The following is a 112,585-nucleotide window of genomic DNA, read 5'->3' on the forward strand; positions in this document are numbered from 1 at the left end:
GAGTTTGTTACGGAGAGCCTCATTCTAGCCCGTAGCTCCCGTCCTTGTCTTTAAGATTCAGGAGAGTGCATGGAGTTCAGTGTAAAAAGCGGTAGCCCGGAAAAGCAGCGCAGTGCCTGTATTGTAGTCGGGGTTTTTGAACCTCGCCGCCTGTCGCCCATCGCCGAGCAACTCGACAAAATCAGCGATGGCTACATCAGTGCCCTGCTGCGCCGCGGCGAGCTGGAGGGCAAGGTGGGCCAGACGTTATTGCTCCACCATGTGCCCAATATTCTCTCCGAGCGCATCCTGCTGATTGGGTGCGGCAAAGAGCGCGAGCTGGATGAGCGCCAATACAAACAGGTGATCCAGAAGACCATTAACACCCTCAACGACACCGGGTCGATGGAGGCGGTCTGCTTCCTGACCGAGCTGCACGTCAAGGGCCGCAACACCTACTGGAAAGTGCGTCAGGCGGTAGAAACGGCGAAAGAGTCGCTCTATACCTTCGACCAGCTCAAAAGCAACAAAGTTGAGCCGCGCCGCCCGCTGCGCAAAATGGTGTTCAACGTGCCGACCCGCCGTGAGCTGACCAGCGGCGAGCGCGCCATCCAGCACGGGCTGGCCGTGGCCGCTGGCGTGAAGGCCGCCAAAGATCTCGGCAACATGCCGCCGAACATCTGCAACGCCGCCTACCTCGCCTCGCAGGCGCGCCAGCTGGCGGATGCCTTCAGCACCAACATCACCACCCGCGTCATCGGCGAGCAGCAGATGAAAGAGCTGGGGATGAACGCCTATCTGGCGGTGGGCCAAGGCTCGCAGAACGAGTCGCTGATGTCCGTCATGGAATATAAGGGCAACCCGAACCCGGATGCTAAGCCCATCGTGCTGGTTGGCAAGGGCCTGACCTTCGACTCCGGCGGCATCTCCATCAAACCAGCCGACAGCATGGACGAGATGAAGTACGACATGTGCGGCGCGGCGGCGGTCTACGGCGTGATGCGCGTAGTGGCCGAGCTGAACCTGCCGCTGAACGTGGTGGGCGTGCTGGCGGGCTGTGAGAACATGCCGGGCGGGCGCGCCTTCCGCCCCGGTGACATCCTCACCACCATGTCCGGCCAGACGGTGGAGGTGCTCAACACCGACGCCGAGGGCCGTCTGGTGCTGTGTGACGCCCTGACCTACGTCGAGCGCTTCGACCCGGAGCTGGTGATTGACGTGGCAACCCTGACCGGGGCCTGCGTGGTGGCGCTGGGCCACCAGATCACCGGGCTGATGTCCAACCACAACCCGCTGGCGCACGAGCTGATCAGCGCCGCCGATCTGGCGGGCGACCGCGCCTGGCGCCTGCCGCTGCATGAGGAGTACCAGGAGCTGCTGGACTCCAACTTCGCGGACATGGCGAACATCGGCGGCCGCGCCGGTGGCGCCATCACCGCGGGCTGCTTCCTGTCGCGCTTCACCCGCAAATATTCGTGGGCGCACCTGGACATCGCTGGCACCGGCTGGCGTTCCGGCAAGGCCAAGGGCGCCACCGGCCGCCCGGTGGCGCTGCTGACCCAGTTCCTGCTTAACCGCGCTGGCATGAACGGCGACGAGTAACCGCCCTGCCGCCGGGCCTCGCCCGGCGGCATCGCCCCACCCGCCGCCCGCCCCACCCGACCAATGGCAACGCAATGAAAAACGCAACCTTCTATCTTTTGGAGAGTGAGACCGCCGAGGATGGCATGACGGCCCATGAGGCGCTGGCCTGCGATCTGGCCGCCGAGCGCTGGCGCGCCGGTAAACGGGTGCTGATCGCCTGTGAAGACCAGCAACAGGCGCAGCGGCTGGACGATGCCCTGTGGCAGCGCCAGCCGGAGGCTTTTGTGCCGCACAATCTGGCGGGCGAAGGGCCGCGCTACGGCGCGCCGGTGGAGATCTGCTGGCCGGGCAAACGCGGCAATGCGCCGCGCGATCTGCTGATCAGCCTGCTGCCGCAGTTCGCAGATTTTGCCACCGCTTTCCATGAAGTGATAGACTTCGTTCCTTATCCCGAATCCCTGAAACAGTTGGCGCGCGACCGCTATAAAGCCTATCGCAGCGTCGGCTTCCATTTGACCACGGCCCAGCCGCCAACTCACTGACATACAAGCGAAATGGAAAAGACATATAACCCGCAAGACATCGAGCAACCGCTCTACGAGCATTGGGAGCAGCAGGGCTACTTCAAGCCGAACGGCGACAGCAGCCAGGAGAGCTACTGCATCATGATCCCGCCGCCGAACGTCACCGGCAGCTTGCACATGGGTCACGCCTTCCAGCAAACCATCATGGACACCATGATCCGCTACCAGCGTATGCAGGGGAAAAACACCCTGTGGCAGGCAGGCACCGACCATGCCGGTATCGCCACGCAGATGGTGGTTGAGCGCAAGATCGCTGCGGAAGAGGGTAAAACCCGCCATGACTATGGCCGTGACGCCTTCATTGACAAGATCTGGCAGTGGAAAGGCGAGTCCGGCGGCACCATCACCCGCCAGATGCGCCGTCTGGGCGACTCCGTGGATTGGGAGCGCGAGCGCTTCACCATGGATGAGAGCCTCTCCGAGGCAGTGAAAGAGGTGTTCGTGCGCCTCTATCAGGAAGACCTGATTTACCGTGGCAAGCGTCTGGTGAACTGGGATCCGAAACTGCGCACTGCCATCTCTGATCTGGAAGTGGAGAACCGCGAGTCGAAAGGCTCCATGTGGCATATCCGCTACCCGCTGGCCGACGGCGTGAAGACCGCCGAGGGCCTCGACTATCTGGTAGTCGCCACCACCCGCCCGGAGACCCTGCTGGGTGACACCGGCGTGGCGGTCAACCCGGAAGATCCGCGCTACAAGGATTTGATCGGCAAAGAGATCATCCTGCCGCTGGTCGGCCGCCGCATCCCGATCGTGGGTGACGAGCACGCCGACATGGAGAAAGGCACCGGCTGCGTGAAGATCACCCCGGCGCACGACTTCAACGACTATGAAGTGGGCAAGCGCCACGGCCTGCCGATGATCAACATCCTGACCTTCGATGGCGACATCCGCCAGGTGGCCGAGGTGTTTGACACCAATGGCCGCGAGAGCACCGCCTGCGACAACGCCATCCCGGCGGCGTTCCAGAACCTCGAGCGCTTCGCTGCCCGCAAGGCAGTGGTCGCGGCCATCGAGGAGCTGGGCCTGCTGGAGGAGATCAAGCCGCACGACCTGACGGTGCCTTACGGCGACCGCGGCGGCGTGGTGATCGAGCCGATGCTGACCGACCAGTGGTACGTGCGTGCAGACATACTGGCGAAACCGGCAGTTGAAGCGGTTGAGAACGGCGACATCCAGTTCGTGCCGAAACAGTACGAGAACATGTACTTCAGCTGGATGCGTGACATTCAGGACTGGTGCATCTCCCGTCAGCTGTGGTGGGGCCACCGCATCCCGGCGTGGTATGACGAGGCGGGCAACGTCTACGTCGGCCGCACCGAAGAGGAAGTGCGCCGCGAAAACAGCCTGGATGCCGCCGTCGCGCTGCGTCAGGATGAAGACGTGCTGGACACCTGGTTCTCCTCCGCGCTGTGGACGTTCTCCACCCTCGGCTGGCCGAACCAGACCCCAGACCTGAAAGCCTTCCACCCCACCAGCGTGGTGGTGAGTGGCTTCGACATCATCTTCTTCTGGATCGCGCGCATGATCATGATGACCATGCACTTCGTGAAGGATGAGGATGGCAAGCCGCAGGTGCCGTTCCACACCGTCTACATGACCGGCCTGATCCGCGATGAAGAGGGCCAGAAGATGTCCAAGTCCAAGGGCAACGTGATTGACCCGCTGGACATGATCGACGGCATCTCGCTGGAAGACCTGCTGGAGAAGCGCACCGGCAACATGATGCAGCCGCAGCTGGCGGAGAAGATCCGCAAGCGCACCGAGAAGCAGTTCCCGAACGGCATTGAGCCGCACGGCACCGACGCCCTGCGCTTCACGCTGGCGGCACTGGCTTCCACCGGCCGCGACATCAACTGGGACATGAAGCGCCTTGAGGGTTACCGCAACTTCTGTAACAAGCTGTGGAACGCCAGCCGCTTCGTGCTGATGAACACCGAGGATCAGGATTGTGGCCTGAACGGCGGCGAGCTGCGCCTGTCGCTGGCGGATCGCTGGATCCTGGCGGAGTTCAACCAGACGGTGAAAGCCTACCGCGAGGCGCTGGACAGCTACCGCTTCGATCTGGCCGCTGGCGTGCTGTATGAGTTCACCTGGAACCAGTTCTGTGACTGGTATCTGGAGCTGACCAAGCCAGTGATGAACGGCGGCAGCGAAGCCGAGCTGCGTGGCACCCGCCACACGCTGGTCACCGTGCTGGAGTCGCTGCTGCGTCTGGCACACCCGATCATTCCATTCATCACCGAGACCATCTGGCAGCGTGTGAAGGGGCTGAAGGGCATCACTGCTGACACCATCATGCTGCAACCCTTCCCGGCGTATGACGCCGAGCAGGTGGATGCGCAGGCGCTGGCCGATCTGGAGTGGATCAAGCAGGCGATCATCGCCGTGCGTAACATCCGCGCCGAGATGAACATCGCGCCGAGCAAGCCGCTGGACGTGCTGCTGCGTGGGGCGGATGCCGCTACCCAGCGCCGGGTGAATGAGAACCTGAGCTTCATCAAGTCGCTGGCCCGTCTGGAGAGCATCACCCTGCTGGCCGATGGCGAGAAAGGCCCGGTCTCCGTCACCAAACTGGTCGAAGGCGCGGAGCTGCTGATCCCGATGGCCGGTCTGGTGGACAAAGCCGCCGAGCTGGATCGTCTGGCGAAGGAAGTGGCGAAGCTGGATGCGGAAGTGAGCCGCATTGAGGCCAAGCTCTCCAACGAAGGCTTTGTGGCGCGCGCGCCGGAAGCCGTGGTCGCCAAGGAGCGCGAGCGCCTTGACGCCTGCGCACAGGCGAAAACCAAGCTGCTGGAGCAGCAGGTGACCATCGCCGCGCTCTAAGCCTGACCGCCGTCAGTGAAAAGCCAGCCTTCGGGCTGGCTTTTTTATTTTGCATTTCCGATGGTTTGCGTAATAGTAACCGGATCCACCGGCAGCCCCGCCGGCCCCTTTTTTTCCTTTTCGAGTAGAGTGCCATGACCATTGCAACGCCTTCCCGTGTCGTCGTCCGCCCGCTGACAGAACAGGACAACGCCGCCATCGCCCGCGTCATCCGCACGGTCTCCACGGAGTTTGGCCTCACCGCCGACAAGGGCTACGCCGTGGCTGACCCGACGCTGGATGACCTCCATGCCGTCTACCGCCAGCCGCGCAGCGTCTACTGGGTGGTGGAGGCGGATGGCGAGATCGCCGGCGGCGGCGGGCTGGCCCCGCTGGCAGGCGCGGAGCCGGGGCTGTGCGAGTTGCAGAAGATGTACTTTATGCCGGTGCTGCGCGGCCAGGGGCTGGCGAAACGGCTGGTGCTGGATGCGCTGGCGTTCGCCCGCACCCAGGGTTTCACCCACTGCTATCTGGAAACCACCGCCTGCCTCAATCAGGCCATCGCGCTCTATGAACGCCTCGGCTTTGAGCACATCGATGGCCCGCTCGGGCCACCGGCCACGGCGACTGTGAAGTCACCATGCTGAAAGCGCTGTAGGGCCGCCGGATGTTCAGCTACCAGGAAGTGTCCCGCCTGAATGAGCTGGAGCTGTTGGTCTACCACTATGTGCTCAAGCACCGCCAGCAGGTGATCTACATGACCATCCGCGAGCTGGCGGAGGAGGTGGGCGTCTCAACCACCACCATCCTGCGCTTCTGCAAAAAGATGGGCTACGCCGGTTATTCGGAGTTCCGCGTGCGTTACAAGCTGTTCCTGCAACAGGAGCAGGCGGCGGTACCGGCCTTTGGCATCAGCGAGCTGATTCACTATTTCCGCAGCATCGATAATGTGGAATTTGACCAGCAACTGAATGCCGCCGCCGCCATGATTGCCGAGAATGAGCGTATTATTTTTGTCGGTGCTGGCACCTCTGGCACCCTCGGGAAATATGGCGCGCGCTTCTTTTCCAACCTCGGGAAATTCAGCACCCACATCGACGATCCCTATTATCCGGTCAACAGCGACATGTACCGCAAGGCGGTGGCGATTATTCTCTCCGTCTCGGGCGAAACCCACGAAATGCTGCGCATTGCCAGCCAGTTCCGCCTGCACCAGTGCCGGATCATCAGCATTACCAATGGCGATAGCTCCTCGCTGGCACAATTGGCCGACATGAATATTGCCTACCATATGCCCTCGGTGCTGTTGCCGGGCCACCACAATATTACCACCCAGATCCCGGTGATCTATATTCTGGAAACCCTCGGCAAAAAAGTCGCGCAGGTGGCACCGCTGCCTTAAAAAACAACCTGTTATCGGGGCGTGACATATTACCCGGCGCGTGCCTTGTTATATCGTGACTTTATTTTTTGTTTTTGCCAGACTCGGATTTATTTCCAGATGGAGCGGTTCACAATGGCAAAGCAGGGTTTACCAGATGATTTCCTGTGGGGCGGCGCAGTGGCGGCGCACCAGGTTGAGGGTGGCTGGGATCAGGGCGGCAAGGGCATCAGCATTGCCGACGTGCTCTCCGGCGGCGCGCATGGCGTGGACCGGGTGATCACCGACGGCATCCAGGAGGGATACCGCTACCCGAACCATGAGGCGGTCGATTTCTACCACCGCTACAAAGAGGACGTGGCGCTGTTTGCCGAGATGGGCTTCAAGTGCTTCCGTACCTCCATCGCCTGGACGCGCATCTTCCCGCGCGGCGACGAGCTGGAACCCAACGAGGCGGGCTTGCAGTTCTACGATGACCTGTTCGACGAGCTGCTGAAATATGGCATCGAGCCGGTGATCACCCTCTCCCACTTTGAGATGCCGTGGCATCTGGTGAAGGAGTATGGCGGCTGGAAAAACCGCAAGCTGGTGGAGTTCTTTGTGCGTTTCAGCGAAGTGGTGATGACCCGCTACCAGCACAAAGTGAAGTACTGGATGACCTTCAACGAGATCAACAACCAGCGTGACTGGCGCTACCCGCTGTTCGGTTACTGCTGCTCCGGCGTGGTCTTCACCGAGGAGCCAAACCCGGAAGAGACGATGTATCAGGTGCTGCACCACCAGTTCGTCGCCAGCGCCAAAGTCGTCAAACTCGGCCACCAGATCAACCCGGCCTTCAGCATCGGCTGTATGCTGGCCTGCGTGCCGATCTACCCCTACTCCTGCCACCCGGATGACATGATCTACTCGGTGGAGGCGATGCGCTCACGTTTCCTGTTCACTGACGTGCAGGTGCGCGGCTACTACCCGGCCTACATCCTGAAGGAGTGGGCGCGCCGTGGCTTCACCATCCAGATGGAAGAGGGCGACGCGCAGATCCTGCGCGAGGGCTGCACCGACTACATCGGCCTGAGCTACTACATGAGCAACGCCGTATCGGCCCACACCCTCGGCGACACCGATGACATCGTCAGCTTCCCCGGCAGCCTGCCGAACCCGCACGTCAAGGCCTCCGACTGGGGCTGGCAGATTGATCCGGTGGGCCTGCGCTATTCGCTGAACGTGCTCTATGAGCGCTACCAGAAGCCGCTGTTTATCGTTGAGAACGGCTTTGGTGCCATCGACAAACCGGGCGACGACGGCCAGATTCAGGATGACTACCGCATCGCCTATCTGAAGTCGCACATCGAGCAGATGAAAAAAGCGGTGATTGAGGATGGCGTGGAGCTGATGGGCTACACCCCGTGGGGCTGCATCGACTGCGTCTCCTTCACCACCGGCCAGTACAGCAAGCGCTACGGCTTTATCCACGTCGACAAATATGATGACGGCAGCGGCACCCTGGCGCGCTCGCGCAAGGCCAGCTTCGGCTGGTATCAGCAGGTGATCGCCAGCAACGGCGAGACGCTGTAAATCGCAGGCAAGAAAAAAGGCGCCACCGGGGCGCCTTTTTTTATCGCGGGGAATCAGTGGCGTTTGCCGTCATCTTCCTCGTCGATGAAGTCCTCATCGTCATCATACTCGTCGCCTTCGCCGTCCGGGTCTTCAAAGTAGGTGCCCCAGCCGTCGTAGTTGACGTTGCAACGCTCTGCCAGCGCCACCAGCTGCTCGACCTGTGCGTCGATGATCTCGGCGTTCAGCGCCACTTCGCTGATCACGTCGCAGCACATCAGGCGGGTGCCATCCTCAACTTCCAGCTCCTCGGCGTCGGTCACTTCATAACCCAGCTTGAAGGCTTCAACGGCGGCCTGCTCCAGCACCTCGAACTTCTCCGCAGAGAGGTGGTGCTCAATGGTGTAGAGCGCATCGGGATCGCTGCCATCATCCAGCAGTTCTTCGATGATCAGACGGGTTTCTTCACGCTGTTCGTCCAGCAATTCGCGGTTTGCCATGCCTAAGTCCTCAGTCAGTGGGCGTGTCTGCTCGCATTCTCCCACAGCGCCGCCCCCGCCTCCACCACAAACGTGAAAGATTTGTTTGCCGGGGTTGTAATTGCATATTCATACATATAGAGTGAATTTTAATTCATATTAATCTGATGATCAGCATGGAGATCCACGCGATGAGTTCACTCTATAAACGTCACTTCCTCCGGTTACTTGATTTCACCCCGGCCGAGCTGGAGAGCCTGCTGGCGCTGGCGGCACGGCTGAAAGCCGAGAAAAAACAGGGCACCGAAACGCCCCACCTGCGTGGCAAGAACATTGCGCTCATCTTCGAAAAAGACTCGACCCGTACCCGATGCTCTTTCGAAGTTGCCGCATTTGACCAGGGCGCGCGCGTCACCTATCTCGGCCCCAGCGGCAGCCAGATTGGCCACAAGGAGTCGATCAAGGACACCGCGCGCGTGCTGGGGCGGATGTATGACGGCATCCAGTACCGCGGCCACGGGCAGGCGATTGTCGATACGCTGGCGCAGTATGCTGGCGTGCCGGTCTGGAATGGCCTGACCGATGAGTTCCACCCGACGCAACTGCTGGCCGACCTGCTGACCATCCGCGAGCACCTGCCGGGCCGCCCGTTGCAGGGGGTGAAGCTGGCCTATCTGGGCGACGCGCGCAACAACATGGGCAACTCGCTGCTGGAGGCGGCGGCGCTGGCTGGGCTGGATCTGCGGCTGGTGGCCCCAAGCGCCTGCTGGCCGGAGGCGGCGCTGGTGGCCGAGTGCAAGGCGCTAGCGCAGGCGCGCGGCGGTGACATCACCCTGACCGAGGATCGCGCCGCGGGCGTCGCGCAGGCCGATTTCCTCTACACCGATGTCTGGGTGTCGATGGGCGAGCCGAAAGAGGTGTGGCAGGAGCGCATCGCGCTGCTGCGTGACTATCAGGTCAACAGCGCGCTGGTGCAGGCCACCGGTAACCCGCAGGTGAAGTTCCTGCACTGCCTGCCCGCGTTCCATGATGACCAGACCACCCTCGGCAAGCAGATGGCCGAACAGTATGGCCTGCATGGCGGCATGGAAGTGACGGATGAGGTATTTGAGTCGCCGCACAGCGTAGTGTTCGATCAGGCCGAGAACCGCCTGCACACCATCAAGGCGGTGATGGTCGCCACCCTCAGTGCCGAGGCGTAATTTCCCCTTAGGCGGCGTGGGGTTAGCCCCCATGCCGCCTGCCGCGCAGTCACATTGGCTTGCACTTTTCCGCTGCTTTTTCCGCCGTTCCGCTTAATTCTCGACTACCCTTTTCCAGACAGCAGCCGAAGAGGGAGAGGTCATGAGCGCCAACAAACTGGAATTTGCGCAACGGTTAGAAAAACTGCTCGGCAACATCTATCCGCGTGAACACATTGCGCACCTGTTGAGGCAGATCTTCCGGCTGGTTGCCAAGTGGCAGTATGGCAAGCACGCCAATCCGCACTGGGTGGATGGCAACAGCATCTACCTGATCACCTACGGGGACAGCATCCACCACGGCGACGAGAAGCCGCTGGCGACGCTCAACCAGTTTGCCCGCAAATATTTCGACGGGCTGGTGACGGACATCCATATCCTGCCGATGTACCCCTACAGCTCGGACGACGGTTTCAGCGTGATTGACTACCGCCGCATCGACGAGCGGCTGGGCGGCTGGGGCGACCTGAAGGCGCTGTCGCAGAACTTCAACCTGATGTTTGACTGCGTGATCAACCACGTCTCACGCTCCAGCGAGTGGGTGCACGGCTACATGCATGGCGACCCGCACTTCGACAACTACCTGATCGCCGCCAACCCGGCGCTCGACTACAGCCGGGTGGTACGCCCGCGCTCCTCGCGCCTGCTGACACCGATGACCAAGGCCAATGGCGAGCTGGTCTACCTCTGGACTACCTTCAGCGACGACCAGATCGATATCAACTTCCACAACCCCCAGGTGTTGCTGGAGAGCATCGATATCCTGCTGCAATACGCCGCCAGCGGCGGGCAGTCGATCCGTCTGGACGCCATCGGCTACATCTGGAAGGAGCCGGGCACCCGCTGCATCCACCTGCCGCAGGCGCACAACATCATCAAGGTGTGGCGCACGGTGCTCGACTACGTGATCCCCGGCACCCGGCTGATCACCGAAACCAACGTGCCGCACCATGAGAACATCAGCTACTTCGGCCACGGCGACGAGGCCCACATGGTCTACCAGTTCCCGCTGCCGCCGCTGACGCTGCACGCCTTCATGCGTCAGGACACCACGGTGCTGACCAAGTGGGCACACGGCCTGAGCGCCGAGGCGCGCTACCCGGAGACCACCTACTTCAACTTCCTCGCCAGCCATGACGGCATTGGCCTGCGCCCGACCGAGACCTTCCTCGACGATAGCGAGCGGCAATTTATGGCGGCGGAAGTGATTCGCAAGGAGGGGCGTGTTTCGCACAAGGACAACGGCGACGGCACCTTCTCCCCCTATGAGCTGAACATCAACTACCTCAGCGCCCTGACCGAGAAGCAGGACAACAACGCGCTGAAGGCGAAAAAATTCATCGCCGCGCAGTCGCTGCTGCTGTCGTTTGTCGGCGTGCCGGCGCTCTACTACCACAGCCTGCTTGGCAGCGAGAATGACGTCGAGGGGATGCACCAAGCGGGGATCAACCGCCGCATCAACCGGCAGAAGCTGGAGGCGGACAAGGTGGAGCAGGAGCTGGCGAACCCGGAGAGCCTGCGTGCGCTGGTCTACAACGGCCTGCGTAAGCTGATTGAGCTGCGCCGCGCCCACCCGGCCTTCGCCCCGGCTTCTGGCCAGCGGGTGCTGGATCTTGGCACTGCGCTGTTCGGGCTGGAGCGCTACGACCCGAAAAACGAGGATCGCATCAGCTGCGTGATCAACGTGACTGACCACAAGGTGGAGCTGGAACTGGATGAGGTGGGGCAGGAGCTGATCACAGACACGCCGTTCAACGGCAAGATGACGCTGACGCCCTGGCAGGTGGTCTGGATCCGCCACTGATGCGGCGGCGCGCCGCCGCACCTGCCACTAGAGCGCGCTGACGCGCATTTTCACCACCGCCTTGCGCACCGGGGCCGGTTCGCCCACCGCGCAGAGCGGCTTGTGCACCTCGCCGGGGTAGAAGACCACGAAGTCACCGGCCTGTAACACCAGATGCTTCTCCTGCTCGCCGTGAGGCAGGAAAGCGATGTCCTTCTCCGCCAGCCAGTCGGTCTCCGGCTGGCGCGCTGGCAGGGTGCTGAATGCCATCCCCTCCTGCCCGCGCAACACGATCTGGATGTCCAGATACTGGGCGTGGTACTCGGCGCGGCGCGCGTTGGCCGGGGCGGTCATCTCCTCGGAGACCAGCACAAACACATCCTCGCCGCACACCGTGTGCTTGCCGAGCGGGGTCTGCTCCGTGATCTGCTGTTTGACATAATCGATGGCCGCGCAGAGCGGCGCGGGCAAGTAGGGCAGTTGCGCCAACGCATAGATGTTTCCGGTAATCATGGTATCCCCTGGTTAAAATGAAAAGGCGTTTCATTATAACCCAGGGTGCGGCGGGCATTGGGATCGGGCTAACGTTTTCAGCCGATGGCCAGATGGCCGGATGTCGCCGGACAAACGGTTGCGTTGTGGCAAAAGTGAGAACTTTCATCTTGCAGAGTCACACGGCGTGCGTATAATGCGCCCCAATTTGCCGGGAGAGATCATGAGAAACGCCGCGTTTTCTGTTGCCGCACATCGCCAGAATGCCCTGCCCCAACCGGGGCGCGCCGCCGTTTTTCCTCCCGTTGCCCCGATCGTAGAACGCCCCTCATTGAGGGGCTTTTTTTTGCCTGCGATCCGGCGGCAGAACCCCATGCCCCACCAACCGGCATCCCTGCGGGGAGACACAGGAGAGCGACAATGGCCAATCCGCTATACCAAAAACATATCATCTCGATTAACGACCTGAGCCGTGAGGAGCTGGAGCTGGTGCTCGACACCGCCGCCGCGCTGAAAGCCCGCCCGCAGCCGGAGCTGCTGAAGCACCGGGTGATCGCCAGCTGCTTCTTTGAGGCCTCTACCCGCACCCGCCTGTCGTTTGAAACCTCGATGCACCGGCTGGGTGCGTCGGTGGTGGGGTTCGCCGATGGCAGCAACACCTCGCTGGGCAAGAAGGGCGAGACGCTGGCGGACACCATCTCGGTGATTGGCACCTACGTTGACGCAATTGTGATGCGCCACCCGCAGGAGGGCGCGGCGCGCCTCGCCACCGAGTTCTCCGGCGGCGTGCCGGTGCTCAACGCCGGTGACGGCGCGAACCAGCACCCTACCCAGACGCTGCTCGACCTCTTCACGATCCGCGAGACGCAGGGGCGGCTGGAGAACATCAGCATCGCGATGGTCGGCGACCTGAAGTATGGCCGCACCGTGCACTCCCTGACGCAGGCGCTGGCGAAGTTCAGCGGCAACCGCTTCTACTTCATCGCGCCGGACGCACTGGCGATGCCGGAGTACATCCTCACCATGCTGGAGGAGCGCGGCATCACCTACAGCCTGCACACCAGCATTGACGAGGTGGTGCCGGAGCTGGACATCCTCTACATGACCCGCGTGCAGAAGGAGCGCCTCGACCCCTCCGAGTACGCCAACGTCAAGGCGCAGTTCGTGCTGCGCGCCGCTGATTTGGCCGCCGCGCGCGATAACCTGAAGGTGCTGCACCCGCTGCCGCGCATCGACGAGATCACCACTGACGTTGATAAGACCCCCTACGCCTGGTACTTCCAGCAGGCTGGCAACGGCATCTTCGCCCGCCAGGCGCTGCTGGCGCTGGTACTGACCCCTGAACTTCCCGCTGACCTGACCGCCTGAAGGAGCCGACCCCATGACCCACGACACTAAACTCCAGGTTGAAGCCATCAAGTGTGGCACGGTGATTGACCACATCCCGGCGCAGGTTGGTTTCAAGCTGCTGTCGCTGTTCAAGCTGACCGAGACCGAGCAGCGCATCACCATCGGCCTCAACCTGCCCTCCAACGCGCTGGGGCGCAAGGATATCATCAAGATTGAGAACACCTTCCTGACCGAGCAGCAGGTGAACCAGCTGGCGGTCTACGCGCCGAATGCCACCGTCAACCGCATCGACGACTACGAGGTGGTGGGCAAGATCATGCCGAGCCTGCCGGAGCAGATCCACGGCGTGCTGCGCTGCCCGAACGGCAACTGCATCAGCCGACGCGAGCCGGTGGCCTCCAGCTTCGCGGTACGCGCGCGCGGCGCGGAAGTGTTGTTGAAGTGCAAGTATTGCGAGAAGGAGTTTGGCCGCCAGGTGGTGCTGAACAACGACTGAGGCGGGCGCCGGTTGTGCAGTGCGCCACCGGCTCCCTATAATGCCCTGAACCTTCCCTTACCCAATAGGAGATATCATGTCCCGTACCATCAGCACTGAGCTTGCCCCCGCCGCCATCGGCCCCTATGTCCAGGGCGTGGATCTCGGCAGTATGATCATCACCTCCGGCCAGATCCCGGTCTGCCCGAAAACCGGCGCCGTCGCCGATGACGTGGCCGCGCAGGCGCGCCAGTCGCTGGAGAATGTCAAGGCGATCGTGGAACAGGCTGGCCTGAAGGTGGCAGACATCGTCAAGACCACGGTGTTCGTGAAAGACCTGAATGACTTTGCCACCGTCAACGCCGCCTATGAGGCGTTCTTCAATGAGCATGACGCCCCGTTCCCGGCGCGCTCCTGCGTGGAAGTGGCCCGCCTGCCGAAAGACGTGAAAATCGAGATTGAGGCGATCGCGGTTCGCCGCTGATGCCTGCGCGTGCCGCGCCCGCGGCACGCTTCCCCTCCCCCGCGCGTTTTTCCCGCCCCCGTCCATACTTACCCCGTTGCCCCGGCGCAACGCATACCCCGCCCCTGACGCACTGAAACGGTGCCCACGACGGGTCACGGCCGCGCATTTTCCTGCTTTCCGCCCCTTGGCACGCTTTATGCGTGGGATAACGTATCCCTATGGCCTGTGTTGTCAGTGAGGTGAGAATGATAACGATCGACCTGTCCGCTTCACCGTTTTTTGATGAGATGCTGCTGGCGGAAGGCCGCCACCGCAGCCATTACGACGCCTACTGGCAGTGGCTACAGCGGGCTGACCAACAGGCGGTGCAGCGCAAGCGGGAGGAGGCGGCGCTGCTGTTCCACCGGGTGGGCATCACCTTCAACGTCTACGGCGAGGATGATGGCGCGGAGCGCCTGATCCCGTTCGACAGCGTGCCGCGCATCATCCCGGCAGCGGAGTGGCAGAAGCTGGATCGCGGCATCCGCCAGCGGGTGCAGGCGCTCAACGCCTTCCTGCATGACATCTACCACGACCAGAAGATCCTCAAGGCAGGCATCGTGCCCGCCGAGCACATCCTCGCCAATGACCAGTACCAGCCCTGTATGCAGGGGGTGAAGCTGCACCGCGACATCTACGCCCACATTGCGGGCATCGACATGGTGCGCAACGGCGACGGCGAGTACTACGTGCTGGAGGACAACCTGCGCACCCCCTCCGGCGTCTCCTACATGATGGAGAACCGCAAGATGATGATGCGCCTCTACCCGGAGCTGTTCGCCGAGCAGCGCATCGCGCCGGTGGAGCGCTACCCCTCGCACCTGCTGCAAACCCTGCGCGAGAGCTCGCCGGTCAATGACCCGACGGTGGTGGTGCTGACGCCCGGCCGCTTCAACAGCGCCTACTTTGAGCACAGCTTTTTGGCGCAGCAGATGGGCGTGGAGCTGGTGGAGAGCATCGACCTGTTCGTCAAGGATGGCGCGGTGTTTATGCGCACCACTGCTGGCCCCTGCAAGGTGGATGTGATCTATCGCCGCATTGATGACGCCTTCCTCGACCCGCTGGCGTTCCGCGCCGACTCGATGCTCGGCGTGCCGGGGCTGCTGTCGGTCTACCGCGCGGGCGGCGTGGTGCTGGCGAATGCCATCGGCACCGGCGTGGCCGATGACAAATCGGTCTACCCCTTCGTGCCGGAGATGATCCGCTACTACCTGGCGGAGGAGCCGATCCTCAACAACGTGCCGACCTGGCAGTGCCGCCAGCCAGCGGATCTCGCCTATGTGCTCGACCGGCTCGACCAGATGGTGGTGAAGGAGGTGCACGGGGCAGGCGGCTACGGCATGTTGATTGGCCCGGCCGCCAGCAAGCAGGAGATCGCCAACTTCCGCGACCGGCTGCTGGCGCGGCCAGAGAACTACATCGCGCAGGAGACGCTGGCGCTCTCCACCTGCCCGACCTTCGTTGAACAGGGGCTGGCCCCGCGCCACATCGACCTGCGCCCCTTCGCCCTGACCGGCGCGGAGATCCGGCTGGTGCCGGGCGGCCTGACGCGGGTGGCGCTGGCCGCTGGCTCGCTGGTGGTGAACTCGTCACAGGGTGGCGGCACCAAGGACACCTGGGTACTGGAGGATGACGCATGTTAAGCCGTACAGCCAGTGAACTCTATTGGATGGCGCGCTATCTGGAGCGCGCGGAGAACACCGCGCGCATCCTCGACGTCACCAACAAACTCTCCCTGATGCCGCTGCGCGCCGACCACCGCACCGACCTCCAGGTGCCGCTCAACATCAGCGGCACGCAGGCGCTGTTTGACGCCAACTACCCGCAGCTCAGCATGGCGAACCTGCTCGACTTCTTCGCCCTCAGCAACCTCAACCACAGCAGCATCTTTAGCTGTATGCAGATGGCGTGGAACAACGCCCACGCAGTGCGCGGCAGCCTCTCCTCTGAGGTGTGGGAGGCGATCAACGCCTCCTGGATTGAGATGAAGCTGATCCGCCGCAAGGGGGTGGCCGCCGTCGGCGCGGACGCCTTTTTCGACTGGGTGAAGGAGCGCTCGCACCTGTTCCGTGGCGCGACCTTCGGCACCCTGCTGCGCAATGACGCGCTGCACTTCATCCGCCTTGGCACGCTGCTGGAGCGCGCCGACAGCACCGCGCGGCTGCTCAGCGCCAAAGAGCGGCTGCTGCATGACAATGACCCGGTGCGCGAGTACTACCGCATGGAGACCCTGCTGCGCGCGGTCAGCGCCCGCGAGGCCTACCACAGCCTCTACAAGCAGCAGTACACCCGCGAGGCGATCGCCGAACTGCTGATCCTGCGCGATGAGTTGCCGCGCTCGCTGCTGGCCTGCGTCAGCGACATGATGGCGCAACTGGCGCAGATTGATGGCCCACAGGGCAACCCGGCGCGGCGGCAGATCCATGCGCTGCACGCCGAACTGCAATTCAGCACGCTGGAGGATGTGCTGGCACCGGGGCTGGATGGCTGGCTGACGCAGTTCCTCTCCCAGCTCAGCGGCATCGCCGACAGCATCCACCTCACCTACCTGGAGGCACAATGAGACTGAACGTCAACCACCAGACCCACTACACCTACGCCCAGCAGGTGCGGCGCAGCACCCAGTACCTGCGGCTGACGCCGCGCGACTCCAGCCACCAGCACATCCTCGCCTGGCAGCTCAACCTGCCAGCGGAGGCGGTGGAGACCACTGACGCCTACGGCAACGTGCTGCACGTGCTGACGCTCGACCACCCGCATCAGGCGATCACCATTCAGGCGCAGGGCATCGTGGAGATTGAAGACAACGTGGAGGATGACGATCAGGGGCCGCTGTCGCCGCTGGTGTTCCTGCGCCACAGCCCGCTGACCCAGCCGGACACCGCGATCCGGGCATTCGCCAGCCGTTTCCACGCCGCCCACGGCAGCCACGGCGCGCTGTGCGACATGATGGGCGAGCTGCTGGAGCGGATGCCCTACACCCCCGGCGCCACCAGCGTCAGTGACAGCGCCAGTCAGGCGTTTCAGGGCGGGCACGGCGTCTGCCAAGACCATACCCACGTCTTTCTGGCCTGCTGCCGCAGCCTGAACATTCCGGCGCGTTACGTCAGCGGCTATCTATACTCACAGGACACCGCGCACGTGGCGACCCACGCCTGGGCCGAGGCGTGGCTGGAGGGCCACTGGCAAAGCTTTGACGTGACCAACAACACCTGCCGGCCCAACCAGCACCTGAAACTGGCGATTGGCGTCGACTATCTGGACGCCTGCCCGGTGCGCGGCATCCGCCTCGGCGGCGGCTCGGAGGAGATGCACGCCGTGGCGGCCGTCCAGTCGCTGGATGGCGGGCAGTCCCAATCCCAATCCTGAAAGGGCATGATATGACCTATTGCGTGGCCATGCGGCTGGCGGCCGGACTGGCGTTTGTCTCCGATTCGCGCACCAACGCGGGGTGGATCACATCTCCACCTTCCGCAAACTGCACGTATTCCACCAGCCCGGCGAGCGCCTGCTGGTGCTCCAGAGCGCTGGCAATCTGGCGACCACCCAGAGCATCATCAGCCTGTTGCAGCGGCGCTGCCTCGACCCGGAGCAGCGCAACATGATGAACGTCCATTCGCTGTATGACGCCGCCACCATGCTGGGCGAGACGGTGCGGGAGGTGATCGCGCGTGACAGCGCCAGCCAGCAGGATGGCACCACCGACTTCACCTGCAACCTGCTGCTCGGCGGCCAGATCCACGGCGAGGAGCCGCGGCTGTTCCACATCTATCCGCAGGGCAACTTCATTGAGGCGACGCATGACACCCCCTACTTCCAGGTGGGCGAGAGCAAATATGGCAAACCGATCATTGACCGGGTGCTGACCTACGACACCCCGCTGGAGCAGGCAATGCAGTGCGCGCTGATCTCGATGGACTCCACGCTGCGCAGCAACCTCTCGGTAGGGTTGCCGCTCGACGCGTTGCTCTACCCGAATGACAGCTTCAGCCTGTCGCAGCAGTACCGCATCACCGAGCAGCACCCCTACTTCGAGGCGATCCGCAAGGGGTGGAGCGAGGGGCTGATGAACACCTTCACCCAACTGCCGCCACTGGCGCTCGAGCCGGGGGTGGGCGCTAGCCGTCACGACTTCTGCAACGCCTTCTCGGTTTCAAAGGGATCGATGCCGCGCTGTTGCAGGCGGTAGAAGCGGAGGATGGTGTAGCCGTTGACCAGCAGGAAGCTGCCCTCAATCAGCGAACCGCCGATGGAGCCGAGCCAGATGTTGTGCGCCACCCAGCAGCAGGTGGAGCACCACATTACGCAGCGTGTGGTCAGGCCCGAGGTGCGGAACAGTGCCCAGGTACTGATGGTGGTGCCGCAGATCGGCAACAGCTCCATCAGGTGATGGGCGTTGGTCAGGCCGAGCACCAGCGTGATAAGGATAAAGAGCCACATCACCCCGAGGTGGCGGGTGCGCAGCGCCACCAAGGTGCGGGTAGCGCTCAGCCAGGCGCTGAAGGCGGCGGAGTGGCCGCCCATCAGGAACAGGTGCGCGCCAATCATGGCGCTGTAAATGGCCAGCTGCTGCTTGAAGCGGCGATCGTTGCGGTTAAAGAACATGGTGATGCCCACCAGAAAGGCCACCACCCCCACACCCTGCGCGAACCAGTAAAACGTCATACACCCTGCCTTGCCACTACGACCAAAAGAAAACGGCGCCCCGCAAGGGAGCGCCGGTTTTGAAACGCTGTTCTTATTTTAAACAGCCCTGCCCGGTGTGACAAACCGATCGCGCCGCTGGCAGGGGCAGATCGTGCGATCTAGAGCGTGACGCCGCTTTTGAAGATCGCCAGCTCGCGGAAGTCGTTCTTCTCGTTGCAGGTCTGCCGGCCCTCGGCGATCGCCACGATCAGATCGATGAAATCCTCCAGCAAACGATCCATCGGCATACCGTGGATCAGCCGCCCGGCGTCGAAGTCGATCCAGTGCGGCTTCTTCGCTGCCAGCTCGCTGTTGGTCGCCAGCTTCACCGTCGGCACAAAGCCGCCGTAGGGGGTGCCGCGGCCAGTGCTGAACAACACCATGTGGCAGCCCGCGCCAGCCAGCGCGCTGGTGGCAACCGCGTCGTTGCCCGGCGCGCTCAGCAGGTTCAGCCCCGGCGTTTTCAGTCGTTCGCCATACTTCAGCACGTCCGCCACCTGGCTCTGCCCGGCCTTCTGGGTACAGCCCAGCGACTTCTCCTCCAGCGTGGTGATGCCGCCCGCCTTGTTGCCCGGCGAGGGGTTCTCGTAGATCGGCTGGTTGTGGGCGATGAAGTAGCGCTTGAAGTCGTTGACCATGCTGACGGTCTTGCTGAAGGTCTCCTCGTCGCGGCAGCGGCTCATCAGGATGCGCTCCGCGCCGAACATCTCCGGCACTTCGGTCAGCACCGAGGTGCCGCCGTTGGCGATCACGTAGTCCGAGAAGCGCCCCAGCAGCGGGTTGGCGGTGATGCCGGAGAGGCCATCCGAGCCGCCGCACTCCAGCCCAAACTTCAGCTCGCTCAGCCGCCCCTCGACGCGCGTGTCGTCGCGCATCACCTGGTACAGGTCGCGCAACTGCTCCAGCCCGGCCTCCACCTCATCATCCTGCTGCTGACAGACCATAAAGCGCACGCGTGACGCGTCGATCTCGCCCAGCGTGCTGCGGAACACATCGACCTGATTGTTCTCACAGCCCAGCCCAATCACCAGCACCGCGCCAGCGTTGGGATGGCGCACCATGTTTTGCAGCATGGTGCGGGTGTTCTCATGATCCTGCCCGAGCTGCGAGCAGCCGAGGGTGTGGCCGAACAGGTGCACGCCGTCGATCCCCTCCGCGTCGTGCGTCTCTTTCAGGAAGCGGGTCTGGATCTGGCGGGCGATGCCGTTGACGCAGCCCACGGTCGGGATGATCCACAGCTCGTTGCGGATCCCTACCGCGCCATTGGCGCGACGGTAGAGCTTCACCGGCCGATCCGCTGGCTGCGGCGGCAGCGCGGCAAACTCCGGCTGGTACTGGTACTCATCCAGATCGCTGAGGTTGGTTTTGGCATTCTGCGAGTGAATATGCTCACCGGCGGCGATCGCCACCAGCGCATGGCCAATCGGCAGGCCGTACTTGATGATGTGCTCGCCAGCGTCAATCGGGCGCAGGGCGAACTTATGCCCACGCGCCACCGGCTGCGGCAGGGCCAGCGGCTGGTCATCCAGCGACACCTGCTCACCGGCCTCCAGATCGCGCAGGGCGACGGCGACATTGTCTAGGGCGTGTATTTTTATTGTGCTTTGCATAGTGGTCATTTCCCGGCCGACGCCAGACAGAGAGAGGGGCGGAGCGATCCGCCCACAGGATCAGTTCAGTTCAATGGCAAAGTAGCGCTTCGCGTTATCGAAGCAGATCTCCTGCACCATGTTGCCCAGCAGTTGGATATCAGCCGGTGCCTCGCCATCCGCCACCCAGCGCCCCATCATCTGGCAGAGCACGCGGCGGAAGTACTCATGGCGCGTGTAGGAGAGGAAGCTGCGGCTGTCGGTCAGCATCCCGACAAAGCGGCTGAGCAGGCCGAGGTTGGCAAGCTGCGTCATTTGGCGCTGCATCCCATCCTTCTGGTCGTTGAACCACCAGCCGGAGCCAAACTGCATCCGGCCCGGCTCGCCCTCGCCCTGGAAGTTGCCGACCATGGTGCCAATCACCTCGTTGTCACGCGGGTTGAGGCAGTAGAGGATGGTCTTCGGCAGGTTGCCCGCCTCGGCCTGCGCGTCCAGCAGCCGGGAGAGCGGCTCCGCCAGCGGCTGGTCGTTGATGGAGTCAAAGCCAGTGTCCGGCCCCAGCGTGCGCAGCATCCGGGTGTTGTTGTTGCGCAGCGCGCCGATGTGGTACTGCTGCACCCAGCCGCGGCGCTGGTACTCGCCCGCAAGGAACAGCAGCACGGCGGTCTTGAACTGCGCCAGCTCCTGCGGGTTGGGCAGTGTGCCATCCAGACGGCGCGCCAGAATGCCATCCAGCGTCGCCTCGTCGGCGCGGGCGAACAGCACCACGTCCAGCGCGTGGTCTGACACCTTGCAGCCGTGGGCGGCGAAGTGCTCCAGCCGCACTTTCAGGGCATCACAGAGCTGGCTAAAGCGTGAGATGTCCGTGTCCGCCGCCGCGCCAAGGCGCGTCAGGTAGTCGGTGAAGCCGGGCGCGTCGATGTTGAACGCCTTGTCTGGCCGCCAGCTCGGCAACACCTTGATGTCAAAGCTGCCGTCGTCGGCAATCGCCTTGTGGTGCTCCAGCGTGTCGATCGGGTCATCGGTGGTGCCGACCATCTTGACCTTCATCTGCTGCATGATGCCGCGCGCGCTGAATTCCGGTTGCGCCAGCAGCGCGTTGCCCTGCTGCCAGATCCCCTCCGCCGTCTCCCCGTTCAACAGGGTGCCGGTGATGCCGAACGGGCGGCGCAGCTCCAGGTGCGTCCAGTGGTAGAGCGGGTTGCCGATGGTGTGCGGCACGGTCTGTGCCCACGCGAGGAACTTCTCCCAGTCGGAGGCGTCGCCGGTACAGAAGCGCTCGGCCACGCCGTTGGTGCGCATCGCCCGCCACTTGTAGTGGTCGCCCTTCAGCCAGATGTCGTACAGGTTCTTGAACTGATAGTCCTGAGCGATCTGTTCCGGCGGCAAGTGGCAGTGGTAGTCAAAGATCGGCTGGTCCTTGGCATAGTCGTGGTAGAGCCGACGGGCAAATTCAGTATCGAGCAGAAAATCTTCAGTCAAAAATGACGACATAATCAGTTCCTCACCTTACGTTCCACACGGGATCCGTCTCACGGACAAAGTTATCACACCAATTTCAGAGGGCGTCCAGCGCTTTTTTAGCTTATGCCTCTGCCATGCCGCCCAGTGTAAAAGGCATAACCGCTGTAAAATCAGAGGCCGATCACAAAAAACCACACCGAAAGCGTTTCTTTCGTGAGTCTGCTAATGCTTAGCCGGCGTAAAAATGCGAATTGTGATGTCACTCAACTTTTAAATCTGTATGACAAGTTAAGGTGCTTGCGTTTTAGGCAACGACCCGCGCCGCTTACCTGCCACGGTGGCACGGGTCGTTCTCCTTTCCGGTGCGATGCAGGCGGTACGTACCGGCCGGGGGCCACTGGCCCTCTCAACACAATAATACGAAGCGCCAGCGGCCACGGTCGCTGTGTCCGGGGCCGCGGTCGCGGCACCCATCGCCTAACAGAGACTGGGAGTGTGTTATATGCGTAAGATCAAAGGGCTGCGCTGGTACATGATCGCACTGGTGACCATCGGCACCGTGCTCGGTTACCTGACGCGCAATGCCATCGCCGTTGCCGCACCAACCCTGGAGGACACGCTGCACATCACCACGCAGCAGTACTCCTACATCGTGGCGGCCTACTCCGCCTGCTATACCGTCATGCAGCCGGTGGCCGGCTATATTCTGGATATCCTCGGCACCAAGGTCGGCTACGCCATGTTCGCTGTGCTGTGGGCGGTGTTCTGCATGTGCACCGCGCTGGCGAATAGCTGGGGCGGACTGGCGCTGGCGCGCGGCGCGGTCGGCATGGCTGAGGCGGCAATGATCCCGGCCGGCCTAAAGGCCAGCAGCGAGTGGTTCCCGGCCAAGGAGCGCTCGATTGCCGTCGGCTACTTCAACGTCGGCTCCTCCATCGGCGCGATGATCGCCCCGCCGCTGGTGGTGTGGGCGATTGTCGCCCACAGCTGGGAGATGGCATTTATCATCACCGGCGTGCTGAGCCTGATCTGGGCAATCTGCTGGCTCATCTTCTATAAGCATCCGAAAGACCAGAAAAAGCTGAGCGCGGAGGAGCGTACCTACATCCTCGATGGGCAGGAGGCGCACCACCAGACCACCAACGGCAAGAAGATGAGCGCCTGGCAAATCGTGCAAAACCGCCAGTTCTGGGCATCGCGCTGCCGCGCTTTTTGGCCGAACCGGCATGGGGCACCTTCAACGCCTGGATCCCGCTGTTTATGTTCAAGGCCTACGGCTTCAACCTGAAAGAGATCGCCATGTTCGCCTGGCTGCCGATGCTGTTCGCCGATCTCGGCTGCATCGTTGGCGGCTACCTGCCGCCGCTGTTCCAGCGGGTGTTTGGCGTTAACCTGATCGTCTCGCGCAAAATGGTGGTGACGATGGGCGCGGTGCTGATGATTGGCCCCGGCACCATTGGCCTGTTCACCAGCCCCTACGCGGCGATCGCGCTGCTGTGCGTCGGCGGCTTCGCCCATCAGGCGCTCTCCGGCTCGCTGATCACCCTCTCCTCGGATGTGTTTGGCCGCAACGAGGTGGCGACGGCCAACGGCCTGACTGGCATGGCAGCATGGACAGCCAGTACCCTGTTTGCGCTGGTGGTGGGCGCGCTGGCCGACACCCTCGGCTTCAGCCCGCTGTTCGCCGCGCTGGCGGTGTTTGACCTGCTGGGCGCGGTGCTGATCTGGACAGTGCTGCAAAACCGCCCGGCCCAGCCGCCCGCGCCGGTCAGCGAGCTGCCGGTCACTGCCAAGGCGTGATGATGCTTCCCTACCCGGCCAAGGCCGGGTTTTTTGCACTTTTATGACCGCAGGTCATAGGCTGGGCCAAGCCGCTGGGCTATAGTAAAGTGGTATAACAAGTTACCGCGCCGGAACGCCTGATAACCTGTGGTACTATCACGCACCGAAACCTACTCCACTCCTGACCCAAGAGCACTGCCATGGAAATCACCGAATCGCGTCGGCTTTATCAACAACTGGCCGCAGAGTTTAAACAGCGCATCGAGTCCGGCCTCTACCCGGTGGGCGATAAGCTGCCGGCGGAGCGCTATATCGCCGAGGAGATGAATGTCAGCCGCACCGTGGTGCGCGAGGCGATCATCATGCTGGAGGTGGAGGGGTATGTGGAGGTGCGCAAAGGCTCCGGCATCCATGTGGTCTCCAACCAGCAGCGCCATCTGGTGACGCCAAGCAGCGACCTGGAGTTCGCCAGCGTCGGCCCGTTTGAGCTGTTGCAGGCGCGCCAATTGATTGAGAGCAACATCGCCGAGTTCGCCGCCACCCAGGTGACCAAGCAGGACATCGTACGGCTGATGGAGATTCAGGAGCACGCCCGCCAGGAGGATCGTTTCCGCGATTCGCAGTGGGATTTGAAATTCCATGTGCAGGTGGCGCTCGCCACCCAGAATGGCGCGATGGCGACCATCGTCGAGAAGATGTGGAGCCAGCGCGTGCAGAACCCCTACTGGCTGAAGCTGCATGAGCACATCGATGACAAGTCGATCGAGAGCTGGTGCGAGGATCATGACCAGATCCTGAAGGCACTGGTGCGCAAAGATCCGCACGGGGCCAAGCTGGCGATGTGGCAGCACCTGGAGAACACCAAGCAGATGCTGTTCCACGCCACCACCGATGACTTTGAGTTCAACGTTGACCGCTACCTGTTTACCGAAAATCCGGTGGTGCACCTTGAGAGCCACCTCGGCCTGCCGAAATAACCTCCCCTGAAAACCGGCCACTGGCCGGTTTTTTTGCCAGTTATGTCAAGATGTGTAAATCCGCCCCGCCTTTTCGATCGGTTAATACAATGGAATGTAAACCTGTCCGATCAATCCTCATTACCGCTGTCTCGCTCTGACGGTTTTTGTTACAGTTAGACCACTTTTTTTACCCGATTTTGCTGTTGATGAGGCCGATAACGGTAAGTTGCAGAATAATCTCGGGAAACATCGCCCTGTGGCTGGCTCCCCGCTTCCCCCATATTGAGCTGGCCATCAATGCAGGACAGGATGTGCTGCGCCTCCCGGGCTGACAGTAATAAATAGAGTTTCCGGAACCAACGCATGGATATCATCAAAGAGCTGCTGCATGCCCTCTGGCACCAAAATTTTGAGTTACTTGCCGATCCGACCCTGGTATGGGCAATCTACATTTTGCTGTTTTTGATCCTTTTTCTGGAGAATGGCCTGTTGCCCGCGGCTTTCCTGCCGGGCGACAGCCTGCTGATTCTGGTGGGGGTGCTGATCGCCAAAGGCACCATGGACTTCCCGCTGACGCTACTGGTGCTCACCTCCGCCGCCAGTCTGGGCTGCTGGCTGAGCTACATCCAGGGGCGCTGGCTTGGCAACACCCGGCTGGTGCAGAGCTGGCTGGCGCACCTGCCCGCCCACTACCACCAGCGGGCGCACAACCTGTTCCACCGCCACGGCCTCTCCGCACTGCTGGTGGGCCGCTTTTTGGCCTTTGTCCGCACCCTGTTGCCGACCATCGCCGGCCTCTCTGGCCTCAGCAACAGCCGTTTCCAGTTCTTCAACTGGGTGAGCGGCTTCCTGTGGGTGGTGATCCTCACCACGCTCGGCTTTATCCTTGGCCGGACGCCGCTGTTTTTACAATATGAAGATCAATTGATGTTCTGCCTGATGATGCTGCCGCTAGTGCTGCTGGTGCTGGGCCTGATTGGCTCGCTGGTGGTGCTGTGGCGCAAAAAGCAGGGCAGTGCGGATAAAGGAAATCCCCTATGAAACGCTTTCTCCCCTCTTCCGCCCTGCGCTGGCGGTGGCTGGCTGGCCTGATGCTGGCCTTTGCCGTGCTGGGGCTGCTGGCGCTGCCGCGCGGTGCCAGCCAGGAGAGCGCCCTGACCATTCGCCCCGAGCGGCGCGGCCAGACGCTGCCGGACGGCTTCTTCGTCTACCAGACCCTTGACCAGCGCGGCATTCGCATCAAGAGCATCACGCCGGAGAATGACACGCTGATCATCCGCCTCGCCTCGCCGCAACAGCAGCAGCAGGCGCGTGAGGCGCTGTCGTTGATTTTGCCGCAGGGCTACACGGTCGGGCTGCGCGCCGTGGCCGCCGAGCAGGCCTGGGTCAAAAAGCTGGCCCTCGATCACTTGCGGATCGGCTAGCTTCCCCCCTCCCATTACGCGCCGCCCGGCGCGTTTTTTTTGCCCGCCTGCACAAAACTTTTCCGAAAAAGCCTGTTTTTTTGGGGGGATGCGAATTTCAGGTCTATGCTTACCAGTGTGGCGGTAAACCCTGTATCCGCCCCCGGCGGCAACGTGCCGCTACCCTGAGAAGGAAACCGGATCATGACGTTTCGCACTTCACTGGCTCTGCTCCTTACCCTGCCGCTGCTGGCGGGCAGTTGCGCCGCGGCGATCAACGAGACCTGCGACAGCAAGGCACAGGCGATCGAGCAGCAGCTGGCGCAGGCGCGCCAGCAGGGGCAAACCGAGCGCGTCTCCGGCCTGATGAAGGCGCTGACGCAGGTGAAAGCCAACTGCACCGCCCAGACGCTGGAGGCGGACAAACAGCGCAAGGTGCGTGAGTACGAGCAGGAAGTGGCGGAACGGCAACAAGATTTAAGGGAAGCACAGGCCAGCGGCGATAAGGACAAGATCGCCGTGCGCCAGAAAAAACTGGAAGAGGCGATCGCTGAGCTGCGCGCCGCCGGGGAGTAGCCGGAGGGACCTGAGCCCCCTTTCGTCCCCTCTTCAACGCCGCGGCGGCCTGTCTGTCAGGCCCTGTGGATTGGCGCGCCCACGGCCATCTCTATGTTCATACCGTCCTGTAAACGAAGGAGTTACCGATGGCAAAAGATTACACCACGGAAAATTTACGTGCCGAACTCAAGTCGCTGGCAGACACCCTGGAAGATGTGCTGCGCTCCTCCTCCGAGAAGCCACTGGCGGAGTGGGATCGTCTACGCAGCAAGGCGGAAGGTGCGCTGAAGGATACCCGCGTGCGCCTGAGCGACACCGGTGACCGTCTGGCCCACCAGACCAAAGAGATTGCCAGCCAGGCTGATACCTACGTCCACAAGAACCCGTGGAAAGGCATTGGCATCGGCGCCGCCGTCGGCGTGATTGTCGGCGTCCTGATTTCGCGTCGATAACTATGGCGGATTATCAGAAACCTGAATCCCAGGGCCCCGCGAAAGGGGTCCTGGATGTTGCGCACCGTGTCACCACCACCCTGGTCGGCCTGATCGAAACCCGGGTGAAGCTGGCGGTGGTAGAGCTGGAGGAGGAGAAATCCAATCTGGTTCAACTGCTGCTGATGACCGGTATCTCCCTGATCCTACTGGTCTTCGGGCTGGTGAGCCTGCTGGTGCTGATCTTCTGGGCGATTGACCCGGACTATCGCCAGACCGCGCTCTGGATCGCCACGGCGGCACTGCTGGTACTGGGCGGTGGTTTGGCCATCTGGACGCTGGTAAAAGCCAAGCGCTCCACCCTGCTGGGGGCCACCCGGCGGCAGTTGCAGATTGACCGCGCCATGCTGGAGAAGAAGATCCCATGAGCCGTCCCCAACTGGAACGCGAACGTGAGAAGCAGCGCCTGCTGGCGCTGATCCAGCAGCAGCGCATGGATCTCACCGTCGGCTGCGAACAGTGGCTGGAGGTGACCGCGCCCTATGACCGCGGCTGGATCAAGCTGATGGGCATGAAGAAGTACCTCGCCATTGGTTCGAGCCTGATGGCGGTCTACACGGTACGCCACCCCAACAAAGTGGTGCGGCTGGTGCGCCGTGGCCTTGGCATCTGGGGCACCGTCAAGCTGGTTCGCAATACCCTCTCCCCACGGTAGCCCGGCGCTACCGTTTTTTTCCCTGCCAACACTTGTTCAATTTTTTTGAGTTTTTACGGCAATTTTATCAGCTTACTTCTTTTTCCTGACTCCCCTACACTCCTCTCCATCGACCACACACACCGCCACACAGCGCGCCATTCGCGGGCTGGGGCAAAAAAAATCGGCTGGCCGCCAGGGCGAACCAGCAAAATGACTGAGGATAAGATGATGAAGAAATTAGAAGATACTGGCCTGCTGGTTGCACGCATCCTGATGCCGATCCTGTTCATTACCGCTGGCTACGGCAAAATCGGTGCCTACGGCGCGACCCAGCAATATATGGAGAGCATGGGCGTGCCCGGTTTCATGCTGCCGCTTACCATCCTGCTGGAGTTCGGCGGCGGCCTGGCCATCCTGTTTGGCTTCCTGACCCGTACCACGGCCTTCATCACCGCCATCTTTACCGTGCTGACGGCGCTGCTGTTCCACAGCAACTTCGCCGATGAGATGAACCAGATGATGTTCATGAAGAACCTCTCCATCGCCGGCGGTTTCCTGGTGCTGAGCGTGGTCGGTGCCGGTGGCTTCAGTCTGGATGCGCTGCTGAAAAAACGCGGCCTGTTTTCCGGCTCGGTAAGCCGCGCGTAATTCACTACACTTACCCTATCAGGGGGCGGGCGCAGTCAGCACCCGCCCCTCTTTTTTTAGCCACGTAAGGAGATACCCATGGGACAGCTCGTTGACGGCGTCTGGCAGGACACCTGGTATGACACCAAATCGACCGGCGGCCACTTCAAGCGCTCCGCCTCGCAATTCCGCAACTGGGTGACGCCGGATGGCGAGCCGGGTGAGCATGGCCGCGGCGGCTTCCGCGCCGAGCCGGATCGCTACCACCTCTACGTCTCGCTGGCCTGCCCGTGGGCGCACCGCACCCTGCTGATGCGCAAGCTGAAGGGGCTGGAGACGCTGATCCCAGTTTCCGTGGTGCACCCGCTGATGCTGGAGAATGGCTGGACTTTCGGCGATGACTTCCCCGCCGCCACCGGTGACGATCTCTACCAGTTCAACTACCTCTACGAGCTATACCTGAAGGCGCAGCCTGACTACACCGGCCGCGTGACGGTGCCGGTTTTGTGGGACAAGCAGCAGCAGACCATCGTCAGCAATGAGTCCGCCGACATCATCCGCATGTTCAACAGCGCCTTTGACGCGGTGGGCGCGCGCGCCGGTGACTACTACCCAGTGGCGCTGCGCAATGAGATCGACGATCTCAACGCCTGGATCTATGACAAGGTGAACAATGGCGTCTACAAGTCCGGCTTTGCCACCAGCCAGGAGGCCTATGACACCGAGGTCGCGGGCGTGTTTGAGGCGCTGGAGCGGCTGGAGCAGATCCTCAGCTTCAAGCGCTACCTGACCGGCAACCAGTTGACCGAGGCCGATCTGCGCCTGTGGACGACGCTGGTGCGCTTCGACCCGGTCTACGTCACCCACTTCAAGTGTGACCGCCACCGCCTGAGCGACTTCCCGAACCTGCATGGTTTCCTGCGTGATATCTACCAGCTGCCGGGCATTGAGGAGACGGTCAACCTCGACCACATCCGCCACCACTACTACCGCAGCCACAAGACCATCAACCCGAGCGGCATCATCTCCATCGGGCCGCAGGGCGATCTACTGGCCGAGCACGGGCGCGACCAGCGCTTCGGCAGCGAGGAGCATGAAGAGGAAGAGAACCTGTAGCCAGCCGGGGCGGCTGGCCAGCGGGGATTATTGCAGGTGGCTGAACAGCTTGGGGATTTCGCGCAGCATCCAGGCTTTCGCCTCACCCATGCTGTCACGCCGCCAGGCCATGATGATGTCGGTCTCGCGGTTGTACTCGGCGCTCACCACCCGCAGCCGGCCGGCAGCGATATCCTGCTCAACCATCGGGTAGGGCATGGTGGCGACGCCAAGGCCATCAATCAGTGCCTGACGCTTTTCGCCAATGGTGGAGACCGTCAGGCGCTGCTGTTTGTCCAGCAGCTGCACCGTCAGCACCGGCCGCTCGCGGGCGGTGTCCGCCACCGCAATGCCGCGGTACTTGACGCGGGTGATCTCTGACAGCGGCTCCGGCTCCTGATGGATCGGGTGGTCGGGCGCCGCGACGTAGACGCTCATCAGCGTATAGAGCTTGCGGCTGTTGATCTCGGATGAGGAGCGGAAGTGCATGTCCGGCGCGATAACGATGTCGGCGCGCCCCTGCTCCAGCCGCTCCCACGCCCCGGCCAGCACTTCGGTCAGCAGCGACACCTGGGTATTGGCCTTCTGCGCCAGCCGCTCCACCAGCGGGAAGAGTTGGGTAGCGGGCGAGAGCGCCTCGCACACCACCGTCAGGTGCGTCTCCCAGCCGCGCGCCAGCGCCTCGGCATCGGTGGTCAGTTTGTCCGCCGCCTCCAGCAGCACCCGGCCGCGCTCCAGCAGCATCCGCCCGACATTGGTGAATTTGGTGCGGTGGCCTGAGCGGTCAAACAGCACCACGTCCAGCTCCTCCTCCAACTTCTGCATGGTATAGCTCAACGCCGACGGCACGCGCCCCAGCTCATCAGCGGCGGCGGCGAAACTGCCGCGGCGGTCTATTGCATCCATTACTCTCAACGCTTCTAGCGTCAACGCCCGGTCTTTGGCCATGGTGGTTCTCTGTCAGGATTTTTGAATATACCCACCAGATTAACTGGCTAACAATCCGCCGTCCAGACGCTTACCATTTAGCTATCGAATAACGCGAGCCAAACGTCATGATTACTTGCAGAACAGCCAAACAGTGCGGGAAAGCGGACTTTGGCTGGCTCAAAGCCCGCTACACCTTCTCTTTCGGCCACTATTTTGATCCCTCGCTGATGGGCTATGCCTCGCTGCGCGTCCTGAATCAGGAGGTGCTGGCACCCGGCGCGGGCCTGCAACCACGCGGCTACCCACGGGTGGATGTGCTGAATGTTATCTTGCAGGGCGAGGCGGAGTACCGCGACAGCCTCGGCAACTGTCTGCGCGCCAAGGCTGGCGAGGTGCTGCTGCTGTCGGCCCAGCCGGGCATCACCTACAGCGAGCAGAATCCCGGTACCCGGCCGCTGACGCGGATGCAGCTCTGGCTGGACGCTTGCCCGGCGCGCGTCAATGACGCGGCGCAACAGCTGACGCTGCGTCATCGCCCCTGCCAGTTGTTGGCGTCGCCGGATGGCGCGCAGGGCAGCCTGCAACTGCGCCAGCAGGCGTGGGTGCACCACATTGACCTGGCGGCCGGTGAGCGCCACACCCTGCGCCTGCATGGCCCACGCGCCTACTTGCAGTCGATCCACGGCGAGGTGCAGGCCATTGGCCATGATGGGCAGGCGCGACAGCGGCTGGCCTGCGGCGACGGGGCCTTTATCTGTGAGGAGCCAGAGCTGACGATTGTGGCAGACAGTCCGCTGCGCGCGCTGCTGATTGATCTGGCGGAATAACCGGTTTTGCCGGCTGCGACCACGGCAGCGGGCGATTGCACGACCCTACACACAGCAACACCAAAAAAGGGCGCCTGAGCCGTGCCTGATAAGCAAAAAGCCCGGATCAGTTTCCTGATCCGGGCTTTTCTATATGGAGTGGAGTTGACCGGTAAGCCGGGTTCTGTCGTGGACAGTCATTCGTCTAGGCCAGCAATCGCTCACTGGCTCAAGCAGCCTACCCGGGTTCAGTACGGGCCGTACCATGCGAACCCCTATTTGGCCTTGCTCCGGGTGGAGTTTACCGTGCCACGGTCTGTTGCCAGCCGCGCGGTGCGCTCTTACCGCACCCTTTCACCCTTACCTGATCCCGCTTGCGCAGGCCATCGGCGGTTTGCTCTCTGTTGCACTTGTCGTAGGCTTACGCCTCCCAGGCGTTACCTGGCACCCTGCCCTATGGAGCCCGGACTTTCCTCCCCTCCACCTGTCTCCTCCGAAAAGGACGGCAGTGAAGCGGCGACTGTCTGGTCAACTCCGGCGCGCATATTAGGCGGTTTCGTCCTGAATGTCACCCTCTTGTTGCGCCAACGCATGGCGATAGAGGGAATTTTTCTTCACGCCGTGGATCTCGGCCGCCAGCGCCGCGGCTTTTTTCAGCGGCAGCTCCTTCTGCAACAGCGCCAGCGTGCGCAGTGCCTCGGCTGGCAGCGCCTCCTCATCGGCCTTGTGGCCCTCGACGATCAGCACCATCTCGCCCTTGCGGCGGTTCTCATCCGCCTGCACCCACGCCAGCAGCTCCGCCACCGGCGCGCCGTGGATCGACTCCCAGGTCTTGGTGATCTCACGCGCCAGCACCACATAGCGATCCGCGCCCAGCACCGTGACCATGTCGGTCAGGCTGTCAATCAGGCGGTGGGTGGACTCATAGAAGATCAGCGTGCGTGGCTCCTCCACCAGCGCCTGAAGCGCGTCTTTGCGCCCCTTGGTCTTGGCGGGCAGGAAGCCCTCGTAGCAGAAGCGGTCAGAGGGCAGGCCAGCGGCGGAGAGCGCGGCAATCGCCGCACAGGCACCCGGCAGCGGCACCACGCGGATGCCAGCCTCGCGGCAGCGGCGCACCAGATGGTAGCCGGGGTCGTTGATCAGCGGCGTGCCAGCGTCGGAGACCAGCGCAATGCTCTGGCCCTCCTGCAATTTCGCCAGCAACAATTCAGCCTTCTGCTGCTCATTGTGGTCATGAAGTGCGAAGAGCCGCGCATTTATTGCAAAATGTTGTAACAGCAGGCCCGTATGGCGCGTATCCTCGGCAGCCACCAGATCCACCCCCTGAAGCACGGCCAGGGCGCGCTGGGTAATGTCACCCAGATTGCCGATCGGGGTGGGCACCACATAAAGCGTTGAGGCAGAAATCACTGCCTGATCGTGTTGATTCATTGTTTAGTCCGGAATGCCGATTTAATATTGAGCATCTTGAAAAAACATCACTGGATACAGCATGCTTTTCTCTCATGTCGTTCGTCCCCGCAAAGGGCGCTTTGTGCCTGTTCTGTTGGCAGCCCTGATCGCGGCGGGCTGTCAAATGCAGGCGCCCCAAACCACCCCACCCGTCAATATCCAGGACGCGGCCACCGCCAGTTCTGACTACTACCTGCAACAGATGCAGCAAAGCAGCGATGATAACAAGGCTGACTGGCAATTACTTGCCATTCGTGCCCTGCTGAATGAGAAGAAGCTCCCGCAGGCGGCGGCCCAGCTCGGCAGCCTGCCCGCCTCCCTCAGTGATGTGCAACGTCAGGAGCAGCAACTGCTGACCGGCGAACTGCAACTGGCGCAGGGCGATGCGGCCACCGCGGCCACCACGCTCGGTACCCTCAATCCCAAGGGCCTGTCGGCCAACCAGCAGGCGCGCTACTATCAGGCGCTGATTGGCGCCAACCGCAACCAGCCGGGCCTGCCGCTGATCCGCGCCTATATCGCGCAGGAGCCGCTGCTGACCGGTCAGGCGCATCAGGACAACATCGACCAGACCTGGATGGCGCTGGTGCAACTGCCGCCGCAGGCGTTCAACTCGCTGGTAATCAACGCCGACGAGAACGTGTTGCAGGGCTGGCTGGATCTGTTGCGCCTCTATCAGGACAACAAGCAAGACCCGGATCTGCTGAAGGCCGGTATCCGCGACTGGCAGACCCGCTACCCACAAAACCCGGCGGCCAAGACGTTGCCAACGCTGCTGAATCAGGTATTGAACTTCCAGCAAGCCTCTACCGCACGCATCGCGCTGCTGCTGCCCCTCAGTGGGCAGGCGCAGGTGTTTGGCGATGCCATCCAGCAGGGCTTTATGGCAGCGCAGAATGGCCTACAGGCGACACCGGCCGCCGCACCGGCCCCGGCGGCTACCGAGGCGGCCCCTGCCGCCCCGGCTGACCCAAATGCGGTGGTCAGCCCCTCCGCGCCACCGGCTGAAACCGCCGCGCCAGTAGAAAGCGCACCCGCGCCTGCCCCGGCACCGGTCGCCGCCCCTGCGGCCTCAGTGAAGGTGTATGACACCAACGGCCAGTCGCTGCCAGCCCTGCTGGCACAGGCGCAGCAGGATGGCGCGACGCTGGTGGTCGGCCCGCTGCTCAAGAGCAATGTCGAGCAGCTCGCTACCGCCCAGACCCCGCTGAACATTCTGGCGCTCAACCAGCCGGAGACGGTGACCAACCTGCCCAACCTCTGCTACTTCGCGCTCTCGCCAGAGGATGAGGCACGCGACGCGGCGCGCCATATCTGGTCACAGCACAAACAGATGCCGCTGATTCTGGCACCGCGCGGCACGCTGGGCGATCGCATCGCCAAAGCCTTTGCCGACGAGTGGCAGAAACAGGGCGGCCAGACCGTGCTGCAACAGGGCTTCGGCTCCAGCGCCGAACTGAAACAGGCTATCAATGGCGGCGCGGGCATCCGCCTGACCGGCACCCCGGTAGCCACCGCGCCAGCGCAGCCTGCCCCGAGCGAGCAAGGCGTGACCATCGGCGGCATCACCATCCCGGCCCCGCCGACCGATGCGCAGATCGCTGGCGCGGCCGCGCCGTCCGGCAACGTGGACGCGGTTTACATCATCGCCACGCAGGATGAGATGACGCTGATCAAGCCGATGATTGACATGTCACGCGGCTCACGCAGCGGCGTCGCCCTCTATGCCAGCTCACGCAGCTATCAGGCTGGGGCTGGCCCGGACTACCGTCTGGAGATGGAGGGGCTGGAGTTCAGCGACATCCCGCTGCTGGCGGGCAGCAACCCACAACTGATGCAGCAGGCCAGCGCGCAGTTCAAGAGCGACTACTCGCTGGTGCGCCTCTATGCCATGGGCATGGACGCCTGGTCGCTGGCTAACCACTTCGCTGAGATGCGCGGCATCCCTGGCTTCCAGCTGGCGGGGACGACCGGCGGCCTGAGCGCCAACAGTGACTGCGTCATCCATCGCCAGCTGCCGTGGTTGCAGTACCGCCGCGGCTCGCTGGTGCCGGCGGGCTGACCCCGCCTGCCACGCGATTCACCCATCGCATTGTGACCGGGGCCGCTAACGTGCTATTGATAGCGGCTCCGGCAATTGCCAGGAGGCCCGATGAGTGCCACGGAGAGCCGGAAGACCGGTACCCAGTATGAGCAGCAGGCGCGCCGCCACCTTGAGCGGGCTGGCCTGCGTTTTGAGGCCGCCAACGTCACCGTGCGCGGCGGGGAACTGGATCTCATCATGCGTGACCATGCCACCTGGGTGTTTGTGGAGGTGCGCTACCGGCGCAACGCGGCCTTTGGCGACGCAGCCGACAGCATCACCCGGCAGAAGCGCCAGCGGTTGTTGTATGCTGCCCGCGTCTGGCTGGCGGGGCGGCAGGCCAGTTTCGATACCGCGCCCTGCCGCTTTGACGTCGTGGCCATCACCGGTGAACACCTGGCGTGGCTGCCCAATGCCTTCACGGCGGAATAACACCATAACCGGCGATCCCAGCCGGATACTTACTGATTGGATTAACTGACGTGCTGGAAAGAATCAAAGCCTGCTTTACCGAAAGCATCCAAACCCAGATCGCGGCGGCCGAAGCGCTGCCCGACGCCATCTCCCGCGCCGCCATGACGCTGGTGCAATCGCTGCTGAACGGCAATAAGATCCTCTGCTGCGGCAACGGCACCTCCGCCGCCAATGCCCAGCACTTTGCCGCCAGCCTGATTAACCGGTATGAGACGGAGCGCCCCAGCCTGCCAGCCCTCGCCCTGAGCGCCGACAACATTGTCCTGACCGCCATCACCAATGACCGGCTGCATGATGAGGTCTACGCCAAGCAGGTACGGGCGCTCGGCCAGACCGGCGACGTGCTGCTGGCCATCTCGACCCGTGGCAACAGCCGCGACATCGTTAAGGCGGTGGAGGCGGCAGTGACCCGTGACATGACCATCGTCGCCCTGACCGGCTATGACGGCGGTGAGGTGGCGGGCCTGCTCGGCCAGCAGGATGTGGAGATCCGCATCCCCTCCCACCGCAGCGCACGCATTCAGGAGATGCATATGCTCACCGTGAATTGCCTGTGCGATCTGATAGACAACACCCTGTTTCCCCACCAGGACGATTAAGGAGCATCCATGAAGGTTCGTTTACTGGCAACGCTGTGCGCTGCCCTGCTGCTGCAAGGCTGCGTTGGCGCGGTCGTGGTTGGCAGTGCGGCTGTCGCCACCAAGACCGCCACTGACCCCCGTACCGTGGGTACGCAAGTGGATGACGAGACGCTGGAAGCGCGTGTCGGGAATGCGCTGGCGAAAGACCAGCAACTGAAGAAAGAGGCGCGCATCGTCGCCACGGCATACCAAGGCAAGGTGCTGCTCACCGGCCAGGCCCCGACCACCGATCTGGCGGCGCGCGCCAAGCAGATCACCATGGGCGTGGATGGGGCGCAGGAGGTCTACAACGAGATCCGCCAAGGGACGCCAGTCAGCCTTGGCACCGCCTCTGCCGACACCTGGATCACCACCAAAGTGCGTTCGCAGCTGCTGACCAGCGACTCGGTGAAATCCTCCAACGTCAAGGTGACCACCGAGAACGGCGAGGTGTTCCTGCTGGGTCTGGTCACGTCGCAAGAGGGGCAGTCCGCGGCCCAGATTGCCAGCCAGGTCAGCGGCGTCAAGCACGTCACTACCGCCTTCACCTACGTCAAGTAATCCCCCCGTGGGCGCGCCGCGCCCACGCTTTCCCCGTTACAAATTATGCTGCCGCAGGAAACCTTCACCGCCCATCTGGCGCATCTGGCGTAAAATCCACTGCTGGCGCTGCCGCACATAGGCGGAGGGGGCGCTTACCTTGAACTGGTGCGGGTTGGGCAGTACCGCCGCCAACAACGCCGCCTCGGAGGCCGTCAGTTGGCTCGCCGGTTTGTGGAAGTAGGTGCGGGCGGCCTGCTCAACGCCAAACACGCCATCACCCAGCTCAATGATGTTGAGATAGACCGTCAGGATGCGCCGCTTGGTCCAGATAAGCTCAATGCCGCCCGTCAGGCCCGCCTCCAGCCCTTTGCGCAGCCAACTGCGCCCATCCCACAGCAACAGGTTCTTGGCGGTCTGCTGCGACAGGGTGGACGCGCCGCGCAGACTGCTGCCGCGACGGGCGTTATGGTCAAGCGCCGACTGGATCGCGGCCACGTCAAAGCCCCAGTGCTCCGGGAACTTCTGGTCTTCCGCCGCCATCACTGCCAGCGCCATCATCGGGGCAATCTCTTCCATCGGCACCCAATCTGAGTGGGCGACATAGTCTGTGTTGCCGGAGAACCACGCGCTGAGCTGGCGCTCAACCATTACGGCAGAAAATGGAACCGGTAGAAAAGAAAACACTACAATCAGGCCCAGCCACAGTGCGATCAGGGAAAAAATTGCCCGCCGGACAAGTGCTAACCAGGATAATCTCTGCTTTTTATGGTCTCGCGGCCACATAATCACACACCTAAAATACGTGTTAATAGCTTATGAATTCCATGTGAAACATTTTCAACATCCTGGTCGCCCAGAAAACCGGGCGTGGAAATGACTCCCTGCTCCTCATCCACCACGATGTCATCTGCCGGACATATCACTGCTTCTCCACCCAATTCATCAATCAGTTCGGCGTGGTCGGGATCGTTCCCCAAGGTAATGCGTACTGGCGATCCGATCAGTAGGGGTGCCCATAAGGCGCTTTTCCCTATAAAGGCAATTGTTTTATGTTGCTTATGTATTTTTTGCAACTGGTCAGCAACACTATCAATTTCTTGGGTAGAATTTGCGCTATTTAATCGCCCATTCTTGTAAACCGGTACACTGTTAGCTGACAAAATAATAATCCCATCCAGCTCAAATTGATCAAATTTAGCCGGGTCATTTAGGGGGTCGGAGGTCAGTCCAGTTACGGTTTTTCCCACGGAAAGCGCACTATTTTCTTCAACCAAAAAATCCCCTTTATTAACAATGGCTTCATTTAAAATAAACAAGAGGAAATCGGCTTTCTCCGGCGCTATTTTCAGGGCATTCAGGGTAATTATTGCTTCAGACTTTTCATTTTCATCGAGAAAATGCGTTCCACAGAACAGCACGCCAATCCTTTTCATCTCGCGCCTCCGAAATTTCTTAAAACAACTGCTTGAAGTTTTGTATGAATAAAGACTAATCTACATCACAGATTTTAATGATTCCTTTAACAACTGCTCAGCCTTTTGCTATTGTTAGGAAGCAGTAAAAATTTGTTGTGAAAGATTACCAAGACCTGCGATAACGCAACCCCTCTGACAATAATCGCGTGGGTTACCGATTTCCCTGGTGTTGGCGCAGTATTCGCGCACCCCGGCCTAGGCTGGGGTCATTTTTTTTATGACCCCTATCGCCGCCCGTTACTCCTTCTCGGCTTCCGTCACCCAGTCACGCAGCACCTGCACATCGTGCATCCACTCCTGTTTCAGCTCATCGACCCAGTCCTGCACGTTGTCCCACCAGGCAGGCAGCGAAGGCGTCTGGATCTGCTGCGCCAATTGCTGCAAGTGCTTCAGCCCCACGGAGCCAGCCGCACCCTTGATCTTGTGCGCCTCCTCGGCGATCCCCTTCTGGTCGCGGGCGGTCATGTTGGAATCCAGCACCGCCAGATAGCCCGGCATCATCTGTTCGAACATCTCCAGACTCTGGTGAATCAGCTGTGGGCCGACCAGATCCATGTACTGCTCCAGCATCGGTAGGTCGAGCAATGATTCGTTGGTTTGCATACTCTTTGGCTCCATCTTCTTGCCCGCATGACGGGGCGGGTGATCCCAGAATTGTTTGATCATTGCCGTCAACGCTGGCACAGAGAGCGGCTTGCTCAGCACGTCATCCATCCCGGCGTCGAGGTACTCCCTTTTGTCCTTGAGCACGTTGGCGGTCAGCGCCACCAGCGGCGGCAGCGCGTGGTCAACGTACTGCTCACGCAGGGTGCGCGCGATGTCCAGCCCGGTCATGTCTGGCAGCTGGATGTCCAGTAGCACCAGATCGAACTCGTCTGGCCGGAACATCGCCAGCGCATCGTGGCCATTCATCGCCACCTCCACGCTGTTGCCGAGTTTCTCCAGCACCGAGCGCGCCACCACCACGTTTAGCTCAATGTCCTCCACCAGCAGCACATGCAGCGCTGGCAGCGGCAGCTCATCGCGCTCTTTCTGGGCGGCTGGCTCCTCCTCCACCGCCGGCGCGGCGATGGTCAGGCTGAAGCAGGAGCCCTGCCCCGGCTGGCTACGCACGGTGATGTCGCCGCCCATGCTCTGCGCCAGCCGCTTCGAGACTGCCAGCCCAATGCCGGTGCCGGTGGCCGGTTTGCCGCCGTGCTGGTCTTTCACCTGATAGTACATGGCGAAGATCTTGTCCTGCTCATCCTGCGGGATGCCCATGCCGGAGTCCTCCACCTCAAAGCGCAGGCGCGACTGCCCCTCGTGCCAGACCCGCACCACGATCTGCCCCTGCTGGGTGAACTTCACCGCGTTGCCGATCAGGTTCCACAGGATCTGACGCAGGCGCGTGCCGTCGGTGACCACCTTCTGCGGCAGCGGCAGGTGCGGCTCCATGACGAACTTCAGCCCCTTGGGCTGCACCAGCAGGCCGGAGAGGTTCTCCAGATCGGCCAGGAAGCCAGTGAAGTCCACCGGTTGGTTGTCCAACTGCACTTTGCGGCGTTCGATTTTGTCCATCTCGATGATGTCGTTGAAAATGTTGCCGAGGGTGATGGCGCTGACATGAATGGTCTTCAGGTAGTTGCGCTGCTCCTCGTTCATCTCGGTATCCAACAGGATACGGCTGAGGCCGACAATGCCGTTGAGCGGCGTACGCAGCTCATGGCTGATGGTGGAGATAAAGGTGGTCTTCTCGCGGCTGGCGTTCTCCAGCGCGTCCTGATAGCGCTTGCGCTCGGTAATGTCGCGGCCAAAGCCCATCAGGCCGTGGCGCTTGCCGATGCGGTCATAGAACGGCACCTTGCGCAGCTCAAAGCACGCCTTGCGCCCATCCGGGTAGACCAGCCACTGCTCATAGGTGAGCGAGACGTTGTGGCGGAATACCTTCTCGTCAGTCTCCACCACCTTAGCGGCGATGTCCGGCGTATAGACGTCATAGGGCGTCAGGCCAATCAACTGCTTCTCGCTGCGGCCGGTCAACAGCTCCATCGCCCGGTTACAGCCAGAGAACTCTTTATCCTCATTACGGTAGTAGACCAGATCGGGCGAGGCGTCGAGGAAGGAGCGCAATAGCGCCGACTGCTGGCTCAGCTCGATCTGCGCCTGCTCACGGTGCGCCATCTCCAGTTTCAGCTTGTCCACCACCGCCAGACGCGCCTCCTCCGCCTTGATACGGACGGCGATCTCCTGATTAAGCTGGGCGATGTTCTCCTGCAACTGGTTGTTCAGCTCCAGGTCGCGGTGGCGCATCTCCTCCAGCTTGTCCACCAGCCGCGAGAGCCGCTGGCGCGACTCCTCCAGCTGCTCCACCACCACCGAGAGGAAGTAGACCGCCCACGGCGTGATCAGCAGGCCGAAGAAGATGGAGCGCACCACGTCGATGCTCTCCACCTGGCCGCGCAGCAGCATGGTGACGGCCATCTGGACGATCATCGCCAGCACCACCAGCGCGGATGCCAATAGCAGGGAAAAACGGATCAGGCCCAGTTTCACCATCAGATCCACGTAATACTGGGCCAGCGCCCTGATTTGCTTCATAGCCACTCCAGTCAAACAACATGGCGTAAATCATACCGCAAATCAGCGGCGGCAGGGCGGCAGCGACCGCGGGGAATGCTCAGGCTGGGAGGCAGTACGCAGATTCCCTGCCAGCCAGCGCCGAGCCTTGCCCACCCTCGCGGCGCAGGTAGCGATCCAGCTCCACCAGCGCGCTCCAACGGTTTTCGCACCACAGCGGCGCACAGAGCGTCGGGCGGCGCGCGCTGGCCGACAGGCGGTGGAAGATCACCTCTGGCGGCGTGTGGCGCACCATCTCGCCAGCGGTGGTGACATACTCCGCCAGCGTCAGGGGTGGCAGCCGCCCGGCCTGCCACGCGCGCTCCAGCCGGCTGCCGGTGACGATGTGCAACGGATGCAGCTTCAGCCCCTCCACCCCGGCCTCCACCACGCGCAGCAGGCTCTGTTGCGCCATCGCTTCTGTCTCGCCCGGCAGGCCGACAATCAGGTGACAGCAGACCGGGATGCCCCATGCGCGGGCGCGCTGCACCGTTTCGCGGTAGCAGGCGAAGTCATGGCCGCGGTTGATACGCCGCAGCGTGGCGTCATGGGCGCTCTGCAACCCCAGCTCCAGCCACACCTCATAGCCCCGGTCACGGTAGCCAGCCAGCAGGTGCAGCACCGCCTCCGGCACGCAGTCGGGCCGGGTGCCGACGCACAGCCCGACAATGCTGGCCTGTTGCAGCGCCTGCTCATACTGGTCGCGCAGCCGTGCGATCTCGCCGTAGGTGCTGGTGTAGGCCTGAAAATAGGCGAGGTGGAGGCGCGCGCGGTTGACGTTGGCGGCCTGCGTGGCCAGCTGTGCGGCGATGCTCTGGTGGCGGGCGGCCTCATCGGCAAAGGAGGCGACGTTGCAGAAGGTGCAGCCCCCGCGCCCTAATGTGCCGTCGCGGTTTGGGCAGGTGAAGCCGCCGTGCAGCGTGAGTTTATGCACTTTTTCGCCGAAGCGCTGTTGCAAGTGGGGGCCGAACATATTGACTAATTGTGACAGCTGCATGATCGTGTGGTTATCTCAGAAAAAAGCCAATAGCCTAGCGCGCAATGGCTTTTTGCATGATGACCGTGATCAACCCCCGCCCCGCTGCTGTTTCCCCAGAATAAAAATTCAGGATAAATGAGAATTAATTCACCTTTTGGCTGATGAATTATTCTTATCGGCCTGCCCGGATCATGAGGAAAAATGACAGCATAAAAAACAGACACAAACTACATTCAACAGAACTTTAACAGAATATAATCCTGACAATGTGTTGCGCCCTAGCATGGTGCAGAGATTTGTGGCTTGCACTATAGTGAGTCAGCTCACATTCCACCTCCTGTCGCCACTCCTTTCCCACCCATAAAAAATGTCATTTTTTATTTAAAAAACATTAACTTAACCATTAAAAATCACAAAAACGCATATCTTAAAACCATATTTGACCTACCTGTGCTTTCTCGATAAGTTGGAAGTCCGCTGGAAGCATTCTCGACGAGCCAAGACTCGTCATACTTATGCAGTTATTACAGACTCCCTCATTAAACAAGTCATCACCCACTTGTGAGCACCGTCACAAGAGGCCATCGACGGAGGACGTCAGGCCGGGTTCCACCTGCCAAATTATGCAGGCAACCCCCTGACCGCCGGAGAATCGCTTCTTGCCGTAGGGTGGAAGAGTCACGCAGAGCCTGGGGAGGTTGCTGATATGTTGTACGATAAGTCCCTCGAGAGGGATAACTGTGGTTTCGGCCTGATCGCCCACATAGAAGGCGAACCTAGCCACAAGGTGGTGCGTACCGCCATTCACGCACTGGCCCGTATGCAACACCGTGGTGCAATTCTTGCCGACGGCAAAACCGGCGACGGCTGTGGCCTGCTGTTGCAGAAGCCCGACCGCTTCTACCGCATGGTTGCCGAAGAGCGCGGCTGGCGTCTGGCCAAGAACTACGCCGTGGGCATGATGTTCCTCAGCAAAAATGAGGATGACGCCCGCGAGAGCCGCCGCATTGTCGAAGAAGAGTTGCAGAACGAAACGCTGTCGATCGTCGGCTGGCGTGACGTTCCGACCAACCCGGATGTCCTCGGTGAGATCGCCCTCTCCTCCCTGCCGCGCATTGAGCAGATTTTCGTGAACGCCCCGGCTGGCTGGCGTCCGCGTGACATGGAGCGCCGCCTCTATATGGCGCGCCGCCGTATTGAGAAGCGCATCCAGGACAATGAGTTCTACGTCTGTAGCCTGTCGAACCTGGTGACCATCTACAAGGGTCTTTGTATGCCGGCTGACCTGCCGCGCTTCTACCTCGACCTGGCTGACCTGCGTCTGGAATCGGCCATCTGCCTGTTCCACCAGCGCTTCTCCACCAACACCGTGCCGCGCTGGCCGCTGGCACAGCCGTTCCGCTATTTGGCGCACAACGGCGAGATCAACACCATTGCCGGTAACCGCCAGTGGGCGCGCGCCCGTGCCTACAAATTCAAGACCCCGCTGATCCCGGATTTGCAGGATGCCGCGCCGTTCGTCAACGAAACCGGCTCCGACTCCAGCTCCCTCGACAACATGCTCGAGCTGTTTTTGAGCGGCGGGATGGACTTGGTGCGCGCCATGCGCCTGCTGGTGCCGCCAGCCTGGCAGCAGAACCCGGACATGGACAGCGACCTGCGCGCCTTCTTTGACTTCAACTCGATGCACATGGAGCCGTGGGACGGCCCGGCTGGCATCGTGATGTCCGATGGCCGCTACGCCGCCTGTAACCTCGACCGCAACGGCCTGCGCCCGGCGCGTTATGTGATCACCAAAGACAAGCTGATCACCTGCGCCTCTGAAGTGGGCATCTGGGACTACCAGCCGGATGAGGTGGTGGAGAAGGGGCGCGTCGGCCCCGGCGAACTGATGGTGATTGACACCCGCAGCGGCCGCATCCTGCACTCCGCCGAAACTGACAATGACCTGAAGAGCCGCCACCCCTACAAAGAGTGGATGGAGAAGAACGTCCGCCGTCTGGTGCCGTTCGAAGACCTGCCGGAAGATCAGGTGGGCCGCCGTGAGCTGGATGACACCCTGCTGGAGACTTACCAAAAGCAGTTCGGCTACAGCAATGAGGAGCTGGATCAGGTGATCCGCGTGCTGGGCGAGAATGGCCAGGAGGCGGTCGGTTCGATGGGTGATGATACCCCGTTCGCCGTGCTCTCCAGCCGCCCGCGCGTGATCTATGACTACTTCCGCCAGCAGTTCGCGCAGGTGACCAACCCGCCGATCGATCCGCTGCGCGAGGCCCATGTGATGTCGCTGGCGACCAGCATTGGCCGCGAGATGAACGTCTTCTTCGAGGCCGAGGGGCAGTCCCACCGCCTGAGCTTCAAGTCGCCGATTTTGCTCTACTCCGACTTCAAGCAGCTGACGACGCTGGAGGGCGAACACTACCGCGCCGAGACGCTGGATCTGACCTACGATCCGGCCGAGCACTCGCTGGAGGAGATGATCCACCGCCTGTGCGAACAGGCCGAGCACAAGGTGCGTGACGGCGCGGTGCTGCTGGTGCTCTCTGACCGCGCCATCGCCCCGAACCGCCTGCCGGTGCCGGCGCCGATGGCGGTCGGCGCCATCCAGACCCGTCTGGTGGAGAAGAACCTGCGCTGCGACGCCAACCTGATTGTTGAGACCGCCAGCGCGCGTGACCCGCACCACTTTGCGGTGCTGCTGGGCTTCGGCGCAACGGCCATCTACCCCTATCTGGCCTACGAGACGCTGGCGAAGCTGGTGGACTCCCGTGCCATTGACAAGAATTACCGCGAGGTGATGCTCAACTACCGCAACGGCATCAACAAGGGCCTCTACAAGATCATGTCCAAAATGGGCATCTCGACCGTGGCTTCCTACCGTTGCGCCAAGCTGTTTGAGGCCGTTGGCCTGCACCGCGAGCTGAGCAGCCTCTGCTTCCAGGGCGTGGTGAGCCGCATCGGCGGTGCCAACTTCGGCGATTTCGAGCAGGATCTGCAAAACCTCGCCAAGCGCGCATGGCTGAAGCGCAAACCGCTGGATCAGGGCGGCCTGCTGAAATTCGTCTACGGCGGCGAGTACCACATGTACAACCCGGACGTGGTGGCGACGCTGCAAGCCGCGGTGCACAGCGGCGACTATAACGACTACCAGCAGTATGCCAAGCTGGTGAACGAGCGCCCGGTCTCCACGCTGCGCGATCTGCTGAAGATCACGCCGAACGGCCAGCCGATCCCCGTCGATCAGGTGGAGCCAGCGGAGAACCTCTACAAGCGCTTCGATACCGCGGCGATGTCCATCGGCGCGCTCAGCCCGGAGGCGCATGAGTCGCTGGCGGAGGCGATGAACGGCCTCGGCGGCTTCTCCAACTCCGGCGAGGGTGGCGAAGATCCGGCGCGCTACGGCACCAACAAAGTGTCGCGCATCAAGCAGGTGGCCTCTGGCCGCTTCGGCGTGACGCCAGCCTATCTGGTCAACGCCGACGTGATCCAGGTGAAGGTAGCGCAAGGCGCGAAACCGGGTGAAGGCGGCCAGTTGCCGGGCGATAAGGTGACGCCGTACATCGCCAAGCTGCGCTACTCGGTGCCGGGCGTGACGCTGATCTCCCCGCCGCCGCACCATGACATCTACTCGATCGAGGATCTGGCCCAGCTGATCTTCGACCTGAAACAGGTCAACCCGAAGGCGTTGATCTCGGTGAAACTGGTCTCCGAGCCGGGCGTCGGCACCATCGCGGTGGGCGTGGCGAAAGCCTATGCCGACCTGATCACCATCGCTGGCTATGACGGCGGCACCGGTGCCAGCCCGCTCAGTTCGGTGAAGTATGCTGGCTGCCCGTGGGAGCTGGGGCTGGTGGAGACCCAGCAGGCGCTGGTGGCCAACGGCCTGCGCCACAAGATCCGCTTGCAGGTGGATGGTGGCCTGAAGACCGGCGTCGACATCATCAAGGCCGCGATTCTGGGTGCGGAGAGCTTTGGCTTCGGCACCGGCCCGATGGTGGCGCTGGGGTGCAAATACCTGCGTATCTGCCACCTCAACAACTGCGCGACCGGTGTGGCAACGCAGGATGAGAAGCTGCGCCGCGACCACTACCACGGCCTGCCAGAGCGCGTGACCCACTACTTCCGCTTCATCGCGCAGGAGACTCGCCAGATCATGGCGGAGCTGGGCGTCAGCAACCTGGTTGACCTGATTGGCCGTACCGATCTGCTGACCGCGCTGGAGGGCTTCACCGCCAAGCAGAACAAGCTGGATCTCGCCGCGCTGCTGCAAACCGCCCAGCCGCACCCCGGCAAGGCGCGCTACTGCACCGAGGGCAGCAACCCGCCGTTCGACAAGGGCGTGCTGAACAAGGCGCTGCTGGAGCAAGCCGCGCCGCACGTGGAGAAGCGCCAGAGCAAGACGTTCTACTTTGACATCCGTAACACCGACCGATCGGTGGGCGCGCTGCTCTCCGGTGCCATCGCCGAGAAACATGGCGATCAGGGCATGGCCTCCGACCCAATCACCGCGCACTTCTCCGGCACCGCTGGCCAGAGCTTCGGTGTCTGGAACGCCGGTGGCCTGGATCTGATGCTGACTGGCGACGCCAACGACTACGTTGGCAAGGGCATGGCGGGTGGCCGCATCGCGGTACGCCCACCGGTAGGCTCCGCCTTCCGCAGCCATGAGGCCAGCATCATCGGCAACACCTGCCTGTATGGCGCGACCGGCGGCAAGCTGTTCGCCGCAGGCCGGGCGGGCGAGCGTTTCGCAGTGCGTAACTCCGGTGCCATCACCGTGGTGGAAGGCATCGGCGACAACGGCTGTGAGTACATGACCGGCGGCATCGTCTGCGTGCTGGGCAAAACCGGCGTCAACTTTGGCGCGGGCATGACCGGCGGCTTCGCCTACGTGCTGGACGAAGATGGCGAGTTCCGCAAACGCGTCAACCCGGAGCTGGTGGAAGTGCTGGAAGTTGACCAACTGGCGATCCACGAGGAGCACCTGCGCGGCCTGATTACCGAGCACGTGCAGCTGACCGGCTCCAGCCGTGGTGAAGAGATGCTGGCCAACTGGCCGGTGTGGGCCACCAAGTTCGCCCTGGTGAAACCGAAGTCCAGTGATGTCAAAGCATTGTTGGGTCACCGCAGTCGTTCCGCAGCCGAGCTGCGGGTCCAAGCGCAGTAAGAGGTTTTCGATGAGTCAAAACGTTTATCAATTTATCGATTTGCAGCGTGTCGATCCGCCCAAGAAAGCGCTGAAGATCCGGAAAATTGAGTTTGTAGAAATTTATGAGCCGTTCTCCGACAGCCAGGCGCAGGCGCAGGCAGACCGCTGCCTCTCCTGCGGCAACCCCTACTGCGAGTGGAAGTGCCCGGTCCATAACTATATTCCGAACTGGCTGAAGCTGGCGAACGAAGGCCGCATCATGGAGGCGGCCGACCTCGCCCACCAGACTAACAGCCTGCCTGAGGTGTGCGGGCGCGTCTGTCCGCAGGATCGCCTGTGTGAAGGCTTCTGCACCCTGAACGGCGAGTTCGGCGCGGTCACCATCGGCAACATCGAGCGCTATATCAATGATAAGGCGATTGAGATGGGCTGGCGGCCCGATATGTCCCACGTCAAGCCGACCGGCAAGCGTGTGGCGATCATCGGTGCCGGGCCGGCCGGTCTGGCCTGTGCCGACGTGCTGGCGCGCAACGGCGTGAAAGCGGTGGTCTATGACCGTCACCCGGAGATTGGCGGCCTGCTGACCTTCGGCATCCCGGCCTTCAAGCTGGAGAAGTCGGTGATGACCACCCGCCGCGAAATCTTCACCGGCATGGGCATTGAGTTCCAGCTCAATACCGAAGTCGGCAAGGATGTCACGGTTGAGGCGCTGCTGGCAGAGTATGACGCGGTGTTCCTCGCGGTCGGCACCTACCAGTCGATGCGCGGTGGCTTGGAGAATGAGGACGCGGCTGGCGTGTATGACGCCCTGCCGTTCCTGATCGCCAACACCAAGCAGCTGATGGGCTATGAGGCCACCACTGAGGAGCCTTACATCAGCATGGAGGGCAAACGCGTGGTGGTGCTGGGCGGTGGCGATACGGCGATGGACTGCGTACGCACCTCCATCCGTCAGGGCGCGTCCCACGTTACCTGTGCCTACCGCCGTGACGAAGAGAACATGCCAGGCTCCCGCCGCGAGGTGAAAAACGCGCGTGAAGAGGGCGTGGAGTTCAAGTTCAACGTCCAGCCGCTGAGCGTGGTACTGGATGCGCAGGGCCGCGTGAGCGGCGTGAAGATGGTGCGCACCGAACTGGGCGCGCCGGATGCCGCTGGCCGCCGCCGTGCCGAACTGGTGCCCGGCTCCGAGTTCGTGATGAACGCGGACGCGGTGGTGATGGCGTTTGGTTTCCGTCCGCACAAAATGGAGTGGCTGGCCGCCCATGACGTGGAGCTGGACAATCAGGGCCGCATCATCGCGCCGGAAGGGGTGGAGAACGCCTTCCAGACCAGCAACCCGAAAATCTTCGCCGGTGGTGACGCGGTGCGCGGCTCCGACCTGGTGGTGACGGCGATTGCCGAGGGGCGCAAAGCCGCCGACGGCATCATGAACTATCTGGAAGTGTAAAACCGCCTGCGGTCAAACGAGGGGAGCCAGTGGCTCCCCTCTTTTTTTGCGCCCATAAAAAAAGCCCCGCCGGAGCGGGGCTTTCTGTGCGACGCGGTTATTTCACCACGCGCAGGGCCGGGCGGCCACCGCGTGGCGGCTGCGGCGGCTCATCGTCGGAAGGATCGCTCTCATCCGGGCGATCGCCATCGATAACGGACATCGTTGGCTCAGGCGTGGCGCTCTCCTCGGCGGAGGTCTCAAACATCCCCTCCTCATCCTCGTAGGCGGGTTCTGGCTCAAACATGGTGCCAGCGCCATTTTCACGGGCATAGATCGCGAGGACGGCGGCGATAGGCACATTCACCTGACGCGGCACGCCGCCAAAGCGGGCATTGAACCGGACATCGTCCGTGCCCAGCTCCAGATTCCCTACCGCGCGCGGGGCGATGTTCAGCACGATTTGGCCATCGCGGGCGAACTCCATCGGCACCATAACACCTGGGCGCGTGACATCCACCACCAGATGCGGGGTCAGCTGGTTGTCGAGCAACCAGTCATAGAACGCCCGCAGCAGGTAAGGACGACGCGGAGACATGTGCGACATCTCCATCTGAATCAACTCCGGGTATGCAAACGCATTTCGCGTTCAGCTTCGGTGAGTGAAGCCAGGAAGGCATCACGCTCAAAGACGCGGGTCATGTACCCTTTCAGCTCTTTGGAGCCGGCGCCAGTCAGCTCAATGCCCAGTTGCGGCAGACGCCACAGCAGCGGTGCCAGGTAGCAATCCACCAGACTGAACTCCTCGCTCATAAAGAACGGGGTCTGACCAAAGATCGGGGCAATCGCCAGCAGCTCTTCACGCAGCTGTTTACGGGCGGCGTCAGCTTCCTGGCCGCTGCTCTGTTCGATTTTGTCTTTCAGCGAATACCAGTTTTTCTCGATGCGCAGCATCATCAGGCGGCTCTCACCGCGCGCCACCGGGTAGACCGGCATCAATGGCGGATGTGGGAAGCGCTCATCGAGGTACTCCATAATGATTCGGGATTCATACAGCGTCAGCTCACGATCAACCAGCGTCGGGACGGATTGATAAGGATTGAGGTCAATAAGATCCTGCGGCAGATTTCCCATATCCACCTGCTCGATCTCGACACTGACACCCTTTTCCGCCAGTACGATACGTACTTGATGGCTGAAGATGTCGGTCGGGCCAGAGAACAGCGTCATTACCGAACGTTTGTTGGCAGCGACAGCCATGTAAACCTCCAAGTTTATCTAGAAAACAGTGCGAATAGCCAACATCAGGCTGCTATCCTGAATCATGTTATCGCCAGCCAGCAACCTCGCAGAAGCCCGGAGGTCAGGCGATCTCCAGGACGACCGAACCCACCAAACTGCGCGGCGCTCAGGCGCAAAAGTGTTGTTAGTTTACCAGATTTTGCCCCTCTTGTGGCGGCGCAACGGTGAAATCCGCGCGATTTGTCTGTCAGAGGGTGGGATAAGGCGGGAAAGTGTGGATTTCAGGCATAAAAAAACCCGGTGAGACACCGGGTTTTTGACGCTGTTCCTGCTGCAAGTGCAGCCAGAAATTAACGCTTGGAGAACTGCGGACGACGACGTGCTTTACGCAGGCCGACTTTCTTACGTTCAACCTGACGAGCGTCACGGGTAACGAAGCCAGCTTTACGCAGCTCGGAACGCAGAGACTCGTCATACTCCATCAGCGCACGGGTGATACCGTGACGGATGGCACCAGCTTGACCGGAGATACCACCACCTTTAACGGTGATGTACAGGTCCAGTTTCTCAACCATGTCGACCAGTTCCAGCGGCTGACGAACTACCATGCGGGCAGTTTCGCGACCGAAGTACTGTTCCAGGCTACGCTGGTTAATTACGATGTTACCGTTGCCCGGCTTGATGAAGACGCGAGCGGCGGAGCTTTTGCGGCGACCAGTGCCGTAGTATTGATTTTCAGCCATTGCCTATAATCCCGATTAAATGTCAAGAACTTGCGGTTGCTGTGCCGCATGATTGTGCTCGTTACCCGCGTAAACTTTCAGTTTACGGTACATAGCACGACCCAGCGGGCCCTTCGGCAGCATGCCTTTAACCGCGATCTCAATCACACGCTCAGGATGGCGAGTAATCATCTCTTCAAAGGTCGCTTGTTTGATACCACCGATGTGGCCGGTGTGATGGTAATAGATCTTGTCGTTACGCTTGTTACCGGTTACGGCAACTTTCTCAGCGTTCAGAACGATGATGTAATCACCGGTATCAACGTGCGGAGTGTATTCCGCTTTATGCTTGCCACGCAGACGGCGAGCCAGTTCAGTGGCCAGGCGACCCAAGGTCTTGCCGCTTGCATCAACTACGAACCAGTCACGCTGTACTGTTTCCGGTTTAGCTGTAAAAGTTTTCATTAAAAGCTTACCCAATTTAAGTTACACGTTGGCGAACACCCAAACGCTTAATTAACAGTGTTGGAGGTTCACACGGCCATCAAGTCCAGCAAACCTACCCCTTCGAATAGCCTATGCCGGCACTAATAAAGTTTCGGGAAAAAAACTTTGTTGTAACGTGGGGTCGCAAGATTATAGAGAAGTCACCCACAAAGATCGACTGCTTTTTTATCACAAATGCATAATATCTGCCCGCCGCTACGCGGGTTATGGCAGGTGTGGCAAACGCAGGTACTCTTCGCTCTGCATCTCCTGCAAACGCGACAGGCAGCGCTGGTACTCAAACTTCAGGCGCTCCCCCTGGTAGATCTGGTGCATCCCGGTCTCGGCGGAGATCACCAGCTTCACGTGGCGCTCATAAAACTCATCGACCATCGCCAAAAAGCGGCGCGCGGCGCTCTCGTTTTTGCTGTCCATCACCCGCACATTGTGCACCAGCACCGTATGGTAGAGCGTGGAGAGCGCGATGTAGTCAATCTGGCTGCGCGCCTCCTCACACAGGGTGTGGAAGTCAAAGGCCGCCACCCCCTCGGCCACCGCCAGCGCGGGCAGCGGCCGGTGGTTCACCTCCAGCACCGGGTTGCGTTCGCCGGGCTTGCCCGCCAGCCGGGTGAACATCCCCTCCAGCCGGTCAGCGGCGGCGGCGTCCGCCGGCGAGAGCCACAGGTTGGCCTGCGTCAGGGTGCGCAGGCGGTAGTCGATGCCAGCGTCAACGTTGAGCACGTCGCAGTACTCTTTGATCAGATCGATGGCCGGCAGGAAGCGCTGGCGTTGCAGGCCGTTGCGGTAGAGCTGGTCTGGCGGAATGTTGGAGGTGGCGACCAGCGTAATGCCGCGCGCGAACAGCGCCTGAAGCAGCGTCGCCAGCAGCATGGCGTCGGTGATGTCAGAGACGAAAAATTCGTCGAAGCAGAGCACGTCCGCCTCCGCCTTGAAGCGGTCGGCCACCGTCTCCAGCGGGTTCTCCTGCCCCTGCAACTGGGTCAGCTGCTCATGCACCCGCAGCATAAAGCGGTGGAAGTGCAGCCGCATTTTGCGGTCACCCGGCAGGCTGTGGAAGAACATGTCCATCAGCCAGGTTTTGCCGCGCCCCACGCCGCCCCACATATACAGCCCCTGCACCGGGCGCGTCGGCGCCGGCTTTTTGCCCATCAGCCGCGCGAACAGGCCGCCGGAGGCGCGGGCAGGCGCGGGTTTTTGCGCCACCAGCGCATGGTGGATGGCGTCAAGCTGGGTCACGGTCTGGCGCTGGACGTCATCCGGTTGGTAGTCACCGGCGGCCAGCGCCTGCTCATAGCGTGCTAGGGGGGATGTGGGTTGCATGTTTTTCGACGTTCCATGAGAAAAAAATTATCGGGTTTTCGCGACGCATCTGGACGTTTTCGCCCCGAGTTCGCCGCCGTTGCCTGCCGTGCTGGCCGTGAAAAACGCGCTGTTTCCGCGCTTCAGACCCGTCAGGATTCCACTGGGACAAGGTTAACGGTTATAGTGGGTATTATTAAGTGAAAAAGCCCTACTGGACAACGAGAGTAACATAGGAGTCATTATGACCTGGGAGTATGCACTTATTGGTTTGGTCGTCGGCCTGATTATCGGCGCCCTCGCCATGCGTTTTGGCAACCGTAAACTGCGCCAGCAGCAGGTGTTGCAGCACGAGCTGGAGAAGAGCAAGGCAGAGCTGGATGAGTACCGCCAGGAGCTGGTCAGCCACTTCGCCCGCAGTGCCGAACTGCTGGACAACATGGCCACTGACTATCGCCAGCTTTACCAACACATGGCGAAAAGTTCGAACAACCTGCTGCCGGACATGCCGACGCAGGACAACCCGTTCAACTACCGCCTGACCGAGGCGGAAGCCGACAACGATCAGGCGCCGGTCGAGATGCCGCGCGACTACTCCGACAGCGCCTCCGGTCTGCTGCGTGGCGACACTTCCCGCCGCAAATGATGCCTGTCCGCCGGCGGCCCCCTGCCGCCGGCGCTTGCCTTCCCGTCATGGCCACGCCCCGTGCGTCATGGCACATGAAAAAAACGCGTCTCTTACTGTTTATTGATATTTAATGAAATGACACGCGCGTCTGACCGGGTACGCTGCCCTCATTACCTGGAATGACCGGTTACTCATTTTTTGCCGCAGGTTGCGGGAGAGCTGCCAATGAAGATGACTTCACTATCACTGAGTGCGTTAACCCTCTGTCTCGGCCTGGCCCTACAGCCTGCGATGGCCTCCGGCCTGCCAGCGGCGGTGGCGGGCGAGGCGCTGCCCAGCCTGGCACCCATGCTGGAGCGGGTGCTGCCAGCCGTGGTCAGCGTGCATGTCTACGGCACCCAGACCGAGCGCCAGCGCCTGCCGGAAGAGTACAAATACTTCTTCGGGCCGAACGGGCCTGCCGAAGAGGAGAGCGCCACCCCCTTTGAGGGCCTTGGCTCCGGCGTGATTATCGATGCCGACAAGGGCTATGTGCTGACCAACAACCACGTGGTGAGCAATGCCGACAAGATCCAGGTACAGCTCAACGATGGCCGCGAGTATGAGGCCAAGCTGCTGGGCCGGGATGAGCAGAGCGACATCGCGCTGTTGCAGTTGCAGGCGGCCAAGGATCTGACGGCGATCCGCGTGGCTGACTCTGACCAGCTGCGGGTGGGCGACTTCGCCGTGGCGGTTGGCAACCCGTTTGGCCTCGGCCAGACCGCCACCTCCGGCATTATCTCCGCCCTTGGCCGCACCGGCCTGAATCTGGAGGGGCTGGAGAACTTCATCCAGACCGACGCCTCCATCAACCGCGGCAACTCCGGCGGCGCGCTGCTCAACCTCAACGGCGAGCTGATCGGCATCAACACCGCCATTCTGGCACCGGGCGGCGGCAGTATCGGCATCGGCTTCGCCATCCCCAGCAACATGGCGCAGAACCTCAGCAAGCAGCTGATTGAGTTTGGCGAGGTGCGGCGCGGTATGCTCGGCATCAAGGGCAGCGAGATGAACGCCGACATGGCGAAAGCCTTCAAAATGGACACCCAACGCGGCGCGTTCGTCAATGAGGTGCTGGCCGACTCCGCCGCCGCCCGCGCGGGCATCAAGGCCGGTGACGTGCTGGTGTCGCTCAACGGCCGACAGATTGAGAGCTTTGCCGAGCTGCGCGCCAAGGTCGGCACCGCCGGGCCGGGCAAGACGGTGAAGATTGGCCTGCTGCGCGCTGGCAAGCTGATGGAGGTGGACGTCACCCTCCAGACCAGTACCGAGGCCACTGCCGCCCAGACGCTCTCCCCGGCATTGCAGGGGGCGACGATGAGTGATGGCGCCACCGACGCTGGCGAGACGGGCGTGAAGCTGGTGAGCGTGGAACCCGGCTCGCCGGCCGCCGCGCTGGGGCTGCAAAAGGGTGACGTCATTATCGGCGTCAACCGCGAGCGCATCGCCTCACTGGCGGACTTGCGCAAGGTGCTGGCAGGCAAGCCGCAAATCGTGGCACTGCACGTGGTGCGCGGCGATGACAATATCTACTTGTTGTTGCGTTGATTTAACCGAAAAGTGGGCGTGGCACGCTGCCGCGCCCGGCACTTCGTGCTATTCTCCCCCCCATTCCATTTCCAGATATTCTGAGCCTGATGCTTGCTAAGTTATTGCGTTCAATTCTCTTTGGCCTGATTGTCGCTGGCATCCTGCTATTCGCCCTGCCAGCGCTGCGGCTGCCCAGTGCGGATTTCCTGCTGCCGTCGCACTTCAGCGGCGGCGATGAGCAGCCGGTCAGCTATAACCAGGCGGTGCGCCATGCCGCGCCAGCGGTGGTGAACGTCTATAACCGCAGTATGGGGGCCTCCTCGCACAACGAGCTGGAGATCCGTACCCTCGGGTCGGGCGTCATCATGAATGACAAAGGGTACATCCTGACCAACAAGCACGTGATCAACGACGCCGAGCAGATCATCGTGGCATTGCAGGATGGCCGGGTGTTCGAGGCGCTGCTGGTTGGCTCCGACAGCCTGACCGATCTGGCGGTGCTGAAGATTGACGCCACCGCCCTGCCGGTGATTCCGATCAATACCCAGCGCATCCCGCGCGTCGGCGACGTGGTGATGGCGATCGGCAACCCCTACAACCTTGGCCAGACCATCACCCAAGGCATCATCAGCGCCACCGGCCGCATCGGCCTTAGCCCCTCCGGGCGGCAGAACTTCTTGCAGACCGACGCCTCCATCAACCGTGGCAACTCCGGCGGCGCGCTGGTAAACACGCTCGGCGAACTGGTGGGCATCAACACCCTCTCCTTTGACAAGAGCAACGACGGCGAAACGCCGGAGGGCATTGGTTTCGCCATCCCGACCGCGCTGGCGACCAAGGTGATGCAGAAGCTGATCCGCGATGGCCGCGTCATCCGTGGCTTCATCGGCATTGGCGGGCGCGAGATCAGCCCGATGCACACGCCAAACAGCGGCCTCGATCGCATCCAAGGGATTGTGGTCAATGAGGTGACGCCAGATGGCCCGGCGGCGAAGGCAGGGATGCAGGTCAACGACGTGATTGTCAGCGTCAACCACAAGCCAGCCCTCTCGGCGCTGGAGACGATGGATCAGGTGGCGGAGATTCGCCCCGGCTCGGTGATTCCGGTCGAGATCATGCGCAATGGCAACAAGATGACGCTTCAGGTCACGATTCAGGAGTACCCCGCCCACTAAGCGGGGACGAAAAAAAAGCCGGCGCAATGCCGGCTTTTTTTATGGCGCAGGACGGTTATTCGCCGTGGATGCGCTCGATGTTGGCACCCAGCGCGCGCAGTTTGTCTTCGATGCGCTCGTAGCCACGGTCGATGTGGTAGATGCGGTCAACGATGGTGGTGCCTTCGGCGATGCAGCCGGCCAGCACCAGACTGGCGGAGGCGCGCAGATCGGTCGCCATCACCTGCGCCCCGGAGAGTTCCGCCACGCCGTGGCAGATCACGGTGTTGCTCTCAATCTCGGCGTGCGCGCCCATGCGGATCAGCTCCGGCACGTGCATGAAACGGTTTTCGAAGATGGTTTCGGTGATCACGCCCGTGCCCTCCGCCACCAAGTTCAGCAGGCTGAACTGCGCCTGCATGTCAGTCGGGAAACCGGGGTGTGGCGCGGTACGGATGTTGACGCCTTTCGGGCGCTGGCCATGCATGTCCAGACTGATCCAATCCTCGCCCACCTCGATGTCCGCGCCCGCTTCGCGCAGCTTCGCCAGCACCGCGTCCAGGGTGTCCGGACGGGTCGCGCGGCACACCACTTTGCCACCGGAGATCGCTGCCGCCACCAGGAAGGTGCCGGTCTCAATGCGGTCAGGCAGCACGCGGTAGACCCCCCGCCGAGGCGCTCTACGCCCTGGATGGTGATCTTGTCGGTGCCCGCGCCGCTGATTTTCGCGCCCAGGGTATTCAGGAAGTGGGCGGTGTCCACAATCTCCGGCTCGCGCGCGGCGTTCTCGATGATGGTGGTGCCCTCCGCCAGCGTGGCGGCGCTCATGATGGTGACGGTCGCGCCAACGCTGACCTTGTCCATCACGATGTGCGCGCCCTTCAGGCGGCCGTCAACGGAGGCTTTGACGTAGCCCTCTTCCAGTTTGATCTCCGCGCCCAGTTGCTCCAGGCCGGTGATGTGCAGGTCAACCGGACGCGCACCGATGGCGCAGCCGCCCGGCAGCGACACCTGGCCGCGGCCAAAGCGCGCCACCAGCGGGCCGAGCGCCCAGATCGAGGCGCGCATGGTCTTCACCAGATCATAAGGGGCGGTGAATTCGTTGACCGCGCTGGCATCGACAAACACCGAGCCATTGCGCTCAATTTTGGTGCCGAGCTGGCTCAGCAGCTTCAGGGTGGTGTCGATATCTTTCAGGTGGGGAACGTTTTGGATCTCAACCGGCTCTTCCGCCAGCAGGGCGGCGAACAGGATTGGCAAGGCCGCGTTTTTCGCCCCGGAGATGGTCACTTCACCACTCAGGCGGGTACGGCCCTGCACACGAAATTTATCCATTATGACTGCTCTCAATGATTAACTTGATAAGGATGAGCACAGGGCGGCCACGCCGCCCCCGGCATCAAAGGCCGCTTAGCTTGCGGTCGCGCTGCCACTCTTCCGGCGTGAAAGCCTTGATGGAGAGGGCGTGGATGCGGTTGTCCGCGATGTACTCCATCAGCGGCGCATAGACGGTCTGCTGCTTCTTCACGCGGCTCATGCCAGCGAACTGCTCACTCACCGCAATCACCTGGAAGTGGCTACCTTCGCCAGTCACGTGGGCTTCCTGCAAGGCCAGCGCCTGCATCAGAACGTCTTTAATTTCTTGGGTATCCATAGGAGTCTATTCTGTCTAAATGGGGATAATATCAGCCGACTATCTTAGTGTAATCCGGCCGACTCTTAAACAAAGAAAAAGCCCCGAAGAGGCTTTCTTGCGGGGGCTTTGGTCGTCAATTGCGGCAAAAAGCACGCTAACGCGCTGAGGCGGCGGCGCTGACGGGGATGATCTCATCCAGGTTATAGAGCGTAATCAACGTCTCCAGCCGATCGGTCATGCCCTCCAGCGTCAGCGCCGCGCCACGCGCGCGCGCCTCGGCCCGCAGGTGCACCAGCAGCGCCAAACCGGGCGAGTCCACCCGGCCGACCTGCGACAGGTCGAGGGCGGTGTGCTGCGCCAGCAGGCTCTCACGCTGCTGCCAGAGCGGCAGCAGCGTATCGCGGTCAAGATCGCCGGTCAGTACCAGCGTCTGCCCGCGTGAGGCCCAGTTCAGGGTTGAGCCGGCCATTATTGCTGGTCGAGGGTGATGGGCTGGGCCGCCGCGCTCTTCAGGCGGGCGGTCAGGCCGTCGACGCCCTGCTGGCGCAGGATGTCAGCCCACTCATTCTGCTTGGTGGTGATCATGCTGACGCCTTCGGCGATCATGTCATACGCCTGCCAGTTGCCGGTCTTGCTGTTCTTGCGCCACTGGAAGTCCAGACGCACCGGCGGGCGGCCGCCGTTGTCCAGGATGGTGACGCGGATGGCGATGATGTCGGCGTTGCCCAGCGGCTGCTCCGGCGCAATCTGGTAGGTCTGGCCGTGGTAGAGCGCCAGCGCCTGACCGTAAGCCTGCGCCAGATAGTCCTCGAAGGCGGCGAAGTAGGCTTCACGCTGCGCCGGGGTGGCGGATTTGTAGTAGCGGCCCAGCACCAGCGCACCGGCGTACTTCACCTGCACGTAGGGCAGCAGCTCCTGACGCACCACGTCGCGCAGGTAGTTCGGGTTCTGCCTGATTTTCGGCTGTTCATTCTTCAGGCGGGTGAAGGTCTTCTCCGCCGCCTCATCCATGACACGGTAAGGGTTGGTCATATCCACCGCGTTGGCCAGCGGAGCGACCACCAGCAGCGCGACCATCAATAAACGTTTAAACATTCAGGGTTTCCTCTTAATTGCTGGGTGCAGCAGGTGTTGCGGCAGGCGCAGCCTGCGCGCCCGGTTTGGCGGCGTCATCGGAGCCGCCGCTCTTGTACAGGAACTGGCCGATCAAATCCTCCAGTACCATTGCCGATTTGGTGTCCTGGATGGTGCCGCCCTCTTTCAGCATAGCAGTCCCCATCTCCGGGTCTTCAAAGCCGACATTCAGCGCCAGATACTGCTCCCCCAGCAGGCCGGAGGTGCGGATCGCCAGTGAGCTGGTGTCCGGGATCTGGTTGTACTGCTCGTCGATGTCCATTGCCACGCGCGGCGAGTAGTTGTTGTCCAGGGAGATATCCGCCACCCGGCCAATCACCACGCCGCCGATGCGCACCGGCGAGCTGGCTTTCAGGCCGCCGATGTTGTCGAAGGTCGCGTAGATGCGGTAGGTGGGGTGCGGCCGCATTGAGGTGATGTTCGCCACCTTCAGGGCCAGAAACAGGATGGCGCCCAGCGCGATCAGCAGGAACGCCCCAACCCAGATTTCACTCTTTTTCGTTTGCATTATTTAGTTCCCAAACATCAGTGCCGTCAGCACAAAATCCAATCCCAGCACCGCCAATGAGGAGTGCACCACGGTACGGGTCGTCGCCCGGCTAATCCCCTGCGAAGTGGGGACGGCGTCATAGCCATTGAACAGCGCAATCCAGGTCACGGTGACCGCAAAGACCGCGCTCTTCAGCAGGCAGTTGACCAGATCCTGCCGCCAGTCGACGGCATTCTGCATCGCCGACCAGAAGAAGCCGCTGTCGATGCCCTTCCAGTCCACGCCCACCAGCGAGCCGCCCCAGATGCCGACCGCGACGAAGATCGCCGTCAGCAGCGGCATACTGATCATGCCAGCCCAGAAGCGTGGTGCCACCACCCGGCGTAGCGGGTCGATCGCCATCATCTCCATGCTGGAGAGCTGCTCGGTGGCCTTCATCAGGCCAATCTCGGCGGTAAGCGCCGAGCCAGCGCGGCCGGCGAACAGCAGCGCGGTCACCACCGGCCCCAGTTCACGCAGCAGCGAGAGCGCCACCATCATCCCCAGACTGGTTTCGGCGCTGTAGGTGGTGAGGATCAGGTAGCCCTGCAACCCCAGCACCATGCCGATAAACAGCCCGGAGACCACGATAATCAGCAGCGACATCACGCCGACGCTGTAAAGCTGCTTCACCAGCAGTGCCCCATGCTTGCGCGGGTGCGGGCGGCCCATCAGGGCGCCGAACATCATCAGCCCGGCACGGCCAAATGCGCGGCACAGTGAGATCCCACGGCGTCCGAGTGACGCCAGTGCAGTTGTTAACATCAGTCTATTGGCTCCCTTATCCTAGCAGCTCGGTCTGGTAATCACCGGCCGGGAAACGGAATGGCACCGGGCCGTCGGCGATGCCGTCGAGGAACTGGCGCACGCGCGGATCGGCATTGGCCTGCAACGCCGCGGGCGTCCCTTCGGCGATCACATGCTGCTCCGCCACGATATAGGCGTAATCCGCGATGCTCAGCACCTCCGGCACATCGTGGGAGACCACGATGCAGGTCACGCCGAGCGCATGGTTCAGCTCGTCGATCAGTTTCACCAGCACGCCCATGGTGATGGGGTCTTGCCCGACGAACGGCTCATCAAACATGATCAGCGTCGGGTCGAGGGCGATGGCACGCGCCAGCGCCGCACGCCGCGCCATGCCGCCGGATAGCTCCGAGGGCATCAGCTTGGCCGCGCCGCGCAGGCCCACCGCCTCCAGCTTCATCATCACCGTGGTGTGCAGCAGCGGCTCGGGCAGGTGGCTATGCTCCCGCAGCGGGAACGCGACATTCTCATAGACATTCAGATCGGTAAACAGCGCGCCGGACTGGAACAGCATGCTCATCTTTTTGCGCGTGGCGTAGAGCTTGCGGCGCGAGAGGGTGGGAATGTTTTCACCATCAAACCAGATCTCGCCCTCATCGGGGGCGAGCTGCCCGCCGATCAGGCGCAATAGCGTGGTTTTACCGATACCGGAGGGGCCCATGATGGCGGTGACCTTGCCACGCGGCACCGTCATATTGATTTTCTCGAAGATGGGGCGATCGCCGCGCATAAAACTGATGCCTTTGATCTCCACCAGATTCGATGCCTTCTGGTTCATTCTTGCTATCCCTTATAGGGTATTGGGAAAACGATACCCCTGATGTTAAAGCAAAGGCGACCGGACGCCGGTTATTTACAAAACCTTACGGCGCTGGCCGCTAAACTTGCCATACGTTTTACTTTTACGTTCCGCAGGGTCAAAATTAGCGGATAAATCTGGGCGTTAACGCTGGCGCGGGTTCGCCGTCGATTAGAGTCAGTTTATCATTGTTTCAGGTAATCATTTTTGACCTTCTGATTCACCGACGAACAGGGGATTATACCGAATAAAGGACTCCGCATGCTGCTTGCGACCATACTATTGATCGTTGGTTTACTTCTACTTTCTTACGCGGCCGACCGTCTGGTGTATGGCGCGGCGGTGCTCTCCCGCTCGATGGGGGTGCCGCCGCTGGTGACCGGCATGACCATTGTCGGCATCGGCATCTCGCTGCCGGAGCTGGTGGTCTCCACCACTGCCGCGATTGGCGGGCAGCGCGATTTGGCGATAGGCAACGCCATTGGCTCCAACATCATCAACATCCTGCTGATCCTGGGCGGCGCGGCACTGATCCACCCGCTGCGGGTGCAGTCTGACATTGTGCGCCGCGAGCTGCCGCTGCTGTTGCTGATCACCGCGCTGTGCGGCGTGCTGCTCTCAGACCTGCAACTCTCGCGGCTGGACGGGGTGATCCTGCTGTTGAGCGCCGCCCTGTTCTGCCTGCTGATGCTGAAGATCGCCCGGCTGGCGCAGCGCGAGGGCAGTGACCCGCTCACCACCGAGCAGCTGGCGGAGCTGCCGCAGGACAGCAGCAACACCGTGGCGGTGCTCTGGCTGCTGCTGGCGGTGGTGATGATGCCGCTGGCCGCTGGCATGATTGTGGACAACGCGACCGTGATCGCGCGCTATTTTGGTGTCAGCGAGCTGGTGATTGGCCTGACGGTGATTGCCGTCGGCACCAGCCTGCCGGAGCTGGCCACCTTTGTCGCAGGCGCGCTGAAGGGGGAGGATGACATTGCTTTAGGAAATATCATAGGCGCCAACATCTTCAACCTCTGTATAGTGCTCGGCATTCCCGCACTGATCGCCCCCGGCCCCTTCGCGCCGGAGGCGTTCCGCCGCGACTACTGGGTGATGCTGGCGGTCAGCGGCGTGCTGGCCGGCCTCTGCCTGCTGCGTCGGCACCGCATCGGCCGCCGGGCGGGCGCGCTGCTACTGTGCGGCTTTATGGCTTATCTTGCGTGGCTGCTGCTCTTCCCGGCTGGCCCCGCCTTGTAAAACAGTCAGGACACCAACATGGCGAACTTTGAACTCCAGCCCGGCTTCGACTTCCAGCAGGCCGGCAAAACCGTACTGCAGATCGAGCGGGAGGGGCTGGCCCAGCTCGATCAATATATCAATGACGACTTTACCCGCGCCTGTGAACGGATCTTCTCCTGTAGTGGCAAGGTGGTGGTGATGGGGATGGGCAAGTCCGGCCACATTGGCCGCAAGATGGCGGCGACCTTCGCCAGCACCGGCACGCCGGCCTTCTTCGTCCACCCGGCGGAGGCGAGCCACGGCGATCTGGGCATGGTCAGCCGGCATGACGTGGTGATCGCCCTCTCCAACTCCGGCGAGTCCAGCGAGATTCTGGCGCTGGTGCCGGTGCTCAAGCGCCTGCACGTGCCGCTCATCTGCCTGACCGGCAACCCGGAGAGCGCCATGGGCCGCGCGGCGGACATCCACATCTGCGTACAGGTGCCGCAGGAGGCGTGCCCGCTCGGGCTGGCACCCACCTCCAGCACCACCGCCGCACTGGTGATGGGCGACGCGATGGCGGTGGCGCTGCTGGAGGCGCGCGGCTTCACCGCCGAGGATTTCGCCCTCTCCCACCCCGGCGGCGCACTGGGCCGCAAGCTGCTGCTGCGCGTCAGTGATATCATGCACAGTGGCAATGAGATCCCCCACGTCAGCCGTGACGCCACGCTGCGCGACGCGCTGCTGGAGATCACGCGCAAAAACCTCGGCATGACCGTGATCTGTGATGACTTGATGAAGATCGAGGGCATCTTCACCGATGGCGACCTGCGCCGCATTATTGATATGGGCATCGACTTCAACCGGGCGCGCATCGAAGAGGTGATGACGCCCGGCGGCCTGCGGGTGCGCCCCGGCACCCTGGCGGTGGAGGCCCTGAATACCATGCAATCCCGGCACATTACCGCCCTGATGGTTGCCGATGGCGACCAGTTGCTCGGTGTGGTACATATGCATGACATGCTGCGCGCTGGCGTAGTTTAATGAAGGAAAGGCTCAATGAGTGATAACGCAGCAACTGTGAATACCTGTTACGGCCCGGTCAGCGCCGAGGTGCTGGCCCGCGCGCGGCAGATTCGCCTGCTGATCTGTGATGTGGATGGCGTCATGTCCGACGGCCTGGTCTATATGGGCAATCAGGGCGAGGAGCTGAAAGCGTTCAACGTGCGCGACGGCTACGGCATCCGCTGCCTGCTCACCTCTGACGTGGAGGTGGCCATCATTACCGGCCGCTCCGCCAAGCTGCTGGAGGATCGCGCCGCGACCCTCGGCATCCGCTACCTTTACCAAGGGCAGTCCAACAAGCTGATTGCCTTCCGCGAGCTGCTCACCACGCTGGCGCTGCGCCCGGAGCAGGTGGCCTACGTCGGCGATGACCTGATTGACTGGCCGGTGATGGCCGAGTGCGGCCTGGCGGTGGCGGTGGCGGATGCCCACCCGATGCTGACGCCGCGCGCCCACTACACCACCCGCATCAGCGGGGGCAAGGGCGCGGTGCGCGAGGTGTGTGACCTGATCCTGCTGGCGCAAGGGAAGCTGGAGGACGCCGTCGGGCTTTCAATATGAGCAGAGCAAAGTTTCTGATTACCCTGCTGCTGGCGCTGGCCGCGCTGGTACTGATTGGCTGGAACCTGGCCGATGAGGATGAGGCGGCACCGACGGCGGCCATCAACACCCAGGACCCGACCTACCAGAGCCAGCACACCGTTACCGTGGTCTACGACCCGACCGGCAAGCTGAACTACAAGCTGGTGGCCGATGACGTCAAATATTACACGGCGGAGGAGCTGAGCTGGTTCACCAACCCGGTGATGACGCTCTATGACGCCAATACCGTCCCGACCTGGTCGGTGCGCGCCGATCGCGCCAAGCTGACCAAGGATCGGATGCTCTATCTCTATGGGCATGTTGAGGTCAACAGCCTGACCGCGACCTCGCAGTTACAGCGGATCAAAACGGACAACGCCCAGGTCAACCTGGTGAGCCAGGATGTCACCTCGGATGATGAAGTGACCCTCTACGGAGCCGCTTTCACCTCCAAGGGCATGAAAATGCGCGGCAATTTGCGGACCAAAACAGCACAGCTGATCGAAAAGGTAAACACCTACTATGAAATCCAGACTTCAAACCCCGCTCCGTAACCTGCTGGTTGCCAGTTCGCTTCTGGCTGTGAGCGTGCCGGCCCTGGCGCTGAAAGATGACACCAGCCAGCCGATCCACATCGACTCCGCCCAGCAGGCGCTGGACATGGAGGGCAACACCGTGACCTTCACCGGCAACGTGGTGGCGAAACAGGGCAGCATCGAGATCAAGGCCGACAAGGTGGTGGTGATCCGCCCGCAGGGGCAGCAGGGCAAGGAGGTGATTGAGGCCTTCGGCAACCCGGCGACCTTCTACCAGTTGCAGGACAACGGCAAGCCGGTGAAGGGCCACTCGCAGAAGATGCGTTATGAGCTGGGAAATGACTATGTCATCCTGACCGGCAACGCCTATCTGGAGCAGCTCGACAGCAATGTGAAGGGCGACCGCATCACCTATCTGGTGCAAAAACAGCAGATGGAAGCTTTCAGTAACGAAGGCAAACGTGTTACCACTGTGTTAATCCCGACCCAATTGCAGGACAAAGGCACCCCGTCCAGCGGACAGAAGAAGAGTAACTGATCACTTATGGCTACCCTAATTGCAGAAAACCTCGCCAAGGCGTACAAAAACCGTAGAGTGGTGGAGGACGTCAGCCTGAAGGTGCACTCCGGCGAGATCGTCGGCCTGCTCGGCCCGAACGGCGCGGGCAAGACCACCACCTTCTACATGGTGGTGGGGATTGTGCCACGTGACGCTGGCCGCATCGTGATTGATGACGAGGACATCAGCCTGCTGCCGCTGCACGCGCGCGCGCGCCGCGGCATCGGCTACCTGCCGCAGGAGGCCTCGATCTTCCGCCGGCTCAGCGTCTATGACAACCTGATGGCGGTGTTGCAGATTCGTGAAGACCTCACCAGCGAACAGCGCCGTGACCGCGCCGAAGAGCTGATGGAGGAGTTCCACATCACCCACCTGCGTGACAGCCTTGGGCAGGCGCTGTCAGGCGGTGAGCGCCGCCGGGTGGAGATCGCCCGCGCGCTGGCGGCCAACCCGAAGTTTATCCTTCTGGATGAACCCTTTGCGGGGGTGGACCCCATCTCCGTAATTGACATAAAAAAAATCATTGAGCACCTGCGCGACAGCGGGCTCGGCGTGTTGATTACTGACCACAACGTGCGCGAGACCCTCGACGTCTGCGAACGCGCCTATATCGTCAGCCAGGGGCGACTGATCGCCCACGGCTCCCCAAGCGATATTCTGGCCGATGAGCAGGTGAAACGCGTCTATCTGGGTGAAGAGTTCCGTCTCTGATCCACTTTTGCGTTGTTACCAGTAAGGGAAACCAGATCATCCTATGAAGCAAGGTTTGCAACTCAGGCTTAGCCAGCAACTGGCCATGACTCCCCAGCTCCAACAGGCGATCCGCTTGTTGCAGCTCTCAACGCTAGAACTGCAGCAGGAGATTCAACAGGCATTAGAGAGCAACCCCCTGCTGGAGCAGAGCGATATCCACGAGGAGATTGACGCCAAGGAGACCACCGACAGCGAGGCGCTGGACACCCGTGAGGCGCTGGAGCAGAAGGATATGCCGGAAGAGCTGCCGCTCGATGCCACCTGGGACGAGATCTACACCGCTGGCACCCCTTCTGGCACCGGCACCGACTACAGCGATGACGAGCTGCCGGTCTATCAGGGCGAGACCACCCAGACCCTTCAGGACTACCTGATGTGGCAGGTGGATCTCACCCCCTTCTCCGACACCGATACCGCCATCGCCACCTCGATTGTCGATGCGGTGGATGACACCGGCTACCTGACGGTAACGCTCGAGGAGATCCTGGAGAGCATGGGTGACGAGAATGTCACCCTCGAGGAGGTGGAGGCGGTGCTGAAACGCGTGCAGCGCTTCGACCCGATTGGCGTGGCGGCGCGTGACCTGCGCGACTGCCTGCTGATCCAGCTTTCGCAGTTTATCCCTGACACCCCCTATCTGGCCGAGGCGCGGCTGATTGTCAGCGAACACCTGGATCTGCTGGGCAACCACGATTTCCGGACGCTGATGCGCTCGACCCGGCTAAAAGAAGATACACTTAAGGGGGCGATGCTGCTGATCCAGTCGCTGGATCCGCGCCCCGGCCAGTCCATCAACACCGGCGAATCTGAGTATGTGATCCCCGATGTGCTGGTGCGCAAGCACCAAGGGCAATGGGCGGTCGAGCTGAATGCTGACAGCATCCCCCGGCTCAAAATCAACCAGCAATATGCGGCGCTGGGCGGCACGGCCCGCAACGACAGCGATGGCCAGTTCATCCGCAGCAACCTCCAGGAGGCCAAATGGCTGATCAAGAGCCTGGAGAGCCGCAATGAGACGCTGCTCAAGGTGACGCGCTGTATCGTAGCGCAGCAACAGGCCTTTTTCGAGCATGGCGAGGAGTACATGAAACCGATGGTGCTGGCGGACATTGCCCAGGCCGTGGACATGCATGAATCCACCATCTCGCGCGTCACCACGCAGAAGTTCCTGCACAGCCCGCGCGGTATTTTTGAGCTGAAGTACTTCTTCTCAAGCCACGTCAGCACGGACAGCGGCGGGGAGGCCTCCTCGACTGCCATCCGGGCGTTGGTGAAGAAGCTGATTGCGGCGGAAAATCCCGCCAAACCTCTGAGCGACAGCAAGCTGGCGACCCTGCTCTCCGATCAAGGGATCATGGTTGCCCGCCGCACAGTCGCAAAATACCGAGAGTCTTTGTCCATCCCGCCGTCGAACCAACGCAAACAACTGGTTTGACCTAAACAGAGAAGGAAGACATTATGCAGCTCAACATCACCGGCCACCACGTTGAAGTCACTGATGCCCTGCGCGATTTCGTCAGTACAAAATTTGCCAAGCTTGAGCAATTTTTCGACCGAATCAACCAGGTTCATGTGATACTCAGCATGGAGCGAGTGCAGAAGGTGGCGGAAGCCACCGTGCACGTCAATGGAGGCGAGTTGCACGCCACCTCGGAACATGAAGATATGTATGCGGCCATCGACGGCCTGATTGATAAGCTGTCACGGCAGCTCAATAAACATAAAGACAAGTTGAAACAACACTAAGACTCACTGTAGCCAATCGCGCTACATCACCTGACCATCGGCCCTTCACCCTGCGGTGACGGGCCGATAAGCCATCAGGCGTGACCCAAGCGCTTAAGTGAAAGATGAGATGATAAACGACTCAATCATGCAATTAAGCTCTGTGCTCAGCGCAGAGTGCACCAAAAGCGGCGTCCACTGCTCCAGCAAGAAACGCGCCCTCGAGATCATCAGCGAACTGGCGGCGAAACAGCTGAACCTGCCGTCGCAGGCGGTGTTCGATGCCGTCCTGACCCGGGAGCGCATGGGCAGTACCGGCATCGGCAATGGCATCGCCATCCCGCACGGCAAGCTGGAAGAGGACACGCTGCGCGCGGTGGGCGTTTTCATCCGCCTGGATCAGCCGATCGCCTTCGACGCCATCGACAACCAGCCGGTTGACCTGCTGTTCGCCCTGCTGGTGCCTGCCGACCAGTGCAAGACCCACCTCCATACGCTGTCGCAAGTGGCGAAGCGTCTGGCGGATAAGAGCGTCTGCCGTCGGCTGCGCGCCGCGCAGAGCGATGAAGAGCTGTACCAGATCATTACCGAGTAGCCTGCTGCCGGTAACACAACGCCAAGAGTGAATTGCCAGGGGGAGTGACACATGGTGCTGATGATAGTCAGCGGCCGTTCCGGTTCAGGTAAATCCGTTGCCTTGCGTGCGCTGGAAGATATGGGGTTTTATTGCGTCGACAACCTGCCGGTGGTGCTGCTGCCGCAGTTGGCGCACGCGCTGGCGGAGCGCAACACCTCGGCGGCAGTGAGCATCGACGTGCGCAACATGCCGGAGACCCCGGAGCTGTTTGAGCACGCGATGGCCCAGCTGCCGGAGAGCTTCTCGCCGCAGCTGCTGTTCCTTGACGCCGATCGCAACACGCTGATCCGCCGCTACAGCGACACGCGCCGCCTGCACCCGCTCTCCAGCCGCAACCTCTCGCTGGAGAGTGCGATTGACGAGGAGAGCGAGCTGCTGGAGCCGCTGCGTTCCCGCGCTGACCTGCTGATCGACACCTCCGAGATGTCGGTGCATGAGCTGGCGGAGATGCTGCGCACCCGCCTGTTGGGCAAGCGCGAGCGTGAGCTGACGATGGTATTCGAGTCGTTTGGCTTCAAGCACGGCATCCCGATTGACGCCGACTATGTGTTTGACGTCCGCTTCCTGCCCAACCCGCACTGGGACCCCAAACTGCGGCCGATGACCGGTTTGGATCGCCCGGTGGCGGCCTTCCTCGATCGCCATACGGAAGTGCATAACTTTATCTACCAGACCCGCAGCTACCTGGAGCAGTGGTTGCCGATGCTGGAGACCAACAACCGCAGCTACCTGACGGTCGCCATCGGCTGCACCGGCGGCAAGCATCGCTCGGTCTATGTGGCGGAGCAGCTGGCCGACTACTTCCGTTCGCGCGGGAAGAATGTGCAGTCCCGCCACCGCACCCTGGAAAAGCGCAAATCATGACGGTCAAACAGACGGTGGAGATCAAGAACCGGCTCGGGATGCACGCCCGGCCGGCGATGAAGTTGTTTGAGCTGGTGCAGAGCTTCGACGCCGAGGTGCTACTGCGCAACGACGCGGGCGTGGAGGCGGAGGCCAGCAGCGTGATTGCGCTGCTGATGCTGGACTCGCCAAAGGGCCAGCACATTGAGATCGAGGCCAGCGGCCCCGACGAGGTTAACGCGCTCAATGCGGTGATTGAGCTGATCAACTCCGGCTTTGACGAAGAGTAAGCGCTAGCTCCGGCTCAGGCAGTCAATGGCGATCGCCTTGAAGCTGGGGAAGTCCCGGCTGCCGAGCAGGCGGCTGACCGAGCGCTCACGCACGAAGGTCACGAACAGATCGTAGATGGCGATCGCCTCCTCATAATCCGCCTTGCTGATCGCCAGCAGAAATATCACCTGCGCTCGCTCCCCCTCCCCCCAATCGATGCCCGGTGGGCAGATCACCGTCACTACCACCGTGCGGTGGGCTTGCAGCCCCAGCGAGTGCGGCAGCGCGATGCCGTCGCCCAGTAGCGTGGAGACAATCGCCTCGCGCTCCACCACCGAGTCATGGAATGCTGGCTCGACCACCCCCTCACGCGCCAGCTGGTCGCAGACCCGGCGGAACAGCGCCGCCTGGCTCAGCGTCTCCTCCAGCAGCAGGAAGTGCTGCGCGTCAAAGAACTTCTCCAGCATGTAGGGGCGGGTGCGATCCACCAGCACCAGCTTGCCGAGTTGCTCCAGCTGGTACTCCGTCGGGAAGGGCGACATTACCACCACCGGCTTGCCGCGCTCCGCCAGCCGGGCGTTGGAGATGATGAAATCCTCCCCACCTCGTCCAGCATCTCATACTCGCGCAGGGAGATGACGCGGGTGATCACCAGTTGCGGGTATTTGCGGCTGACCTGCGCCTGAATCATGCGGATGGTGGAGTTGCCGGTGTCGCACACCAGCAGCACCTGCGGGTGGCGCTGGTAACCGATGTTGTAGTGCCGCTCCAGCCCGACGCCGATGTGCAGCACCAAAAAGCCGATCTCATTCTCGCTCAGGCTGTAGGGGGTGTACTTCACCCAGCTGGAGATGGCCGCCAGCGTCACGTCGTAGGCCATCGGGTAGTGCTGCTTGATGTTGGCCAGCAGCGGGTTGGGAATGGCTATTTGGTATTTGATGCGGGTGATCATCGCCTTGATGTGGGTCAGCAGATCCAGCCGTAGCTGCGCGTCGCCCTGAAGGTCATAGTTGTAGTAGGCGCTGATGTAGCAGAGCAGATAGTTGACCAACCCCTCCTCGTCGTCGGCGTTAATCTCCGTCGGTGCCACCTCCTGGCTGCGCCGGGCGGCGATGTTGACACGCAGGTAAGCCTCCTCGGCCGGGGCCAGCTCCTTGCCCGTCCACTGGCGCAGGTCAGCCGCCAGCCCGCTGGAGACCTGCCGCACGCACGCTTCCCCCTCATCTGCCGTGAAGTCAGCGAGCGGGTAGCCCTCGGCGATGCGCCGCAGCGCCACCGCGCCATACAGCGTCAGGTACTCTTCCCCCTCATCCGTCAGGCGAATACCGGCCTGCGCCAGCCGGTAGTGCAGGGCATCGGCCAGCGCTGGCATCTGCGCCAGCGCCAGCGCCTCCGGCGTCAGCAGCGGGTGCGCGTCATTCTCGCCGCGCAGCCGGAACAGCAGGTCGGTCAGGCAGGCGCGGATCGCCGTCTCTGGCCCGAACAGCTTCATGCCGTAGCGCGGCTTGGTTTCGATGTGCAGGGAGTAGCGGCCGAGGTGCTCGCGCACCTCGGCCATGTCATTTTGCAGCGTGCCCCGGCTGACGAACCACTCATCCGCCACATCCTCCAGCTTCAGCGAGAAGGCGGAGGTGAGGAAGCGCACCAGCAGCGCCTGCACCCGCTCGGCGGCGGTGCGCGGCAGTTGCCGCACCGGTCGGCTGGGCTGGCGCAGCGAGGCGAAGCGGGCGGCGTCATGCACCTGCAACTGGTAGCCGCTCCCGCGCGTGTGCACCAACTGCGCGCCATACTTGCCGAGGATCTCGTTAAGCGCGGTGATGTCGGTGCGCACCGTGCGGGTCGAGACGTCGAGACGTTTTGCCAGCTCGTCCTGCGGCAGGATCTCATCCTGCAAGGCATCAAACAGATGGGACAGACGTTGATAGGGAAAACGCACCATAATCCTTCCATTGTTACGGGTCAGCCACAGGCGCGCCGCGCCGGGAAAACCAGAGTGTGCCATGCGCGCTGGCGGGCGGCTAGCCCACCAGCGCCCGCATCTGCGCCAGCAGCCCCGCCACCTGCGCGGGCCGCGTGTCGCCGCTGTCGCTGTCGATGATGGCGCTGTAGACGTGTGGGATCACCTTGCTGACGCCCGCCTCCAGCGCGATTGCCACGATCGGCGTGAAGTTCTCCATGTCGATGCCGCCGGTTGGCTCCAGCCAGAAATCCTGCGCCGCACAGGCGCGCGCCACTGCCACATACTCCTCCCGGCAAGCCAGCCCCTGCATCGGGAAGTACTTCACCGAGCTGCCGCCCATCTCTTTCAGCATGGCGATGGCGCTCTCCACCGGCACTATCGCGTCACTCTGGCGGCTGCTCAGCGGCCCAGTGGAGATCTTCACCCAGCCCACGCGGCCGGTGGGCGACACCAGCCCGTTGACCACCGTCTCCCCCTGCCCGAGCAGCGCCCGGCTGGTGGCGACGCCGCTGAAGACCTGATTGACGTGCTGCGGGTGCAGCGCGGCGGCGATCTGGCTGACCATCGCGGACTGGCGCGGATCGCCCGCCCCCAGCCCGATGGAGAGGGCGTTGTCGATGCGCGCCGCATAATCGCGCATCTCTTCGATGGCGCTGCGGGCGTCGGGGTAATTTTTGGAGAGCACGCCGACCAGCACATGCCCCTCCGCCGCCTCATACACCGCCTGGGCGTTCTCTTTGCTGCCAGCCAGCACGTTCAGGCAGACGCGGCCATGCAGGTAGTTCGGGGTCAGGCGGCTCATGGGCGGGCCTCCCGCAGGGTGGCGATGGCATCGGCGATGCGCGCAAGCTGCGCTGGGGTGACGCTGCGCACGTCCACCTCCACCTTGCCCTCATTGGCGCGGTAGCCCCGGAAATAGATCGCGACCTCCCCCTCGCGCAAGCGCTGCACAATCTCGGCGGTGCGCACGCCAAGCGCCGCCTCGTCAAAGGCGATCTCGGTGCGGGCGATGTCCCGCCCGGCGGCGTCCCACACCACGCGCGCGTGGATGCCGGGCAAGCCGTTGAGCCGGTCGATGAAGGGCGTCATCTTCTCCACCATCTGCTGGCCGCTGACCGGCGTGCGCTGCACATAGCACTCAATCGCCTGCGCCAGCCCGAGAATTCCCTCCTTGCCAATTTTCATTGCCCGGCCAATCCCCTCCGACTGGCGGCGTACCCAGCCAACATAGGGCGCACGGCCTATCACCAGCCCACTGGATGGCCCCTCCAGCGCCTTCGCGCCGCTGTAGATCACCAGATCCGCGCCCATCTGGTAATAGCAGGTGAGATCCTCCTCCGCCGCTGCGTCCACAATCAGCGGCAACTGGTGGTGATGCGCGACCTCCGCCGCCTCTGCCACCGTCAACATACTTTTCTGCACCGTGTGATGGGATTTGACGTAGAGCAGCGCCGCGGTGCGCGGGGTGATGGCCGCCGCCAGCTGCGCCGCCGAGCACTCATTGGCGTAGCCCGCCTCCACCACCCGGCCACCGCCGAGCGCCACCATAGTGCCGACCGGCGCGCCGTAGTTCACGTTGTGCCCCTTCGGCAGCACAATCTCACACGGACGGTCGTGGGCGGCGCTGTGCAGGTTGACCAGCAGGTGCTCGCTCTCCTGCACAATCACCGCCGCCACCGACTGGGCGATGCCCGCCGAGGCGCAGGAGACCACCACCGCCTCCTCCACCCCCAGCAGCCCGGCGATGTAGGCACCGCTTTTCAGCACCAGATCTTTCATCTCAAAGTAGTGGCTCAGGCCCTCATTGACCGCCACCACCACCTCCGGCCCCGGCGTAGAGACGCCCAGCATGGTCATGCGCCCGGAGGCATTGATCACCGGTTTCAGGTGGTACTTCTCATACAGCGAAGGGTGTTTGTCAGCAGACATACTCGGCACTCCATGTGTCAGTGGGATAGAGCACGCCCGCCACCACGGCCGCCAGCGGCGACAGGTGCTGTGAAGCGTGCACGGACGCCCCGTCGGCGTCCAGATAGTGCTGCGGCGCGTCAGTCAGGGTGAACAGCGTTAAATCCGCCTCCGCCCCCACTGCCAACCGGCCACGGCCCGCCAGCCGCAGCGCGTCGGCGGCCTGATGGGTGACGCAGGCGATCACCTGTGGCAGGGTCATGCCGATCGCCAGGAATTTTGACATCACCGCCGCCAGGCTGTACACCGGCCCCTGCAGGCGGTTACGGCAGTAGATATCTGAGCTGATGGTGTCGGGCAGCAGGCCAAGGGCGATGGCCTGCCGTGCCACTTCAAAGCTGAAGCTGGCACTGCCGTGGCCGACGTCCAGCCGCACGCCGCGCGCCAGCGCCTGCGTGACGGCGGCGCGCACCTCGCCCTGCGGCGTGAGGATGCGATTCGGCTTGCCGTTGAAACAGTGGGTGATGATGTCGCCCGCGCCCAGCAGGTCAGCGATCTCTTCGAGCCGCGGCGGATCGTTGCCGATGTGCACCATCAGCGGCAGATCGCCATTGTCCCGCTGGATCGCCTTGGCGATCCGCAGCGGATGCAGGCCGTTATCGCCCACCACGCTGCCGCTCATCCGCGCCTTCAGGCCGACGATGAACCCTGCGTGGTCAGCGATGGCGCGCCGCGCCGCGTCGGCGTCAATCTGCGCCAGATCCGCCAGCTCATGCTGGGTGCGAATGCCGGTACGGGCGATATTGAGCAGCGCCAGCACCCGCGTCTGTGCGCCGGAGGCCAATTGGCGGAAATCCGCCACGTCATCCGCGCCGCTGCTGCCAGCGTCCACCACCGTGGTCACCCCACCGGCGATGCCCACGCGATCCGGCTCGTCATGGTAGAGCGGCGAGGCGGCGTAGCAGTGCACATGGCTGTCGATCCAGCCGGCGCTCAGCCACGCCTCGCCCCTTAAATCCAGCTGGGTGGTGGCGGCCAGCGTCGCGGGCAGCGCGCCAATCGCCGCGATGCGCCCCCCGCTGACCGCCACGTCCACCACGCCCCCCTCCGCCAGCCGCGCGCGGCGGATGATCAGCTCCATCGCCTGTTGCGCGCCCATCACAGCGTCACCGGGAACAGCGCGCCAAGGATCATCGCGCCGAGGATCGCCCCGCCGGTGATCGGCTTGCGCCACAGGTAGAACAGCAGCGCGCCGCCCAGCGATCCGAGGCCAATCGGGATGGAGGCGGTTATCGCTGACAGGATAATCAGCGGGCCGAGGAAGCGGCCGGAGGCGTTGCCCGCGCCCATCATCACATCCGCGCCGTAGGTGACGTTGCCTTGGTTGACGGTGAACTTGCGCGCCAGAATGATCAGATAGCCAATCGCCATGCCAGCCACCAGCCCGGTGAGCAGCGAGGCGGCAAAGTTCTCCACCGGGAAGACGATGCCCGCGCCGAGCAGCAGCGCCGGGATGCCCAGCCCGACGCCGGTCTGCACCGCCCCGCCGATGTCGAGGATGCCGACCAGCGAGCCTTCAATGATGCGCGCGAACAGGAAGCTGGCGCCGAAGGCCGCCACCGCGCCATAGACGCCGGTGTCCATACCGGCGCGCAGCATCGAGACAAAGGCCACCTCGTTGAACGCGCCGATGCCGTAGAGGTAGTACATGTGGGTGCCAGCAAAGACGCCAGCGGAGAGCAGCCCGACAAAGATTGGGAATGACCAGTCGGCATACCAGAAGCCGGCCTGCTGATCGGTGTCGGTTTTTTCACTGATAATCGTCGCCATATCACTTCCCGCTTAAGGTGTTGTGGATGCTGTCGAGCCAGCCCGGCACGCCGAGGGTGAAGGATTGCAGCAGCTTCATGTCAAAGCCGCGGAAGAAGCCGCTCAGCACAAACAGCAGGACAATCGCCGCCATCATGATGCGGGTGACGCGCGTCCAGCCGCCCTCGTCCACCCCTTTGCCAATCAGGATGCCGAGCACCAGCCCCGGCACGGCGTTGCCCATGATCAGCTGCGCCAGCCCGCCAAATACCGTGCCCCAGAAACCGGCGCGGCGACCGGCGTCAATCGCCGCCAGCCAGAAGATCACCGGCATCACGGTGTTGACCAGAATATTGGCCGCTGGCACCAGCACCTTCACCGCCGTCACTTGCAGCGCCGCTGGCACCGCCGAGGCGGTGGTGTTCAGGAACGCCACCACCACCATGCCAATCAGCCCGCAGGCCAGCGCCATGCGACGCGGGTTGTGCAGGGTGTCGGCCAGCGTGCGGTTCTTCATCATCAGCGCCGCCGCGCCCCAGTTGGGGATGATGCGGTGGTCAACGTCCTGCGTGAAGGCACCCGCTGCCACCGAGGAGGCCCAGGCGTTGAAGAAGAAACCGAGGCCAAAGGAGAAGTGGGAGGCCGGGTCGCCCTCGCAGGCGTTCAGCTCGCCGAGGGTGCGGAACGCCCCCATGCCCTGCGTGGCTGGCGCATGGAACATACGTGCCGCGCCCGCGCCGACGCCGACGCCGACCAGCCCGCCGATAATCAGGGATTTCATCAGAATAATGAGAAACATCAGGGTATCCTTTTCTGTCGCTCAGGCTTGCCGCTGGCTATTGGGCGGTGAACGCCACCTGCCCCATGTCAAAGGCAGTGACCTTCACCACGATCTCCAGCGAGACGCTGTAGTGCCGCCGCTCGCGCGGGAAAAAGAGAAACAGGAACCGCTCGCGCACGCACCGCTCCTCCGCTTTCACCACCCGCACATCCTGTGGCTCGATGCGCAGCAGCAGGTGGGGGGAATTTTTCATCACCTCTGCCTGCACCTGGCCCAGCGCCGCCGAGAACGCTTGGGATTTGCTCTCTCCCTTGCCGTTGACCTGCACGGTGGCGGTGAACTCCTGCTTCATGGCGTCTGGCCGAATTTCTTGCGCCACGCCTCCACCAGCCTTTCGCCCAGCTCCTCTTTGTCCATAAAGCCGAAGCCCAGCACTTGGTAGCCCTCATTGATGGCGGTGACGCCCTCCTCGACGGAGCGCATCCCGTGGCGGGCGCGGTAGCCATATTTATTTTGGGCGGTGATCGCCCCGGCCCCGCCGCTGCCGCAGAAGGAGATGCCAAAGGTGGCCCCCTCCGCCTTCATCACGTCACCCAGCCGCATATCCGCCGCCATGCCGGGCACCACCACCGCGCGGCCGCCTGCCGCTTCCACGCCCTGCGCCACTTTCTGCCCTTTGCCCAGCCGATCGCCAATCACTACGGTAATGCCCATGCCTGTCCCTCTCTGTCATCAGTTAGTGGTCTGGTTCTCTTTCGCGACTTCAAAATGCACGGAGAGCAGGTAAGCCTCCTCAATCGGCAGGTTGCCGAAACTGGCGACCACCTGCTCGGCCAGCTGCATGGAGTGCGGCGAGATCTCATCGAACAGCTCCCGATCCACCTCCGGCAGCGGCTCGCCCGTGCGGGAGCGCATCACCATCGCGCGGATATGGGACGCCAGCATCTGCTGCTGCACCGCGTTCGGGACGATCGCCGCCCCGCACAACAGGGCGTGGATCTGCGCCAGCACCTGCTCAACCTGCCTGTTTGCCGCGTCGTCCTCTGTCTCTGGCGCGCTTGCGTTATTCACTGTGACCTCTCTCCCTGCCGCCCTGCGATAACCCCACCCTACGCGCCGGGCGGCGGCCTGTGTAGCCACTCTTTTTCCAGTTCAAACTGGAAAAGCACTGCCGGGGAGGGATCGGATTCGCAAAACGGCGGAAATAAAAACGGGCGCCAAAAGGCGCCCGTTGGGGGAAAGCGTGGGACGAGGCTTACTGGCCAGCGATGCGCATCTCCGGCAACAGCACCGAGCCGCACTGAATGTTGCTGCGGGTTTCGATGTCACTGCCGACGCTGACGATGTTGCGCAGCATATCTTTCAGGTTACCGGCGATGGTGATCTCGCTCACCGGGTACTGGATCTCGCCATTCTCCACCCAGAAACCGGCCGCGCCGCGTGAGTAGTCGCCAGTGATGCCACTGACGCCCTGCCCCATCAGCTCGGTGACCACCAGCCCGGTGCCCAGCTGTTTCAGCATCGCGGCGAAGTCATGCCCCTGACCGGCGATGCGCCAGTTGTGGATGCCGCCAGCGTGGCCAGTGCTCTTCAGCCCCAGCTTGCGCGCCGAGTAGTTGGTCATCAGCCAGGTTTGCAGCACGCCATCCTTAACGATGTCACGGCGCTGGGTGCGTACCCCCTCGCTGTCGAACGGGGTGGAGGCCAGCCCCTTCAGCAGGTGCGGGTGCTCCTCAATGGTCAGCCACTCCGGCAGGATCTGCTGGCCGAGACTGTCGAGCAGGAAGCTCGATTTGCGGTAGATGCTGCCGCCGCTGATGGCACCGACCAAGTGGCCGAACAGGCCGGTGGCGACCTCCGAGGCGAACAGCACCGGGGCCTTCATCGTTGCCAGCTTGCGCGGCGACAGGCGCGACAGGGTGCGGCGGGCGCACTCGGCCCCGACCCACTCCGGGCTTTGCAGGTCGTCAATCGCCCGGCCAATGGTGTAGGCGTAGTCACGCTCCATGTCGCCCTCATGCTCGGCGATTACGCAGCTCGACATGGAGTGGCGGCTGGAGCAGTAGCTCTGCAACATGCCGTGGCTGTTGCCGAACACCTTGATACCGACGTGGCTGTTGAAGCTGCCACCCTCACTGTTGGTGATGCGCTTGTCCGCCGCCAGTGCCGCCTGCTCGGCGCGCGCCGCCAGCTCAATGGCGCGCTCGGCGTCCAGCTCGGTCGGATGGAACAGGTCAAGATCCGGCGCGTCATAGGCCAGCAGCTCCGGGTCAGCGGCACCGGCATAGGGATCGGGTGAGGTGTAGCGGGCGATGTCCAGCGCCGCCTGCACGGTGCGGCCGATGGCCTCCGGGCTGAGGTCGGTGGAGGAGGCGCTCCCCTTGCGGTTCTGCCAGTAGACCGTGATGCCCAACGCGCCGTCGCTGTTGAACTCCACGTTCTCCACGTCGCCAAACCGGGTGCTGACGCTGATCCCGGTGGATTTGCTGACGGCGACCTCGGCCTGATCGGCCCCGGCCTGCGCCAGTTCCAGCGCACGGGCCACCGCCTGCTCCAGCATCTTACGCTGCTCTGCAACTTGAGTGACTACTTTCATTTATTTGCCATAATTAATGAGATAATCGTTGGGAAACCGGGCGAGGCGCCGGGGTTTCGCGTCCACTTTGCGGCGTTTTACACCGGATACATAGACTTGAGTCTAACAGAGATTGGCGCAAAATGATGGCAGCCGCAGCAGCCGGCCCAATCTTTCGCGGCACGCGGGCCGGGCCAGCGCACTGGCAGGCGGCTAAATCGGGCTGTCGCTGGCGATCCACGCCGACAACCTGATAGGATTAGCCTCTTTTTTTGGAGTCCCCATGAACAAATCACACGAAGACTGGCTCGACGACGTCCCTGAGAATGAAAACGACGAAGACGAAGAGATTATTTGGGTCAGCAAAAGCGAAATCAAACGCGACGCCGAGGCGCTGAAAGATCTGGGCGCGGAGCTGGTCGATCTGGGCAAAAACGCCCTGGACAAGATCCCGCTGGATGAGGATCTGCGTGCTGCGATCGAACTGGCACAGCGCATCAAGAAAGAGGGCCGCCGCCGCCAGTTACAGCTGATTGGCAAAATGCTGCGTGCGCGTGACCCGGAGCCGATCCAGACCGCGCTCGACAAGCTGAAAAACCGCCACAACCAGCAGGTGTCGCTGTTCCATAAACTGGAAGCATTGCGTGACCGTCTGGTGGAAGAGGGTGATGACGCGGTGCCGGACGTGCTGGCGCTCTACCCGGATGCGGATCGCCAGCAACTGCGCGCGCTGGTGCGCAACGCCCAGAAAGAGAAGGCCGCCAACAAGCCACCGAAGGCGTTCCGCCAGATCTTCCAGTACCTGCGCGAACTGGCTGAGACACAGGATTAAGGGCTGGCCGGGCCGCCTGCCCGGCCCCACCCTTTATTGGCGGATGTTGAAGCGCAACCCGCCCTCCAGCTCCTCCTCCGCCTCCTCAAACAGCAGCACCAGCGCGCCGAAGCGTCGCTTCTTGCGCGGGTTCAGGTTCACAAACTCAATCTCCACCGGCAGCCCCAGGCGGCCTGTCACCACATCCCACAGCGCGTCCAGATTCGCCCCAAAGTCCTCGTCCAGCGCAAACTCGCGCGCAAATTCGCCATAAAACCGGGGCAGATCCGGAATCTGATTAAAGTCGAACACCACTTTTCCCATGCCTTGCTCCATCCGGATAAAATTTTTGCCTGATCCCCTGCTGTCACCGGGTGGCGGGCCGCGATCGGCACGGCCCGCGGTTGCCCTTTACAGGTTGCCCAGATGCAGTGTCTTGACGATCTGGTACTCCTCCAGCCCCAGCACCGAGCCTTCGCGCCCCATGCCGGACTCCTTCACGCCGCCGAACGGCGCGACCTCGGTGGAGACTGAGCACTCATTGATGCCGATCATGCCGCTCTCAATCGCCTGCGAGACGCGGAATACCCGTTGCAGGTTCTGGGTGTAGAAGTAGGCCGCCAGCCCAAACGGCGTGTCGTTGGCGCGGCGGATCACCTCCTCCTCGGTCTGGAAGCGCATACAGGCCGCCAGCGGGCCGAAGGTCTCCTCCTGCGTGGCCTGCATCTCTTCAGTCACCTCCGCCAGCACCGTCGGCTGGAAGAAGTTGCCGCCGAGCGCGTGGCGCTCACCGCCGGTGACCACCCGCGCGCCCTTCGCCAGCGCGTCCTTGATGTGCTGCTCCACCTTATCGACGCCCTTCGGCTCAATCAGCGGGCCGACCACCACGCCCTCCTCCATGCCGTTGCCGACCTTCAGCTTCTGCACCTCCTCGCCAAGGCGGGTGACAAAGCGGTCGTAGATACCGTCCTGAATATAGAAGCGGTTGGTGGCGACGCACACCTGCCCGCTGTTGCGGAACTTGTTGGCAATCGCGCCCTGCACCGCCAGCTCCAGATCGGCGTCATCAAAGACGATGTAGGGCGCGTTGCCGCCCAGCTCCATTGAAACTTTTTTCAGCGTGTCGGCGGCGTTGCGCACCAGCGTTTTGCCCACCTCGGTGGAGCCGGTGAAGGAGATTTTGCGCACCACCGGGCTGGCCATGATGGCCTCGCTGATGGCGGAGGTGTCGCCAGCCACGCCGTTCAACACCCCTTTCGGCACCCCGGCGCGGTCAGCCAGCGCCAGCAGGGCAAACGCCGACAGCGGCGTATTGTTGGCGGGCTTGATCAGGCCGGTGCAGCCCGCGGCCAGCGCCGGGCCAAGTTTGCGCGTCAGCATCGCCAGCGGGAAGTTCCACGGGGTGATGGCCGCCACCACGCCAATCGGCTCACGGGTCGCCAGAATGCGTGACCCCGCTTTCGCGCCGGGAATGATCTCGCCGTTGGCGCGCTTGGCCTCCTCGGCAAACCACTGGATAAAGCTGGCAGCGTAGTCCACCTCGCCCAGCGCCTCTTTCAGCGGCTTGCCCTGCTCCGCCACCATCAGCTCGCCCAGATACTGTTTGTTCTCGTTGATCAGCTGATACCAGCGGTAGAGGATCTCCGAGCGCGCTTTGGCGGGTTGGCTGCGCCAGCCCGGCAGCGCCGCTTCGGCGGCGCGGATGGCGGCTTCGGTCTCCGCCTGCCCGGCTTTCGCCACCTGCGCCACCACCGCGCCAGTGGCCGGGTTCAGCACATCAAAGGTTTCGTTGGCCCGGTGCCATTCACCCGCCACAAAGTAGCCGGTCTTAAATAAGTCGTTATTTGTCAGGCGTTCATCGCTTGTCATGGTTATCTCCTGATCGCTGCGCGGCATCAGCGCCGCATACTTATCATTCAAGGAGTAAGTATAGCGGCTTATCATGTCACCGATGCGCAGGGCCAGTACGTCAGGCCATCCGGGGGCGGGCGGCGTGCGCGGGAGAAGGAGGGAAACAGAGTGAGGCAGGACGCCAGACACAAAAAAGCCAGACCGGAGTCTGGCTTTCTAATCAGGCGCTGAGCAGCGCGTTCTGGTACTTGTGCAGCATGTCCGCCAGCCGTTGCACCGGCTCGGTGACGTTGCGCGGCGCTTCATACAGCACCAGCTTCTGCTGGTACTCATTCAGCTCCTTCAGCATCCGGTTGTAGTAGTAGCGGCGTTTGGCATCGCTCTTGGCCGTCACCACATGGTCGGCGGTGTTGCGGATACGCTTGTGGAACGCCGAGAGATCCTCATTGACCGGGATCTCCACCTGCCGCATCCGCTGGTGGGCAATGATCAGCGTCAGCGCCAGCCGGTATTTGGCGATGTCATTCGGGAACATCACCAGCAACTGGTTGAGCTGCTGGTAGAGTGCCGGCAAATGGTTCTCACGGCGGCGCGCCACCTGAGTGGTCAGTGCCGAGACGGCGCTGCTCACCAGCCGGTTGAGCAGCGTGCGCCCGGTGCGCTCCTTGGATTTGTCGCGGATCAGCAGGATCACCAGCAGCGCGACGCCCGCGCCAATGAACTGGCCGGTGGCGCTGTCGAGGAAGCTGGTCACGTTGAACTCCATCGGGTTGCTCAGCACCAGAATGTTGATGCTGCCCGCCAACAGGCCAAGGGTGCCGAGCCGCCGCTTCTGCACCTCGATGCCGCAGATAAAGGTCAGCACGCCAAGGCAGAGGCAGAGCAGCACCACGCTCTGCTGGGTGGCGGGCAGGAGCAACATGAAGTAGAGCGAGCCGACCGGGATCGCCACCATCATCCCCAGCACGAAGTCCATCGCCATCATGCGCGGGTTGGGTGTGCGCATCGCCAGCGCCGTCACCACGGCGATGATCACCATAAAGCCGCTGCCGGAAGTCCAGCCCGTCCACAGCCAGAGCAGGCAGCCGAAGGCGGTGGCGGAGAAGGTGCGCAGGCCGTTGATCAGCGCATGGTAACGCTCGGCGGAGGAGGGTTTGACCACCACCACCTCATCATGCAGCACGTTCTCCTCGATGCTACTGATGCTGCTGTTGGTGCGTACCCCTTTCGCCAGCATCAAATAGCGCGAGGCCGCGCCGACCCAACTGGTCACGGTCACCGGCGCGGTGGCGTCGTTGGTCAGCAGGTGGCGCAGCATCTTCATGCGTTTGTGCACCTCCACCATGCTCTCCGCTGGCTCATCGAACAGCTGGCGCATCGACTCGGAGATCTCCTCCGGGTGGTTCATCAGGATGAAGTAACTTTCGCAGGCTTGGGTGATCATGGTCAGCGACAGGGTATGCATCGCCCGCAGCCGCCGGTTGGCGCGCGTCCAGCGGGAGGACTCCATCATCAGGTGCCCACGCATCCCGTTCAGCGCGTTGGTGCTTTTCACCAGATCGCCCCACGCCTTGTCCACCGTCTCGCGCTCGGTGGAGCGCAGGCAGAGCTGCATCAGGCGGTACTGGTCTACCAGCAGCTTCTCCACCAGCCGGTCGATGTCATTTTTGATCGAGCGCGGCGAGAAGAGCAGATCGGCGATCACCGCACTGACGATGCCCAGCACAATCTCGCTACAGCGCTCCACGGCAAACTGCGGCGTTTGCAGCGGCGTGTTGGCGGAGGTGACGACGATAATCAGCGCGGTGTAGCCCGCCAGCCCAAGGGCGTAGGAGTTCTCCACCCGCACCAGCGATGACCACCAGGTGCAGAAGCCCGCCCAGATGCAGCAGAGCAGCAGCATCACCACCGGCGCGCGCACGGTGGTGGTGATGATCACCAGCGCCGCCAGACAGCCGATGAAGGTGCCGATGATACGCAGCCAACCCCGGTGGCGGATGGCCCCGGAGAACGGCTCGCCACCGGCGACGAAGGCTGGCCCGGCGACCACGATGGCGGCGGTCATCGCTGACCAGCGCGGCGTGACCAGCTCAAGGTGGAACCCCAGAATCAGGGCAAACAGAATGGCGAAGGTCAGTTTGAACGCGAACCGCATACGCGGGAACGGGAATTCAATGTTAAGGCTTCTCATCGCCTCCCCTTAGCCGAACTCACGCAGGCGGTGCAGGAACTGCACGAAGGGCGAAGCCTGTTGCAGGTTGCGATCGTTCGGGCCGGTCAGCACCACGGTGGCGGTGGTGCCAGCCGGGTAAGGGTGGCTCTGGTCGATGTCATCCAGACGGATCTTCACCGGCACGCGCTGTGCCAGCCGCACCCACTCCAGATTGCTGTCGATGGTCGCCAGCCCCTTGCTGTCCACGGTGCTGCTGCTGTTGGTCACGCCCGCGGCAACGCTGTCCACGGTGCCGTGCATGATGCGGTTGCTGCCGAGCGGGGTGATCTCCGCGCGGTCGCCCACCCTCACCTGCGGCAGTTTGGTCTCTTCCATATAGGCGAGGATGTAGAAGGTGTTCTTCTTCACCAGCGCCACGGCGGTGGAGCCGCGGGTGATGAATTCGCCGCCATGCACGCGCAGGTTGGTCACCCAGCCGTCAGCCGGGGCGCGCACATCGGTACGGGCCAGATCCAGCCGCGCCGAGTCGCGCGTCGCCTCGGCTTTTGCCAGCTGGTGCAGGGTGGTTTGCAGCGAGTTGTTCGCCTGATCGATCTCCTCCTGCGACATCGCCTGCACGCCTAGGCGCACGCGGCGGCCCGCCTCGCGTTTTTTCTCGGCGGCCAGCGCCTGATAGTAGGCCACGTCCGCCTCGGCCTCATCGAGCGCCTGCTGGTAGCGCGGCTTATCGATGGTGAAGAGGATCTGGCCCGCTTTCACCAGCTGGTTATCCACCACTGGCACGGCGGTGATCAGCCCGCTGACGTCCGGCGCCAGCCCGACCACATCGGCGGTGAACTTGGCGTCACGGGTCCAGGGGGATTCGGTGTAGAACACCCAGGCGCGGAAAATCGCGATGGCCGCCAGGATGACCAGGAGCAGAGTGATCGCAACACGGATTATTTTTATGGATAGGGTTTTCACGGAACGGCCTCAGACAAAAAGACAAGAGATCAGATAGAACAAGCAGCAGTACAGCGCGGTGTTGAACAGCGCTGGATGCCAAACAAAATCATAGATCCCGGTGGGTTGCAGCAGTCGTCGCAGGAGGAAGAAGAGGGCCAGCGCGACGATGATCTCGAAGAATACCGGGGGGAACGATAATCCGAAAATTACCATTACCGGAAGCAAACTCATCATTTATTCCTTATTGTTTACTCTACCGGGCTAATGCCTCACCATAACTGCGCACGCGCTTCAGATATTTTAGGCAATATCCGGCTCCCGCCACCGAAAAAAGGTCGGAAACCGAGAATGAAAAGTAAACTGGAGCAACGCGGAGGTGTCGCAGGAAGAACTGATTGACTAAAGATTCGCCTGACGAGAGGCACTTCACCTGTGCCACTATGTTAGCCTGCTTATTAAAGCCTTATCTACCTTATGTGATCTAAATCACTTTTAAGCCAGAGTGAATAATGGAAAGACTGAAACGGATGTCCGTGTTCGCCAAAGTGGTGGAGTGCGGCTCCTTCACGGCCGCGGCGCGGCAGCTGGAAATGAGCGTCTCCTCCATCAGCCAGACCGTCTCCAAACTGGAGAATGAGCTACAGGTGAAGCTGCTGAACCGCAGCACCCGCAGCATCGGCCTGACCGAGGCGGGCAAGATCTACTACCAAGGTTGCCGACGCATGTTGCAGGACGTGTTGGAGGTGCATGAGCAGCTCTACGCCTTCAATAACACCCCGACCGGCACGCTGCGCATCGGCAGCTCCTCCACCATGGCGCAAAATGTGCTGGCGAACATGACCGCCGACATGATGCGCGAGTACCCCGGCCTGACGGTCAATCTGGTGACCGGCATCCCCGCGCCAGACCTGATCGCCGATGGGCTGGACGTGGTGATCCGCGTCGGCGCGTTGCAGGACTCCAGCCTCTTCTCGCGCCGCCTCGGCTCGATGCCGATGGTGGTGTGCGCCGCCCGCAGCTACCTCAGCCAGCACGGCTCGCCGGAGAAGCCAGCGGACATCGTCAACTTCTCTTGGCTGGAGTACAGCGTGCGCCCAGACAGCGAGTTCGAGCTGATCGCGCCAGAGGGCATCACCACCCGCCTTAGCCCGCAGGGGCGTTTCGTCACCAATGATTCGCAGACCATGATCCGCTGGCTGAAGGCCGGTGCTGGCATCGCCTACGTGCCGCTGATGTGGATCATCGATGAGATTAACGCCGGGGAGGTGGAGATTCTGTTTGCCCGCTACCACTCCGATCCGCGGCCGGTCTACGCCCTCTATACCGAAAAGGACAAGCTGCCGCTGAAGGTGCAGGTGTGCATTAACTATCTGACAGAGTACTTCAACCACGTCGGTACGCTGTTCCAGCAGTACCGCGAGCAGCGGCCAAGCGAGGAGTGAGGCCCTGCCCGGATGGGCAGGGCCAGGGGATCAGGCGGTGCCGCCCACGGTGAGGGCATCCAGCTTCAGGGTCGGCTGGCCAACGCCGACCGGCAGGCTCTGCCCCTCTTTGCCACAGACGCCCACGCCGCGATCCAGCGCCAGGTCATTGCCGACCATCGAGATCTGCTGCATCGCCTCAATGCCCGAGCCGATCAGGGTCGCGCCCTTCACCGGCTTGGTGATGCGCCCCTTCTCAATCAGGTAGGCCTCGGAGGTCGAGAAGACGAACTTGCCGGAGGTGATATCCACCTGCCCGCCGCCAAAGTTTGGCGCATAGAGGCCGAACTCGACGCTGCTGATGATCTCTTCCGGCGTGGAGCGGCCAGCCAGCATGTAGGTGTTGGTCATACGCGGCATCGGCAGGTGGGCATAGGACTCACGGCGGCCGTTGCCGGTCGGCGCGACACCCATCAGGCGGGCGTTCAGTTTGTCCTGCATGTAGCCCTTCAGCACGCCATTCTCAATCAGCACGTTATACTGGCCGGGCACGCCCTCATCATCCACCGCCAGTGAGCCGCGCAGGCCCGGCAGGGTGCCGTCATCCACCACGGTGCACAGCTCGGAGGCCACCAGCTCGCCCACCTGTCCGCTGAAGACCGAGGTGCCACGGCGGTTGAAGTCGCCCTCCAGACCGTGGCCTACCGCTTCGTGCAGCAGCACGCCCGGCCAGCCCGCGCCCAGCACCACCGGCATCGCGCCAGCCGGTGCCGCCACGGCGGAGAGGTTCACCAGCGCCATGCGCACTGCCTCGCGCGCCCAAGCGTCGGCGCGCACTTCGCCATCCACGCTCTCCAGGAAGAAGTCATAGCCGAAACGGCCGCCGCCGCCGCTGGAACCGCGCTCGCGCTTGCCATCCTCCTCCACCAGCACGCTGACGGAGAGGCGCACCAGCGGGCGCACATCCGCCGCCAGCGTGCCGTCGGTGGCGGCGACCAGCACCGTCTCATAGACGCCGGTCAGGCTGGCGCTCACCTCCTGCACGCGGCGGTCAGCGGCGCGCGCTGCCTTGTCTACGCGGTGCAGCAGGGCAATTTTCTCTTCACGCGGCAGGCTTTGCAGCGGGTCAAACAGCGGGTAGAGCGCCTTGTGGCGCACTTCGCCCAGCGTATGCACCGTGCCGTTGCCCTGCTCCCGCACGATGTTGCGCGCTGCCTGCGCGCTGAGGTTCAGCGCGTTCAGCGTCAGCTGGTCGGCATAGGCAAAGCCGGTCTTCTCGCCGCTGACGGCGCGCACGCCGACGCCCTGATCAATGTTGTAGGAGCCATCTTTGATGATGCTGTCTTCAATCACCCAGGCTTCATGGTAGCTGGACTGGAAATAGAGATCGGCATAGTCCAGGCGGCGCTCAGCCAGTTGGCCCAATACCGCCGAGAGGTCTTGGTGAGTAAGGTTGTTCGCAGTAAGTAACTGCTCACTAGCATAGGCCAGGCTCATAGTCTCTTCACTCTTGTTTTAGGGAGATCCGGCGCGGCGCGCCGGCATCTGGACGGTTGCGCCCGGCTACTCATCAGCCTTGACCGCTTTCGGCTGGCGCAACACTTCATTAATTTTGGGTTGATCCACGTTACCACTGATGTGGTAACGAATCAGGGAGATTTTGTTCCACAGCGGCGCCAGCACCTTGCTGGCGGCAAATACCGCGGCCCCAATCACCGGGTTGACCACAAAGGCAGTCGCGACGCCGACGGTGGCAGAGATCTCCGGCGCGATGACCGCCTCCATCTCAATCTGCCGCCGCACCAGATCCACCTGCCCATTCATGGCGATGTCTGCCGCCAGACCATCCACCAGCAGGTCATCGGTATGCAGCACGCCATCCTTGATCCAGATGGTGGCCTTGGCGGAGTCAAAATAGAACCCCTTGCCGAAGGTGTCGCTGAAGTCGAGCTGCAATTTGCGCAGCAGGGCGTCGAAACTCACCAGCCGCAGCAACTGGCCAGCGCGGCCACCGCCGAGGTCAGCGATTTCACCCTTGCCAAACTGGGTGTTGAGCGTGCCGTTGAGCGTGGCCACCGCTGGCTGCCAGGGCGCGCCCTGCCAGTGCAGGTCGAAGGCGACATCGAACGGCGCTTCCTTCACTGGCGTGGAGAGGCCGAACCAGCTGGCGGCGTCATCCACCCGTGCGCCGTTCAGCTTGCTCTTCAGGCTGGTGCGCTCGCTCTGCGCGCCCTGCTGCCACTGCCCATCCACCGTCAGGCGCAGCTTGCCGGTGTCCACCAGCCCGTGGCTCAGCACCAGCGTATCGCCACCCGGCGTCAGGTCGCCCTCCACCCGGCCGACGTTCTGGCCGTAGAACCAGCAGGATTGGCAGCGCAGCCGCAGCGCTGGCCAGTCGCGGAAAGAGATACGGTTACGGCTGAAGGGATTGGTTGCCGTGCCGCCCGCCGATGCACCGGCCTCAGTAAATTGAGGATTATAATAAAGATAGCGGATGTCAGCCTGCCAGGGCGCATTTTCGGCGATTTTCAGCGTGCCGTCCGCCTCTTTGGCCTTCGCCCGCAGCAGCATCCCGCCCAGTTGCTGCTCACTCTCCACCGACACCTCATGCCAGCGCTGGCCGCCCGCCGCCAGCTCCGGCGTGGTGAGCGACACCTGTTTCGGGAAGGTAAAGCGCGGCAGGGAGGTGCCGCCCTTGCCGGACGCCTGTTGCGGCGAGATGAGCGCCAGCCAGCTTTCGCCATCCAGCGGCGGCAGGTCAAGGTGCAGGCGGCTCTCCGGCGGCAGCGGCGGGATCTGGTTACCCGCGCGCCATGCCGCGCGGTCGAGGGTGATGCCCTGACCCAGCATCCAGCGGCTGTTGAAGGCGTTTTTCTCGCCAACGCGTCCGCCCATCACAAAGCCGTTGAGGCCGCCTTTGGCGGTCAGGTTGAGCGCCAATGGCGTACCGGCCTCTTTCGCCAACGGCGCAGGTAAGTGACTGCTCACTTCTTTCAGGTTCGCCGTCGCCTCTACGTCGTAATGCGCCTGCCCCCGGTGCGGCAGGGTAATGCCCACCTGGCTTTTCCAGGCGGCGTGGCCGCCCAGCGCCTCTGCCGCGGCCTCCGGCAGGCCGGGCAGTTTGGCTGGCAGCCAGTCGCCCGCCAGATTGACGCCAATCTTCATGCTCTCCGGCTGCTCTTGGGTGGAGAAGTCCACCTGCAACGGCTGGCCGAACCAGACGCCGTTCATCGGCTGGCTCTGGAGGTTGCCGTTGTCATAGTGGAAGGTGCCGCTCAGGTCAGCGATGGTGGTGTTCAGCGGCTTGATCAGCAGGCTGTTGCGCGCCAGCGCCACTTCGCCACTCGCGCGCACTTGCTGGCCATCCAAGGGGATGTCGAGGTGCAGCCGCCCGTTGACCTCGCCGCCAATCTGCAACTGATCGAGCGCCGCGCCCAGCGAGCCTTTTAGCGGCGTCTGGTTGAAGTAGTTGCCCACTTCCCTGCCCTCGCCGCGAATGTCGGCGTCAATCAGCAGTTTGCGCTTCAGGTAGTCCGGGATGGCGGCGGCCACATTGTTGCCAGCGACCTGCCCCAGCATGGTGTGCGGCGCTTTCATAAACAGACCATCGTTGACGAAGTTGAGGTCAATCGCCAGATCCTGCAACGCTGGCCAGCCGGGCTGGAACTGGAAGGTCGAGTGGCGCAGCGGCACATAGACCTGGAACTGGCCCTGATTGCGCTTGTAGGGGAACTGGCCGGGGTCGCCAGCGTAGACCAGCGTGGCGTTCTCCACCTGCCCGCCCTGAATCGCGCCGCTCAGGTAGTTAACCAGCCCCTTGCCCATCAGCGGCTCCGGGAAGTAGCGCCAGGCGTCGGCGGCATCATACAGCCGGATGCCGGAGAGAATTTTCAGCCACGGCTCGCCCTTCGCGGGCTGCGCGTAGTGGAAGTCACCGGTGGCCCACAGCGAGCGCGCCTGCACGTTCAGCCCGGTGCCAGCCAGCTCGAGGCCGTTGCTGTCACTGCGCCAGCTCAGGCTGCCGCGGGCGCGCTGCACCTCCAGCGGCGCGCGGAACATCTCGCCATAGGGCAGCACGCTGTCATTGAGATCGAGATCCAGCCGCCCCTGCGGCACACTGCCGGAGAGCGTGCCAGCGAAGTGGTTGACGCCCGGCACCAGTTTCCAGTGCTGCCAGCTGACATCATGCCAGCGCGCCTGAAAGCGCGTCTGGTCTGGCTGCTTCAGCGGAATATCCAGCGCCAGCGCGTCAATGTGGCCGCTGGGTTTCAGGTCATTCCAGCGCGCCAGCAGGTTGGGCGAGAGGAATGCCAGCGCTGGCAGCAGCGGCCCCAGCCGCTCAATGCGCACGTCGCGGGTACGCAGGCGCAGCTCCTCACCCTGCGGCGGGCCGAGGAAGTCATGGTTTTCCGGCAGCCACAGCGCCGACACCCCGCCCTCCGGCCACGGCTGACCGTCGGTTTGCAGCCGTACCTGCGGCACGGTGAACAGCCAGCCGCGCCCGTGGCGCGTCGCCTGCAACGCCAGTTCGCCAACGTTAAGCTGGTGCGGCTGGCCGTCGATGTTCCAGCGCGCCTCACCCTGCTTCACCCGCAGGTCACCGCTGGCAATCTCGCCGTTCTGCACCTCCAGCCAGGCGGCCATGCTGATGTTGCCGGTTTGCAGGCCGGTGTTCTTGCGCAGCCAGCGGCTCAGCCACGGCTTGAGGTCAATGCCATCCGCCTGAAGGTAAAGTTTGCCGCGATCCAGCCGCCCTTCGCTGTCGCGCAGATCCATGCGCAACTGCACCACGCCATGCTGGCCGGTGAAGGTGGAGAGGCTGATCTGCCCTTCGGCGCGGTGGCGGTCGGCGCGGTTGAGCCAGGTAAGTTGCGGGACGTCAAATACCGCGCGCGGCCCGGAGGGGGTGAGGAAGGAGATGCGGCTGTTGCGCAGGTCGAAGTGATCCACCTGCTGGAGGAACAGGGTGCTGAGGGTGTCAGGCTCAATGGCGTTGCCCTGACGGTCACGGCCGCCCAGCGTGCTGTCGAAATCAAGCTTCAGGCCGTAGAGGGTGAGGTCACGGAACTGCCAGCGGCCATGCAGCAGCGACTGCCAGACATCCAGCGCCAGCGTGGCGCGATCCAGCTGCCAGGAGGCGTCCGGCAGGCGCGCGCTCAGCCCCTGCACCTCCAGCGTCGGGCCGAAGGTCTCCCAGCGGCCGGAGAGCGCGGCAATCTTGACCGGCACCCCGCTTACCGCCTCGATCTTCTCCAGCAGCTGTGGCCGGAAGGTGTCAAGCTTAGGCAGGATCAACCGTAGGCCACTGATCGACAACGCCACCGTCACAACGACCGTGGCGCAGGTGGTTAACAGTATTCCCGGCACTCGCCTCACGTGTATCTCCTTGTTACCCCGCACCTGCGGCGGGATAGACATCAATTCAGTTTTACAGCCACGTGCGACGCAGAGGCAACAAAGGGGGCGGCCGCAGCCGCCGGGGGGCAGGTCACATCATGACCACATCAAATTGTTCCTGATTATAGAGCGGTTCGATCTGCACCTTCACCTGTTTGCCGACGAAGATCTCCACCTCGGCCAGCGCGTGGGACTCTTCGCCCTTCAGCGCCTCGCCCACCGCCGGAGAGGCGTAGACCAGGAAGCGGTCAGCGTCATAGGCGTGGTGCACCCGCACGATTTCACGCAGGATCTCATAGCAGACGGTCTCCACGGTTTTCAGCGTGCCACGGCCGTGGCAGGTCGGGCACTCGCCGCACAGCACGTGCTCCACGCTCTCCCGCGTGCGCTTGCGGGTCATCTCCACCAGCCCCAGCTGCGAGAAGCCGTTGACGCTGGTCTTCACCCGGTCTTTGCTCAGCGCCTGCTCCAGCGAGTGCAGCACCCGCCGGCGGTGATCCTCATTATTCATGTCAATGAAGTCGATGATAATGATGCCGCCGAGGTTGCGCAGCCGCAGTTGGCGGGCGATCGCCTGCGTCGCCTCCACGTTGGTGTTGAAGATGGTCTCATCCAGATTGCGGTGACCGACAAACGCCCCGGTGTTGATGTCGATGGTGGTCATCGCCTCGGTCTGGTCGATGATCAGGTAGCCGCCCGACTTCAGCTCCACCTTGCGCTCCAGCGCCCGCTGGATCTCGTTCTCCACGTCGTAGAGATCGAAGATCGGCTGCTTGCCGGTGTAGTGCTCCAGCTTGCTGGTCAGCTCCGGCATGTACTCGGCGGTGAACTCCATCAGCAGATCGTAGGTCAGGCGTGAGTCCACGCGGATGCGATCCAGCGCCGCACCGGCAAAGTCACGCAGGATGCGTTGCGCCAGCGCCACCTCGCCGTAGAGTTTGCACTTGGTGATGTTGCGTTTTTTGCGCTCGGTGACCTTAGTCCACAAGCGCTTGAGGAAGGCGGCATCCTGCTTTAGCTCCTCCTCGCCGACGCCCTCGGCGGCAGTGCGAATGATGAAGCCGCCCTGATCGTCGCAGTAGGCGGCAACAATCTTCTTCAGCCGGTTGCGCTCCGCCTCGCTCTCAATGCGCTGGGAGACGCCGACGTGCGCCGCGCCCGGCATGAAGACCAGATAGCGGGATGGCAGGGTGATGTCAGTGGTGAGGCGCGCGCCCTTGGTGCCGAGCGGATCTTTCACCACCTGCACCATCAGGTCTTGCCCCTGACGCACCAGCTCGGCGATGTCACGCACATGGAAATTTTTCCGCTCATCGCCCGCCACGCACTCGGTGTGCGGCATGATGTCGGAGGCGTGCAGGAAGGCCGCCTTGTCGAGGCCGATGTCCACGAAGGCCGCCTGCATTCCCGGCAGGACGCGGCTGACGCGCCCCTTATAGATGTTGCCAGCGATGCCGCGCTTGGCCTCGCGCTCAATATGAATCTCTTGCAGCGTCCCGCCGTCGATATAGGCGACGCGGGTTTCGGATGGCGTAATGTTTACCAGCAATTCAGCGGTCATGGTCTCTCCTTACCTTGCGGACTGCCATAAACTGGCCGTACAGCTCCTGTGTCTCCACCAGCGGCAGGCCCACCACCGCCGGATAACTGCCGCGAATCTCGCGGACAAAGCAACCGCCTTTTCCTTGGATGCCATAGGCGCCCGCCTTGTCCATCGGCTCGCCGCTGGCAATGTAACGCTGGATCTCCTCATCGGTGACCACCCGGAAGGTGACCTCCGTGACCACCAGCGCACAGAGCAGATCCTCGCGGTCGGCGAAGGCCACCGCGGTCATCACCTGGTGCCGCTTGCCGGAGAGCGCATGCAGCATCTGCGCGGCATGGGCGGCATCCCGCGGCTTCTCCAGCACCTGGTTATCCAATACCACGATAGTATCAGAACCGAGCACCGGCAAATCCTGCGGTGCGACAGCCACGCCAGCGCGTGCTTTATCCTGCGCCAGCCGACGCACGTAGCCCTCGGGCGTTTCGTAGGGGTGGCGCACCTCCTCCACCTCCGCGCTCAGGCGCTCGAAAGGGATCTCCAGCAGGGAAAGCAGTTCATACCGCCGCGGTGAGGCGGAGGCCAGATAGAGTGAAGTCATGTCGCTCCTTATTGCACGGCAAATTTGCGGCGGATCTTACGCATCAACAGGAACAGCCACGGCCACAATATGCCGTCTACCACACTACTCCAGAATCCTTCCGGCCGGAATGAGACGTTTATCACCAAAAATTCCGCCCAGAACACCATCACGTGCATCGCCAGCGACAGCAGCATCACAATCAGCGCCTGTTGCCAGAGCGCCATATTGCGGAACAGTTGGAACTTGAACGCCACCAGATAGGCGATGATGCCCAGCGCCAGCGCCCGCACCCCGAGGGTGGAGCCAAGGATCAGGTCAATCACCAGCCCAAGGATAAAGCCCGTGCCGACGTTGACCCGGTGCGGCAGCGCCATCACCCAGTAGATCAAAATCAGCGTCAGCCATGAGGGCCGGAACATGTAGATCTGCTCCGGCCACGGCATGATTTGCAGCAGCATGGCGACAAAGAACGAGATCCAGATGATCCAGCGCCCGTGGCTGCGGTAACGGTTCATGGCCGTGCCCCCGTGGACGGCGCGGTGCCCGTGGCGGGCTGCGCGGCAGCCGGGGCTGGCGGCCCGGCTACCTCACCGGGACGCGGCAACACCTGCGGCATCATCTGCGTCAGGCGCTCATTGGCGACACGGTGCACCTCCTCCGGGGAGAGTGGCAGGTCGCCATTGCGATCTGAGCCCCAGAGCAGCAGCAGGTAGCGCAGGCGTTGCAGGCCAGCGGTGGGCCGTGCCTGAATCACCGTGTAGGCGCGCTGGTTATCGACCTTCACCGAAGAGACCACCGCCACCGGGTAACCCTCAGGGAAGCGGCCGCCAAGGCCGGAGGTGACCAGCACGTCGCCGACGCGGATGTCGGTGTTGCTCGGCAGGTGCTCCAGTTGCAGGTCATCGGCGCAGCCGCTGCCAGCGGCAATCACGCGAATGTCATTACGCAGCACCTGGATTGGCAGCGCGTGCGAGGCGTCGCAGATCAGCAGCACGCGGCTGGTGAACTTGGCAACGGCCACCACCTGCCCCACCACGCCCTTGTCGCTGATCACCGGCTGGCCCTCGTAGACGCCGTTGTCCGCGCCCTTGTCGATCACCACCTGGTCGCTGTAGGGGTCGGTGCCGGTCGAAATCACCTGCGTCACCATCTTCTGCTCATCCTGACGCAGCGGCGAGCCAAGCAGCTCGCGCAGGCGGGCGTTCTCCTGCTTGAACTGGCCGAGCAGCAGCAGGTCGCTGTTTTTCAGCAGCAACTCCTGACGCAGCGCACGGTTCTCCAGCTCCAGTTGCTGGCGGGTAGCCAGGGTATCGGAGACGCTGTCCAGCAGTTTACGCGGGCCATTGGAGAGGAAGTAGAAGGGGCTGACGGCCGTATCCATATAGGTACGGATCTTCATGAAAGTACCGAGGCGGCTGTCGGCAATGATCAGGGCGATCGCCGCGACAATCGCCAGAAAGAGACGTAATTGCAGGGAAGGCCCCCTGCTAAAAATCGGCTTCATAAATTATGCGGGTTCCTCGACAACAGAAGGGGTTAGCCACACGGCGTGAAAGCCGTTCACGCACAGGAATACAGGGTAATCGGGCAGGTCGGCGCGCCCTGGCGGGCGCGCCTCATTCACTGCACGGCTGTTCGTGTCGCATTGCCCTTCCCGGGGCTGATGACTGCGCGGATTACTCTTCGCTGAACAGATCGCCGCCGTGCATGTCGATCATTTCCAATGCCTTGCCGCCGCCGCGCGCCACGCAGGTCAGTGGATCTTCCGCCACCACCACTGGGATGCCGGTCTCTTCCATCAGCAGGCGATCGAGGTTACGCAGCAGTGCGCCACCGCCGGTCAGCACCATGCCGCGCTCGGAGATGTCAGAGGCCAGCTCTGGCGGACACTGCTCCAGCGCCACCATCACCGCGCTGACGATGCCGGTCAGCGGCTCTTGCAGGGCTTCCAGGATCTCATTGGAGTTCAGGGTAAAGCCGCGTGGCACGCCCTCAGCCAGATTACGGCCGCGCACTTCAATCTCACGCACTTCGTCGCCCGGATAGGCGGAACCGATCTCGTGTTTGATGCGCTCTGCGGTGGCTTCGCCAATCAGTGAGCCATAGTTGCGGCGCACGTAGTTAATGATAGCTTCGTCAAAACGGTCGCCGCCAATGCGCACGGAAGAGGAGTAGACCACGCCGTTGAGCGAGATCACCGCCACTTCAGTGGTACCGCCGCCGATATCCACCACCATCGAACCGGTGGCTTCGGAGACTGGCAGGCCCGCGCCGATGGCGGCTGCCATCGGTTCTTCAATCAGGAACACCTCACGCGCGCCCGCGCCCTGCGCGGATTCACGGATGGCGCGGCGCTCAACCTGGGTGGCGCCCACTGGCACACACACCAGCACACGCGGGCTTGGGCGCATAAAGCTGTTGCTATGGACCTGTTTGATGAAGTGCTGAAGCATTTTTTCAGTCACAAAGAAGTCAGCAATCACGCCATCTTTCATCGGGCGGATGGCCGCGATGTTACCGGGAGTACGCCCCAGCATCTGTTTGGCATCGTGACCGACGGCGGCCACGCTTTTCGGGGAACCGGCACGATCCTGGCGAATGGCCACGACCGAAGGTTCGTTCAGTACAATGCCTTGCCCTTTAACATAAATCAGGGTATTGGCCGTACCCAGGTCGATGGACAAGTCATTGGAAAACATGCCACGGAATTTCTTAAACATAACGAAAGGATAATCCTGCAAGCTGGGGGCGGAAAATAAAATCCGCCTACTTTACCAACCACGCGAAGCAGCGACAAGGCGCATAAAGATTCTGCTCCGGTGAAAAAATAGTCTGCGATGTTGACAATTTATCAGCCATAAAACAAGGACTCTGCCGTTTTTTTGGCACCGCTCGTCGCGCATCCTGCCCGGCAAGCCATAAAGGCGGTCACACCACACAGTAAAAATCACAATTCCCGCCATAGGCAGCGTTGGTAGGTACTCACCAACGCCCCTCTCCTCGGGCTGGCTCATTCTACGTCAATTCGTTCCATTCGATCAGCGTAATGCTACCAGTTGAACGAATATTTTTTGTTGCTTCTTTCGACAAGCTCTGGCCGCGCGAAATAATCGCCCTGCCCGCCGTGGATCCCCTTGTCGAGCAGCGTTTGCCACTCCTCCACCGTCCTGACGCCCGCGGCAAACAGCCGCACCTGGGTGCCGGCGCAGGCATCCGCCAGACTCTGCACAAACAGTTGGTTCTCCACCCGCCGATCGATGCTGCGCACCAGCCCAGGGTGGAGCTTCACCAGCTCAATCGGCAGGGTCTTGATGTAGGCGGTGCTGACCACCGTCAGGCCCGCCTGCGCCACCGCGATCCGGCAGCCCAGCCCACGCAGCAGGCGCAGCACCGGACGCAACCGGTCGATGTGTTGACAGAGATCCGCCTCCGCAAGTTCAATCAATATGCGCTGGCGCTGGCTTTTTTCACATTGCAGCAGGGTGTCACGCAGCCACTGCCGGAAGGCGCGCTGCAACAGGGCGTCCACCGTCAACGGGCAGGCCAGCGTCTCCTCCGGCCACTCCGCCAGCAGCGGCAGGATCTGGCCAAGGGTGTGGCGGTCATAGCTTTGGGCCAGCCCAAACAGCATGGCATAGGGGAGGAACTCCGCCGCCAGCAGCTCCTGCTCGCCATCAAAGATGCGCCGCAAAATCTCGATGTGGTGGCGCTGGCCGTCACGCGCCAGCGCCGGTTTGTAGTAGAGGCGCAGGCCATCGCGCGCCAGCACGCTCTCCAGCAGCGTGCGCCACTTGACGCTGCCGCGGCCGCGCTCCGGCACCCGGTCATCATGCACGATCCAGCCATTGCTGCCCTGTAGCGAGGCGAGCCGCGCCGCCTGCCCGGCGTTGTCCATCACCTCTTCCGCCGACTGGCCGAAGCGGTAGACGCTGATGCCAATATAGAGCAGCGCGTCGCGATCGATGGCCGGGTGGGTCGGCAGCACGCCCACCGCGTTTGCCAGCTGTGCCGCCATCACCTCTCCCTCCTTCAGCGTGCTGTGCGGCAAGAGCACCGCGAAATCACTGCGGAAGTAGCGCGCCAGCAGCGCCGAGGGGAAGCGCATCACGAAGGTGGAGAGCAGGTTGACCACCGCGTTCAGCAGATCCTGCGCCTGCGGTTGGCCATGCACGTCACGTAGGGTGTCGAAATCGGGCAGGCGGATCACCATCACCACGCCGTGCGCCCCCTCATCCTCCAGCTGGGTGGTGAGCTGGTTATCAAAGAAGATGCGGTTATTGAGGCCGGTGGAGGCATCCTGCGCCGCGAAGGCGCGGATCAGGGTGTCCACCCGGCTGCGCGCCTCCTGGGCATCGCGCAGTTCACGCAGCAGGCGGTCGAGCGCGCCACTTACCACCGGCGGCCACTCCTGCATGTTGCCCTGCATCACACTGTCGCGCTCGCCGCGCAGGATCTGCCGCGCCCGCGTCTCCAGCAGCTCATAGCCGCGGATCTGTCGGCTCAGCCAGCGGTAACTGACCAGCAGCACGCCTATCATGGCGATGATCGCCAGACTCACCGGCAGCGACGTTTGCAGCGAGTGGGTGAAGTTGGCGAAGGGATCGGGATAGGTCATTTGCAGGGTGGAACCGGGGTGCTGCATCAGCGGCACCTTCGCTACCCGCCAGGCATAGTTGGCCGGTGGGTGACGGCGGTCGGGCGGCAGTGCCAGGTGGTAGTAGACGTGGCCGCCGTTGATCACGCTTACCTCGCTCACCCCGACGGTACGCATCGCCAGCGGCAGCCAGTTGGGCACTGAGCCGGGCGGCTGGGTCAACAGCCCCTGATCAAAGGTGGTGGCAAACGACTGGAGATGCGACTGCATACGCTGCTGGCTGAGGGTGAAAAAACTAAACGCGCTTCCCAGCAGCATCAGCAACATTGCCAAGGCCACCAACAGCGTAATGAAAGCGGAAAGTTTGGTTGTGAATCGCATCCCTGAGCCTTGCGTACCGTGGTTAAGTGGAAGGGCAGTCCCCCTGCGGGCCGCTACTATAAAATAAAACAGGTTCCGGAACGTATGAAAAGAGACCGTTTGCGAGGCCTCTCCCAAAGTGGGGCGGTACGCTTTTTTGTCCTGCCTCATGCTGCCCGGCAGATAAAGCGTTTATATTCATAAAGAGACAACTTATTTGGCTAAAAATTCATCTTTATTATGAGAGGTGGTATGAAAGCGCTTTTGCTTGAGCAGCAAGGAACCCCAGCCCGCGTGCAGGAGATTGACGCCGCACGCCTGCCTGAGGGCGACGTCACGGTGCAGGTGGCATGGTCTGGCCTGAACTATAAGGATGCGTTGGCCATCACCGGCAAAGGCAAGATTGTGCGCAACTTCCCGATGGTGCCGGGGATCGACTTCGCTGGCACGGTGCGGGAGAGCCGCGACAGCCGTTTCCGCGCGGGCCAGCAGGTGGTGCTGACCGGCTGGGGCGTGGGCGAGAACCATTGGGGCGGGCTGGCCGAGCAGGCACGGGTGAAAGCGGATTGGTTGGTGGCGCTGCCGCCGACGCTGGAGGCGCGCCAGAGCATGATCATCGGCACCGCCGGCCTGACCGCCATGCTCTGCGTGATGGCGCTTGAGGAGGGCGGCGTCACGCCGGAGAGCGGCGAGGTGCTGGTTACCGGGGCCAGCGGCGGCGTCGGCAGCACGGCGGTGGCGCTGCTGGCGCAGCTCGGCTATCAAGTGACGGCGGTCAGCGGCCGTACCAGCACCCACGACTACCTGCGCGAACTGGGGGCCAGCCACATCCTGCCGCGTGAGACATTCTTTGAGGCGGCCCGCCCGCTGGAGAGCCAGCGCTGGGCTGGCGCGATTGACACCGTGGGCGACCGCCTGCTGGCCAGCGTGCTGGCGCAGATGAACTATAACGGCGTGGTCGCCGCCTGCGGTCTGGCGGGCGGCTACCTGCTGCCCACTACCGTCATGCCCTTCATCTTGCGCAATGTGCGCTTGCAGGGCATTGACTCGGTGCGCGCGCCGTTGCACCGTCGCCAAACCGCTTGGGAGCGGTTGGCCAGCATCCTGCCAGCGCGCTTCTACCAGCAGGCCGCCACCGAGATCGATCTGGAAGCCGTGCCGGAGGCGGCGACGGCGCTGATGGAGAACCGCATCACCGGCCGTACGCTGGTGCGAATCGGCGGCTAAAGGGTCACATCAGGCACAAAGTTGTAACAAATGCGCGGACACCGCTCGCGGAAACCCCCCAAAAGGCGATAATTTAGAGGTTATCGCCTTTCGCTGGAGATTCAGATGAGTAAGTCACGCAAGTTGACCGAAGCCGACGTCACGCCGGAACAGGTCTTTATGATGGGTCGCCGCCGGGTGATGCAGGCACTGGGCATCTCTGCCGCCACGCTGGCCCTGCCCTCCGCCGCCCGCGCCGATCTGCTCTCCTGGCTGAAGGGCAGCGAGCCAGCCAAGGCACCGGCCGGCAAGCCCCTCACCTTTACCAAGCCGCCCGCCTACCAGCCGGACTGGCCGCTGACGCCAGAGGACAAGGTCACCGGCTACAACAACTTCTATGAGTTTGGCCTCGACAAGGCTGATCCGGCCGCCAATGCGGGCACGCTGCCCACCGCTGATTGGAAGATCCGCATCGAGGGCGAGGTGGCGAAACCCATGACCCTCGGCATGGATGACCTGCTCAAGCGCTTCCCGCTCGAGCAGCGCATCTACCGTATGCGCTGCGTTGAGGCATGGTCGATGGTGGTGCCGTGGGTCGGCTTCGAGCTGGGCAAGCTGATCAAGCTGGCGGAGCCGACCAGCAACGCGCGCTACGTCGCCTTCCAGACGCTCTATGACCCGGAGCACATGCCCGGCCAGCGCGATCGCTTTGTCGGCGGCGGCCTCGACTACCCCTACGTCGAGGGGCTGCGGCTGGATGAGGCGATGCACCCGCTGGCGCTGATGACGGTCGGCGTCTACGGCAAGGAGCTGCCGCCGCAGAACGGCGCGCCGATCCGGCTGATTACGCCGTGGAAGTATGGCTTCAAGGGCATCAAGTCGATTGTCACCCTGCGCCTGACCAAGGAGCAGCCGCCCACCACCTGGAACCTCTCCGCCCCCAATGAGTATGGCTTTTACGCCAACGTCAACCCGCACGTTGACCACCCGCGCTGGTCGCAGGCCACCGAGCGCGTGATTGGTTCGGGCGGCATTCTGGACGTGAAGCGCCAGCCCACCCTGCTGTTCAATGGCTACGGCGATCAGGTGGCCTCGCTCTACCGCGGCATGGATTTGAGGGAGAATTTCTAAGTGAAGCGACTGAGCCTGAAACAGGTCACCGGCCTGAAGGTGCTGCTCCACCTCGCCGCGTTCCTGCCGCTGGTGTGGCTGGTCTGGTCGGTGAGTCAGGGCGGGTTTAGCGCCGATCCGGCGAAAGATATCCAGCACTTTACCGGCCGGATGGCGCTGAAGCTGCTGCTGGCGACCCTGTTGGTTGCGCCGCTGGCACGCTATGGCAAGCAGCCGCTGCTGATCCGCACCCGCCGCCTGCTGGGGCTGTGGTGCTTTGCCTGGGCCAGCTTGCATCTGCTGAGCTACACCTTTTTGGAGCTGGGGATCAACAACCTGCGCCTGCTGGCCTCTGAGCTGGTATCGCGCCCCTACCTGACGCTTGGCGTGATAAGCTGGCTGACGCTGCTGGCGCTGGCCGTCACCTCGACGATGGGATCGCAGCGCCGACTCGGAAAAAATTGGCAGCGGCTGCACAACGCCATCTATTTGGTGGCAATCCTTGCGCCGATCCACTATCTCTGGTCGGTGAAGACCGTGTCGCCCCAACCGGTGATTTATGCGCTGATTGCGGCGATCCTGCTGGCATTCCGCTATAAAAAGGTGCGCCAGTGGTGGCGATAAGTGCCCGGCGCGCACCCGTTTTCTGTGGGTTCGTCACACTTTACTAACGATAAAGGGTTGATTATCTTCGCTGATAAGACCAGTATTTAGCTGCGATTTGCCACGATATCATTATAATGCCCAGCTTTGGCGGCCTGAAGGCACCCGGATGACCGCGAAAAGGGTGACAAAATGATGACATCGGGTTATTTTCTACAATACAGGTTAAATTGACGGAGATAGGTACACGATGGCAGACAACTTCCACATCTTGCTTCTGAACGGCCCCAACCTGAACCTGCTGGGTTCACGTGAGCCGGAGAAGTATGGGCACACCACGTTGCCGGAAATTGTCAGTCGTTTGGAGAGCCAGGCCGATGAACTGGGCATGACGCTGAGTCACCTGCAATCCAATGCGGAACATGCCCTGATTGATCGCATCCATCAGGCCCGCGGCAACACGGATTTCATCCTGATTAACCCGGCGGCCTTCACGCACACCAGCGTGGCGCTGCGCGATGCCCTGTTGGCGGTGGCGATCCCGTTTATCGAGATCCACCTCTCCAACGTTCATGCGCGCGAGCCGTTCCGCCACCACTCCTATCTTTCTGATATTGCTGTCGGCGTCATTTGTGGTTTAGGGGCTGATGGTTATACCTTTGCATTACAGGCAGCGGCACGCCGCTTGTCAAAATCCAATTAAATCAAGCAAAAAGAGTACGGAATCACACTCATGGATATTCGTAAAATCAAGAAACTGATCGAACTGGTTGAAGAGTCCGGCATCGCTGAACTGGAAATTTCTGAAGGTGAAGAATCAGTTCGTATCAGTCGTGCCCCGGCCGCGCAGAACTTCCCGATGATGCAACAGGCTTACGCCATGCCGATGCCGCAACCGGCCCCGGCTGCTGTTGCACCGGCTGCCGTTGCCCCGGCAGACGCCGCACCGGCCGCGCCAGCTGCCATCAGCGGCCACATCGTGCGCTCGCCGATGGTTGGCACCTTCTACCGCACGCCTAGCCCGGACGCCAAGCCGTTCGTGGAAGTGGGCCAGAAAGTCAACGCGGGCGATACCCTGTGTATCGTTGAAGCCATGAAGATGATGAACCAGATCGAAGCTGACAAATCCGGCGTGGTGAAAGCCATCCTGCTCGAAAGCGGCCAACCGGTTGAATTTGACGAGCCGCTGGTCGTCATCGAATAACGAGGCGTCCCATGGTAGATAAAATTGTCATCGCCAACCGTGGTGAGATCGCCCTGCGCATTCTGCGTGCCTGCAAAGAGCTGGGCATCAAGACCGTAGCGGTACACTCCACCGCGGATCGCGACCTGAAACACGTTTTGCTGGCAGACGAAACCGTCTGCATCGGCCCTGCGCCGTCCGTAAAAAGCTATCTGAACATCCCGGCTATCATCGCGGCCGCTGAGATCACCGGCGCGGTGGCTATCCACCCAGGTTACGGCTTCCTCTCCGAGAACGCCGACTTTGCCGAGCAGGTTGAGCGCTCCGGCTTTATCTTCATCGGCCCGCGCGCCGAGACCATCCGCCTGATGGGCGACAAGGTTTCCGCCATCAACGCGATGAAGAAAGCTGGCGTTCCGTGCGTACCTGGCTCCGACGGCCCGCTGGGCGATGACATGGAGAAGAACCGCGCGTTCGCGAAACGCATCGGTTATCCGGTCATCATCAAAGCCTCCGGCGGCGGCGGCGGTCGTGGTATGCGCGTGGTGCGCAGCGACAAAGACCTCGAGCAGTCCATCTCCATGACCCGTGCGGAAGCCAAAGCGGCTTTCAACAACGACATGGTGTACATGGAGAAGTACCTGGAGAACCCGCGCCACATCGAGATCCAGGTGTTGGCGGACGGTCAGGGCAACGCCATCTATCTGGCCGAGCGTGACTGCTCCATGCAGCGTCGCCACCAGAAAGTGGTTGAAGAGGCGCCAGCGCCGGGCATCACCAGCGAAATGCGCCGTTACATCGGCGACCGCTGCGCGAAAGCCTGTATCGACATCAACTACCGCGGCGCGGGCACCTTCGAGTTCCTGTATGAGAACGGCGAGTTCTATTTCATCGAAATGAACACCCGTATCCAGGTGGAGCACCCGGTGACCGAGATGATCACTGGCGTTGACCTGATCAAAGAGCAGCTGCGCATCGCAGCCGGCCAACCGCTCTCCATCACGCAGGACGAAGTGCGCATCCAGGGCCATGCGGTCGAGTGCCGTATCAACGCCGAGGATCCGAACACCTTCCTGCCAAGCCCTGGCAAGATCACCCGTTTCCACGCGCCGGGCGGTTTTGGCGTGCGTTGGGAGTCCCATATCTACGCGGGCTACACTGTGCCCCCGTACTATGACTCCATGATTGGCAAGCTGATCACCTACGGTGAGAACCGTGACGTGGCAATTGCCCGTATGCGCAATGCGCTGGCGGAGCTGATCATCGACGGCATCAAAACCAACGTTGATCTCCAGCAGCGCATTATGGCTGACGAAAACTTCCAGCATGGTGGCACCAACATCCACTATCTGGAGAAGAAACTCGGCCTGCAGGAGAAGTAATTCCTCGCTGCCTGAAAACGCCCACCCTGTGGGCGTTTTTTTATGCCCGCTGCCCACCGCCCTCCCCGCCACACAGAATTGTTCTGGTCAAACCGCTTCACTGCCGTAAAATCGCGACTCTGTTTTCCTGCCAACCTGATGAGGAAGAGGATGGATACGCGATTTATACAGGCGCATCGGGAAGCGCGCTGGGCGTTCGGCCTGTCGCTGGCCTATCTGCTGGCCTGGCTGCTGGCGGCCTACCTGCCAAGCGATGCCCAGGGCGTGACCGGGCTGCCGCACTGGTTTGAACTGGCCTGCCTGCTGGTGCCGCTGGGGTTTGTCCTGCTCTGCTGGCTGATGGTGCGGGTGGTGTTCCGCGACATCCCGCTTGAGGATCATGACCATGCAAACTGATGTGTTGCTGCCGCTGCTCGGCTACCTGCTGCTGGTGTTTGGCCTATCGGTCTATGCCTACCGCCGCCGCCAGAAGGGCAACTTCCTGAATGAGTACTTCATCGGCAACCGCTCGATGGGCGGCTTTGTGCTGGCGATGACCCTGACCGCCACCTACATCAGCGCCAGCTCCTTTATCGGCGGCCCCGGCGCGGCCTATAAATATGGCCTCGGCTGGGTGCTGCTGGCGATGATCCAGCTACCGGCGGTGTGGCTGTCGCTGGGGGTGCTCGGCAAGAAGTTCGCCATTTTGGCGCGGCGCTACAACGCCGTCACGCTCAACGACATGCTCTACGCCCGCTACCAGAGCCGGCTGCTGGTATGGCTGGCGAGCTTCAGCCTGCTGGTGGCCTTTCTGGGCGCGATGACGGTGCAGTTCATCGGCGGCGCGCGGCTGCTGGAGACGGCGGCTGGCATCCCCTATGACACCGGCCTGCTGATCTTTGGCGTCAGCATCGCGCTCTACACCGCCTTCGGCGGCTTCCGCGCCAGCGTATTGAATGACGCGATGCAGGGGCTGGTGATGCTGCTTGGCACCGTGCTGCTGCTGCTGGGGGTGATCCACGCCGCCGGTGGCCTGCATGCGGCGGTCACTACGCTTCAGCAGATTGACCCGAAACTGGTTTCACCGCGCGGCGGGGAGGATATCCTGAGCCTGCCATTCATGGCCTCGTTCTGGATTCTGGTCTGTTTCGGCGTGATTGGCCTGCCGCACACCGCCGTGCGCTGCATCTCCTACCGTGACAGCAAGGCAGTGCACCGTGGCATCGTGCTGGGCACCCTCGTGATGGCGGTGCTGATGCTGGGGATGCATCTGGCCGGGGCGCTGGGCCGGGCGGTGCTGCCCGATTTGAAGATCCCTGATCAAGTGATCCCGACGCTGATGATCGCCGTGCTGCCGCCCTTCGCCGCCGGGATCTTTCTGGCCGCGCCGATGGCGGCGATCATGTCGACCATCAATGCGCAGCTGCTGCAATCCTCCGCGACGATCGTGAAGGATCTCTACCTCTATGCCCGCCCGGCGGCGCTGGCGAATGAGCGCCGCCTGACGCGCCTCACCAGCCTGGCGACGCTGGTGCTGGGGCTGCTGGTGCTGCTGGCGGCCTGGCGCCCGCCGGAGATGATCATCTGGCTCAACCTGCTGGCGTTTGGCGGGCTGGAGGCGGTGTTCCTCTGGCCGCTGGTGCTCGGCCTCTACTGGCAGCGGGCCAACGCCACGGGTGCGCTAAGCTCAATGATAACCGGGGCCGCCAGCTACACGCTGCTGGCCAGCATTGACCTGCATATCGCCGGCCTGCACCCCATTGTTCCTTCGCTGCTGCTCAGCCTGCTAGCGTTTTATATCGGTAACCGGTTCGGAGAGGCGCCCGCGCGCCCGCATCCCGCTACCGGGCCACAACCTTAGAAGAGATTTGCCATGCCTTGGATTCAACTGAAAATCAACACCCGCGGCAGTGACGCGGAGAGCCTGGGCGACGCCCTGATCGAGAGCGGCGCGGTGTCCGTCACCTTCCAGGACACCCACGACACGCCGGTGTTCGAGCCGCTGCCGGGCGAGACCCGCCTGTGGGGCGACACCGACGTCATCGGCCTGTATGACGCCGAAACGGACATGAAAGAGGTGGTCGCGATCCTCTCCGGCTCACCGCTGCTGGGCGAGGGCTTCGCCCACCGCATCGAGCAGCTCGAGGACAAGGATTGGGAGCGTGAGTGGATGGATAACTTCCACCCGATGCGCTTCGGTGAGCGCCTGTGGATCTGCCCGAGCTGGCGCGACGTGCCAGACCCGGAGGCGGTGAACGTGATGCTCGATCCGGGGCTGGCGTTCGGTACTGGCACCCACCCGACCACCGCGCTCTGCCTCCAGTGGCTCGACGGGCTGGATCTGGCTGGCAAGACGGTGATCGACTTCGGCTGTGGCTCCGGCATTCTGGCGATCGCTGCCCTGAAGCTGGGCGCGGCGCGCGCCATCGGCATCGACATCGATCCGCAGGCGATCCAGGCCAGCCGCGACAACGCACAGCGCAACGGCGTCTCGGAGCGTCTGGAGCTGTTCCTGCCGCAAGACCAGCCAGCAGACCTGAGCGCTGACGTGGTGGTGGCGAACATCCTCGCTGGCCCGCTGCGTGAGCTGGCCCCGCTGATTGGCTGCCTGCCGAAGCAGGGCGGCCACCTCGGCCTCTCCGGCGTGCTGGCAACGCAGGCGGAGAGCGTCTCCGAAGCCTACCGCGACCTGTTCACGCTGGATCCGGTGGCGGAGCGCGAGGAGTGGTGTCGCATCACGGGCACCCGCCGTTAACAGTTGATTAATAGCGTTTTAATCTTTCGTTTGCACAAAGAGTAAACCGCACGTTTGGCCACCTCCGGGTGGCCAAAATGCCATTTTTTGCCTCCTCTCTTACCCCCCGCAGGCGTACCCTGCGCCGCACACCTCCCGGCCCTGCCGGACTCCCATTTTCTATACCTTCCAAGAGAAAGAGATGAAACATGCACTGTTTTTGGCCGCCTCGTTGCTGGCCACCCTGCCCGCCGTCGCGGCGGATCACACGGCATCCAGCGCTCCGCACTGGGGTTATGAGGGCGAGGGCGCACCCGCGCACTGGGGCACCCTCTCCCAGGACTTTAGCCTGTGTGAGTACGGCAAAAACCAGTCACCCATCGACATCCATGACGCGCTCAAGGCGCACCCCCGCCCGCTGAAAGTGAGCTACCCGAAAGCCCCTGAGAGCATGGTCAACAATGGCCATACGCTGCAAATCTCCGTCCCCGAAGGGAACAAAGTGACGCTGGATGGCGAGGCGTTCCGCCTGCAACAGTTCCACTTCCACGCGCCAAGTGAAAACACCCTCAACGGTGAATCCTTCCCGATGGAGATGCATCTGGTGCACAAGGATGCCGATGGCGAAATGGCCGTGGTGGCGGTGATGTTCAAGCTCGGCAAGGCTAACCCGGTGCTGGAAGCCCTGTGGCAGCAGATGCCGCAGCAGGTTGACCAGCCGGTGGCCCTGACCAAGGCGCTCGATCTCAACGGCCTGCTGCCCCACTCCCTGACCCACTATCGCTTCTCCGGCTCGCTGACCACCCCGCCCTGCTCCGAGGGGGTACGCTGGCTGGTGCTGAAGCAGCCACAGACCCTCTCCGAGGCGCAGCTTGAGAAATTCAAACAGTTGATGCACCACAACAATAACCGTCCGGTGCAGCCGCTGCATGGCCGGGTGGTGGTGGAGTAAGCGGGCGTTTTTTTGGGTTTACGCAGTGGGCGAGGTCATCAGACCACATTTTTTGTTGCGACGGCGGCGTCACGGATCGGTCACATTTCAACCAGTGCGTGAAGCAATCTCCTGGTTCGGCCGACCAAGCCGCCTAGAATAGCGACTGATTTCGCTCATTTTGACGATAAAATGCTGCATAATCGGGATTATTTTTGTGGCTATTATTTAGCCTTCAATTTATAACTTGTTGTTTATATTCTATAAATTTTCTAAAAAAGTGACGGCCATCACCTTTTTAGCCAAATCCAGGCGGAATTGTTCAAAGTTTGGCCTTTCATATCGTCTGAAAAATGCGTAATATACGCGCCCTTGCGGACACAGTATGGTCAAATTTTTGTCTATGCGCATTGGACACCACCAACTCACTAATTGCCTGATTGCCGCCCCCATGGCCGGTGTAACTGACCGCCCGTTTCGCGCGCTTTGTCACGCGATGGGTGCGGGGATGACGGTTTCTGAAATGCTCTCTTCCAATCCGGAAGTGTGGCGGACAGATAAATCGCGTTTGCGCATGGTACACGACGATGAACCCGGGATTCGTACCGTGCAGATTGCCGGCAGCGAACCGGAGGATATGGCGGCGGCCGCCAGAATCAACGTGGCAAATGGTGCCCAAATCATCGATATCAATATGGGTTGCCCGGCCAAGAAAGTGAACCGCAAACTGGCAGGCTCTGCACTCTTGCAGTACCCCGATCTGGTCAAACGGATCCTTCACACCGTGGTTAACGCGGTCGATGTGCCAGTTACGCTGAAAATTCGCACTGGTTGGGCGCCGGACCACCGTAACTGTGTAGAAATTGCCCAATTGGCTGAAGATTGTGGTATTCAGGCCCTGACCATTCATGGCCGGACCCGCGCCTGCCTGTTTAATGGCGACGCAGAGTACGACAGCATTCGGACAGTTAAGCAGACTGTCTCCATTCCGGTTATCGCGAATGGCGACATTACTGACCCGCATAAAGCCAGGGCTGTGCTCGACTATACGGGGGCAGATGCCCTGATGATAGGCCGCGCGGCCCAGGGGAGACCCTGGATCTTCCGGGAAATCCAGCATTATCTGGACACTGGGGAGCTGCTTCCACCGATGCCGCTTGGCGAGGTGAGGCGCTTGATGATCGAGCATGTACGGGAATTGCACGGCTTTTATGGGCCCGGCAAGGGATTCCGCATCGCTCGTAAGCACGTATCCTGGTATCTCCAGGAGAACGCCCCGAATGACCAGTTTCGGCGCTCATTCAACGCTATAGAGGAAGCCAGCGAACAGCTGGAGGCGTTGGAAGCATATTTCGAAAATCTTAGCGTAAAAAAAGAGCTGACAGAACTATGTTCGAACAACGCGTGAATTCTGACGTACTGACCGTTTCTACCGTTAACTCCCAGGATCAGGTGACTCAAAAGCCCCTGCGTGATTCGGTTAAACAAGCACTGAAGAACTATTTCGCTCAACTGAATGGTCAGGACGTGAATGACCTGTATGAGCTGGTATTGGCTGAAGTTGAACAGCCCCTGTTGGACATGGTGATGCAATACACCCGTGGCAACCAGACCCGTGCAGCCCTGATGATGGGCATCAACCGCGGCACCCTGCGCAAAAAATTGAAAAAATATGGCATGAACTGATCCCTGATCGGTTAATTGCCTGATTTAGAAGGCGTCACTCGGCATGGAGTGACGCCTTTTTTATTGCCTCTTTTTTCGCCAGTCACATTTGCTCACCGATTGCCCGAAAAGCACGCTTTTTCTTCATTTTCGCCCCGTTATCTTTACCAAACGCCATGATATACTCCGCCGCAAAAGTCGCCTCGCTCGCTAAACACCTTCCACGTCGGTTTACCTCGCGATCTCCGCTTTTGTGTAAAGATTGTGTCACTTCGAGCCTATTTTCAAACGATTGCTGACCTCCAGTGTCTACACCCACGTACCGCTAACGAGTCACCTCTTTATGCGTTACGCCCCCTTTCCAATGCATAATGAGTTGTGACATGAAAAACCCGCAAAAATTTTCCCGCGCCCTGCTGCACCCACGTTACTGGACGACCTGGTTTGGGCTGGGCGTGCTGTTCCTGCTGGTGCAACTTCCCTACCCGCTGTTGCACCGTCTGGGCATCTGGATGGGCCGCACCTCGATGCGCTTTTTGAAGCGCCGCGTCTCCATCACCCGCCGCAACCTGCAACTCTGCTTCCCAGAGATGTGCCCGGAGCTGCTGGAGCGCAAAGTAGTCAGCAACTTTGAGTCACTCGGCATGGGGCTGATTGAGACTGGCATGGCATGGTTCTGGTCCGATCGCCGCGTCAAACGCTGGTTCAACGTCAACGGCCTGCACAACCTGAAGAGCGCACAGCAAGACCAGCGCGGCGTGCTAGTGATTGGCATCCACTTTATGTCACTGGAGTTGGGCGGCCGGGCGATGGGCCTCTGCCAGCCGATGATGGCGATGTACCGCCCGCACAATAACAAGGCGATGGAAGTGGCGCAGACCTGGGGCCGTATGCGCTCTAACAAGGCGATGCTGGATCGCAAAGACCTGCGCGGCATGGTGCACGCCCTCAAGCGCGGCGAAGCGGTATGGTTCGCGCCGGATCAGGACTACGGCCCGCGTGGCAGCGTGTTTGCGCCGCTGTTCGCCGTTGATCAGGCCGCCACCACCAGCGGCACCTTTATGCTGGCGCGTCTAGCGAAGCCAGCGCTGGTGCCGGTGGTGCTGGTGCGCCGCGAGGATGGGCGCGGCTATGAGCTGCTGATCCAGCCAGCGTTGCAGGACTACCCGATGGATGACGAGCTGGCCGCCGCTGCCTACATGAACCGCATTGTGGAGCGCGAAATCATGCGCGCGCCGGAGCAGTACATGTGGCTGCATCGCCGCTTCAAAACCCGCCCGGCGGGCACGCCTTCGCTCTACTGACGTGATTTTCCTCTCCCGGCCGCCCGGCCGGGAGATAATTCCGCCCCGTTATCACATGCTTAATCCACAACTTTTAGCGCCTTTCGCTATAATTTTCCTTCTGATGCAGATAATCACCTGCAAAATCATCTCCGCCCCACGCCTTTCCACCCGGTTCCATTTATAAAATTATTTATTCAATTGCTTGATAAAACTCACATTTATCCATGTTGATGTGACCCGCCCCACAAAACGCATCTTTTTGCGCCATTAAGCGCCACAAACCTCCCCATTGCACCCTTTTGGTGCTATAGATTTGCTCAGGTGAATGAATGTTTTCACCTCATCCATCACCATCATTGATTTATAAGCACTTTCAAAGTTGGCATTCCCTTTGCTAATTCCCTTGCGGGGTCTCTCCCGCGAACAAAGAGGGTGCACCAGGGTGTGCCAATAACGAAAACTCACCGACACTGCCTCACAGGACGCTTTATGAAAAAAATGATGCTTTCCACACTCATTGCCGCTGCCTCCCTCTTTGCGGCAGCCAACACGGCGCAGGCGGGCGCCACGCTGGACGCCGTGCAGAAAAAGGGCTTCATTCAATGCGGCATCAGTGACGGCCTGCCGGGCTTCTCCTACGCCGACGCCAGCGGCAAGTTCTCCGGGCTGGATGTCGATCTCTGCCGTGGCGTGGCCGCGGCGGTGTTCGGCGACGCCAATAAGGTGAAGTACACCCCGCTCACCGCGAAAGAGCGTTTCACCGCGCTGCAATCCGGTGAGGTGGACATCCTGTCGCGCAACACCACCTGGACCTCCTCCCGCGACGGCGGCATGGGCATGATCTTCGCTGGCGTCAACTACTATGACGGCATCGGCTTCCTGACCCACCAGAAGGCCGGGCTGAAGAGCGCCAAGGAGCTGGATGGCGCCACCGTCTGCATCCAGGCGGGCACCGACACCGAACTGAACGTGGCGGACTTCTTCAAGGCCAATAACATGCAGTTCACACCGGTCACCTTTGACCGCTCCGACGAGAGTGCCAAGGCGCTGGACTCCGGCCGCTGCGACACCCTGGCTTCGGATCAGTCACAGCTCTACGCCCTGCGCATCAAGCTCGGCAAGCCGGATGAGTTCATCGTGCTGCCAGAGGTGATCTCGAAAGAGCCGCTCGGGCCGGTGGTGCGCCGTGGTGATGAGGATTGGCTGGCGATCGTGCGCTGGACGCTGTTCGCGATGCTGAACGCCGAGGAGATGGGCGTCACCTCCGCCAACGTTGACCAGATGGCCGCCAACCCGAAAACCCCGGACATGGCGCACCTGCTGGGCAAAGAGGGCAGCTATGGCAAGGATTTGAAACTGCCGAACGACTGGGCGGTGAAGATCGTCAAGCAGGTCGGCAACTATGGCGAAGTGTTTGAGCGCAACGTCGGGATGGGCAGCGAGCTGAAGATCAAGCGCGGCCTGAACGCCCTATGGAACCAGGGCGGCATCCAGTACGCACCGGCGGTACGTTAATCTTGTTGCCCCGGCGGCTTGCCGGGGCGCAGCGTCAGCTTTTGCTCTGAGGTTCCTGTTATGTCGCAACGCCCAACCGGAAAAGGCGGCTTCTCGCTGACCAACCCAGCGGTTCGCGCCTGGATCTACCAACTCATCGCGGTGGCCTTGCTGCTCGCCTGTGGCGGCTATCTTCTGCACAATACGCTGGTCAACCTCTCCACCCGAGGCATCACCTCCGGGTTCGCTTTCCTGAACAACAGCGCTGGCTTCGGCGTGATCCAGCACCTGATTGACTACGAACAAGGCGACACCTATGGCCGCCTGTTCATTGTCGGCCTGCTGAACACCCTGCTGGTGTCAGTGCTCTGCATCCTGTTCGCCTCCATCCTCGGCTTTGTCGTCGGGCTGGGGCGGCTGTCCGACAACTGGCTGATCCGCAAGCTCTCCACGGTCTACGTCGAGATCTTCCGCAATATCCCGCCGCTGTTGCAGATCTTCTTCTGGTACTTCGCGGTGCTGCGCAACCTGCCCGGCCCACGCCAGAGTCTGGATGCCTTCGGCGTCATCTTTATGAGCAACCGCGGCCTCTACCTCCCCTCGCCGTCGGCGGGTGAAGGGATGGCGGCGGCGCTGGTGGCGCTGCTGCTGGCGGTGGCGGCGATTGCCGCACTGGCGCGCTACAACCACTTCCGCCAGGTGCACACTGGCCGGGTGTGGCGCATCTGGCCGTGGGCGCTGCTACTGCTGCTGGGCCTGCCACTGGCTGCCCACCTGCTGTTTGGCGCGGCGCTGCACTGGGAGCTGCCGGTGCTGCGCGGCTTCAACTTCCGCGGCGGCATGGTGCTGATCCCGGAACTGGCGGCGCTGACGGTGGCGCTGTCGGTCTACACCTCGGCCTTTATCGCCGAGGTGATCCGCTCCGGCATCCAGTCGGTGCCAAGCGGCCAGCATGAGGCGGCGCGCTCCCTCGGGCTGCCCAACCCCGTGACGCTGCGCCAGGTGGTGCTGCCGCAGGCGCTGCGGGTGATCATCCCGCCGCTCACCAGCCAGTACCTCAATGTGGTGAAGAACTCCTCGCTGGCGGCGGCCATCGGCTACCCGGACATGGTGTCGCTGTTTGCCGGTACGGTGCTCAACCAGACCGGGCAGGCGATTGAAACCATCGCCATGACCATGTCGGTCTACCTGATTATCAGCCTGCTGATCTCGTTGCTGATGAACCTCTACAACCGGCGCATTGCGCTGGTCGAGCGCTAGGAGCTGCCATGACCATGACCCTTCCCCCCTCCTCCCACAGCGCCGCGCCGCCCTCCGGCCCGGTCGGCCGCATGGTGCTGTGGGCGCGCCGCAACCTGTTCTCCAGCCTGTTCAACAGCCTGCTGACGCTGCTCTGCCTCTACCTGCTGTGGCTGGTGCTGCCGCCGCTGCTGAACTGGGCGATCTTTCAGGCCAACTGGATTGGCGACAGCCGCGCCGACTGCACGCGTGAGGGGGCCTGCTGGGTCTTCATCCACGCGCGCTTCGGCCAGTTCATGTATGGCCTCTACCCGGCTGACCAGCGCTGGCGCATCAACGTCGCGTTGCTGATCGGCTTGGTCACCATTGGGCTGATGTTCTGGCGCGGGATGCCACGCCGTGGGCGCTACATCGCCTGCTGGGCGGTGGTCTACCCGCTGCTGGTCTGGGCGCTGCTGTATGGCGGCTTTTTCGGCCTGCCGCGCGTCGAGACGCGCCAGTGGGGCGGCCTGACGCTGACGCTGATCATCGCCTCGGTAGGCATCGCTGGCGCGCTGCCGCTCGGCATCCTGCTGGCGCTGGGACGCCGCTCGCGGCTGCCGATCGTGCGCGTGCTCTCCATCTGCTTCATTGAGTTTTGGCGCGGCGTGCCGCTGATCACCGTGCTGTTTATGTCCTCGGTGATGCTGCCGCTGTTCCTGCCGGAGGGCACCAGCATCGACAAACTGCTGCGCGCGCTGGTCGGCGTGATCCTGTTCCAGTCCGCCTATGTGGCAGAGGTGGTGCGCGGCGGCCTTCAGGCGCTGCCGAAGGGGCAGTATGAGGCGGCCGAGT

At 62.2% G+C, this 112,585-nt stretch carries 105 protein-coding genes, 1 other RNA gene and 5 pseudogenes (1 of these 111 cut by a window edge); 64 read left to right on the top strand and 47 right to left on the bottom strand.

What is annotated here, in order from left to right:
• Nucleotides 1-69 precede the first annotated feature (69 nt).
• The 6 genes and pseudogenes from pepA (at nucleotide 70) to C1N62_RS15165 (ending at nucleotide 7,905) form a co-directional block, all read left to right on the top strand.
• Nucleotides 70-1,581, top strand: a complete 1,512-nt coding sequence (pepA, locus tag C1N62_RS15140) for a leucyl aminopeptidase (RefSeq protein WP_137764413.1) — start codon at nucleotides 70-72, stop codon at nucleotides 1,579-1,581.
• A 74-nt stretch (nucleotides 1,582-1,655) separates the two neighbouring features.
• Nucleotides 1,656-2,105 (top strand): DNA polymerase III subunit chi, encoded by a 450-nt coding sequence (locus C1N62_RS15145; protein WP_137764414.1) that lies wholly within the window; start codon nucleotides 1,656-1,658, stop codon nucleotides 2,103-2,105.
• Nucleotides 2,106-2,117: 12 nt separating this feature from the next.
• Nucleotides 2,118-4,973, top strand: coding sequence for a valine--tRNA ligase (locus C1N62_RS15150; protein ID WP_137764415.1), 2,856 nt, complete (start codon nucleotides 2,118-2,120; stop codon nucleotides 4,971-4,973).
• 134 nt (nucleotides 4,974-5,107) lie between these two features.
• Nucleotides 5,108-5,610: pseudogene (locus C1N62_RS15155) on the top strand (GNAT family N-acetyltransferase).
• A gap of 9 nt (nucleotides 5,611-5,619) precedes the next feature.
• Nucleotides 5,620-6,354, top strand: coding sequence for a MurR/RpiR family transcriptional regulator (locus tag C1N62_RS15160; protein ID WP_137764416.1), 735 nt, complete (start codon nucleotides 5,620-5,622; stop codon nucleotides 6,352-6,354).
• Between the two features lie 114 nt (nucleotides 6,355-6,468).
• Nucleotides 6,469-7,905 (top strand): 6-phospho-beta-glucosidase, encoded by a 1,437-nt coding sequence (locus C1N62_RS15165; RefSeq protein WP_137764417.1) that lies wholly within the window; start codon nucleotides 6,469-6,471, stop codon nucleotides 7,903-7,905.
• Nucleotides 7,906-7,958: 53 nt separating this feature from the next.
• Here C1N62_RS15165 and rraB read toward each other — a convergent pair whose 3' ends face one another.
• Nucleotides 7,959-8,384: a ribonuclease E inhibitor RraB gene (rraB, locus tag C1N62_RS15170; protein WP_137764418.1), complete on the bottom strand. Its 426-nt coding sequence runs from the start codon at nucleotides 8,382-8,384 to the stop codon at nucleotides 7,959-7,961.
• Nucleotides 8,385-8,554: 170 nt separating this feature from the next.
• Between rraB and argF the strand changes: the two genes are divergently transcribed.
• Nucleotides 8,555-9,565: an ornithine carbamoyltransferase gene (gene argF, locus C1N62_RS15175; protein ID WP_137764419.1), complete on the top strand. Its 1,011-nt coding sequence runs from the start codon at nucleotides 8,555-8,557 to the stop codon at nucleotides 9,563-9,565.
• Nucleotides 9,566-9,707: 142 nt separating this feature from the next.
• On the top strand, nucleotides 9,708-11,408 hold the full coding sequence (locus tag C1N62_RS15180; protein WP_137764420.1) for an alpha-amylase family glycosyl hydrolase: 1,701 nt from the start codon (nucleotides 9,708-9,710) through the stop codon (nucleotides 11,406-11,408).
• Nucleotides 11,409-11,435: 27 nt separating this feature from the next.
• Here C1N62_RS15180 and C1N62_RS15185 read toward each other — a convergent pair whose 3' ends face one another.
• Nucleotides 11,436-11,900, bottom strand: a complete 465-nt coding sequence (locus C1N62_RS15185; protein ID WP_137764421.1) for a YhcH/YjgK/YiaL family protein — start codon at nucleotides 11,898-11,900, stop codon at nucleotides 11,436-11,438.
• Between the two features lie 399 nt (nucleotides 11,901-12,299).
• On the opposite strand from C1N62_RS15185, the gene pyrB reads away from it, so the two are divergent.
• From pyrB to C1N62_RS15220, 7 genes and pseudogenes are all read left to right on the top strand, one after another.
• On the top strand, nucleotides 12,300-13,247 hold the full coding sequence (gene pyrB / locus C1N62_RS15190) for an aspartate carbamoyltransferase (protein ID WP_137764422.1): 948 nt from the start codon (nucleotides 12,300-12,302) through the stop codon (nucleotides 13,245-13,247).
• Between the two features lie 13 nt (nucleotides 13,248-13,260).
• On the top strand, nucleotides 13,261-13,725 hold the full coding sequence (pyrI, locus tag C1N62_RS15195) for an aspartate carbamoyltransferase regulatory subunit (protein WP_137764423.1): 465 nt from the start codon (nucleotides 13,261-13,263) through the stop codon (nucleotides 13,723-13,725).
• Between the two features lie 76 nt (nucleotides 13,726-13,801).
• The gene (gene ridA / locus C1N62_RS15200; RefSeq protein WP_137764424.1) at nucleotides 13,802-14,188 is read left to right on the top strand and encodes a 2-iminobutanoate/2-iminopropanoate deaminase; all 387 of its coding nucleotides are present in this window, start codon (nucleotides 13,802-13,804) and stop codon (nucleotides 14,186-14,188) included.
• 227 nt (nucleotides 14,189-14,415) lie between these two features.
• On the top strand, nucleotides 14,416-15,852 hold the full coding sequence (locus C1N62_RS15205) for a circularly permuted type 2 ATP-grasp protein (RefSeq protein WP_137764425.1): 1,437 nt from the start codon (nucleotides 14,416-14,418) through the stop codon (nucleotides 15,850-15,852).
• Nucleotides 15,846-16,772 (top strand): alpha-E domain-containing protein, encoded by a 927-nt coding sequence (locus C1N62_RS15210; protein WP_137764426.1) that lies wholly within the window; start codon nucleotides 15,846-15,848, stop codon nucleotides 16,770-16,772. The genes C1N62_RS15205 and C1N62_RS15210 overlap by 7 nt, the downstream gene beginning before the upstream one ends.
• Complete coding sequence (locus C1N62_RS15215; protein ID WP_137764427.1) at nucleotides 16,769-17,578, top strand: transglutaminase family protein; 810 nt, start codon at nucleotides 16,769-16,771, stop codon at nucleotides 17,576-17,578. Before C1N62_RS15210 ends, C1N62_RS15215 begins: the two co-directional genes overlap by 4 nt.
• 11 nt (nucleotides 17,579-17,589) lie before the next feature.
• Nucleotides 17,590-18,311 (top strand): annotated as a pseudogene (locus C1N62_RS15220) (peptidase); the annotation flags it as partial.
• A gap of 23 nt (nucleotides 18,312-18,334) precedes the next feature.
• Here C1N62_RS15220 and C1N62_RS15225 read toward each other — a convergent pair.
• The 3 genes from C1N62_RS15225 to uxaC form a co-directional block, all read right to left on the bottom strand.
• The gene (locus C1N62_RS15225; protein ID WP_137764428.1) at nucleotides 18,335-18,874 is read right to left on the bottom strand and encodes a YgjV family protein; all 540 of its coding nucleotides are present in this window, start codon (nucleotides 18,872-18,874) and stop codon (nucleotides 18,335-18,337) included.
• A 140-nt stretch (nucleotides 18,875-19,014) separates the two neighbouring features.
• A complete protein-coding gene (locus tag C1N62_RS15230) occupies nucleotides 19,015-20,505 on the bottom strand; it encodes a UxaA family hydrolase (protein ID WP_137764429.1) in 1,491 nt (496 codons plus the stop codon).
• Nucleotides 20,506-20,565: 60 nt separating this feature from the next.
• Entirely contained in the window at nucleotides 20,566-21,978 is a 1,413-nt protein-coding gene (gene uxaC, locus C1N62_RS15235; RefSeq protein WP_137764430.1) for a glucuronate isomerase, read from the bottom strand.
• Nucleotides 21,979-22,450: 472 nt separating this feature from the next.
• On the opposite strand from uxaC, the pseudogene C1N62_RS15240 reads away from it, so the two are divergent.
• The 10 genes and pseudogenes from C1N62_RS15240 (at nucleotide 22,451) to C1N62_RS15285 (ending at nucleotide 29,521) form a co-directional block, all read left to right on the top strand.
• Nucleotides 22,451-23,748, top strand: a pseudogene (locus tag C1N62_RS15240) (MFS transporter).
• 182 nt (nucleotides 23,749-23,930) lie between these two features.
• Nucleotides 23,931-24,707: a transcriptional regulator ExuR gene (gene exuR / locus C1N62_RS15245; protein ID WP_137764431.1), complete on the top strand. Its 777-nt coding sequence runs from the start codon at nucleotides 23,931-23,933 to the stop codon at nucleotides 24,705-24,707.
• Nucleotides 24,708-25,052: 345 nt separating this feature from the next.
• Nucleotides 25,053-25,730: a DedA family protein gene (locus tag C1N62_RS15250; RefSeq protein ID WP_137764432.1), complete on the top strand. Its 678-nt coding sequence runs from the start codon at nucleotides 25,053-25,055 to the stop codon at nucleotides 25,728-25,730.
• On the top strand, nucleotides 25,727-26,113 hold the full coding sequence (gene mzrA / locus C1N62_RS15255) for an EnvZ/OmpR regulon moderator MzrA (protein WP_137764433.1): 387 nt from the start codon (nucleotides 25,727-25,729) through the stop codon (nucleotides 26,111-26,113). The genes C1N62_RS15250 and mzrA overlap by 4 nt, the downstream gene beginning before the upstream one ends.
• A 183-nt stretch (nucleotides 26,114-26,296) precedes the next feature.
• Nucleotides 26,297-26,668: a DUF1090 domain-containing protein gene (locus tag C1N62_RS15260; RefSeq protein ID WP_137764434.1), complete on the top strand. Its 372-nt coding sequence runs from the start codon at nucleotides 26,297-26,299 to the stop codon at nucleotides 26,666-26,668.
• Nucleotides 26,669-26,796: 128 nt separating this feature from the next.
• Nucleotides 26,797-27,102: a YqjD family protein gene (locus C1N62_RS15265; RefSeq protein WP_137764435.1), complete on the top strand. Its 306-nt coding sequence runs from the start codon at nucleotides 26,797-26,799 to the stop codon at nucleotides 27,100-27,102.
• Between the two features lie 2 nt (nucleotides 27,103-27,104).
• The gene (locus tag C1N62_RS15270) at nucleotides 27,105-27,509 is read left to right on the top strand and encodes a phage holin family protein (RefSeq protein ID WP_137764436.1); all 405 of its coding nucleotides are present in this window, start codon (nucleotides 27,105-27,107) and stop codon (nucleotides 27,507-27,509) included.
• The gene (locus C1N62_RS15275) at nucleotides 27,506-27,796 is read left to right on the top strand and encodes a YqjK-like family protein (RefSeq protein ID WP_137764437.1); all 291 of its coding nucleotides are present in this window, start codon (nucleotides 27,506-27,508) and stop codon (nucleotides 27,794-27,796) included. Before C1N62_RS15270 ends, C1N62_RS15275 begins: the two co-directional genes overlap by 4 nt.
• Nucleotides 27,797-28,006: 210 nt before the next feature.
• Nucleotides 28,007-28,426 carry a DoxX family protein gene (locus tag C1N62_RS15280; RefSeq protein WP_137765032.1) on the top strand — a complete coding sequence of 140 codons (420 nt, stop codon included), beginning with the start codon at nucleotides 28,007-28,009 and terminating at the stop codon, nucleotides 28,424-28,426.
• A gap of 78 nt (nucleotides 28,427-28,504) precedes the next feature.
• Nucleotides 28,505-29,521, top strand: a complete 1,017-nt coding sequence (locus C1N62_RS15285) for a glutathione S-transferase family protein (RefSeq protein ID WP_137764438.1) — start codon at nucleotides 28,505-28,507, stop codon at nucleotides 29,519-29,521.
• Between the two features lie 27 nt (nucleotides 29,522-29,548).
• Here the strand turns inward: C1N62_RS15285 and C1N62_RS15290 are convergent, their stop codons facing one another.
• Complete coding sequence (locus C1N62_RS15290) at nucleotides 29,549-30,448, bottom strand: LysR family transcriptional regulator (RefSeq protein WP_137764439.1); 900 nt, start codon at nucleotides 30,446-30,448, stop codon at nucleotides 29,549-29,551.
• A 107-nt stretch (nucleotides 30,449-30,555) separates the two neighbouring features.
• Between C1N62_RS15290 and C1N62_RS15295 the strand changes: the two genes are divergently transcribed.
• A complete protein-coding gene (locus C1N62_RS15295; RefSeq protein ID WP_137764440.1) occupies nucleotides 30,556-31,257 on the top strand; it encodes a pirin family protein in 702 nt (233 codons plus the stop codon).
• A gap of 136 nt (nucleotides 31,258-31,393) precedes the next feature.
• Here C1N62_RS15295 and rnpB read toward each other — a convergent pair.
• An RNA gene (rnpB, locus tag C1N62_RS15300) (RNase P RNA component class A) lies at nucleotides 31,394-31,772 on the bottom strand.
• A gap of 10 nt (nucleotides 31,773-31,782) precedes the next feature.
• Entirely contained in the window at nucleotides 31,783-32,667 is an 885-nt protein-coding gene (rsmI, locus tag C1N62_RS15305) for a 16S rRNA (cytidine(1402)-2'-O)-methyltransferase (RefSeq protein ID WP_137764441.1), read from the bottom strand.
• Nucleotides 32,668-32,728: 61 nt separating this feature from the next.
• Here rsmI and C1N62_RS15310 point away from each other — a divergent pair, with 61 nt between their 5' ends.
• From C1N62_RS15310 to dolP, 4 genes are all read left to right on the top strand, one after another.
• On the top strand, nucleotides 32,729-34,750 hold the full coding sequence (locus tag C1N62_RS15310) for a penicillin-binding protein activator (protein ID WP_137764442.1): 2,022 nt from the start codon (nucleotides 32,729-32,731) through the stop codon (nucleotides 34,748-34,750).
• A gap of 90 nt (nucleotides 34,751-34,840) precedes the next feature.
• Nucleotides 34,841-35,203, top strand: a complete 363-nt coding sequence (locus tag C1N62_RS15315) for a YraN family protein (protein ID WP_137764443.1) — start codon at nucleotides 34,841-34,843, stop codon at nucleotides 35,201-35,203.
• A gap of 50 nt (nucleotides 35,204-35,253) precedes the next feature.
• Nucleotides 35,254-35,844: a DnaA initiator-associating protein DiaA gene (gene diaA, locus C1N62_RS15320; RefSeq protein WP_137764444.1), complete on the top strand. Its 591-nt coding sequence runs from the start codon at nucleotides 35,254-35,256 to the stop codon at nucleotides 35,842-35,844.
• 9 nt (nucleotides 35,845-35,853) lie between these two features.
• The gene (gene dolP, locus C1N62_RS15325) at nucleotides 35,854-36,426 is read left to right on the top strand and encodes a division/outer membrane stress-associated lipid-binding lipoprotein (RefSeq protein WP_137764445.1); all 573 of its coding nucleotides are present in this window, start codon (nucleotides 35,854-35,856) and stop codon (nucleotides 36,424-36,426) included.
• A gap of 36 nt (nucleotides 36,427-36,462) precedes the next feature.
• Here dolP and mtgA read toward each other — a convergent pair whose 3' ends face one another.
• The 4 genes from mtgA to C1N62_RS15345 all read right to left on the bottom strand — a co-directional run bounded on the left by mtgA (nucleotide 36,463) and on the right by C1N62_RS15345 (nucleotide 41,475).
• Nucleotides 36,463-37,191 (bottom strand): monofunctional biosynthetic peptidoglycan transglycosylase, encoded by a 729-nt coding sequence (mtgA, locus tag C1N62_RS15330; protein ID WP_137764446.1) that lies wholly within the window; start codon nucleotides 37,189-37,191, stop codon nucleotides 36,463-36,465.
• Between the two features lie 2 nt (nucleotides 37,192-37,193).
• Nucleotides 37,194-37,841: a hypothetical protein gene (locus C1N62_RS15335; protein ID WP_137764447.1), complete on the bottom strand. Its 648-nt coding sequence runs from the start codon at nucleotides 37,839-37,841 to the stop codon at nucleotides 37,194-37,196.
• A gap of 279 nt (nucleotides 37,842-38,120) precedes the next feature.
• Complete coding sequence (arcB, locus tag C1N62_RS15340) at nucleotides 38,121-40,460, bottom strand: aerobic respiration two-component sensor histidine kinase ArcB (protein WP_137764448.1); 2,340 nt, start codon at nucleotides 40,458-40,460, stop codon at nucleotides 38,121-38,123.
• 79 nt (nucleotides 40,461-40,539) lie between these two features.
• Nucleotides 40,540-41,475, bottom strand: a complete 936-nt coding sequence (locus tag C1N62_RS15345) for a TIGR01212 family radical SAM protein (RefSeq protein ID WP_137764449.1) — start codon at nucleotides 41,473-41,475, stop codon at nucleotides 40,540-40,542.
• A gap of 688 nt (nucleotides 41,476-42,163) precedes the next feature.
• Here C1N62_RS15345 and gltB point away from each other — a divergent pair.
• Together gltB and C1N62_RS15355 are read left to right on the top strand one after the other, a co-directional pair.
• The gene (gene gltB, locus C1N62_RS15350; protein WP_137764450.1) at nucleotides 42,164-46,624 is read left to right on the top strand and encodes a glutamate synthase large subunit; all 4,461 of its coding nucleotides are present in this window, start codon (nucleotides 42,164-42,166) and stop codon (nucleotides 46,622-46,624) included.
• A gap of 10 nt (nucleotides 46,625-46,634) precedes the next feature.
• Nucleotides 46,635-48,053 (top strand): glutamate synthase small subunit, encoded by a 1,419-nt coding sequence (locus tag C1N62_RS15355; RefSeq protein WP_137764451.1) that lies wholly within the window; start codon nucleotides 46,635-46,637, stop codon nucleotides 48,051-48,053.
• A gap of 97 nt (nucleotides 48,054-48,150) precedes the next feature.
• On the opposite strand, the gene sspB is transcribed toward C1N62_RS15355, so the two are convergent.
• The 5 genes from sspB to zapE form a co-directional block, all read right to left on the bottom strand.
• Nucleotides 48,151-48,645, bottom strand: a complete 495-nt coding sequence (sspB, locus tag C1N62_RS15360) for a ClpXP protease specificity-enhancing factor (protein ID WP_137764452.1) — start codon at nucleotides 48,643-48,645, stop codon at nucleotides 48,151-48,153.
• 5 nt (nucleotides 48,646-48,650) lie between these two features.
• Nucleotides 48,651-49,292, bottom strand: coding sequence for a stringent starvation protein SspA (sspA, locus tag C1N62_RS15365; protein WP_137764453.1), 642 nt, complete (start codon nucleotides 49,290-49,292; stop codon nucleotides 48,651-48,653).
• Nucleotides 49,293-49,624: 332 nt separating this feature from the next.
• Entirely contained in the window at nucleotides 49,625-50,017 is a 393-nt protein-coding gene (rpsI, locus tag C1N62_RS15370) for a 30S ribosomal protein S9 (protein ID WP_039346610.1), read from the bottom strand.
• Between the two features lie 15 nt (nucleotides 50,018-50,032).
• Complete coding sequence (gene rplM / locus C1N62_RS15375; protein ID WP_137764454.1) at nucleotides 50,033-50,461, bottom strand: 50S ribosomal protein L13; 429 nt, start codon at nucleotides 50,459-50,461, stop codon at nucleotides 50,033-50,035.
• 246 nt (nucleotides 50,462-50,707) lie between these two features.
• Nucleotides 50,708-51,823: a cell division protein ZapE gene (gene zapE, locus C1N62_RS15380; RefSeq protein ID WP_137764455.1), complete on the bottom strand. Its 1,116-nt coding sequence runs from the start codon at nucleotides 51,821-51,823 to the stop codon at nucleotides 50,708-50,710.
• Nucleotides 51,824-52,046: 223 nt separating this feature from the next.
• Here zapE and zapG point away from each other — a divergent pair, with 223 nt between their 5' ends.
• From zapG to degS, 3 genes are all read left to right on the top strand, one after another.
• Nucleotides 52,047-52,448, top strand: a complete 402-nt coding sequence (gene zapG, locus C1N62_RS15385; RefSeq protein WP_137764456.1) for a Z-ring associated protein ZapG — start codon at nucleotides 52,047-52,049, stop codon at nucleotides 52,446-52,448.
• Between the two features lie 207 nt (nucleotides 52,449-52,655).
• On the top strand, nucleotides 52,656-54,017 hold the full coding sequence (degQ, locus tag C1N62_RS15390; protein ID WP_137764457.1) for a serine endoprotease DegQ: 1,362 nt from the start codon (nucleotides 52,656-52,658) through the stop codon (nucleotides 54,015-54,017).
• A gap of 89 nt (nucleotides 54,018-54,106) precedes the next feature.
• The gene (gene degS / locus C1N62_RS15395) at nucleotides 54,107-55,174 is read left to right on the top strand and encodes an outer membrane-stress sensor serine endopeptidase DegS (protein ID WP_137764458.1); all 1,068 of its coding nucleotides are present in this window, start codon (nucleotides 54,107-54,109) and stop codon (nucleotides 55,172-55,174) included.
• A 55-nt stretch (nucleotides 55,175-55,229) separates the two neighbouring features.
• Here the strand turns inward: degS and murA are convergent.
• From murA to mlaF, 7 genes and pseudogenes are all read right to left on the bottom strand, one after another.
• Nucleotides 55,230-56,488 (bottom strand): annotated as a pseudogene (gene murA, locus C1N62_RS15400) (UDP-N-acetylglucosamine 1-carboxyvinyltransferase).
• A gap of 64 nt (nucleotides 56,489-56,552) precedes the next feature.
• Nucleotides 56,553-56,807 carry a BolA family iron metabolism protein IbaG gene (gene ibaG, locus C1N62_RS15405; protein ID WP_137764459.1) on the bottom strand — a complete coding sequence of 85 codons (255 nt, stop codon included), beginning with the start codon at nucleotides 56,805-56,807 and terminating at the stop codon, nucleotides 56,553-56,555.
• A 136-nt stretch (nucleotides 56,808-56,943) separates the two neighbouring features.
• A complete protein-coding gene (gene mlaB, locus C1N62_RS15410; protein WP_137764460.1) occupies nucleotides 56,944-57,258 on the bottom strand; it encodes a lipid asymmetry maintenance protein MlaB in 315 nt (104 codons plus the stop codon).
• Nucleotides 57,258-57,884 carry a phospholipid-binding protein MlaC gene (gene mlaC / locus C1N62_RS15415; protein ID WP_137764461.1) on the bottom strand — a complete coding sequence of 209 codons (627 nt, stop codon included), beginning with the start codon at nucleotides 57,882-57,884 and terminating at the stop codon, nucleotides 57,258-57,260. The genes mlaB and mlaC overlap by 1 nt, the downstream gene beginning before the upstream one ends.
• Nucleotides 57,885-57,897: 13 nt before the next feature.
• On the bottom strand, nucleotides 57,898-58,431 hold the full coding sequence (mlaD, locus tag C1N62_RS15420; protein ID WP_137764462.1) for an outer membrane lipid asymmetry maintenance protein MlaD: 534 nt from the start codon (nucleotides 58,429-58,431) through the stop codon (nucleotides 57,898-57,900).
• 3 nt (nucleotides 58,432-58,434) lie between these two features.
• Nucleotides 58,435-59,217: a lipid asymmetry maintenance ABC transporter permease subunit MlaE gene (gene mlaE / locus C1N62_RS15425; protein WP_137764463.1), complete on the bottom strand. Its 783-nt coding sequence runs from the start codon at nucleotides 59,215-59,217 to the stop codon at nucleotides 58,435-58,437.
• Nucleotides 59,218-59,233: 16 nt separating this feature from the next.
• Complete coding sequence (gene mlaF, locus C1N62_RS15430) at nucleotides 59,234-60,037, bottom strand: phospholipid ABC transporter ATP-binding protein MlaF (protein ID WP_137764464.1); 804 nt, start codon at nucleotides 60,035-60,037, stop codon at nucleotides 59,234-59,236.
• A gap of 282 nt (nucleotides 60,038-60,319) precedes the next feature.
• Here mlaF and C1N62_RS15435 point away from each other — a divergent pair, with 282 nt between their 5' ends.
• The 11 genes from C1N62_RS15435 (at nucleotide 60,320) to npr (ending at nucleotide 68,248) form a co-directional block, all read left to right on the top strand.
• Entirely contained in the window at nucleotides 60,320-61,297 is a 978-nt protein-coding gene (locus tag C1N62_RS15435) for a calcium/sodium antiporter (RefSeq protein ID WP_137764465.1), read from the top strand.
• 18 nt (nucleotides 61,298-61,315) lie between these two features.
• Nucleotides 61,316-62,302, top strand: a complete 987-nt coding sequence (gene kdsD / locus C1N62_RS15440) for an arabinose-5-phosphate isomerase KdsD (protein ID WP_137764466.1) — start codon at nucleotides 61,316-61,318, stop codon at nucleotides 62,300-62,302.
• A 15-nt stretch (nucleotides 62,303-62,317) separates the two neighbouring features.
• Entirely contained in the window at nucleotides 62,318-62,884 is a 567-nt protein-coding gene (gene kdsC, locus C1N62_RS15445; protein ID WP_137764467.1) for a 3-deoxy-manno-octulosonate-8-phosphatase KdsC, read from the top strand.
• Nucleotides 62,881-63,459: an LPS export ABC transporter periplasmic protein LptC gene (gene lptC, locus C1N62_RS15450; RefSeq protein WP_137764468.1), complete on the top strand. Its 579-nt coding sequence runs from the start codon at nucleotides 62,881-62,883 to the stop codon at nucleotides 63,457-63,459. Before kdsC ends, lptC begins: the two co-directional genes overlap by 4 nt.
• Nucleotides 63,428-63,979, top strand: a complete 552-nt coding sequence (lptA, locus tag C1N62_RS15455) for a lipopolysaccharide ABC transporter substrate-binding protein LptA (protein ID WP_137764469.1) — start codon at nucleotides 63,428-63,430, stop codon at nucleotides 63,977-63,979. Before lptC ends, lptA begins: the two co-directional genes overlap by 32 nt.
• A 6-nt stretch (nucleotides 63,980-63,985) precedes the next feature.
• Nucleotides 63,986-64,711, top strand: coding sequence for an LPS export ABC transporter ATP-binding protein (lptB, locus tag C1N62_RS15460; protein ID WP_137764470.1), 726 nt, complete (start codon nucleotides 63,986-63,988; stop codon nucleotides 64,709-64,711).
• Nucleotides 64,712-64,754: 43 nt separating this feature from the next.
• Nucleotides 64,755-66,188 carry an RNA polymerase factor sigma-54 gene (gene rpoN / locus C1N62_RS15465; RefSeq protein WP_137764471.1) on the top strand — a complete coding sequence of 478 codons (1,434 nt, stop codon included), beginning with the start codon at nucleotides 64,755-64,757 and terminating at the stop codon, nucleotides 66,186-66,188.
• Nucleotides 66,189-66,211: 23 nt separating this feature from the next.
• Nucleotides 66,212-66,499, top strand: coding sequence for a ribosome hibernation promoting factor (hpf, locus tag C1N62_RS15470; protein WP_137764472.1), 288 nt, complete (start codon nucleotides 66,212-66,214; stop codon nucleotides 66,497-66,499).
• Between the two features lie 97 nt (nucleotides 66,500-66,596).
• Nucleotides 66,597-67,073 carry a PTS IIA-like nitrogen regulatory protein PtsN gene (ptsN, locus tag C1N62_RS15475; RefSeq protein ID WP_206057754.1) on the top strand — a complete coding sequence of 159 codons (477 nt, stop codon included), beginning with the start codon at nucleotides 66,597-66,599 and terminating at the stop codon, nucleotides 67,071-67,073.
• Between the two features lie 51 nt (nucleotides 67,074-67,124).
• A complete protein-coding gene (rapZ, locus tag C1N62_RS15480) occupies nucleotides 67,125-67,979 on the top strand; it encodes an RNase adapter RapZ (protein WP_137764474.1) in 855 nt (284 codons plus the stop codon).
• A complete protein-coding gene (gene npr, locus C1N62_RS15485; protein ID WP_137764475.1) occupies nucleotides 67,976-68,248 on the top strand; it encodes a PTS phosphocarrier protein NPr in 273 nt (90 codons plus the stop codon). Before rapZ ends, npr begins: the two co-directional genes overlap by 4 nt.
• Nucleotides 68,249-68,251: 3 nt before the next feature.
• On the opposite strand, the pseudogene C1N62_RS15490 reads toward npr, so the two are convergent.
• The 10 genes and pseudogenes from C1N62_RS15490 to pmbA all read right to left on the bottom strand — a co-directional run bounded on the left by C1N62_RS15490 (nucleotide 68,252) and on the right by pmbA (nucleotide 77,282).
• A pseudogene (locus tag C1N62_RS15490) lies at nucleotides 68,252-70,167 on the bottom strand (transcription antiterminator).
• Between the two features lie 79 nt (nucleotides 70,168-70,246).
• Nucleotides 70,247-70,990 (bottom strand): KDGP aldolase family protein, encoded by a 744-nt coding sequence (locus C1N62_RS15495; RefSeq protein WP_137764476.1) that lies wholly within the window; start codon nucleotides 70,988-70,990, stop codon nucleotides 70,247-70,249.
• Nucleotides 70,987-72,117, bottom strand: a complete 1,131-nt coding sequence (locus C1N62_RS15500) for a DgaE family pyridoxal phosphate-dependent ammonia lyase (protein WP_137764477.1) — start codon at nucleotides 72,115-72,117, stop codon at nucleotides 70,987-70,989. The genes C1N62_RS15495 and C1N62_RS15500 overlap by 4 nt, the downstream gene beginning before the upstream one ends.
• A complete protein-coding gene (locus tag C1N62_RS15505) occupies nucleotides 72,107-73,255 on the bottom strand; it encodes an amidohydrolase/deacetylase family metallohydrolase (RefSeq protein ID WP_240775789.1) in 1,149 nt (382 codons plus the stop codon). The genes C1N62_RS15500 and C1N62_RS15505 overlap by 11 nt, the downstream gene beginning before the upstream one ends.
• Nucleotides 73,255-73,926 (bottom strand): DUF4310 family protein, encoded by a 672-nt coding sequence (locus tag C1N62_RS15510; RefSeq protein ID WP_137764478.1) that lies wholly within the window; start codon nucleotides 73,924-73,926, stop codon nucleotides 73,255-73,257. The genes C1N62_RS15505 and C1N62_RS15510 overlap by 1 nt, the downstream gene beginning before the upstream one ends.
• A gap of 1 nt (nucleotide 73,927) precedes the next feature.
• Nucleotides 73,928-74,704 (bottom strand): DUF4311 domain-containing protein, encoded by a 777-nt coding sequence (locus C1N62_RS15515; protein ID WP_137764479.1) that lies wholly within the window; start codon nucleotides 74,702-74,704, stop codon nucleotides 73,928-73,930.
• Nucleotides 74,705-74,741: 37 nt separating this feature from the next.
• Nucleotides 74,742-75,065 (bottom strand): DUF4312 family protein, encoded by a 324-nt coding sequence (locus tag C1N62_RS15520; protein WP_370465573.1) that lies wholly within the window; start codon nucleotides 75,063-75,065, stop codon nucleotides 74,742-74,744.
• On the bottom strand, nucleotides 75,035-75,400 hold the full coding sequence (locus tag C1N62_RS15525; RefSeq protein ID WP_137764480.1) for an SFCGS family glycine-rich protein: 366 nt from the start codon (nucleotides 75,398-75,400) through the stop codon (nucleotides 75,035-75,037). Before C1N62_RS15525 ends, C1N62_RS15520 begins: the two co-directional genes overlap by 31 nt.
• 18 nt (nucleotides 75,401-75,418) lie before the next feature.
• Nucleotides 75,419-75,757 carry a glycine dehydrogenase gene (locus C1N62_RS15530; RefSeq protein WP_137764481.1) on the bottom strand — a complete coding sequence of 113 codons (339 nt, stop codon included), beginning with the start codon at nucleotides 75,755-75,757 and terminating at the stop codon, nucleotides 75,419-75,421.
• Between the two features lie 184 nt (nucleotides 75,758-75,941).
• The gene (gene pmbA / locus C1N62_RS15535) at nucleotides 75,942-77,282 is read right to left on the bottom strand and encodes a metalloprotease PmbA (protein ID WP_137764482.1); all 1,341 of its coding nucleotides are present in this window, start codon (nucleotides 77,280-77,282) and stop codon (nucleotides 75,942-75,944) included.
• 262 nt (nucleotides 77,283-77,544) lie between these two features.
• Here pmbA and yjgA point away from each other — a divergent pair, with 262 nt between their 5' ends.
• Entirely contained in the window at nucleotides 77,545-78,093 is a 549-nt protein-coding gene (gene yjgA / locus C1N62_RS15540) for a ribosome biogenesis factor YjgA (RefSeq protein WP_137764483.1), read from the top strand.
• A gap of 33 nt (nucleotides 78,094-78,126) precedes the next feature.
• Here the strand turns inward: yjgA and C1N62_RS15545 are convergent, their stop codons facing one another.
• The 5 genes from C1N62_RS15545 to aaeX all read right to left on the bottom strand — a co-directional run bounded on the left by C1N62_RS15545 (nucleotide 78,127) and on the right by aaeX (nucleotide 83,272).
• Nucleotides 78,127-78,396, bottom strand: a complete 270-nt coding sequence (locus tag C1N62_RS15545; protein ID WP_137764484.1) for a barstar family protein — start codon at nucleotides 78,394-78,396, stop codon at nucleotides 78,127-78,129.
• 87 nt (nucleotides 78,397-78,483) lie between these two features.
• Entirely contained in the window at nucleotides 78,484-79,941 is a 1,458-nt protein-coding gene (locus C1N62_RS15550) for an NAD-dependent succinate-semialdehyde dehydrogenase (RefSeq protein ID WP_137764485.1), read from the bottom strand.
• A gap of 202 nt (nucleotides 79,942-80,143) precedes the next feature.
• Entirely contained in the window at nucleotides 80,144-82,114 is a 1,971-nt protein-coding gene (aaeB, locus tag C1N62_RS15555; RefSeq protein WP_137764486.1) for a p-hydroxybenzoic acid efflux pump subunit AaeB, read from the bottom strand.
• A 9-nt stretch (nucleotides 82,115-82,123) separates the two neighbouring features.
• Complete coding sequence (gene aaeA / locus C1N62_RS15560) at nucleotides 82,124-83,059, bottom strand: p-hydroxybenzoic acid efflux pump subunit AaeA (RefSeq protein WP_137764487.1); 936 nt, start codon at nucleotides 83,057-83,059, stop codon at nucleotides 82,124-82,126.
• Nucleotides 83,060-83,068: 9 nt separating this feature from the next.
• The gene (gene aaeX, locus C1N62_RS15565) at nucleotides 83,069-83,272 is read right to left on the bottom strand and encodes a p-hydroxybenzoic acid efflux pump operon protein AaeX (RefSeq protein ID WP_137765035.1); all 204 of its coding nucleotides are present in this window, start codon (nucleotides 83,270-83,272) and stop codon (nucleotides 83,069-83,071) included.
• 278 nt (nucleotides 83,273-83,550) lie between these two features.
• Here aaeX and aaeR point away from each other — a divergent pair, with 278 nt between their 5' ends.
• Complete coding sequence (gene aaeR / locus C1N62_RS15570) at nucleotides 83,551-84,483, top strand: HTH-type transcriptional activator AaeR (RefSeq protein WP_137764488.1); 933 nt, start codon at nucleotides 83,551-83,553, stop codon at nucleotides 84,481-84,483.
• Between the two features lie 30 nt (nucleotides 84,484-84,513).
• Here the strand turns inward: aaeR and tldD are convergent, their stop codons facing one another.
• The 8 genes from tldD to csrD form a co-directional block, all read right to left on the bottom strand.
• Nucleotides 84,514-85,959 (bottom strand): metalloprotease TldD, encoded by a 1,446-nt coding sequence (tldD, locus tag C1N62_RS15575; RefSeq protein WP_137764489.1) that lies wholly within the window; start codon nucleotides 85,957-85,959, stop codon nucleotides 84,514-84,516.
• Nucleotides 85,960-86,025: 66 nt separating this feature from the next.
• The gene (gene yhdP, locus C1N62_RS15580; protein WP_137764490.1) at nucleotides 86,026-89,838 is read right to left on the bottom strand and encodes an AsmA2 domain-containing protein YhdP; all 3,813 of its coding nucleotides are present in this window, start codon (nucleotides 89,836-89,838) and stop codon (nucleotides 86,026-86,028) included.
• A 112-nt stretch (nucleotides 89,839-89,950) separates the two neighbouring features.
• Entirely contained in the window at nucleotides 89,951-91,420 is a 1,470-nt protein-coding gene (rng, locus tag C1N62_RS15585) for a ribonuclease G (protein WP_137764491.1), read from the bottom strand.
• Nucleotides 91,410-92,003 carry a nucleoside triphosphate pyrophosphatase gene (locus tag C1N62_RS15590; protein ID WP_137764492.1) on the bottom strand — a complete coding sequence of 198 codons (594 nt, stop codon included), beginning with the start codon at nucleotides 92,001-92,003 and terminating at the stop codon, nucleotides 91,410-91,412. The genes rng and C1N62_RS15590 overlap by 11 nt, the downstream gene beginning before the upstream one ends.
• 8 nt (nucleotides 92,004-92,011) lie before the next feature.
• Complete coding sequence (gene mreD, locus C1N62_RS15595) at nucleotides 92,012-92,500, bottom strand: rod shape-determining protein MreD (protein WP_137764493.1); 489 nt, start codon at nucleotides 92,498-92,500, stop codon at nucleotides 92,012-92,014.
• A complete protein-coding gene (gene mreC, locus C1N62_RS15600) occupies nucleotides 92,497-93,489 on the bottom strand; it encodes a rod shape-determining protein MreC (RefSeq protein WP_137764494.1) in 993 nt (330 codons plus the stop codon). Before mreC ends, mreD begins: the two co-directional genes overlap by 4 nt.
• 172 nt (nucleotides 93,490-93,661) lie before the next feature.
• Nucleotides 93,662-94,705, bottom strand: a complete 1,044-nt coding sequence (gene mreB / locus C1N62_RS15605) for a rod shape-determining protein MreB (RefSeq protein WP_003855260.1) — start codon at nucleotides 94,703-94,705, stop codon at nucleotides 93,662-93,664.
• Nucleotides 94,706-95,034: 329 nt separating this feature from the next.
• Nucleotides 95,035-96,960 carry an RNase E specificity factor CsrD gene (gene csrD / locus C1N62_RS15610; protein ID WP_137764495.1) on the bottom strand — a complete coding sequence of 642 codons (1,926 nt, stop codon included), beginning with the start codon at nucleotides 96,958-96,960 and terminating at the stop codon, nucleotides 95,035-95,037.
• A 231-nt stretch (nucleotides 96,961-97,191) separates the two neighbouring features.
• On the opposite strand from csrD, the gene C1N62_RS15615 reads away from it, so the two are divergent.
• From C1N62_RS15615 to C1N62_RS15690, 16 genes are all read left to right on the top strand, one after another.
• Nucleotides 97,192-98,166: an MDR family oxidoreductase gene (locus C1N62_RS15615; RefSeq protein WP_137764496.1), complete on the top strand. Its 975-nt coding sequence runs from the start codon at nucleotides 97,192-97,194 to the stop codon at nucleotides 98,164-98,166.
• Between the two features lie 105 nt (nucleotides 98,167-98,271).
• Nucleotides 98,272-99,276, top strand: coding sequence for a protein-methionine-sulfoxide reductase catalytic subunit MsrP (gene msrP, locus C1N62_RS15620; protein ID WP_137764497.1), 1,005 nt, complete (start codon nucleotides 98,272-98,274; stop codon nucleotides 99,274-99,276).
• Entirely contained in the window at nucleotides 99,277-99,879 is a 603-nt protein-coding gene (gene msrQ, locus C1N62_RS15625; protein WP_137764498.1) for a protein-methionine-sulfoxide reductase heme-binding subunit MsrQ, read from the top strand.
• Between the two features lie 229 nt (nucleotides 99,880-100,108).
• Entirely contained in the window at nucleotides 100,109-100,561 is a 453-nt protein-coding gene (aroQ, locus tag C1N62_RS15630) for a type II 3-dehydroquinate dehydratase (RefSeq protein WP_137764499.1), read from the top strand.
• Nucleotides 100,562-100,591: 30 nt separating this feature from the next.
• Nucleotides 100,592-101,062, top strand: coding sequence for an acetyl-CoA carboxylase biotin carboxyl carrier protein (gene accB / locus C1N62_RS15635; protein ID WP_137764500.1), 471 nt, complete (start codon nucleotides 100,592-100,594; stop codon nucleotides 101,060-101,062).
• A gap of 11 nt (nucleotides 101,063-101,073) precedes the next feature.
• Entirely contained in the window at nucleotides 101,074-102,423 is a 1,350-nt protein-coding gene (gene accC, locus C1N62_RS15640; RefSeq protein ID WP_137764501.1) for an acetyl-CoA carboxylase biotin carboxylase subunit, read from the top strand.
• A gap of 150 nt (nucleotides 102,424-102,573) precedes the next feature.
• Nucleotides 102,574-102,819: a YhdT family protein gene (locus C1N62_RS15645; RefSeq protein ID WP_137764502.1), complete on the top strand. Its 246-nt coding sequence runs from the start codon at nucleotides 102,574-102,576 to the stop codon at nucleotides 102,817-102,819.
• A complete protein-coding gene (gene panF / locus C1N62_RS15650; protein ID WP_137764503.1) occupies nucleotides 102,809-104,263 on the top strand; it encodes a sodium/pantothenate symporter in 1,455 nt (484 codons plus the stop codon). Before C1N62_RS15645 ends, panF begins: the two co-directional genes overlap by 11 nt.
• A gap of 12 nt (nucleotides 104,264-104,275) precedes the next feature.
• Nucleotides 104,276-105,157 carry a 50S ribosomal protein L11 methyltransferase gene (prmA, locus tag C1N62_RS15655; RefSeq protein WP_137764504.1) on the top strand — a complete coding sequence of 294 codons (882 nt, stop codon included), beginning with the start codon at nucleotides 104,276-104,278 and terminating at the stop codon, nucleotides 105,155-105,157.
• Between the two features lie 181 nt (nucleotides 105,158-105,338).
• Complete coding sequence (locus C1N62_RS15660; RefSeq protein WP_206057755.1) at nucleotides 105,339-106,088, top strand: carbonic anhydrase; 750 nt, start codon at nucleotides 105,339-105,341, stop codon at nucleotides 106,086-106,088.
• A 382-nt stretch (nucleotides 106,089-106,470) separates the two neighbouring features.
• A complete protein-coding gene (gene dusB, locus C1N62_RS15665) occupies nucleotides 106,471-107,475 on the top strand; it encodes a tRNA dihydrouridine synthase DusB (protein ID WP_137765037.1) in 1,005 nt (334 codons plus the stop codon).
• Nucleotides 107,457-107,753, top strand: a complete 297-nt coding sequence (gene fis / locus C1N62_RS15670) for a DNA-binding transcriptional regulator Fis (protein WP_000462905.1) — start codon at nucleotides 107,457-107,459, stop codon at nucleotides 107,751-107,753. The genes dusB and fis overlap by 19 nt, the downstream gene beginning before the upstream one ends.
• Nucleotides 107,754-108,115: 362 nt before the next feature.
• Nucleotides 108,116-109,036, top strand: a complete 921-nt coding sequence (gene lpxP / locus C1N62_RS15675; protein ID WP_137764505.1) for a kdo(2)-lipid IV(A) palmitoleoyltransferase — start codon at nucleotides 108,116-108,118, stop codon at nucleotides 109,034-109,036.
• Between the two features lie 471 nt (nucleotides 109,037-109,507).
• Entirely contained in the window at nucleotides 109,508-110,533 is a 1,026-nt protein-coding gene (locus C1N62_RS15680) for an amino acid ABC transporter substrate-binding protein (RefSeq protein WP_137764506.1), read from the top strand.
• Between the two features lie 60 nt (nucleotides 110,534-110,593).
• Nucleotides 110,594-111,772, top strand: coding sequence for an amino acid ABC transporter permease (locus C1N62_RS15685; protein ID WP_137764507.1), 1,179 nt, complete (start codon nucleotides 110,594-110,596; stop codon nucleotides 111,770-111,772).
• Nucleotides 111,773-111,780: 8 nt separating this feature from the next.
• A protein-coding gene (locus C1N62_RS15690; RefSeq protein ID WP_370465574.1) for an amino acid ABC transporter permease crosses the window boundary here: on the top strand, nucleotides 111,781-112,585 show its 5' portion. Its footprint extends 305 nt past the window's final position; the window shows 805 of its 1,110 coding nt (coding positions 1-805); its start codon is at nucleotides 111,781-111,783; its stop codon lies off the right edge, out of view.

The organism is Nissabacter sp. SGAir0207 (genome assembly GCF_005491205.1).
In the GTDB taxonomy this organism is placed as follows: Bacteria; Pseudomonadota; Gammaproteobacteria; order Enterobacterales; family Enterobacteriaceae; genus Chimaeribacter.

Excerpts from the sequence above, each read along its gene's own strand:
- mlaC (WP_137764461.1), bottom strand. The coding sequence starts at position 57,884 with ATGTTTAAACGTTTATTGATGGTCGCGCTGCTGGTGGTCGCTCCGCTG.
- ibaG (WP_137764459.1), bottom strand. The coding sequence starts at position 56,807 with ATGGATACCCAAGAAATTAAAGACGTTCTGATGCAGGCGCTGGCCTTG.
- C1N62_RS15210 (WP_137764426.1), top strand. The coding sequence starts at position 15,846 with ATGTTAAGCCGTACAGCCAGTGAACTCTATTGGATGGCGCGCTATCTG.
- accC (WP_137764501.1), top strand. The coding sequence starts at position 101,074 with ATGGTAGATAAAATTGTCATCGCCAACCGTGGTGAGATCGCCCTGCGC.
- zapG (WP_137764456.1), top strand. The coding sequence starts at position 52,047 with ATGACCTGGGAGTATGCACTTATTGGTTTGGTCGTCGGCCTGATTATC.
- C1N62_RS15615 (WP_137764496.1), top strand. The coding sequence starts at position 97,192 with ATGAAAGCGCTTTTGCTTGAGCAGCAAGGAACCCCAGCCCGCGTGCAG.
- C1N62_RS15290 (WP_137764439.1), bottom strand. The coding sequence starts at position 30,448 with ATGGCCAAAGACCGGGCGTTGACGCTAGAAGCGTTGAGAGTAATGGAT.
- C1N62_RS15230 (WP_137764429.1), bottom strand. The coding sequence starts at position 20,505 with ATGCAAAGCACAATAAAAATACACGCCCTAGACAATGTCGCCGTCGCC.
- pepA (WP_137764413.1), top strand. The coding sequence starts at position 70 with ATGGAGTTCAGTGTAAAAAGCGGTAGCCCGGAAAAGCAGCGCAGTGCC.
- C1N62_RS15645 (WP_137764502.1), top strand. The coding sequence starts at position 102,574 with ATGGATACGCGATTTATACAGGCGCATCGGGAAGCGCGCTGGGCGTTC.
- C1N62_RS15505 (WP_240775789.1), bottom strand. The coding sequence starts at position 73,255 with ATGGGCGCGCAACAGGCGATGGAGCTGATCATCCGCCGCGCGCGGCTG.
- panF (WP_137764503.1), top strand. The coding sequence starts at position 102,809 with ATGCAAACTGATGTGTTGCTGCCGCTGCTCGGCTACCTGCTGCTGGTG.
- exuR (WP_137764431.1), top strand. The coding sequence starts at position 23,931 with ATGGAAATCACCGAATCGCGTCGGCTTTATCAACAACTGGCCGCAGAG.
- C1N62_RS15685 (WP_137764507.1), top strand. The coding sequence starts at position 110,594 with ATGTCGCAACGCCCAACCGGAAAAGGCGGCTTCTCGCTGACCAACCCA.
- mlaE (WP_137764463.1), bottom strand. The coding sequence starts at position 59,217 with ATGTTAACAACTGCACTGGCGTCACTCGGACGCCGTGGGATCTCACTG.
- pyrI (WP_137764423.1), top strand. The coding sequence starts at position 13,261 with ATGACCCACGACACTAAACTCCAGGTTGAAGCCATCAAGTGTGGCACG.
- hpf (WP_137764472.1), top strand. The coding sequence starts at position 66,212 with ATGCAGCTCAACATCACCGGCCACCACGTTGAAGTCACTGATGCCCTG.
- tldD (WP_137764489.1), bottom strand. The coding sequence starts at position 85,959 with ATGAGCCTGGCCTATGCTAGTGAGCAGTTACTTACTGCGAACAACCTT.
- C1N62_RS15225 (WP_137764428.1), bottom strand. The coding sequence starts at position 18,874 with ATGACGTTTTACTGGTTCGCGCAGGGTGTGGGGGTGGTGGCCTTTCTG.
- C1N62_RS15275 (WP_137764437.1), top strand. The coding sequence starts at position 27,506 with ATGAGCCGTCCCCAACTGGAACGCGAACGTGAGAAGCAGCGCCTGCTG.
- C1N62_RS15250 (WP_137764432.1), top strand. The coding sequence starts at position 25,053 with ATGGATATCATCAAAGAGCTGCTGCATGCCCTCTGGCACCAAAATTTT.
- uxaC (WP_137764430.1), bottom strand. The coding sequence starts at position 21,978 with ATGTCGTCATTTTTGACTGAAGATTTTCTGCTCGATACTGAATTTGCC.
- C1N62_RS15160 (WP_137764416.1), top strand. The coding sequence starts at position 5,620 with ATGTTCAGCTACCAGGAAGTGTCCCGCCTGAATGAGCTGGAGCTGTTG.
- gltB (WP_137764450.1), top strand. The coding sequence starts at position 42,164 with ATGTTGTACGATAAGTCCCTCGAGAGGGATAACTGTGGTTTCGGCCTG.
- C1N62_RS15345 (WP_137764449.1), bottom strand. The coding sequence starts at position 41,475 with ATGCAGCTGTCACAATTAGTCAATATGTTCGGCCCCCACTTGCAACAG.
- C1N62_RS15310 (WP_137764442.1), top strand. The coding sequence starts at position 32,729 with ATGCTTTTCTCTCATGTCGTTCGTCCCCGCAAAGGGCGCTTTGTGCCT.
- rsmI (WP_137764441.1), bottom strand. The coding sequence starts at position 32,667 with ATGAATCAACACGATCAGGCAGTGATTTCTGCCTCAACGCTTTATGTG.
- C1N62_RS15525 (WP_137764480.1), bottom strand. The coding sequence starts at position 75,400 with ATGGGCATTACCGTAGTGATTGGCGATCGGCTGGGCAAAGGGCAGAAA.
- lptC (WP_137764468.1), top strand. The coding sequence starts at position 62,881 with ATGAGCAGAGCAAAGTTTCTGATTACCCTGCTGCTGGCGCTGGCCGCG.
- C1N62_RS15150 (WP_137764415.1), top strand. The coding sequence starts at position 2,118 with ATGGAAAAGACATATAACCCGCAAGACATCGAGCAACCGCTCTACGAG.
- mreC (WP_137764494.1), bottom strand. The coding sequence starts at position 93,489 with ATGAAGCCGATTTTTAGCAGGGGGCCTTCCCTGCAATTACGTCTCTTT.
- arcB (WP_137764448.1), bottom strand. The coding sequence starts at position 40,460 with ATGAAGCAAATCAGGGCGCTGGCCCAGTATTACGTGGATCTGATGGTG.
- C1N62_RS15165 (WP_137764417.1), top strand. The coding sequence starts at position 6,469 with ATGGCAAAGCAGGGTTTACCAGATGATTTCCTGTGGGGCGGCGCAGTG.
- C1N62_RS15545 (WP_137764484.1), bottom strand. The coding sequence starts at position 78,396 with ATGGGAAAAGTGGTGTTCGACTTTAATCAGATTCCGGATCTGCCCCGG.
- C1N62_RS15280 (WP_137765032.1), top strand. The coding sequence starts at position 28,007 with ATGAAGAAATTAGAAGATACTGGCCTGCTGGTTGCACGCATCCTGATG.
- C1N62_RS15145 (WP_137764414.1), top strand. The coding sequence starts at position 1,656 with ATGAAAAACGCAACCTTCTATCTTTTGGAGAGTGAGACCGCCGAGGAT.
- C1N62_RS15215 (WP_137764427.1), top strand. The coding sequence starts at position 16,769 with ATGAGACTGAACGTCAACCACCAGACCCACTACACCTACGCCCAGCAG.
- mtgA (WP_137764446.1), bottom strand. The coding sequence starts at position 37,191 with ATGTGGCCGCGAGACCATAAAAAGCAGAGATTATCCTGGTTAGCACTT.
- C1N62_RS15500 (WP_137764477.1), bottom strand. The coding sequence starts at position 72,117 with ATGTCTGCTGACAAACACCCTTCGCTGTATGAGAAGTACCACCTGAAA.
- npr (WP_137764475.1), top strand. The coding sequence starts at position 67,976 with ATGACGGTCAAACAGACGGTGGAGATCAAGAACCGGCTCGGGATGCAC.
- C1N62_RS15185 (WP_137764421.1), bottom strand. The coding sequence starts at position 11,900 with ATGATTACCGGAAACATCTATGCGTTGGCGCAACTGCCCTACTTGCCC.
- mreD (WP_137764493.1), bottom strand. The coding sequence starts at position 92,500 with ATGAACCGTTACCGCAGCCACGGGCGCTGGATCATCTGGATCTCGTTC.
- mlaF (WP_137764464.1), bottom strand. The coding sequence starts at position 60,037 with ATGAACCAGAAGGCATCGAATCTGGTGGAGATCAAAGGCATCAGTTTT.
- C1N62_RS15435 (WP_137764465.1), top strand. The coding sequence starts at position 60,320 with ATGCTGCTTGCGACCATACTATTGATCGTTGGTTTACTTCTACTTTCT.
- C1N62_RS15285 (WP_137764438.1), top strand. The coding sequence starts at position 28,505 with ATGGGACAGCTCGTTGACGGCGTCTGGCAGGACACCTGGTATGACACC.
- accB (WP_137764500.1), top strand. The coding sequence starts at position 100,592 with ATGGATATTCGTAAAATCAAGAAACTGATCGAACTGGTTGAAGAGTCC.
- zapE (WP_137764455.1), bottom strand. The coding sequence starts at position 51,823 with ATGCAACCCACATCCCCCCTAGCACGCTATGAGCAGGCGCTGGCCGCC.
- yjgA (WP_137764483.1), top strand. The coding sequence starts at position 77,545 with ATGAACAAATCACACGAAGACTGGCTCGACGACGTCCCTGAGAATGAA.
- C1N62_RS15590 (WP_137764492.1), bottom strand. The coding sequence starts at position 92,003 with ATGACTTCACTCTATCTGGCCTCCGCCTCACCGCGGCGGTATGAACTG.
- mreB (WP_003855260.1), bottom strand. The coding sequence starts at position 94,705 with ATGTTTAAGAAATTCCGTGGCATGTTTTCCAATGACTTGTCCATCGAC.
- C1N62_RS15680 (WP_137764506.1), top strand. The coding sequence starts at position 109,508 with ATGAAAAAAATGATGCTTTCCACACTCATTGCCGCTGCCTCCCTCTTT.
- ridA (WP_137764424.1), top strand. The coding sequence starts at position 13,802 with ATGTCCCGTACCATCAGCACTGAGCTTGCCCCCGCCGCCATCGGCCCC.
- C1N62_RS15270 (WP_137764436.1), top strand. The coding sequence starts at position 27,105 with ATGGCGGATTATCAGAAACCTGAATCCCAGGGCCCCGCGAAAGGGGTC.
- C1N62_RS15355 (WP_137764451.1), top strand. The coding sequence starts at position 46,635 with ATGAGTCAAAACGTTTATCAATTTATCGATTTGCAGCGTGTCGATCCG.
- aroQ (WP_137764499.1), top strand. The coding sequence starts at position 100,109 with ATGGCAGACAACTTCCACATCTTGCTTCTGAACGGCCCCAACCTGAAC.
- rapZ (WP_137764474.1), top strand. The coding sequence starts at position 67,125 with ATGGTGCTGATGATAGTCAGCGGCCGTTCCGGTTCAGGTAAATCCGTT.
- C1N62_RS15265 (WP_137764435.1), top strand. The coding sequence starts at position 26,797 with ATGGCAAAAGATTACACCACGGAAAATTTACGTGCCGAACTCAAGTCG.
- rpoN (WP_137764471.1), top strand. The coding sequence starts at position 64,755 with ATGAAGCAAGGTTTGCAACTCAGGCTTAGCCAGCAACTGGCCATGACT.
- C1N62_RS15205 (WP_137764425.1), top strand. The coding sequence starts at position 14,416 with ATGATAACGATCGACCTGTCCGCTTCACCGTTTTTTGATGAGATGCTG.
- argF (WP_137764419.1), top strand. The coding sequence starts at position 8,555 with ATGAGTTCACTCTATAAACGTCACTTCCTCCGGTTACTTGATTTCACC.
- rng (WP_137764491.1), bottom strand. The coding sequence starts at position 91,420 with ATGACCGCTGAATTGCTGGTAAACATTACGCCATCCGAAACCCGCGTC.
- C1N62_RS15315 (WP_137764443.1), top strand. The coding sequence starts at position 34,841 with ATGAGTGCCACGGAGAGCCGGAAGACCGGTACCCAGTATGAGCAGCAG.
- lptA (WP_137764469.1), top strand. The coding sequence starts at position 63,428 with ATGAAATCCAGACTTCAAACCCCGCTCCGTAACCTGCTGGTTGCCAGT.
- C1N62_RS15260 (WP_137764434.1), top strand. The coding sequence starts at position 26,297 with ATGACGTTTCGCACTTCACTGGCTCTGCTCCTTACCCTGCCGCTGCTG.
- degS (WP_137764458.1), top strand. The coding sequence starts at position 54,107 with ATGCTTGCTAAGTTATTGCGTTCAATTCTCTTTGGCCTGATTGTCGCT.
- fis (WP_000462905.1), top strand. The coding sequence starts at position 107,457 with ATGTTCGAACAACGCGTGAATTCTGACGTACTGACCGTTTCTACCGTT.
- rplM (WP_137764454.1), bottom strand. The coding sequence starts at position 50,461 with ATGAAAACTTTTACAGCTAAACCGGAAACAGTACAGCGTGACTGGTTC.
- C1N62_RS15515 (WP_137764479.1), bottom strand. The coding sequence starts at position 74,704 with ATGTTTCTCATTATTCTGATGAAATCCCTGATTATCGGCGGGCTGGTC.
- aaeX (WP_137765035.1), bottom strand. The coding sequence starts at position 83,272 with ATGAGTTTGCTTCCGGTAATGGTAATTTTCGGATTATCGTTCCCCCCG.
- aaeR (WP_137764488.1), top strand. The coding sequence starts at position 83,551 with ATGGAAAGACTGAAACGGATGTCCGTGTTCGCCAAAGTGGTGGAGTGC.
- lpxP (WP_137764505.1), top strand. The coding sequence starts at position 108,116 with ATGAAAAACCCGCAAAAATTTTCCCGCGCCCTGCTGCACCCACGTTAC.
- C1N62_RS15180 (WP_137764420.1), top strand. The coding sequence starts at position 9,708 with ATGAGCGCCAACAAACTGGAATTTGCGCAACGGTTAGAAAAACTGCTC.
- kdsD (WP_137764466.1), top strand. The coding sequence starts at position 61,316 with ATGGCGAACTTTGAACTCCAGCCCGGCTTCGACTTCCAGCAGGCCGGC.
- dolP (WP_137764445.1), top strand. The coding sequence starts at position 35,854 with ATGAAGGTTCGTTTACTGGCAACGCTGTGCGCTGCCCTGCTGCTGCAA.
- rpsI (WP_039346610.1), bottom strand. The coding sequence starts at position 50,017 with ATGGCTGAAAATCAATACTACGGCACTGGTCGCCGCAAAAGCTCCGCC.
- msrP (WP_137764497.1), top strand. The coding sequence starts at position 98,272 with ATGAGTAAGTCACGCAAGTTGACCGAAGCCGACGTCACGCCGGAACAG.
- lptB (WP_137764470.1), top strand. The coding sequence starts at position 63,986 with ATGGCTACCCTAATTGCAGAAAACCTCGCCAAGGCGTACAAAAACCGT.
- C1N62_RS15495 (WP_137764476.1), bottom strand. The coding sequence starts at position 70,990 with ATGAGCCGCCTGACCCCGAACTACCTGCATGGCCGCGTCTGCCTGAAC.
- csrD (WP_137764495.1), bottom strand. The coding sequence starts at position 96,960 with ATGCGATTCACAACCAAACTTTCCGCTTTCATTACGCTGTTGGTGGCC.
- C1N62_RS15335 (WP_137764447.1), bottom strand. The coding sequence starts at position 37,841 with ATGAAAAGGATTGGCGTGCTGTTCTGTGGAACGCATTTTCTCGATGAA.
- aaeB (WP_137764486.1), bottom strand. The coding sequence starts at position 82,114 with ATGAGAAGCCTTAACATTGAATTCCCGTTCCCGCGTATGCGGTTCGCG.
- C1N62_RS15550 (WP_137764485.1), bottom strand. The coding sequence starts at position 79,941 with ATGACAAGCGATGAACGCCTGACAAATAACGACTTATTTAAGACCGGC.
- mzrA (WP_137764433.1), top strand. The coding sequence starts at position 25,727 with ATGAAACGCTTTCTCCCCTCTTCCGCCCTGCGCTGGCGGTGGCTGGCT.
- C1N62_RS15510 (WP_137764478.1), bottom strand. The coding sequence starts at position 73,926 with ATGGCGACGATTATCAGTGAAAAAACCGACACCGATCAGCAGGCCGGC.
- mlaB (WP_137764460.1), bottom strand. The coding sequence starts at position 57,258 with ATGGCCGGCTCAACCCTGAACTGGGCCTCACGCGGGCAGACGCTGGTA.
- mlaD (WP_137764462.1), bottom strand. The coding sequence starts at position 58,431 with ATGCAAACGAAAAAGAGTGAAATCTGGGTTGGGGCGTTCCTGCTGATC.
- kdsC (WP_137764467.1), top strand. The coding sequence starts at position 62,318 with ATGAGTGATAACGCAGCAACTGTGAATACCTGTTACGGCCCGGTCAGC.
- dusB (WP_137765037.1), top strand. The coding sequence starts at position 106,471 with ATGCGCATTGGACACCACCAACTCACTAATTGCCTGATTGCCGCCCCC.
- sspB (WP_137764452.1), bottom strand. The coding sequence starts at position 48,645 with ATGGAGATGTCGCACATGTCTCCGCGTCGTCCTTACCTGCTGCGGGCG.
- C1N62_RS15295 (WP_137764440.1), top strand. The coding sequence starts at position 30,556 with ATGATTACTTGCAGAACAGCCAAACAGTGCGGGAAAGCGGACTTTGGC.
- C1N62_RS15660 (WP_206057755.1), top strand. The coding sequence starts at position 105,339 with ATGAAACATGCACTGTTTTTGGCCGCCTCGTTGCTGGCCACCCTGCCC.
- pmbA (WP_137764482.1), bottom strand. The coding sequence starts at position 77,282 with ATGAAAGTAGTCACTCAAGTTGCAGAGCAGCGTAAGATGCTGGAGCAG.
- pyrB (WP_137764422.1), top strand. The coding sequence starts at position 12,300 with ATGGCCAATCCGCTATACCAAAAACATATCATCTCGATTAACGACCTG.
- degQ (WP_137764457.1), top strand. The coding sequence starts at position 52,656 with ATGAAGATGACTTCACTATCACTGAGTGCGTTAACCCTCTGTCTCGGC.
- sspA (WP_137764453.1), bottom strand. The coding sequence starts at position 49,292 with ATGGCTGTCGCTGCCAACAAACGTTCGGTAATGACGCTGTTCTCTGGC.
- prmA (WP_137764504.1), top strand. The coding sequence starts at position 104,276 with ATGCCTTGGATTCAACTGAAAATCAACACCCGCGGCAGTGACGCGGAG.
- rraB (WP_137764418.1), bottom strand. The coding sequence starts at position 8,384 with ATGGCAAACCGCGAATTGCTGGACGAACAGCGTGAAGAAACCCGTCTG.